The organism is Citrobacter tructae (assembly GCF_004684345.1).
Lineage (GTDB): Bacteria > Pseudomonadota > Gammaproteobacteria > Enterobacterales > Enterobacteriaceae > Citrobacter > Citrobacter tructae.
The window spans coordinates 230,686-346,028 of the sequence record NZ_CP038469.1; the positions used below are offsets into that span (position 1 = coordinate 230,686).

A 115,343-nucleotide genomic window follows, 5' to 3' on the forward strand; every position below is an offset into this window, starting at 1 on the left:
CGATGTGTACCAACAACATGCAGGCGGGTCCGAACATCAACGAAGAGCGTATGCCGGGGTGGCGCGATCCGCGCAACTTCATCATCGTCTCCGATCCGTACCCGACGGTCAGCGCCCTGTCGGCCGACCTGATCCTGCCGACCGCAATGTGGGTAGAGAAAGAAGGCGCCTACGGTAACGCCGAGCGTCGTACTCAGTTCTGGCGTCAACAGATTAAAGCGCCGGGTGAATCAAAATCGGATCTGTGGCAGTTGGTGCAGTTCTCTCGCCGCTTCAAAACAGAAGAAGTGTGGCCGGAAGAGCTGCTGGCACAGAAACCGGAACTGCGCGGCAAAACGCTGTATGACGTACTGTTTGCCACGCCAGCAGTGACGAAATTCCCGGTGGCTGAACTGGCTGAAGATCAACTGAACGATGAATCCCGCGAGCTGGGCTTCTATCTGCAAAAAGGGCTGTTCGAAGAGTACGCCTGGTTTGGTCGCGGTCACGGGCACGACCTTGCGCCATTCGACGATTACCACAAAGCGCGCGGTTTACGCTGGCCGGTGGTCGAGGGTAAAGAGACCCAGTGGCGCTACAGCGAAGGTAACGATCCTTACGTGAAGGCTGGCGAAAGCTACAAGTTCTACGGTAAGCCGGATGGCAAAGCGGTTATCTTCGCGCTGCCGTTTGAACCTGCCGCCGAAGCGCCAGATAAAGAGTACGACCTGTGGCTCTCTACCGGTCGCGTGCTGGAGCACTGGCATACCGGCAGTATGACTCGCCGCGTGCCTGAACTGCACCGTGCCTTCCCGGAAGCCGTGCTGTTTATCCATCCGCTGGATGCGAAAGCGCGCGATCTGCGTCGCGGAGACAAGGTCAAAGTGGTTTCCCGTCGTGGCGAAGTGATTTCGATTGTTGAAACGCGTGGTCGTAACCGTCCGCCGCAGGGGCTGGTGTACATGCCGTTCTTCGACGCCGCACAACTGGTGAACAACCTGACGCTGGATGCGACGGATCCGCTCTCTAAAGAGACGGATTTCAAGAAGTGTGCTGTGAAACTGGCGAAGGTGTAACGCGTTATGTCCCGGTCAGCAAAACCCCAAAATGGCCGCCGCCGCTTTCTGCGCGATATGGTTCGCGCGGCGGGTGGGCTGGCAGCCGTTGGCGTGGCGCTGGGGTTGCAACAGCAAACCGCACGTGCAACCGGCGTGCGGTTGCGCCCACCAGGGGCATTGAGTGAGGACGCATTTGCCAGCGCCTGCGTGCGTTGTGGACAGTGCGTTCAGGCTTGCCCGTACGACACGCTGAAACTGGCGACGCTGGCCTCCGGGCTGGCGGCCGGTACGCCGTATTTTGTCGCTCGCGATATTCCCTGCGAGATGTGTGAGGACATTCCGTGCGCCAAAGTCTGCCCCAGTGGTGCGTTGGACAGGGAAATTGAATCCATAGACGATTCACGCATGGGGCTGGCAGTACTGCTGGATCATGAGAACTGCCTCAACTATCAGGGACTGCGCTGCGACGTCTGCTATCGTGAGTGCCCGAAGATAGATGAAGCCATCACCCTGGAACTGGATCGCAATATGCGCACCGGTAAGCACGCGCGGTTTATTCCGACCGTTCACAGCGATGCCTGCACCGGATGCGGTAAATGTGAAAAGGTCTGCGTGCTGGAACAACCGGCGATAAAAGTGCTGCCGTTGTCGCTGGCAAAAGGGGAGTTGGGACACCATTACCGCTTCGGTTGGCTGGAGGGGAACAATGGCAAATCGTAAACGTGATGCCGGGCGTGAGGCACGGGCGAAAAAAGGCTGGTGGCACAGTCACCGCTGGCTGGTGCTGCGTCGTCTGACCCAGTTTCTGATACTGGCGATGTTTCTTAGCGGTCCGTGGCTCGGGGTGTGGATCCTGCATGGTAATTACAGCGGCAGTCTGCTGCTGGATACCATTCCGTTCACCGATCCGCTAATCACCCTGCAAAGCCTTGCCAGCGGGCATCTGCCTGCGACCGTGGCGTTAATCGGGGCCGCCATCATTACGGGGCTGTATGCCCTGGCGGGTAAGCGATTGTTTTGCAGTTGGGTTTGCCCAATGAACCCAGTCACCGATTTAGCCAGCTGGTTGCGCAGAAGGTTTGACTTGAATCAGTCCGCGACCATACCGCGCCATATACGGTACGTCCTGCTGGTGGTCATCCTGGTCGGTTCTGCTCTGACCGGTACGCTGTTATGGGAATGGATAAACCCGGTCTCTCTGCTGGGACGTAGCCTGGTAATGGGATTCGGCAGCGGCATACTGCTGATTCTCGCACTGTTTTTATTTGATTTACTGGTCGTTGAGCATGGCTGGTGCGGGCACCTTTGCCCGCTTGGCGCGCTATACAGCGTGTTGGGTAGCAAAGGCGTGCTAACCGTTTCAGCGAAAGAACGCGAAAGATGTAACCGCTGTATGGATTGTTTTCATGTTTGCCCGGAACCGCATGTGCTACGTGCCCCGGTGCTGGATGAGCAAAGCCCGGTGCAGGTAACCAGCCGCGATTGCATGGCCTGCGGTCGCTGTGTGGATGTCTGTTCTGAGGATGTTTTTACAATAACAACACGATGGAGTTCGGGAGCGAAATCATGAAAAGCCATGACCTGATTAAAGCGCTGAGTCAAATGACGGCCGCGCTGGCCCTGGTAGTGAGTGGGGCAGTTTGGGCTGCAAACGGAGTGGATCTGAGCCAGTCGCCGGAAGTTTCGGGGACGCAGGAAGGGGCAATTCGCATGCCGAAAGAGCAGGAGCGTATGCCGCTGAACTATGTGAACCAACCGCCGATGGTCCCGCACAGCGTTGACGGTTACCAGGTAACCACCAATACCAACCGCTGCCTGCAATGCCACGGCGTTGAAAGCTATCGCACTACCGGCGCGCCGCGCATCAGCCCGACGCACTTTATGGACAGCGACGGTAAAGTGCTGGCGGAAGTTGCGCCGCGTCGCTATTTCTGCTTGCAGTGCCATGTCCCGCAAGCTGACGCCGCGCCGATTGTCGAAAATACCTTCACCCCCTCGAAAGGTTACGGGAAATAAGAGGTCATTATGGAAAATTCTAACCGTAAACCAGGCTGGATTAAGCGCGTCTGGCAATGGTGGCGTCGCCCCAGCCGTCTGGCGCTCGGCACGCTGTTGTTAATCGGCTTTGTGGGCGGCATTATTTTCTGGGGCGGCTTTAATACCGGTATGGAAAAGGCCAATACTGAAGAGTTCTGCATTAGCTGTCACGAAATGCGCAACACGGTATACCAGGAATACATGGAAACCGTACACTACAACAACCGCAGTGGTGTGCGAGCAACTTGCCCTGATTGCCACGTCCCGCACGAGTGGGGCCCGAAAATGATCCGTAAGATCAAGGCCAGCAAAGAGCTGTACGCGAAAGCACTGGGGTTAATAGATACACCGCAGAAATTTGAAGACCACCGTCTGACGATGGCGCAAAATGAATGGCGGCGTATGAAAGATAATAATTCGCAAGAGTGTCGTAACTGCCACAACTTCGAGTTTATGGATTTAACTGCCCAGAAAGGCGTTGCGGCCAAAATGCACGACCAGGCTGTGAAAGAGGGGCAAACCTGTATTGACTGTCATAAAGGGATAGCACACAAACTGCCTGATATGCGCGAAGTTAAGCCAGGCTTTTAACAGGATGTAAATAATCAGGATGCTTGAAGCCAGAGAACTGCTCTGTGAGCGGGATGACAGAATACTGTTCAGTGAGCTCTCGTTTCGCGTAAACGCGGGGGAATGGGTACAAATTACCGGAAGTAACGGCGCGGGGAAAACCACCTTGCTGCGGTTGCTTACCGGGCTGGCTCGTCCTGATGCCGGAGACGTTCTCTGGCACGATCAACCGCTGCATCAGGTGCGGGACAACTTCCATCAGGAACTACTGTGGATCGGACATCAGCCGGGGATAAAAACCCGGCTTTCGGCGTTGGAGAACCTGCGTTTCTTTCATCATGACGGCGATGTTGCACAATGTCTGGCGGCACTGGCGCAGGCAGGCCTTGCCGGATATGAAGACATCCCGGTAAATCAGCTTTCCGCAGGGCAGCAGCGTCGTGTGGCGCTGGCCCGTATGTGGCTGACCCGCGCCCGATTGTGGATCCTCGATGAACCCTTTACCGCGATTGACGTCAATGGCGTTGAGCGTCTCACCCAACGTATGGCGCAGCATACGGAGCAGGGGGGGATTGTTATTCTTACGACTCACCAGCCTCTCAATGTAGAGACGGATAAAGTGCGGCGCATTGCGCTGACCCGCGAGAGGACAGCACAATGATGTGGCGAATTTTCCGTTTAGAACTGCGGGTTGCGTTTCGTCATAGTGCGGAGATCGCCAATCCGCTATGGTTCTTCCTGATTGTCATTACGTTATTCCCGCTGAGCATTGGCCCTGAGCCGCAGCTGCTGGCGCGAATAGCGCCGGGTATTATCTGGGTGGCGGCATTGCTGGCGTCGTTACTGGCGCTGGAACGCTTATTTCGTGACGACCTGCAGGATGGCAGCCTAGAACAGCTGATGCTGCTGCCGTTACCGTTACCGGCTGTGGTGCTGGCAAAGGTGATGGCGCACTGGGTGGTGACCGGCCTGCCGCTGCTGATCCTCTCACCGCTGGTGGCATTGCTACTGGGCATGGATATGTACGGGTGGCAAATTATGGCGCTGACGTTGCTGCTCGGTACGCCGACGCTGGGATTTCTCGGCGCGCCGGGCGTGGGCTTAACGGTGGGCTTGAAGCGCGGCGGCGTGCTGTTGAGCGTGCTGGTGCTGCCGCTCACGATTCCGCTCCTGATTTTTGCCACTGCCGCGATGGATGCCGCCTCGATGCATTTGCCCGTTGAAGGCTACATGGCGATTCTGGGCGCGTTGCTGGTCGGGAGCGCGACGTTAAGCCCCTTCGCGACGGCAGCAGCGTTGCGCATTAGTGTGCAGTAGTTTGAGTACGATGTGTAGGCCGGACAAGGCGAAGCTGCCCGCTGGCAAAACGGATTTTTATTAATTTACTGAGTCTGGTGACTGAACTATGTGGAAAACACTTCATCAACTGGCGATGCCCCCTCGGCTCTATCAGATCTGTGGCTGGTTTATCCCGTGGCTGGCGATTGCCAGCGTGGTGGTACTGATAACAGGATTGATCTGGGGATTTGGTTTCGCGCCTGCGGATTATCAGCAGGGGCAGAGCTATCGCATCATCTACCTGCACGTCCCGGCGGCAATCTGGTCGATGGGTATTTACGCATCGATGGCCGTTGCCGCGTTTATCGGCCTGATCTGGCAGATGAAAATGGCCAATCTGGCGCTGGCTGCGATGGCGCCCATTGGTGCAGTGTTTACCTTTATTGCGCTGGTGACGGGTTCCGCATGGGGCAAACCGATGTGGGGAACCTGGTGGGTCTGGGATGCCCGACTCACCTCTGAATTGGTGCTGCTGTTTCTCTACGTCGGTGCGATCGCGCTGTGGCATGCGTTTGACGATCGCCGCGTGGCGGGGCGTGCTGCCGGTATTCTGGTGCTGATTGGCGTGGTCAACTTACCGATCATTCACTACTCGGTAGAGTGGTGGAATACGCTGCATCAGGGGTCGACCCGTATGCAGCAAAGCATTGATCCGGCGATGCGCGCACCGCTGCGTCTGGCGATCGTCGGCTACCTGTTACTGTTTGTCACGCTGGCGCTGATGCGCATGCGTAACCTGATTTTGTTGATGGAAAAACGCCGCCCTTGGGTGAGTGAACTGATCTTAAAAAGAGGCCGCCAATGACCCCTGCATTTGCATCCTGGAGTGATTTTTTCGCGATGGGCGGTTACGCCTTGTATGTCTGGCTGGCTGTGGCGATGAGCGTTATCCCGCTGGTGGTGCTGGTGCTGCATTCTGCGTTACAACATCGCGCAATCTTACGCGGCGTAGCCCAGCAGCGAGCGAGAGAAGCGCGTATGCGTGCAGCGCAAGTGCAACGGGAGGCTGCGTGAATATTCGACGTAAAAATCGGCTATGGATAGCCTGTGCGGTACTGGCGGGCCTGGCATTGACCATCACGCTGGTGCTTTACGCGCTGCGTTCCAATATCGACTTGTTCTATACGCCGGGCGAAATACTCTACGGCAAACGTGAAACCCAGCAGATGCCAGAAGTCGGTCAACGCCTGCGCGTGGGCGGCATGGTTATGCCGGGCAGCGTGAAGCGCGACCCACAATCGCTGAAAGTAAATTTCAGCATCTATGACGCTGAAGGCGTGGTGGATGTGACGTATGAAGGCATTCTGCCGGACTTGTTCCGCGAAGGGCAGGGCGTTGTCGTTCAGGGGGAACTGGATGAGGGTAATCATGTACAGGCGAAAGAGGTCCTCGCCAAGCATGATGAGAATTACACCCCGCCGGAAGTCGAAAAAGCGATGCAGGAAAACCATCGTCGACCGGAAAGTGTTTATAAGGATAAAGCGTCATGATGCCTGAAATTGGCAATGGGCTATTGTGTCTGGCGCTCGGCGTTGCATTACTGCTCTCGGTCTATCCGCTGTGGGGCGTAGCGCGTGGCGATGTGCGGATGATGGCCTCTGCGCGGCCATTTGCCTGGCTGTTGTTTATCTGTGTGATGGGCGCGTTTCTGGTCTTGATTAACGCCTTCGTGGTTAATGACTTTACCGTGACTTACGTCGCCAGTAACTCCAATACCCAGCTTCCTGTCTGGTATCGTGTGGCGGCCACTTGGGGCGCGCATGAGGGCTCGCTGCTGCTGTGGGTGCTGCTAATGAGCGGCTGGACGTTTGCCGTGGCGCTGTTTAGTCAGCGAATGCCGCTGGATATCGTTGCCCGCGTTCTGGCTGTGATGGGGATGGTCAGCGTCGGCTTCCTGCTGTTTATCCTGTTTACCTCCAACCCGTTTGCCCGCACGCTGCCCAACTTCCCTATTGAAGGGCGCGACCTGAATCCGCTGTTGCAGGATCCAGGGCTTATTTTCCATCCACCGCTGCTGTACATGGGCTATGTCGGTTTCTCTGTGGCGTTTGCATTTGCCATTGCTGCGCTGATGAGTGGGCGGCTGGACAGCACATTCGCCCGTTTTTCGCGTCCGTGGACGCTGGCGGCGTGGGTGTTTCTGACGTTGGGTATTGTGCTCGGTTCGGCCTGGGCCTACTACGAGTTGGGCTGGGGCGGCTGGTGGTTCTGGGACCCGGTCGAAAACGCCTCGTTTATGCCATGGCTGGTGGGAACGGCGTTGATGCACTCTCTGTCGGTAACCGAACAACGCGCCAGCTTTAAGGCCTGGACGCTGCTGCTTTCGATCTGCGCATTTTCTCTGTGTCTGTTAGGGACATTCCTTGTACGTTCGGGCGTGCTGGTGTCGGTGCATGCCTTCGCCTCCGATCCGTCACGCGGGATGTTCATCTTGGCCTTTATGGTGCTGGTGATTGGCGGCTCACTGCTGCTGTTTGCGGTACGCGGACATAAGGTTCGCTCGCGGGTCAATAACGCGCTGTGGTCGCGTGAATCGCTGCTGCTGGGGAACAACGTTCTGCTGATTGCCGCCATGCTGGTGGTGCTGCTGGGAACGCTACTGCCGCTGGTGCACAAACAACTGGGACTGGGCAGTATTTCAATTGGCGAACCGTTCTTCAATACCATGTTCACCTGGCTGATGGCGCCGTTCGCGCTGTTGCTGGGGATTGGGCCACTGGTACGCTGGGGACGCGACCGACCACGTAAACTGAAAACGTTGCTGATTATCGCGTTTGTTACCACGCTGGTACTGTCCGTGTTGCTGCCGTGGCTGCTCGAAGATCGTATTGCCGCCATGACTGTCGTAGGTATGGCAATGGCATGCTGGATATTTGTGCTGGCAATGTCTGAGGCGTTCCTGCGTATTTCTCGGGGAACGAAGCTGACGCCAAGCTACTGGGGCATGGTATCGGGTCACGTGGGACTGGCTGTTACCATTGTCGGTATTGCCTTTAGCCAGAACTACAGCGTTGAGCGTGATGTGCGCATGAAGGCGGGCGATAGCGTCGGTATTCATGATTATCAGTTCACTTTCCGCGAAGTGAAAGATATCACCGGACCTAACTATCGTGGCGGCGTTGCTATTATTGGCGTTACCCGTGACGGTAAACCAGAAGCGACGCTGCATGCGGAAAAACGTTTTTATAACAGCACCAGCTCAATGATGACCGAAGCGGCCATTGACGGCGGGTTTACCCGTGACCTTTACGCGGCGTTGGGCGAAGAACTCGACAACGGCGCGTGGGCCGTGCGTCTGTATTATAAACCGTTTATTCGCTGGATTTGGGCTGGAGGGTTACTGATGGCGCTGGGTGGGTTGTTCTGCCTGTTTGATCCACGCTATCGCCAGCGCACGCGTCCCCGCACTGCCGGGCAAGAAAAAGCGCCGGAGGCTGTATGAAGCGCAACGCACTGTTAATTCCGTTTATTATTTTTCTCATCATTGCGGCGGCGCTGCTGTGGCAGTTGGCGCGTAACGCGCAGGGAGACGATCCCACCAATCTGGAGTCAGCGCTGATCGGTAAACCGGTGCCGACATTCCGCCTCGAGTCGCTGGAGAACCCGGGACAGCATTATCAGGCCGACGTGCTGACGCAGGGCAAACCGGTACTGCTTAACGTCTGGGCGACCTGGTGTCCAACCTGTCGCGCTGAGCATCAGTATTTGAACCAGCTTTCTGCACAGGGAATTCGGGTGGTGGGTCTGAACTATAAAGATGACCGTCAGAAAGCCGTCGTCTGGCTGAAAGAGCTGGGTAATCCGTATGCGCTGAGCCTGTTTGACGGCGACGGGATGCTTGGTCTGGATCTGGGGGTGTACGGCGCACCGGAAACGTTCCTGATCGACGGTAAAGGTATTATTCGCTACCGCCATGCCGGTGATTTAAACGCCAGGGTGTGGGAGAGCGAGATTAAACCGTTGTGGGATAAGTACGGTAAGGAGGCTGCGCAATGAGATTTTTACTGGGCGTGCTGATGCTGATTGTCTCTGGTTCGGCGCTGGCGACTATCGACGTGATGCAGTTTAAGGACGAAGCGCAGGAGCAGCAGTTTCGCCAGCTTACCGAGCAGTTGCGCTGCCCGAAGTGTCAAAATAACAGCATTGCTGATTCTAACTCGATGATTGCCACCGACCTGCGCCAGAAAGTTTATGAGCTGATGCAGGAAGGGAAAAGCCAGAAAGAGATCGTTGATTACATGGTTGCGCGTTACGGTAACTTCGTGACCTACGATCCGCCGCTGACGCCGTTAACCGTGCTGCTGTGGGTGATGCCGCTGGTGGCGATTAGTCTGGGGGGCTGGATTATTTTTGCCCGCTCCCGCCGTCGCGTACGACTTAAGCAGGAAGAGTTTCCTGACGATATCACGCCGGATGGCACGAGGGGCGGATGGTGGCTATTTGCACCAGGCGTAGTGATTGCGCTGGCGGTAGGCGCGGTAAGTTATTACCAAACGGGTAATTATCAGCAGGTGAAAGTCTGGCAACAGGCTACCGCCCAGGCACCCGCGCTGCTGGAACGCGCGTTGGATCCGAAAGCTGAGCCGCTGAATGAAGAAGACATGACGCGTCTGGCGCTGGGATTGCGTACACGCTTGCAAGCCGACCCTGCCAACGTTGAAGGTTGGATCATGCTTGGGCGTATTGGCATGGTATTAGGAAACGCCAGTACGGCGACCGAAGCCTACGCTAACGCTTACCGGCTGGATCCTAAAAATAGCGATGCGGCGCTGGGCTATGCGGAAGCGTTGACCCGTTCCTCCGATCCGGACGATAACCGTCGGGGAGGGGAGTTGTTAAGTCAACTGGTCAGGAGCGATCATGCCAATGTACGCGTTCTGAGCATGTATGCGTTTAATGCGTTTGAGCAGCAGCGCTTCGGTGAAGCGGTCGCCGCGTGGGAGATGATGCTGAAATTATTACCTGCCAACGACACCCGCCGGTCGGTGATTGAGCGCAGCATTAAACAGGCGATGGAGCAGCTGTCGCCGCAGGAAAAGTAGGTGCTAAAAATGCCCGGTAAGCAGCAGCGAATCGGGCATTTCCTGGCTACTGCAAGCCGCGCGTTTGCAGGAAAAGGATAGTGGCGGCAACGCGAGAACGCACATTGAGCTTGCGCAGCAGATTGCGAATATGCACTTTCACCGTTTGTTCGGAAATATTCAGTACTGACGCGATCTGTTTGTTAGATAGCCCCTGAGCCAACTCGTGTAAAACATCCAGTTCACGTTCGGTAAGCATGCTGAACGGATCTTCTTGTGCGCCAAACAGGTCACGTTCTCGCAGGTAGTTGCTGACGCGTTCGCTAAAGGCTTTACCGCCTTTGGCACCGCTGCGAATGGCCTCAAGCAGAACTTCCGGATCGCTGTCTTTTAGTAAATAACCGTCAGCGCCAGCATCAATTAAGGCGTACACATCGTTGGCGGAATCCGACACGGTTAGAATGATAATTTGTGCCGTGACGCCATCCCGACGCAGCGCATTCAGAGTATCTAGCCCACTCATACCTTTCATATTGAGGTCCAGCAGGATCACATCCAGGTCAAGCCGGTTTGCCAGATCGATAGCACTCGCACCATCACCGGCTTCGGCAACGACGTCAAATGCGCTATCCAGTTGCAATAATTGACTAATTCCTCGCCGCATAAGTGGGTGGTCGTCAACAATCAGCACCCGAAAAGGCGTTGCTTCAGGCATATTCTTCTCCTGAGTTTTTATTAGTATCATTATTGTTTTCAGTGCATAAATCGTCCAGATTCATCGCACTGATAAGAGGATAAATTTTACCCCAATTTCAGCATGGGTAAGTAGTAAAACCTGTGCAGGAAGCAATAGAAATAGCAGGGGATGCTGAATACAAGGCTCAAAAAAACCAACCGTAGAAGGTTGTTTTTTTGGGATTTTAGTCGGCACGAGAGGATTTGAATCTCCGCCCTCGACACCACATGATGGTGCGCTACCAGTTAATTAGTTTTTTTTCATAGGCTTGTCATTATTTAAAGTGTGTATGAGGCTTAAAAAATGGCAAATGCAAGAAAGTTACCTTCCGGCAAGTGGAACATTCAGAACCGTGTGAAAGGGTTCCCACAAAAGACAATTAGCCCCTTTTAGTTACGCTTGTTTCTTCTCGTTCCATGCGTCGGAATGCAAAATATTCCCATCTTTAAAGAGGTGCGTAATTTTCTCATAGCTCAAGGAAACATCTTCCATGTGTCCTGTGCCTGTTACTGATCTTGTGTCGTGCATCAGTGGGCTATGGCTAACCACTTTCACATTTTCCAAAGTGATCGTGTAGTAAATTTCCTCTTGCCCACTGTAGTTGATGCGGTAGAAATTAAACTCCGCGCTTTTCAGTGTCTGACCAGTGGCAACGGCTTTGAACAGATAAGGCGATGAACTGTCGATCTCTTTGGTGAAATTGAATGCGCAGTGTTGACGGCTCCCGGTAACTTTACCCGTTAGGGGATCTGTAGGAATGACCACGCCATGATGCAAACTGCGTAACTCAATACTTCCATCACGCCCGTGTACATCACAAGATCCCATGATTTGCGATCCGCCATCATCTTTCAAAATCAGGTGTACAGGTACAGCCATTTTTCAAACTCCTTGTAATTTAGTCGTACAACCATTTCCCGGCTTTAGCCGACTGAATAAACATATCAATTGTAAAATCAGGAACATCCACGGGATCGGGCTTCTTAAATGGGTTCCATGAATGCTTTACTTCGGGGTAGTAGGTTTCGATATTGAAAGCAGACATATCAACACCAAATTCTTTTGCAAAATCTTCGATCAATTCTTCTACATCGTCTTGATCAAGTTGCACATCAAAGTGAATGCTAGATTCTGGTGTGTAGGTGTCGTATTTCTGTTTCCTGAATATGTAAGCACCTGCACGAACAGAAAATAGGTGTAATACACGTTGTTCAATGGTATCTACCATAACTTATCGTTGCCTCTCGCTATGGTGTTGTATTCCTTCACTGAATTGTAGGTAATCTGTGAAACATCAACCAAAAGAACAACCTCACCAACTAGGGGAATAGTGCGGCCTACCCACGTTCCAACCTTCCTAACCATCCTGCGTTTTACCGTCCACGGTGTATAACCGCCGATCCACGTTGGCATTTTTAAGCCAAAAGGAAACATGCGATTACCGAACACTTTACGAACACCTTTAGAAAGTTTGGATGTTCCTTTCAAGGCTGTTTCAGGTTTCATTCTGGTTTCCTGATCGTTCATTCCAGCGTACAAGGCATAGATAGAGGCAATATCTTTAATCCCGAACTGATCAGCGGTGTTGAAGATAAAAACCATGAAGAAAAGCTCTGAGGCGGTTAGGTTGGATTTTCCCGCATAGAAGTATGTTCCGTTTAGTTCTTCAACTGTATCCATCAGTAACTCTATAGTTTTTATTGGGTTGCTCGCTAATCGTACACCTAATGCAATAGGAGAGGGGAAAGGATTTTTCCGGGAAAAGTCTGAAAGGTTGGTGATTCCTGAAAGGAATAGCTCTTAAAATCAAAGTGATTTAAGTAAAACTGAAATGAGGATAACTCCGTTCCATGGGATGCGGAGTTTGATGACTGCCCGGTGATGTGAATAGCTGAGATTCTGTTGCGTAGTGGATGTGCGGTGTCGGCATTATTCCCCGATAATTCCCCATTGTTTCCCCGTACAGAAAACAGGCATAAAAAAACCAGCCGTAAAGGCTGGTTCTTAAAGGAGTTTTTGGTCGGCACGAGAGGATTTGAACCTCCGACCCCCGACACCCCATGACGGTGCGCTACCAGGCTGCGCTACGTGCCGACGTTATGGCTGCTAATACTACTGCTTTCCACCACGAATGCAAGAGGATGCCTTGCTAACTGATTTATAATTAATCAGTTAGCAATAAATCGTTTCTCATCCGTCAGGACCTGTAGCAACAGGCTCAGTTGTGGTTTCTGGTCTTTAATTTTCTCGCCGCGCAAATCATAGGTCTGATAATTACCGTTGTTGTTGAGCACCAGCGTCATCTCTGGAGTGGTAATCGCCATCGTATTGCTGTCAGCTGCCGTTACCCAATAGTGGCGGCGCGTGGCATTGAACAGATCCTGACCCTGCGAATACTCATTTGCTGGCGTGCTGACGTGGAGCAGACGCTGCATCAGCGTGGTCATCAGGTCAGTATGATCGGTCAGGCTATTAATGCGCTGAGCGGGTGTGCCCGGCCAGTGAATCACCAGCGGTACCTGGAGATGTCCGCGCGACCAGTCGAAGCGATTCTCATCCTGCGACAGCGGTACACCCCGACCGGCGGTAATAACCACCACCGTATTGTTCAGCTTACCGGAATCTCGCAGGGCGCTCAGGACGCGGTTAATGTTCGCATCCACGTCTTGCGCGGCGCTGGCGTAGCGTTTAGCAAAGTTCTTCTGGTTGCTGTCATCAATGTTGGTCCCGTTAAAGGAGACCCATGAGAACCAGCGGTTATCTTCTTGCGCGTAGCGGCCCAGCCAGTTGATCCATTGATTCGCCGTTTGCTCGTCAGACTGTGTTTGTACACTCGGCATGGAGAAATCTGACAGCAACGCCTGACGATATAGCGGGCTGGTAAAGCCATCCGAGGAGAATAACCCCAGTTGGTAACCTTGTTGATTCAGCGCAGAGATCAGCGCGGCAGGCGTTCTGCTTGCCAGAATGCCGTCCATGTAGCTGGGTGACACGCCATAGAACAGGCCAAAAATACCGTTATCGGAGGTATTGCCGGAACTCATATGGCGCGTGAAGGAAATATTCTGCCCGGCAAATTCAGCCAGGGCGGGCATCTGTTTTTCAAAGCGCGAGTAGTTCAGACCGTCTACGGTTATCAGCAGGACGTTCTGGCCGGTACCCATATCACGATAGCGCAAATCGCTAAGTGGGTACTGCACGGAGAGCGCTTCCGGATTACCCTGTTCGACCAGGCGGCGCTGATACTCTTGCGCGTCCAGCAAACCATGTTTTTCCAGAAACTTACGCGCAGTCATCGGGTAAGACAGCGGCAGGTTTGCGCGCTGCATGGTGATCGGGCGATAGAAATTGGCATCTGCCCAGATGTACACCACATGCGAGGCGATGAACGATACGAAAAAGAAGGCGGCTAAGGGTTTCGCGAAATGACGGCGACGCGTCAGGCTGCGCAACTTTTGCCAGCTCCAGGTCGCAAACAGCATTTCTATCAGCAGAATCACCGGCACGCTGATGAACATCAACTGCCAGTCACGCGCCGTCTCATTCTGGTCAGGGTTAATGACCAACTCCCAGACAATGGGATTGAGATGCAGGTGGAAACGGGTGAAAACTTCGCTGTCAATTAACAGCAGCGTCATACCCACTGTCGCCAGGATGGCTGATAAGAATCGCATCAGCCTCTGGGACATGACGATAAACGTCAGGGGAAACAGGATCAGCAGATAGGCGGCAAACACCAAGAAGCTAAAATGCCCGACAATGCTCAGGTAAGAATAAACACGGCCTGCAAGCGTTGTCGGCCAGTCTGCGACAAACAGGTAACGGCTACCGAGCACCATGGCCAACAGAATGTTGAACAGGGCGAACCAGTGCCCCCAGCTAACCATCTGGGAGACTTTCTCACGGTAGCGCTGACGATGAGTTACCATAAACTGTTGTTCGTTTCCCCGGATCTGGCTCTTAGTGCGCTTGGTCGTCGTTTACCGAAGACTGCAATGCGCGGGCAAATGAATTCGCAATCGCCTGGCGTTGAGCCGGTGCGATGCTTGTATTGATAAGGTTAGTGACCATGTTTCCCAGAACCATCAGGGAAAGATCGGTCGGCGCCTTATGTTTTTCCAGTACGTTGAGCATTTCATTCAGCAATTGTTCAACGTGTTCATCACTATAGCGGGAAATTTGTGGCATAAATCGAAATCAGTCTGTTCATGAAAGGGCAACATATTACCGTAGCGACAGTTTTTTTTCTGCTTTTTTATCTTCTATTGCGTCACTGCCCGGCAGGTGGTTGAATACCGCCCGGTCTTAAAGGAGAGTTTATCATGAGTCTGGATATCAACCAGATTGCCCTGCACCAGCTTATCAAGCGTGATGAGCAGAACCTTGAGCTGGTCTTGCGCGATTCATTACTGGAACCGACAGCGACGGTTGTCGAGATGATGGCTGAGCTGCATCGGGTATATAGCGCCAAGAACAAAGCGTATGGCTTGTTTAGCGAAGAGAGTGAACTGGCGCAAACGCTGCGTTTGCAGCGTCAGGGTGAAGAGGATTTTCTGGCGTTCAGCCGAGCTGCAACGGGACGTCTGCGTGACGAACTGGCGAAATATCCGTTTGCTGACGGCGGCATTGTGCTGTTCTGCCATTACCGCTATCTGGCGGTAGAGTATCTGCTGGTTGCGGTGCTGAACAACTTAAGCAGTATGCGCGTGAATGAAAACCTGGATATCAACCCGACGCACTATCTGGATATTAATCATGCTGACATCGTGGCGCGTATTGATTTAACCGAGTGGGAAACCAACCCGGAGTCCACGCGTTATCTGACTTTCCTGAAAGGGCGGGTAGGGCGCAAAGTTGCCGATTTCTTTATGGATTTCCTCGGCGCCAGCGAAGGTCTGAATGCTAAAGCGCAAAACCGTGGTCTGCTGCAGGCGGTAGATGACTTCACCGCCGAAGCTCAGTTGGATAAAGCTGAACGCCAAAACGTGCGTCAGCAGGTTTATAGCTACTGCAACGAGCAGCTTCAGGCCGGTGAAGAGATTGAGTTGGAATCTCTGTCAAAAGAGCTTTCTGGCGTCAGCGAGGTTAGCTTCAGTGAATTTACCGCTGATAAAGGCTATGAGCTGGAAGAGACTTTTCCGGCAGATCGCAGTACGCTGCGTCAGTTAACTAAGTTTGCCGGTAGCGGCGGTGGGTTAACGATAAACTTCGACGCCATGCTGCTGGGCGAACGCATTTTCTGGGATCCGGCGACGGACACCCTAACCATTAAAGGTACGCCGCCTAACCTGCGCGATCAGCTACAGCGTCGCACATCGGGCGGGAAATAGACGCGTAGGCCGGATGGCGGCATAAACGCCAGATCCGGCCTGCGAATTGCCTGGCATCTGAATCAAAAAATGCCATAAAAAAAACCCCGCCGAGGCGGGGTTTTTCTTCAACTTGTTGGCGATTACGCGCGAACGAAGTCGATGTGAGCCAGTTTCGGCTTGAACGGGTGACGCTGTACAGCCTGAGCTTTAACTTTAACTTCTTTACCGTCAACAACGATGGTCAGAACTTCGCTGTAAAATTCAGCTTTAGCTTGCATGTTCATGATTGAATCGTGATCCAGTTCGATAGCAATCGGGGCTTCTGCGCCACCATAGATGATTGCCGGGAACTTGTTAGCGGTACGCAGGCGGCGGCTCGCACCCTTACCCTGCTCTTTACGTACTTCAGCGTTGATAGTAAACATTTAAATCTCTCTTTAATAATTCCTGCTACAGGCGACCCAGCAACAGGTAAGTGATCTGCTTTGCGTATGCAAAAGCGGGCGAGATTCTATCCTCAAATGGCGGGTACATCAATCAAAAGTACGATTAACCGCGTAATTCATGTGCCCGTCGGAAGCGACCTTCGTAATCGAAGACCTTTTCACGTACCTGCCAGTACTGGCCTTTCATTCGTGCGACAACGAAATCGGGATGGCGCAACAGCGCCTGCTGTACCAGGATATCGGCGGCGGTTATCCAGCGTAAAGGGATGCCGGGCGTTCGGGTGTGCGGGCGAATAAACAGTTGTTCAAATGCAGTGCGCTGTGCGGGCGTGTGCAAGCGAAAACGTTCGCTGACGTCGGCACCATCCTCGTCATAATAGGTAATTCTCAGCCATTCGCCTTTGTCATCCTGACCATGTTGTAACGCCATACCGCTACAGCGCAGGACCAGCGCATCCTTGAGCCTGAGCGCCGCTTTCAGCATATCGTCCGGATCGACCAGCACGGTATCGCATTCCCGACAGCGGCGAGCGGCAATGTCATTTTCTGCATTGCACTGCGGACAGTTTTTAAAACGAAAACGGAAATCACACTGTTCGCGATGACCATCATCATCTTCAAACCACCCTTGGCAGCGGCGGCCAAAGTGTTCGATCAGCGTGCCATCGGCTGCAGTCTTTCCCCAGAAGGTGTTAGCAAACCCGCAGGCAGGGCAGAATACCTGCACCGGGACGTTGTCGCTTTTCCCTTTTGGCGCGCCTACTTCCGGGGAGTACAGATCATGAGGGTTACCTGCGTAGTCGAGAATCAGGCAATCTGTTTTTCCCGGAGCAAGGCGCAGTCCACGCCCGACGATTTGTTGGTACAGACTGACTGACTCAGTAGGGCGCAGAATGGCGATGAGGTCGACATGCGGTGCATCGAAGCCGGTCGTCAACACGGCCACGTTGACCAGATAGCGAAAACGCTGGGCTTTGAAGTCTTCAATCAACACATCTCGCTCAGCGCCTGGCGTGTCGCCGGTGATCAGTGCGGCATCATCAGCAGGCAGCAGGCCAACAATCTCTTTAGCGTGCTCCACGGTAGCGGCGAAAATCATGACGCCTTTACGCGTCTCGGCAAACTCGACAATCTGGCTGATGATATGCGGCGTTATCCGCTGCTGTTTTTTCAGCTCATGGTTAAGGTCGGCTTCGCTGAACAAACCATTACTCTGTGCCTGCAGGCGGCTGAAGTCATATTGGACGACCGGCATGTCGAGGCGCTCGGGCGGCGTTAGATAGCCGTGTTTAATCATGTAGCGCAGCGGCAACTCGTAAATACAGTCGCGAAATAGCGCTTTTTCATCGCCGCGTACCATGCCGTGATAATGAAAATGGTAAATCCAGCCTTTGCCGAGGCGAAAAGGCGTGGCGGTAAGCCCGAGCAGACGTATGTGAGGATTGACGTGAGTCAGGTGAGTCAGGATTTGCTGATATTGGCTCTCTTCGTCGTCACCAATACGATGACATTCATCGACGATGAGCAGGGAAAACTCTCCCTGAAACGCGTCCAAATTACGTGCCACCGACTGTACGCTACCGAAAACCACTTTCCCGTGGCTCTCTTTTTTATTCAGACCGGCGGCAAAAATATCGGCTTCAAGCCCCAGTGCGCTGTATTTGGCATGGTTCTGCGCGACCAGTTCTTTTACATGCGCCAGCACTAATACACGTCCGCGCGCCACGCGTGCCAGTTCGGCAATGACCAGGCTTTTACCTGCCCCGGTTGGCAGAACGATGACCGCAGGCGTGCGGTGGTGGCGAAAATGGTTGAGCGTGGCATCCACGGCTTCTTTTTGGTAAGGACGAAGTGTAAAAGTCATGGTCTCACTACGGTAGGCAATAACAACGAATAGTATGCCACGAATCTTTTTCTCTTGAGGGAAGTTGTTAGCCCGCTATACTGAGCGGAAAACGGCTCCACTTTTCGGGCATAACGCTCGATTCCCGTATTGTTACAGGCAAAATCACACTCATGCGACTTGATAAATTTATCGCTCAGCAACTCGGCGTCAGCCGCGCTATTGCCGGGCGTGAAATCCGTGGTAACCGTGTTACCGTCGATGGCGAAATCGTCAGAAATTCCGCGTTTAAACTGTTGCCAGAACATGACGTCGAATACGACGGCAATTCACTGGCTCAGCAAAATGGCCCACGCTATTTTATGCTCAATAAACCTCAGGGCTATGTGTGTTCAACGGAAGATCCGGATCACCCGACGGTGCTCTATTTCCTTGATGAGCCTGTCGCGCACAAGCTGCATGCGGCAGGGCGTCTGGATATCGACACCACCGGACTGGTACTGATGACCGATGATGGTCAGTGGTCACACCGCATCACCTCGCCGCGTCACCATTGTGAAAAAACCTATCTGGTGACGCTGGAATCACCGGTGGCGGAAGATACCGCCGAACAGTTTACTCGTGGCGTACAGTTGCATAACGAGAAAGATCTGACGAAACCGGCGGTGCTGGAAGTTATTACACCAACGCAGGTGCGTTTGACCATCAGCGAAGGGCGCTATCATCAGGTTAAGCGTATGTTTGCCGCTGTGGGTAACCACGTTGTGGAACTGCACCGTGAGCGAATCGGCGCCATCAAGCTTGATGACGATCTTGCGCCCGGTGAATACCGTCCCTTGACCGAAGAAGAAATCGCCAGCGTTAACTTAACCCCTCGTTAATTTCAGGAGCTAAATGTGACCACCCGGCAGAACTCTTCAATTGCCATTGTTTTTATCCTTGGCTTGTTGGCCATGTTAATGCCGTTGTCGATTGATATGTATCTTCCGGCGCTGCCGGTGATCTCTGCTCAGTTTGGCGTGCCTGCGGGTAGTGCGCAAATGACCCTCAGTACTTATATTCTGGGGTTTGCGGTGGGGCAGTTGATCTACGGCCCCATGGCAGACAGCATTGGGCGTAAGCCGGTGATTCTGGGGGGAACGCTGGTGTTTGCGGCGGCGGCAGTCGCCTGCGCGCTGGCACAAACTATCGATCAATTGATCACTATGCGTTTCTTCCATGGCCTGGCAGCTGCGGCGGCGAGCGTGGTGATCAACGCCCTGATGCGTGATATTTATCCGAAAGAAGAGTTTTCACGCATGATGTCCTTCGTCATGCTGGTCACGACAATTGCACCGCTACTGGCGCCGATTGTCGGGGGCTGGGTGCTGGTTTGGTTAAGCTGGCACTACATCTTTTGGATCCTGGCCGTGGCGGCGATCCTGGCTTCGGTGATGATCTTTACGCTTATCAAAGAAACTTTGCCCGTTGAGCGACGTCAGCCGTTTCGCTTACGCACCACAATGGGCAATTTCGCCTCGCTGTTTCGCCATAAACGTGTATTGAGTTATATGCTGGCCAGCGGGTTTAGCTTTGCCGGGATGTTCTCATTTCTCAGTGCCGGTCCCTTTGTCTACATTGAGATCAACCATGTTTCACCGCAGAATTTCGGCTATTACTTTGCGCTGAACATCGTTTTCCTGTTTGTGATGACCATTATCAACAGCCGCTTTGTTCGTCGGGTTGGGGCATTGAATATGTTCCGCACCGGGCTGTGGATCCAGTTTGTGATGGCGGGTTGGATGGTATTTAGCGCGCTGTTCGGGGTAGGCTTCTGGGCGCTGGTGGCCGGCGTTGCGGCGTTTGTCGGATGCGTATCGATGGTGTCATCTAACGCGATGGCAGTGATCCTCGATGAGTTTCCGCATATGGCCGGAACAGCGTCATCGCTGGCGGGAACTTTCCGTTTTGGCATTGGCGCGATTGTTGGCGCACTGCTGTCACTGGCGACCTTTAACTCGGCGTGGCCGATGATCTGGACGATTGCATTTTGTGCGACCTGTTCAATTCTTTTCTATCTCTACGCAAGCCGTGCCAAAAAAACGGTGATCTAATACACAACCTGGAGGCCATAAGGCTTCCAGAGTTGATGTACATCAACCCCAAATCTATCATTCCCCCCAGCAATGTTTATTTTATGTAAAATCAATTTATGTAAAAAGTCACATCATTGTAGTTAAAAAGGTTGAGTTAGATCGCAGAAACGCGTACATATAGCCCGGAAATATGCCAGAACTGTTGAATAAATTTAAATACTGGGTTCTGAAAGTGGCATAAGGACAGGGTGTAAACGTTTACGAACTGTCTAAAGACGTGTTGTCAATGATGTGTTAATATTGATGTAAAATAATTGTGAAGTGATTGTACTTCCAGGGAAAGAAAGTGATGACATTACAACTCTCAATCGTTCATCGTCTGCCGCAGTGCTATCGCTGGTCGGTGGGTTTCGCAGGTTCAAAAGTTGAACCGATTCCGCAAAACGGTCAGAGCAATGAAAACAGTCTGGTGGCCCTTAAATTGCTTAGCCCGGACGGCGATAGCGCGTGGTCGGTGATGCATAAACTCAGCCAGGCGTTGAGCGACATTGAAGTCCCGTGTTCCGTGCTGGAATGCGAAGGGGAGCCGTGTCTGTTTGTGAACCGTCAGGATGAATTTGCGGCGACCTGCAGACTGAAAAATTTCGGCGTAGCCATCGCAGAGCCTTTTTCAAACAACAATCCATTTTGAGCGTCAGCTTAGCGCGAGCAGCTGACGCGTATAGGCCTGTTGTGGCGCGTTAAATACGTGCTCGCATTGCCCCTGCTCCACGACCTCTCCTTGCCGTAGCACAATAACCTGATGGCATAACGCGCGTACTACATGCAAATCGTGGCTGATGAAAATATAGGCCAGGCGATGTTTCTGTTGTAATGACTTAAGCAACGTCAGGATTTGCGCTTGTACGGTTCTGTCGAGTGACGACGTTGGTTCATCCAGAATGATCAGCGATGGTTTTAAAATCAGCGCTCTGGCAATTGCAATACGTTGACGCTGACCACCGGAAAACTCCGCAGGATAACGATGTCGTGTTTCGCTATCCAGACCCACTTCTGCCATCACCGATTTTACCTGCGCTTCGCGTTGTTCGGCGGATAGCGCTGGCTGGTGAACGCGTAGTCCCTCCTCAATAATCTGTAACACGCTCAGGCGCGGGTTCAGCGACGAGTTAGGGTCCTGAAAGACAACCTGAATGCGGTGGCGTATCGGCAACAGCTGGCGACGATTTAAGGTGTGCAGTGCCAGACCGTCGAACACAATGCGTCCTTGTGAGGCGATGAGCCTCAGTAGAGCCAGACCGGTAGTACTTTTCCCCGAGCCTGATTCGCCGACCAAACCCAAGGTTTCCCCCGGCTTTAACGTAAAGCTGACGTTGTTGACCACCACGTTATGGTCCACCACGCGCTTAAGAAGCCCTTTACGGATAGGAAAAGCGACGCGAAGTTGCTCCACTTCCAGCAAGGGCGATTCTCCGGCGGGTAAAGGCACCGGATCGCCAGAAGGCTCACTGTTTAATAGTCTCTGCGTGTAGGGATGCGTTGGCGCAGAGAGCAGCAACGCGGCACGATTTTGCTCAACGCACTGACCGTTTTGCATCACCGCAACGGTGTCCGCCAGCTTTTTCACGATACTGAGATTATGGGTGATGAACAGCAGGCCCATATTCAGCTCGCGCTGGAGTTCGCGCAGCAGTTGTAAGATTTGTGCCTGCACGGAAACATCCAATGCGGTGGTAGGCTCGTCGGCGATCAGCAATTCAGGGCGTGTGAGCAGCGCCATAGCTATCATCACGCGCTGGCGCTCGCCACCGGAAAGCTGGTGTGGATAATCCGCCAGGCGTTTGGCGGCCTGGCGGATCCCGACGCGATCCAGACAGGTCAAAATCTCTGCCCGTGCGGCTTCCCGACGCATTCCCCGATGCAGCGACAGCACCTCATAGAGCTGTTTTTCCAGGGTGTGCAGCGGGTTAAGTGACACCATTGGTTCCTGGAAAATCATGGCGATTTTATTGCCCCGCACGCCGCGTAGCGTTTGCTCGCTGGCGTGGAGTAATGATTCCCCTTTAAAGCGGATATCACCGGCAAGGTAGACCACAGGAGGTGTGGGGAGCAAACGTAAAATCGAGAGTGCGGTGACGCTTTTTCCGGAGCCGGACTCGCCTACCAGCGCCAGGGTTTGCCCAGCATCTACTTGCAAAGAAAGCGTATTCACCACGGTACGCACGGTACCCTGGTGGCGAAAACCGACCGATAAATTGTCAATGGCTAACAGAGATTGCGTCATCTTATACCGCCTTGTTGGGATCAAACGCGTCGCGTACTGCTTCACCAATGAAGATCAGCAGCGATAACAACAGGGCTACCGATACGAATGCGGTGATCCCAAGCCACGGTGCCTGTAAGTTGTTTTTACCCTGCAACAGCAACTCTCCCAGCGACGGGGAACCGAGTGGTAAGCCGAACCCCAGAAAATCCAGCGAGGTGAGCGTGGTAATTGAGCTACATAAAATAAACGGCAAAAAGGTCAGGGTGGCAACCATCGCATTCGGCAGCATGTGGCGCAGGATAATGCCGCGATCGCTCACGCCGAGCGCCTGTGCGGCACGGATATAATCAAAATTTCGCGTACGTAAAAACTCCGCGCGTACGACACCAACAAGGCTCATCCAGCCAAACAGCACCGTAATTGCCAATAACCACCAGAAGTTGGGTTGAACGACGCTTGAGAGCAGGATTATCAAAAACAGTGTCGGCATGCCGGACCAGACTTCAATGAAACGCTGTCCCCACAGGTCCATCTTTCCGCCGTAATACCCCTGTAGCGCACCGGCCATGACGCCCATGACGCTGGAACACAGGGTTAACATCAAACCAAACAGGATGGAAATGCGGGTCCCGTAGAGGATGCGCGCCAGTACGTCACCACCGTTGGCATCCGTACCCAGCCAGTTTTGTGCAGACGGTGGAGAAGGGAAGGGCGTGTCGGTAGAAAAGTTGATGCTGGTGGCACCAAAGCGCACAGGTGCCCACAGGATCCACCCCTGGCTTTCCAGACGCTGCTGCAACCACGGATCCTGATAATCTGCTTTGGTGGCTAACGGGCCGCCGAAGTCACTTTCACTGTAGTTTTTGACCAATGGAAAATACCAACTGCCGTCATAGCGCACCAGCAGCGGTTTATCATTGGCAATCAGCTCGGAGCACAGGCTGAGGCCGAACAGCAGCAGAAAAATCCACAACGACCAGTAGCCGCGGCGATTATGGCGAAAACGCGCCCAGCGGGCCTGATTGACGGGGCTTAATCGCGACATTAGCGTCCCTCAAAATCAATACGAGGATCGACCAGCGTATAGCTGATATCGCTGAGGATATTGAGCAGCAGGCCAATCAGAGTGAAGATATAGAGTGTGCCAAACATCACCGGATAGTCGCGTGACACGGTCGATTCATAGCCCAGCAATCCAAGCCCATTTAGCGAGAACATTACTTCTATCAGCAGCGAGCCGGTGAAGAACATGCTGATAAACGTGGCTGGAAAACCGGCAATCACCAGCAGCATGGCGTTGCGAAATACGTGTTTGCGCAAAATATTTTTCTCGCTAACGCCTTTGGCTCGCGCGGTGACGACATACTGTTTGCGAACCTCATCCAGAAAGGAGTTTTTGGTCAGCATTGTTAGTGCGGCAAACCCGCCAACCACCGTTGCCAGTACCGGTAGGGTAATATGCCACAGATAATCGGTGATTTTCTGATACCACGGCAGGGCGTCAAAATTGGCGGAAACCAGACCGCGTAGCGGGAAGAGGTCGTAATAGCTGCCGCCGGCAAAGAAGACGATCAATAAAATGGCGAACAGGAAGGCGGGGATGGCATAGCCGATGATAATAAATGCGCTGCTCCACACGTCAAAGCGGCTGCCGTTGTACACCGCTTTGCGGATCCCCAGCGGGATCGACACCAGATAGATGATAAGCGTGCTCCATAATCCCAGCGTGACGGACACGGGCAGGCTGTCTTTGATTAACGTGAGCACCGACGCGCTACGAAACAGGCTGTCGCCAAAATCGAAGCGAATATAATCCCAGAGCATCTTGAAGTAACGTTCGTGAATTGGCTTATCGAATCCGTAGCGACGGGTGATCTCGGCGATCACTTCCGGATCCAGTCCCCGGCCACCGCGATAATTACTGTCGCTAATATTCCCGACGCCGGTTTGCGCGTGGCTGGCACGAACGCCTTCACTGCCTGCGCCCGGCAACGCGCCACTTTGCCCGAATTCAATGGCGGCGACGGCCTGCTCGACCGGACCGCCGGGGGCGATCTGCACGATAAAAAAGTTGATGGTAATGATTGCCCAGAGCGTCGGGATCACCAGCAGTAGCCGCCTAAACAGATACGCGCCCATTTATTCCCCTTGTCGTCTGGCGGCGGGAAGCTTTGCCGCTTTGTTGACGTCATACCACCAGTTTTCTATGCCAATGGTATAAATCGGGCGAACGGCAGGCTGTGAAAATTTATCCCACCATGCCAGCCGGTCTTCGGCCATAAACCACATCGGCAACATGTAATAATTCCAGGTCAACACCCTGTCCAGCGCCCGTCCCAGCGGGATAAGTTTTTCTTTATTACCCTGTGCCGCAATGATCTGGCTAATCAGTTTATCGATGACGGGGCTTTGCACGCCGGGGGCGTTATAGCTGGAATCAATATATTCGGAGGCCCACAGTATTTGCAGATCCGAACTTGGCCACGGCATTGCACGATACAGTCTTGGCATCATGTCATAGTCGCGGTTACGCAGGCGGTTAGTGATTTGCGAGTTATCGACCTGGCGGATGTTCATCGTAATGCCCAGCCGCTGCAGGTTGTGCTGGAATGGCAATACCCATTGGCTGTTACTGCCAGCCGGAAGCAGCAGTTCAAAGGTCAGCGCTTTGCCGCTGATGCTGTTGACTCGCTGTTGGCCCTTCAGTACCCATCCCGCTTTTTCCAGTAGAGTACTGGCCTTCAGCAGGTTTTCACGATCGTAACCATCGCCTTTTGACGTGGGTGGCTGATAGATTTGGCTGAAGACCTCCGGAGGCAGATCTTTTTTCATCGGGGCGAGTAACACCAGTTCATCCGCATCGGGGTAATTTTTGGCGGCATACTCGGTATTTTGGAAATAGCTGTTCGTCCGGCTCCAGGCATTATAAAACAACGCCTTGTTCATCCATTCAAAATCAAAGGCCAGCGTGATCGCCTCACGTACACGCCGGTCGTTGAACACCGGACGCTGGATGTTAAACGCTAACCAGCGCGTATCCTGCGCCGATTCATTTTTTTGTTCAGCTTTGACGATGTAATGTTTAGCGAAGTTCTTGCCGGTGTAACGTGTTGCCCAGTTTTTGGCATCGTTCTCGAGACGCAGGTCAAATGCCCCGGCCTTAAACGCTTCAAAGGCCACGTTATCATCAAGGTAATAGTCATAGCGGATGGTATCAAAGTTCCAGCGTCCGCGATTAACTGGCAGGTTAGCGGCCCAGTAATCTTTGACGCGCGAATAGACAATATACTGCCCCATTTTCCACTGGGTGATGCGGTAAGGTCCGCTGGCAAGTGGAGGAGATGACAACGGATCGCTGAGTTTGTGATCTTTCCAGTATTTCTCTGGCATCACCGGTAATGAGAATAGGCTGAGCATGTCCTCTTTGCCTGGCTTGGCTAACTCAATACGTACAGTTAACGGCGCGATCGCTTTGACGGTCGTTCCTTTGTATACCAGACGAAACTGTGGCACACCTTCGGTCATGAATTTGTGGAAGGTAAAGGCGACGTCGCGGGCGGTGATCGGCGACCCATCGTGAAAATGCGCGCGCGGGTTGATAGCGATTTCGACCCATGAATAGTCGTCAGCGTAGCGTGCGCTGTCGGCGATGAGCGGGTAGTAGCTGCCGGGTTCATCATCGGAAGTGGTAAACAGGGCATCGTAAAGTGATTCGGTACGGGCCCCTGGATTGCCGCGCATTGAATAGCGGTTGAAATTATCGAAGGTGCCGATAGATGAGAGCGTAATTTGTCCCCCTTTGGGGGCCGCGGGGTTTACATAGTCGAAGTGAGTAAAATTGAACGCGTACTTGGGTTCGCCCAGTACGGAAAACGCATAGCTTTCTTTGATGGACTGAGCCTGAGCGCTAAAACCGATGACGGCGAAAAATAGCAGCAGTACGCGAGCGATCATATGCAAGTGGTTTCCTTATCTTGTCACCAGCCGACGGACATCATGTCCACGCCCTCAAGGATGTGCCGGCTAGTATAGCGCATAGCGCATCACACAGTGCGATCACCACTTTGGCATATCGGGTTTAGCCATCCAGCGTACGAAATCAGCCAGCTTTAGAGGGCGACTGACCCAGAACCCCTGGAAAAAATGCACCCCGCGATCGCGCAGCCATCGGGCTTGTTCCTGCGTTTCTACCCCTTCAGCAACTGTCAGCATATTAAGGCGTCTGGAGAGTGTCAACACGGCATCCAGTACCGGCGACGTCAGGGTCTCTGTACCAATGGCATTGATAAACCCGCGATCGATTTTCAGGTAATCAACCGTAAAGCGTTCCAGATAGATAAGTGCACTATGACCGGTGCCGAAATCATCAATGGCAATTTCGAACCCGGCAGAATGCAGCCATTCAAATAATTTGGATGCCTCGTGTTGATCGAGCATATCCCGCTCAGTGATTTCCAGCACTATCTGAAAATAGTGTGCGGGTAGAGTGGTGCTCAGATTCTGAATATCTTCTTTAAAGCTTTCACCGTGCAGATGCGTTGGCGCGATATTAATCCCCAGTTTTGCGCCTTTGGGGAGCACTTTTTGCAGGGTAGGGGCGTCGCGGGCCACCAGCTTAAAGAGATGCTGCGTGAGCGGCACAATCATTTGCTGTGATTCGGCGTAGTGAATAAAGGCATCTGGCGGGATCTCGCCTGTTGTCGGATGATGCCAGCGTAACAGGATTTCTACACCTTTGACCTCCAGCGTCTGCATCTCCACTACCGGCTGGTAGACCACATAAAACTGATTGTGCTTGATGGCGGTCAGGATATCTTTCCCAGGGCGCAAACGGATAGCGTAGATGTAATACCAGAGAAGGAGGGCAGCGATAATCCCCAGCATACATCCCAACATTACGGCATATCCGACGTCTTTATACGACCAAGCATCAGCGTAAAAGCGTACTTCCAGCGGCAATTTAGTAAGAACCGCACTATGTGATGGGGTGTCAGGGAGATCGGTCGCGGGGACTAATTGTCTGGAAAACGTCGAGATAGCTGTGTTATTGATGATGAGAGCCACGCCGTTGAAATCATCCTGTCTGGCGCTATAGAGGAGATAGGGAGCCAGGTTGATATTCAGGGTGGTAAAAACACCACTGTTTTTCAGAGAAGGATTTTGATACCAAATCATTATTGCTGGTTTATTCGGCATCATTGGTGTGCCGGATTGTAAGTCCATATCGATATTTTTAGTAATATCAAGATTGGGAACCAGTTGCTTGATTGGTGAATCCATTGGCCCGGTTGCTGAGGAGCAGAAAGCGATGCCGTCTTTTACCAGTAAAAAGGCACGAACGTTCAGGCTGAATGCCGCGCTGGAGGTGAGTTGAGCGGAGACTTGTGAACAGTTTTCTTTTATCAGAGGTTGCAGAGCGTTCGTGGTGTTTTCGAGGTCAGTGAAGAAACTTTCAATATAGTTTTGTATGTTAGACGTTAGCGTTTCGTACTTAGCGTTTCGTTGGTGCCATGACATGAAAAATTGCAGGCTACTAACGAGTAATGCGACGATTATCCCCGTTAAAATGCAGGTGAGCAGAAGTTTTCGGCCGGAAGAAGAGGTACGTTTGAACATAGGCCCTTAAGTTAACCAGGAGTAACCGCTTAATCTGTAAGAATATAACCTGGAATGACTCAGATTGTGAGATTTTTCTTAGTCCGCGACAGAAAGCAGAAAGCAAAAAGCACCGCCTAAGCAGTGCTTTTGATTTGTCTCATCAGGATAGCCAAGGGATAGCTGCCAAACGAATTAACTACGGCTCAGAACCCGGCGGGCTTCGTTGTAACGTTTTTTCCAGTACGGCTCGTTCATGCTGGAAATAACAACGCCGCTGCTGGTAGAGGCATGTACAAACTGGTTGTTACCGATATAAATACCGACGTGACGGCCCGTAGAGCCAGCACGGAACAGAACCAGATCGCCGGTGCGCAGATTTGTGCGCGAAACGGATTTACCCGTTTCCTGTTGTTCATAGGTTGAGCGAGGAAGCTCTAAACCAAATTGTTCACGGAATGTACGTTGTACAAAGCTTGAACAATCAATTCCTTTTTTGGTGCTGCCGCCAAGGCGGTAACGCACGCCTTTCCAGTCAGCATACTGGTCCATAATACGCGATTTAACATCGATATTACGTACCATATTTTCAAATTCATCCTGAGAGGCTTGCAGTGAAGAGTTATCTCTATTGCCCACAGCATGCGTCTCAGAATGCATATTCTTGGCGGTGTTCGTTGTGCTACATGCAGAAAGCAGAACCGCAACTGCTATCGCGGGTATGCCCCGCAAGATATATCTCAAAATCGGTTGAGATTTGACCATGTTGTTTGTTTTCCCTTGAAGTCCTTAACGATAAATATCGTTATAAAAAATGCCAAACGTGACGAGACTAATTACCTACGCACGATGAGACAATTCTTTATGGTCAAATCTGTGGCAGAACGCACAAATTTATTCGTATAGAGAATAATTATCCCGCGAGGCAAAACGTGTTCGAGATTACCCGATCGCTACAGTCATTGCGAGTGATTTTATGTGATTTCTTATAAGAAAAAGTGATACAGAAAGTGAATAAACGGCATTGATTAAATTAAGAGCGATTAGGGTAAAAAACATGCAATTCATTCATTTAAAACATGAATAAGATGACAGGAGAATGACAGTTTTAATGATGTATCAGTGACAAACATTATCAGAGAATCAGAAGCGTCTCTGATAATGTTAATTACTATGCGTTATTTGTTTAAAAAATGTTTGTTTTTGCCGGGGAGGTAATTCGTAAACAAAGTGACCAGCCGGTCGCTTAATGGCGTCATGAGCCACCAGGGCAGGCCAATCAATACGACGGTCATGGAACCCACCACGATATCGGTAAGCCAGTGAGCACCAATCATTACTCGCGGGAATGCAAAAACCACAGCGATAATAAGGCCGATTAATCCTGCGACTTTTCCGAAATAACGCAGCATAAATGCGGAAAAAATAAGCAGCATCATGCCGTGATCGCCAGGGAAGCTGTCTCTTGACGCATCTTTGGTCGGAATATGCAGCAACTCGCTGACGCGATGAATATTATCAAGCATCAGCGTCGGGCTGGCACGTTTGACCGGAATAAGCGCCTGGCCCAACTGATTTAATACCACTGCGGTGAGCAGCATGACCAGGCCAATAGCCACAATGCGTCGGCGACCTTCCGATGTTTCTTTCAGCCAAAAGTGCAGCATCAGTGCACCCATTGCCAGCAACGAGCAGCCATCAAATGCCCGGTTATTGGTGATAGCCACAACCCACAGGAACAGTGGGCTTTCGACCAATTTCTGATTGAAGAAGCGGAAGATGCCCGTATCCAGTGAAGACCAGAACCCGTGTCCGGCCGGAATATACCAGGACAGAAACAGCGCCAAGCCTGCAATATTAAGCAGAAGGATAAGAGGGTATCGGGTTTTCATCGTCGTTCACCATTGCCAAAATCGCAGGCAACCTTACGCGTTAACATCTAAACGAAGCTTCAACAATGCACTCTGTAACGTGTTCCAGTCAGTCTCGGTGTCGGAGATAAGCTCAATCCGGCTGTCCGGTGGCGCGACGTTTTGCGTCTCAATGTGCCAGTCATCGCCCTGACGGTTGATGCGCACTAATCCTTCTTTGATTCGCATGACGCCCTTTACGCGCCCAACCGGGGCAAGGCGCGACCATTCCAGCAGACCGATGGTATCGAACACGGTATCGGCATCAAAAATCCAGCCGCAGGCCTGATGCCCCTGGCCGCTGTTCAGGCTACGACGCCAGCGTTGCTGTGCCGGCAGGCTTAGTGCCCCCAGCCCCTTTTTGTCGGCATGCTGATGGGCGTGCGCAGCACTTGCGGGAAGCGCCGCCAGATTCAGCCGTGGTAAATCCAGTAACTGCCCGTCAATGTGCCCGTGATCGGCGTGAACCAACTGACGGTTACCGCCGTTGTGCTGCCACCAGGTTTGCAGGGCATTTTCACTTTCTGTCGTGGCGCGATCGATTTTGTTGGCGACGATAACGTCGGCTGAAGCCAGCTGATCGCGGAAATTCTCATTGGCTACGCTTTTTTCATCCAGTAGCAGGCGAGGGTCGAGGATACAGAGCGTGGCGCGCAGATCGATCCACGGTTCGTAAACCGGGGCGGTGAGTAAATCCAGAATCTGTTTTGGATGCCCGAGACCGGTCGGTTCGATCAGTAACCGGTCAGGCTTGCCCTGACGCAGCAATGTATTGAGGCCCACCTGCATCGGTAAACCGTTAACACAACACATGCAGCCACCGGGGATCTCTTTCAGCAACGCGCCGCTATCGGCCAGCAGGGCGCCGTCAATACCCACCTCGCCAAACTCATTGACCAGTACGGCCCACTTTTCGGCGGGATCTTTGTTCGCCAATAGATGAAGAATAGAGGTGGTTTTGCCACTGCCGAGAAAACCGGTGATGAGATTGGTTTTAGTCACATTTACTCCAGAAACATAAATTACCGTAATGGCATTTAACAATCCTGGCGAAAAACAGGGAAAAAGAGAAGGGGTGAGAGGACGAAGACGTGCTTCGTCCTGTTTAATGGCAGAAATCGTTAATTTTTTAACATCTGTATGACGGCCTGATGCGCGCCGTATTGGGCAATACGTTGCCAGGCCTGCTCAATAGCCTCGACAAAGTGCGGGTTCTGCACCAGGTCGGTGGCAAAAATCTCGTGCAAGGAAAGCAGGGCGCTGACGCGATCTGATTCTGTGCTTTGGTCAACAAGAGCGCCAATTTTCTCACTCATCGGATCGCGTACATCAATGGCTGTTCCCGCATCATCCACGCCGCTCACGTAGCGCATCCAGCCTGCGACGCCGAGTGCCAGCAGAGGCCAGTCGCTTTTCCGCGCTAAATGAACGCGGATCCCTTCCAGCATTCGCTGCGGTAATTTTTGGCTGCCGTCCATCGCGATTTGCCAGGTCTTGTGCTTCAGCGCCGGATTGGCAAAGCGTTCCAGCAGGCTTTCGGCATACTGGGGTAAATCGACGTTAGTGATACGCAGCGTGGGGGCTTGCTCCGTCATCATCAGGCGGTAAGCCGCTTCACGAAAGGCATTGTCCTGCATGCAATCACTGATGTGGTGAAATCCGGCCAGATAGCCAAGATAGGCCAAAAATGAGTGGCTGCCGTTCAGCATCCGTAGTTTCATCTGTTCCCACGGCAACACGTCGTCAACCATCTGAACACCGGCAGTTTCCCACTGTGGGCGACCGGCAACAAAATTGTCCTCAATCACCCACTGGATAAACGGTTCGCAGCTGATGCCACAGGGGTCGGCTACGCCCAGTTCATGGGCTATTTCATTCAGCGACTCTTCGGTTGCGGCAGGGACAATCCTGTCCACCATGGTGCCCGGAAAACTGACTTGCTCTTGTATCCACGTTGCCAGTTCAGATGAGCGTTTTTGCGCCATTCCCAGAACCGCGTTTTTCACTACATGACCGTTGTCCGGGATGTTATCGCAAGAGAGTACGGTAAACGGCGGAAGCCCGCGTTCGCGGCGGCGATGCAGGGCTTCGACAATAATTCCCGGTGCTGAGTGGGGCTCATCCGGCGAGTGTAAATCATGAACAATGCGCGGGTTAGCGAGATCAAGCGATCCTGTAGCCGGATCAATACAGTAGCCTTTTTCCGTGATGGTTAACGACACAATCGCCACCTGAGGTTCACAGAATTTTTCAATAATAGCCGCCAGCGAATCAAGCGAGGCGTTCAGGCATTCGTTAACGGCACCGATCACGATCGGTTGATTACCGTTCGGGCCTTTTTCTAACACGGTATACAGATGATCCTGCTCGCGAAGCTGACCCATCAGCCTGTCGCCGCTGAACAGGCTAATCTCACAAATTCCCCAGTCTCCTCCCTGCGTATTGAGCACCTTGTCGGTTAATAATGCCTGATGAGCACGGTGAAAAGCACCGAAACCAAAATGCACGATCCGTGATTTTAACTGTTGGCGATCGTACTGCGGTATCCGTACATTTTCCGGGAGTGGAGCCGTGGCAATAGTCTTCATTACACACACCTGATTAACCATTAATTAACAATGGCAGTATAAAGTTATATGACAACAAGTTAAATTGGTGTGCCTTATTTATACTGGGAATGTGAGCTAGATCAATCAATGATGGGCGTTATGTTGATCATTAAGCCGAGGCCTGTATGGTAGTCGTCATACACTCATTCTAATTTGGTATAACAACTTGTGAGGTGAAGCAATGGAACAAACCTGGCGTTGGTACGGACCTAACGATCCGGTATCGCTTGATGATGTGCGTCAGGCTGGCGCAACCGGTGTTGTGACCGCCTTGCACCACATTCCCAATGGTGAAGTGTGGCCCGTTGAAGAGATTCAAAAGCGTCAGGCTATTCTGGCTGAGAAGGGGCTGACCTGGTCGGTGGTGGAAAGCATCCCCGTTCATGAAGACATCAAAACGCACTCCGGACAGTATCAAACGTGGATTGCGAATTATCAGCAGAGTATCCGTAATCTGGCGACCTGCGGCATTGATACCGTGTGTTATAACTTCATGCCAATCCTCGACTGGACGCGTACAGACCTTGAATATCAGTTGCCAGATGGCTCTAAAGCTCTGCGCTTTGATCAGATTGCCTTTGCGGCCTTTGAGCTGCACATCCTGCAGCGCCCAGGCGCTGAGGCGGATTACACCGCTGAAGAACAGCGTCAGGCGCTGGACTATTTCAACGCGATGAGCGAAGCCGGGGTGGAGAAGCTGACCCGCAACATTATCGCCGGTCTGCCGGGGGCGGAAGAAGGTTACACGCTGGATAAGTTTCGTGCGCGCCTGGCGGAATATGATGGTATCAGTAAAGATGACCTGCGTAATAACATGGCCGTATTCCTGCGGGCGATTGTGCCGGTGGCCGAAGAAGTCGGCGTGCGTCTGGCCGTGCATCCTGACGATCCGCCGCGTCCGATCCTCGGCTTGCCGCGCATCGTTTCCACCATTGAAGATATGCAGTGGCTGAAAGAAACGGTAGACAGTATTTATAACGGTTTCACCATGTGCACCGGTTCCTACGGCGTGCGTGCGGATAACGATCTGGTGAAAATGATCGAAACCTTTGGCGATCGTATTCACTTCACGCATTTGCGTTCGACCTGCCGTGAAGATAACCCGAAAACCTTCCATGAAGGTGCTCACCTGCAGGGCGATGTGGATATGGTATCGGTAGTGGCTGCCATTCTGAGCGAAGAACAGCGTCGCAAGAAGGCGGGCGATCTGCGTCCTATCCCGATGCGTCCGGATCATGGGCATCAAATGCTTGACGATCTGCACAAGAAAACCAACCCGGGTTACTCCGCGATTGGCCGTCTGAAAGGGCTGGCAGAAGTTCGCGGTGTTGAGCTGGCGCTGAAACAAACGCAGTTCCGCGATCTGCTGTAATAGCATCAACAGGGATTGGGCGAGTGGCTCGATCCCTGTTCAGCCATCAGGTCTGAATTAACGCCTGCTCCAGCACTCTCAGCACCTTATTGATCTGCGGTAACTGCAACCCACCAAAACCGAAAAACATCACCGCGTCGCTGCTCTCCTTGCGCCAGATTTCTTCTGAACCGTTTTCAATGTCCTGCAGCGTATCAAAGCGCACACCTGCCAACAAACAGCGCTGTTGCAGCGTGGTGATGATGTCGGGCGATCGGTCAACACGTAAAGAAAGGTGCAGGCCCGCTGCAGCACCATCGATTTTGCCATCAGGAAACAGCGCGGAAAGACCGTCCCGGAGAAGCGCGAGACGTGCCGCGTAATTGCAGGCCAATTTACCGAGGTGGGTATAAAACACCTGATTTTGCATTAATTCAGCTAAAAATTGCTGCAATAACCACTGGCTACCGTTGTTGTTTAACGCTTTCATATTCTGCACTGCTGGGAGCAGTTCATCAGGACAAATGAGGTAGCCAAGACGTGCCCCCGGCCCCAGCGTTTTTGAGAATGTCCCCATGTAGATAATCCGATCGTGATAATCCATGGCTTTCAGCGCGGGAAGGGGATTCGCGCCGTAAGTAAAAACGGCATCGTAATCATCTTCGATAATGTAAGCCCCGACACGCTGCGCCCACGTCAGTAATGACAGACGCCGTTCCAGCGAAAGCACACTCCCCATCGGGTATTGATGCGCGGGCGTTACGTAACAAAGTTGGGTTGCATAGTCGGGTAATTGATCAGTGCGCAGGCCCAGGTTATCCACGGCGATTGGCGTAATGTCAGCACCATAATAATTAAACAGATGCCATGCGCCAGAATAACAAGGGGATTCGGTCACAACATGACACTTTTTTTCCTGACATGCTGCATGATGAATAATAAATATCTGGCTGAGCAGCGATAATCCTTCCTGAATTCCGTTGGTAATGATGATGTTCTCAGCACGGGTATTAATCCCCCGGGATAAATTAAGGTATCTGACCATTTGCTCACGCAATGAAAATAATCCATTTGGTGAATGGTATCGGGTAAATAATTGCTCTTTAAGTACGCTGGGAGCGTTATTCCACTTTCGCCAACTTGACCAGGGAAAGGCGTTGGGATCGGGGACACCCATCCGGCAATAGAACTCCCGCCCCATCTCGCTGTATACATCGGTGGAAACCCCTGCAGGTTCAGGTTTTACCGGAGGAGAACCCTGAGCTACCGGTACGTGCGCCGGGGTCGTGCGTACCGGCGCGGTGAATATGACTTCATAGCCTATGCCTTTTCGGCTCTTAATAAACCCTGCCGCCATCAGCTTTTCATACGCCATAACGACCGTAATTTTGGCCACGTTTATCGCTTGCGCCTGCTCTCGGATAGAGGGGAGTTTGTCTCCGTACAGCAAATCTCCCTGCTGAATAGCTTGAAAATAAAACTGAAAAATCTGCAATTGCAGCGGCGTACGACTTTCTCTGTTGAGAGACAGTGTCAGCATGAGAAATTCCTTATTAAAACGATAGCGGTATATTACGAGTTTCCGTTTTTAACTATTTTGATTCGCCTCATGGAGTGAACGCTGTTCCTATACTCTGTCGCCAGTGTCTCTATTTTCCTTTTTTAATATCCCTTAGCGTGTCGCTATTAAAATAATGGAGGCAAGTATGTCGTGGATAAGAAAAAACGCTCTGTGGTGCGCATTCGGCGGGGCCTTTGCAATGGCCTTTGCCATTTGGGGAACGTGGCAAGGCGTACATTACACCAGCAGCACTGAGTTTTGTTTGTCGTGCCACTCGATGCGCACGGTGGGGGAGGAATATAAGACCAGCGTACATTTTCGTAATGCATCCGGTGTGCGTGCCGAGTGTCAGGATTGCCATATTCCACCGGGAGTTGTCCCGACGCTTATCCGCAAAACGGAAGCTTTAAACGACCTCTACCATACGTTCATTTCGCCTTCTATCGATACCCCTGAAAAGTTTAGCGCAAAGCGGGCGGAGTTAGCTCAGCGGGAGTGGGCGCGAATGAGTGCCAACAATTCAGCAGCCTGTAAATCCTGCCACAGCTATGAGGCGATGGATCACGGTAAGCAATCGACAAATGCGGCGGCACAAATGACCGCAGCGGCGGCGAAGGACAGCAACTGCATTGACTGTCACAAAGGCATTGCCCATCACAAGCCCGATATGAGCAGTGGCTTTCGCGACCGTTTTAAGCAACTACAACGCCAGGCGGAGACACCATCGGATGCGGCCACGCTGTTTTCATTAAGCGAGAAAGCCCTGACGGCAACGATAGGGAGCCCGGCAGGGAAAGCGCTGCTATTTCCGGCCACCGAGGTCAGGGTGCTGAAAAAAGAGGGCAGCAATATCCAACTGGAAGTGACGGGCTGGCGTGAAAGCAAAGGCCGTGGGCGTGTTATCACCCAGTATATGGGTAAACGCGTGTTCTCCGCTGTCCTTGATGATTCTCTGATGCCTAACGTAAAAGTCCTACAAACCCAAGTTGATCCTGATTCTCATCAAGAGTGGCAGCAGGTGAGCGTGACCGCCTGGACCTCTGCTCAGGGACTTATCACCAGCATCGCACCGGTGTGGGAATACTCGGACCAGATGCTGCAATCCACCTGTAGTGCCTGCCACAGCACACCGCCAACCACCCGTTATACCGCCAATGGCTGGATCGCCGGACTAAAAGCAATGTCGACCTATTACCGACTTAATCCGGTGGAAGAACGTACGTTGTTGAAATACCTCCAGACGCATGCCAGCGATGTGTCTGATCCCAAATAACAGAGAGGATAATATATGGATATTCATGACTTTAATCCGTCCCGCCGCCGTTTTCTGACCGGTATGCTGGCGGTGGGGGCAGCCAGTGCGCTGGCGCCGAATCCGCTGATATCAAAAGTATGGGCGGCAGGAGAAAACCCTGAGCAGTGGATCCAATCCGGCTCGCATTATGGCGCTTTTGAAGCCAAAGTGGTCAACGGTGAGTGGACCGAAACCCGCCCTTTTAAACACGACAAATACCCGTGCGATATGCTGAATGCGGTGCGTGAAGTGGTCTACAACCCTTCACGGGTCCGTTACCCAATGGTTCGGCTGGACTGGTTACGTAAGCGTGAAAAATCGGACCGCAGCCAGCGCGGAGATAACCGTTTTGTGCGAGTCAGTTGGGATCACGCGCTGGATCTGTTTTATGAAGAGCTGGAGCGGGTACAAAAAACTTACGGCTCCTCCGGCGTATTTACTGGGCTTGCCGACTGGCAAATGGTGGGCAAGTACCATAAGGCTGGCGGCGCAATGGACAGGGGGCTCGGCCTGCACGGTAGCTATGTCACCACCGTCGGCGATTACTCGGCGGCGGCCGCGCAGGTCATCTTGCCGCATGTGATTGGCTCGCTGGAAGTCTATGAGCAGCAAACCTCGCTGCCGCTGGTCATTCAGAATACTAATACCATCGTACTGTGGGGCTGCGATCCGATTAAGAATTTGCAGATTGAATTCCTGGTGCCCGACCACGATGCGTTCGGCTATTGGCAGCAGATTAAAGAGGCGGTGGCACAGGGTAAAATGCGCGTCATCAGCGTTGATCCGGTGCGCAGCAAATCGCAAAACTTTCTTGGTGCTGAACAGCTGGCGCTGCGTCCGCAAACCGATGTCGCTTTGCTGCTGGCGCTCGCACATACGTTGTATGAAGAAAAATTGTACGACACCGCGTTCATTAACGATTACACCGTCGGCTTCGAGCAGTTTTTACCGTACCTGAAGGGGGAAACTGACAATCAGCCGAAAAACGCCGAGTGGGCCGCGGAAATCTGTGGTCTGACGGCGGAACAGATTCGTGATTTTGCCCGCCTGTTGGTGAAAGGCCGTACGCAATTTATGGGGGGCTGGTGCGTACAGCGTATGCACCATGGCGAACAGTATCCCTGGATGCTGGTGGTGCTGGCCAGCATGGTCGGGCAAATTGGCTTACCGGGCGGCGGCGTAGGATTTGGCTGGCACTATAATGGCGGCGGTACTGTGACGTCGGCCGGGCCTGTTCTGTCGGGGCTCGGAGGGATTAACAATCCACCCGAGGCGAAGTATAAAGCGGATTTTCGCGGCGTCTCCGAGCATATTCCCACCTCGCGCATCGTCGACTGTTTGCTTGAACCGGGCAAAAAAATTGCTTTTAACGGCGAAACGTTAACCTGGCCTGACATCAAAATGGCGATTTACAGTGCGGCCAACCCGTTCCACGCCCAGCAAGATCGCAACCGTATGATCGAGGCGTGGAAGAAGCTGGAAACTGTGGTGGTGTTAGATCATCAATGGACCGCATCCTGTCGTTTTGCCGATATCGTCCTGCCCGTCACCACGCGCTTTGAGCGTAACGATATTGAGCAGTTTGGTACGCATTCGAACAAAGGGCTGATGGCGCTGCATCAGGTGGTCAAACCGCAATATGAAGCACGGCACGACTTTGATGTGTTTGCCGGGCTGTGTAAGCGCTTTGATAAAGAGGCGGTATACCGTGAAAACCGCGATGAAATGCAGTGGATACAAGCACTTTATGATGAAGGTGTGAAGATGGGCGCATCGCTTGGTGTCACCTTGCCGGACTTTGACACCTTCTGGAAAGGGGATGGATACGTTGAATACCCGGTGGGACAACCGTGGGTGCGTCACGGCGAGTTCCGCGACCAGCCGGATCTTAACCCGTTGGGCACCCCGTCAGGGCTTATTGAAATCTACAGTAAAACCATCGCCGGTTTTCAGTATGAAGATTGTCCAGGACACCCGGTGTGGATGGAGCCGTTTGAACGCAGCCATCAGGGCAAGACAGATAAATATCCGCTGCATCTGCAATCCTGTCACCCGGATAAACGCCTGCACTCGCAGTTGTGCTCAAGTGATGCGTTTCGCAACACCTACGCGGTGGCCGGCAGGGAACCGCTCTATATCTGCGAGCAAGATGCAACCGCACGCGGTTTAAAAGCCGGAGATATCGCCCGCGTGTTTAATGCTCGTGGTCAGGTGCTGGCAGGCGTGGTGATTAGCCCGGATTTCACTCCTGGCGTGATCCGCATTCATGAAGGAGCGTGGTATTCCCCGCAGGAAGGCGGGAAAGCCGGGACGCTATGCACCTATGGCGATCCAAATGTCCTGAGTGCAGATATTGGTACTTCACAACTGGCGCAAGGCCCTTCCGCACATACCGTGCTGGTGGAGGTTGAACGTTATCAGGAGAAGGCCCCGCAGGTTACGGCATTCGGTGGACCAGAGACCGTTAAAGAGGAGGGAGCCAGTGCCGCATAATCACATTCATCAGCAGCGGGCAGCAGTGTATCAGTGGTTTTCGCAACTGCTGTTTCGTGAGCTGGACGAGAAGCAATTAGCCAGCCTGGAGAATGGGGATAGCCGGGAGTGGATTACATCACTGGCGGGAATACCTGGGGTGAGTGCTGACGTCAAAAATTTTGAGCGTAGTCTGGCGCAGGCACTGCGGCGTGAAAGCCGACAACTGGAGCTGGCAGCAGATTTTGCTTCGCTGTTTCTACTGGCGCCTCCGGGCGGTGTTTCTCCTTATGCTGGGCATTATCCGCACACGACGGCACCTGAAGAACGACGGCAAATGAACGCATTGTTAGTTGAGCAGGGGTTGGCTGCGCGGGAAAATGAACCGTCCGATCATATTGCGGTACAGCTGGCATTAATGGCGAGGAGGGTTGGTAAAGAGGAAAGCGTCGCTGCCCAATATTACTTTTTGCATCATCACATTATGTGTTGGGCACCTCTGTTGCGTGAAAGCTGTTTACATCGGGATGAAGGGGGTTTTTATCCTCAGGCGGTTAACGTTATTGTCAGTTTTATGCGCGAGGATGAGCAGTATCTGGAATCATTATTGATGGATGATTTTTATCTCAGCAGCCAGCGCTGAAAATGATAAAGGGACAGCCTGTGCTGTCCCTTTAGATCAACATTACGGCAGAGAAATTAGTCTGCACGTCCCATATAGCGGCGTTCTTCGATATGAATGCGGATTTTCTCACCCGCGCTCAGATACTCAGGAACCTGGATAACCAGACCGGTGCTCAGCGTTGCAGGTTTGTTACGCGCACTTGCTGACGCGCCTTTAATGCCCGGCGCTGTTTCCACGATCTCCAGATCAACCGTCTGCGGCAGCTCAAGCGCCAGCAGTTGGCCGTCCCAGATCAGAACCTGCATATCCGGCATCCCGCCTTCCGGGATGAACAGCAGTTCTTCTTCAATCTGGTCTTTGGTGAAGGTATACGGGGTATAGTCTTCTTTATCCATAAAGACATATTCGTTGCCATCGACGTAGGAGAAATCAACGCCACGACGGCTCAGGGTAACGGTGTCAACGATATCGTCGCCTTTGAAGCGCTCTTCGACTTTCAGACCGGTACGGACATCAGAAAAACGCATTTTGTACAGCGTGGCGGCACCACGTGCTGACGGAGATTGAATATCGATATCTTTTACAATCAGCAGTTTGCCATTGTAGTTCAGTACCATACCTTTTTTAATTTCGTTCGCTCTTGGCATCGAAAAAATCCTGTAGTGAGGAGTGTCTAAAATATCGCGTCAAACTACTCGCGCCGGGTCGTTCAGGCAAGCGGAATTCACACTTTTGCCTATGCATAAATAGTGTTACTGTTCGCTACCTACACAATCCGCAGGTTTACCTTAAAGAGAATACTGTATGGAATGCCGTCCGGATTGTGGTGCATGTTGCACTGCGCCTTCTATCTCTAGCCCCATCCCCGGCATGCCTGATGGCAAACCTGCTAATACGCCATGCATCCAGCTTGATGAATCCCTGCGTTGTAAAATTTTTGGCTCCGCACTACGCCCAAAAGTGTGTGCCGGTTTGCAGCCCAATGCGGAAATGTGCGGGCAAACGACGCATCAGGCCATGGTGTACCTTATTGAGCTTGAAACGCTCACCGCACCTTAAACGTCTTTGATCCGCGCCAGGCAAAATACCGTGGCGATAATCATCACCAGCGCAAACCAGAACACTGAATGATAATTCCAGATTTCAGCGGCGATACCCGCAAGCGATCCGGCAATAATCCAGCCCACGCGGATGGTGTTGGTGTACAGGGTGGTTGCAGAACCCGCCTGTCCCGGCATTAAGTCCTGGAAATAGAGCATGCCAATACCGCCGAGGATACCGATGTAAATCGCGTTCAGCAGCTGTAAGCTGAGCAAAATGGCCGGTGAATGCGCCAGCAGCATCCCGGCATAAAAGAAAAATCCGGCGACCACAGCAATTTTCATCAACAGTCGTTTGCCCAGACGCTTAGCGAAGTATCCGGCAATCAGCATGGTCGGGATTTCCAGTCCGGCGGCGGTGCCCATCATGATGCCTGCGAGCTTTTCCGGCAGGTGCAGTTCGTTGATGATAAACAGCGGCATATTAATGATGTACAGGCTGTTGGTGCCCCACATTAATGTGCAGATAGCAAAAAGCAGCAGCGTATCGCGCCGATTACGGCGTGGCGCTTCTACTGCGCCTGTGGCAAGGGACGCATTTTTGTTCATCGACGGTAAGAACAGCCAAACCATGACGCCGCAGACGATAAACGCAACGGCGGCGCTCAGGTACATCACCGTAAAGCTAAAACCCATGGCCAGCGCGTAGGCCAGCGGCGGACCAATCACCCATGCCAGCGAAACCTGAGCACGTAAAATGGAGCTGAACATAACGGCTTCCCGGCCTGTGCGATCGGCATGTTCGCGGGCGAGGGCAAACATTTGCGGGTTCGCGGTCGATCCAAAGCTACTGAGGAATACGCCAACAAACAGCAAAATAAAATAGTTACGATTCCAGGCAAACAGCACGCAGGCCAGCATCCCCAGTACGCAGCAAAACACGATCAGGTTTTTGCGATCGCCTTTTTTATCAGAACGTCCAGCTAAAAACTGGCTCACCAGAATGCCGATGACGGCGCTACCGGTAAAAAAGAAACCGACCATTCCCGGGCGGGCATGAACTTCATCAGTCAGAAAAAGGCTGAGCGTAGGGGTCTGCAATGCGCCGGCGATACCCGTAAGAAAAGCGACAAGCAGGAACGCCGAAGACGTTAAATCAAACGACTTGGGGGTGGCGGCTACCGGGGTGTTATGCATGTTTCAATATCTGTGATTTGAAGAGACGCGGAGTTTACGCCGCCTGTCAGAAAATAAACAGGGCGCGAAATCAAAATCGGCATGAAAAATCAAAATACCATTTCAGTCTACGAAAACAGTCTGCTGACGATGCTGAAACTGTGTAGTTGACGTCATTTTTCCGTCAGCATTTTAAGATTCACAGTAGAAAAAATGTGCGTCATATCTAAATTTAGCAAGTAAGTTGCTAACTTTACTTGCGTGCTGAAGCAGAAAGAGCAAAACTTCTTGAAACGTTTCAGCGTCATCTCGGCATAACTGATAGAGTCAGATGACGCCTTTTTTCTCATGTTAGCTGAATCGTTTCAATTCAGCAGGAGAGGAGAACCATGTTCCAGTTATCTGTTCAAGATATTCACCCGGGCGAACAGGCCGGAAACAAAGAAGAGGCCATTCGCCTGGTTGCTGCTGCGTTAGTGCTGGCAGGTAACGTCGCGGAAGGCTATGTTGACGGCATGCTGGCTCGCGAGCAGCAAACGTCTACTTTCCTCGGTAACGGTATTGCTATTCCACACGGCACCACGGACACGCGTGACCAGGTGCTGAAAACTGGGGTGCAGGTATTCCAGTTTCCACAGGGTATTACCTGGGGCGAAGGCCAGGTTGCGTATGTGGCTATCGGTATTGCGGCCAGCTCCGATGAACATCTGGGTTTGTTGCGTCAGCTGACGCACGTACTCAGCGATGATTCGGTGGCTGAACAGCTGAAATCAGCCACGACAGCAGAAGAACTGCGTGCGTTGCTGATGGGGGAAAAGCAAAGCGAACAGCTGAAGCTTGATAACGAAACGCTGTCGCTGGACGTTGTCGCCAGCTCGCTGGTCACACTGCAGGCGCTGAACGCCGCACGTCTGAAAGAAGCTGGTGCGGTTGATGCCAACTTTGTTGCCAGAGCGATCAATGAACAACCGCTGAACCTCGGCCAGGGGATCTGGCTGAATGATTGTGCTGAAGGCAATCTGCGCAGCGCTATCGCCGTCAGCCGTGCGGCAACTGCGTTCGACGTACAGGGCGAAACAGTCGCGCTATTGGTTACCGTTGCGATGAATGATGAGCAGCCCGTAGCGGTGCTCAAGCGTCTTAGCGATTTACTGCTGGAGAATAAAGCTGACCGTTTGCTGAAAGCGGATGCAGCTACCGTACTGGCGCTGCTGACCAGCGATGACGCATTGACTGATGATGTACTGAGCGCAGAGTTTGTCGTGCGCAATGAGCATGGTTTACATGCCCGTCCGGGCACCATGCTGGTGAATACCATTAAACAATTTAACAGTGAAATTACCGTGACAAATCTTGATGGAACCGGCAAGCCGGCGAATGGACGCAGTCTGATGAAAGTTGTGGCATTAGGCGTGAAAAAAGGACATCACCTGCGCTTTACCGCACAGGGTGAGGATGCTGAACAGGCGCTGAAAGCGATTGGCGACGCCATTGCAGCCGGTCTTGGGGAGGGCGCGTAATGAGCAGACGTGTGGCAACTATCACCCTGAACCCGGCCTACGACCTGGTGGGTTTCTGCCCGGAAATTGAACGCGGTGAAGTGAATCTGGTAAAAACGACCGGACTGCACGCCGCAGGCAAAGGCATTAACGTTGCTAAGGTACTGAAAGATTTGGGTATCGACGTCACGGTGGGCGGTTTTCTGGGGAAAGACAACCAGGATGGCTTTCAGCAATTGTTCAGCGAGCTGGGCATTGCGAACCGTTTTCAGGTGGTGCAGGGACGTACGCGCATTAACGTTAAGTTGACTGAAAAAGACGGTGAAGTATCCGACTTCAATTTCTCCGGTTTTGAAGTTACCCCAGCCGACTGGGAACGCTTTGTGAATGACTCCCTGAGCTGGTTGGGTCAGTTCGACATGGTGTGCGTCAGCGGAAGTTTGCCGACCGGCGTGAGCCCGGAAGCATTCACCGACTGGATGACGCGCCTGCGCAGTCAGTGTCCTTGCATTATCTTTGATAGTAGTCGTGAAGCGCTGGTAGCGGGTCTGAAAGCGGCACCGTGGCTGGTGAAACCAAACCGTCGTGAGCTGGAAATCTGGGCAGGCCGTAAGCTGCCGGAAATGAAAGATGTGATTGAAGCGGCGCATGCGCTGCGCGAGCAGGGTATTGCTCACGTGGTGATTTCGCTTGGCGCGGAAGGTGCGCTGTGGGTTAACGCTTCAGGTGAGTGGATTGCTAAACCGCCGTCAGTTGAGGTGGTCAGCACAGTAGGCGCAGGTGATTCGATGGTTGGTGGTCTGATTTATGGCCTGCTGATGCGTGAGTCCAGCGAACATACTCTGCGTCTGGCGACCGCTGTTGCCGCTCTGGCGGTAAGCCAAAGCAATGTGGGTATTACCGATCGTCCTCAGTTGGCCGCAATGATGGCGCGTGTCGACTTAAAACCGTTTAACTGACAGCAGGAGATGCATAATGAAAACGCTGCTGATTATTGACGCTAATCTCGGCCAGGCTCGTGCTTACATGGCGAAAACCTTGCTTGGAGCGGCGGCGAAAAAAGCGCATCTGGATATTATCGATAATCCGAATGATGCAGAGATGGCGATTGTCCTGGGTGACACCCTCCCTAACGACAGTGCGCTGAACGGCAAAATAGTCTGGCTGGGCGATATTGGTCGTGCGGTTGCGCATCCTGAACTGTTCCTGAGCGAAGCGAAAGGCCATGCAAAACCTTACAGCGCCCCGGTTGCGACAGTACCTGTGACCAGCAGTGGTCCAAAACGCGTGGTGGCGGTGACGGCTTGTCCGACCGGTGTGGCACATACGTTTATGGCCGCTGAAGCTATTGAAACCGAAGCGAAAAAACGCGGCTGGTGGGTGAAGGTTGAAACCCGTGGCTCAGTCGGCGCAGGCAATGCTATTACCCCGGAAGAGGTGGCACAGGCTGATCTGGTAATTGTGGCGGCTGACATTGAAGTTGATCTGGCGAAGTTTGCCGGAAAACCGATGTACCGCACGTCAACCGGTCTGGCGCTGAAGAAAACCAAGCAGGAACTGGATAAAGCGGTAGATGAGGCGACACCGTACCAGCCCGCAGGTAAAAGTCAGTCTGGGGCAACAGAAGGTAAAAAAGAGAGCGCAGGTGCGTACCGTCACTTGTTGACAGGTGTGTCTTACATGCTGCCGATGGTGGTTGCCGGTGGTCTGTGTATTGCACTGTCTTTTGCGTTTGGTATTAAAGCGTTTGAAGAGCCGGGTACGCTGGCTGCGGCGTTGATGCAGATTGGTGGCGGCTCAGCGTTCGCGCTGATGGTGCCGGTTCTGGCCGGTTACATTGCGTTTTCCATTGCTGACCGTCCCGGCCTTACGCCAGGTCTTATCGGCGGTATGCTGGCGGTAAGTACTGGTTCTGGTTTTATCGGCGGGATCATTGCCGGTTTCCTTGCCGGTTATGTGGCGAAGCTTATCAGCACCAAGCTGAAGTTGCCGCAGAGTATGGAAGCGCTGAAGCCGATCCTAATCATTCCGCTGCTCTCAAGCCTGGTGGTTGGTCTGGCCATGATTTACCTGATTGGTAAACCGGTTGCCGGTATCCTGGAAAGCCTGACTCACTGGCTGCAAACCATGGGGACGGCGAACGCGGTACTGCTCGGTGCGATTCTTGGCGGCATGATGTGTACCGACATGGGCGGCCCGGTGAACAAAGCTGCGTATGCGTTCGGTGTGGGCCTGCTCAGTACGCAGACGTATGCACCGATGGCGGCCATTATGGCTGCGGGGATGGTACCACCGCTGGCGTTGGGTTTGGCTACGCTGGTAGCGCGTCGTAAATTCGACAACGCGCAGCGTGAAGGGGGCAAAGCGGCGCTGGTGCTGGGTTTGTGCTTCATCACTGAAGGCGCGATTCCGTTCGCCGCCCGCGACCCAATGCGTGTGTTGCCATGCTGCATCGTCGGTGGTGCGCTGACAGGTGCACTCTCAATGGCGGTGGGTGCGAAGCTGATGGCACCCCACGGCGGCTTGTTCGTGCTGTTGATCCCTGGCGCGATTACGCCAGTAGTGGGATACCTGCTGGCGATTATTGCCGGTACGCTGGTGGCGGGTCTGTCTTATGCCTTCCTGAAACGCCCGGAAGAGGATGCTGTTGCTAAAGCGGCATAATTAAACGCGGATAAAAGGGCAGAGATTTCTCTGCCCTTTTTTTGATCTGCACATTCCTGTCGTTGAGGCTAGCGGCCTTACATCACCGCAATGTAAACCGTCATTTATTATCTCATGCAATCATTGGTGCAATGATAAAGCCAAAGGCAACGCCAGCAATGATGCCGCCGAGTCCGGGCAACATGAACGGATGGTTTAAGACATACTTGCCGACACGCGTTGTCCCCGTGGTATCGAACTCCATTGCCGCCAGCGAAGTAGGATAGGTAGGCAGGACAAACACACCGGTTACCGCCACATAGGAGGCCAAAATAGCCCATGTGGGCATGCCGAGGGCTATTGCGAGTGGGATAATCAGCGGCGTGGTTGCTCCTTGCGAATAGAGAAGTGCGCAGGTACCAAAGAGTACCAGTGCCAGCAGCATAGGATAAGCCCGTAAAATATCGCCCGCGAGATCTTTAATCTCCGCCAGGTGAGCATCGATGAAGGTTGTACCTAACGTCACAATTCCGAGGATCACCGCCAGCGAACTCATGCCCGCACGAAAAGTGGATGTCAGTACAATCGAATCTGTGGAGGTTTTGCATAACACTACCATCAGACAAGCGGCAGATAGCATGCAGATTATGATGATATCCCGCGTATTCATCGGGGTACCAACGTCGAATCCGGGGCGTAACTGAGGGCAGGCGGCAAGAATAACGATGGCAACTGTTGCCAGCATAAACAGAGCGACAGAGAGCACGGCGCCTGGCGTCGTACTGCTCTGTCCTTCATATTTACGGACCAGACCTTTTTGCAGACGTTCCAGATACACTTCATCATCCTGAAGCTCGCATCCCTGGCGTGAAGCGATAAATGCGGCGGCCATTGCAGCAACAAACGAGGCTGGCAGACATACCGCCATAACCTGAATAAAGCTGACGCCGTTTCCTTCCATGATAGTCAGCATTGCCGCCATAGCGGCACTGATTGGCGACCCGGATATCGCTACCTGGGACGCCACGACGGATCCTGCGAGCGTGCGGGAAGGGCGGATACCGGACTCTTTGGCCACTTCGGCAATGACCGGTAGGGTAGAAAAAACAATAAATCCGGTCCCCGCCATAATCGTCATCGACCAGGTAATAATCGGCGCAATAATATTGATATATTTAGGGTTACGCCGCATAAAATTCCCAGCAATACGAACCAGATAGTCCATACCCCCTGCGGCTTGTAGTGTAGATGCTGCCACGACAACCGTCATAATAATAAGAATGACGTCCACTGGCGGGGAGCCGATGGGGAGACCAAACCCTAGCGTTAGAATTGCCAGCCCCAGACCACCGCATAAGCCGATACCAATTCCGCCGAGTCGAATACCAAAAAATATTGCGCCTAATACTACGATAATTTCTAGCCAAATCATGATGGCCTCCGCCAGACAATTATTGTCATTAAAGGTGAGTGTTTATTAGATGTGATTATTAAATTGGAACGTGATTGTTATTGCGCCAGAAGATGGTGTTTTCCTACTCTTTTTTCATACCATTTAATTCCGGCGCGAACTAATGAACCTGTTGAGTCAATATATTTGTCAGGTAACTGTTTGACCGCATCGGCAAGAATGACGGGGACTTCCGTACAGCCCAGGACAATGACCTCAGCGCCACGTGAGAAGAGAATTTCAGCCTGTTCATTCATCAATTCTTGAGCGCGTTTAATATCGCCTGCTTTTAAGCAATAAATACTTTCCATGACTTTTTCCTGACCCGTGGTATCAGGACTGATACAAGATAAGCCAAGCGACTCGATACCTTTTTGGTAGAGTCCCATGTAGAGCGTGGCGTTGGTTGCCAGCAGTCCGATACGGGATTTCCCGCAGTTCTCGACTTCATTCATTGTGGTTTCAACGATGCTAAGCAGGTCGATATGGCAGGCATCTTTTAACTCTTTGAACCAGAAATGGGCGGTATTGCAAGGAATCACAATACACTCCGCACCGGCGTCTTCGAGTTTATGTAGATAGTCGCGCATCGCCGGAAGCGGGGATCGTCCATGATGCATCAGAGCATCAGTGCGGTCAGGAATGTCAGGTATAGATGAAATAATTAATGGGATATGTTCCTGATCGCGCTGTGCTGCTGTAAACGTGACAAACTTATTAAAGAGATCAACGGTTGCCGCAGGACCCATACCGCCAAGTACGCCAATTAAACCTTTCACGATTTATACCTCGATTGACTGTTATTAATATCCGCGAGAGTTTTATTTCTTGCGTTACTGTTTAACAGCAGATAACACCGAAGAGAAATGCAATAATGTTTATGTTGATGCAAAACGCGCATGGTTGCGGTTTTTTTACATGCACAGAAGAACGGTTTGCTGTGGGAGACGTGGCGCCTGGCGGGAAATGAGCCGCAGTGGCGGGGGCGGGAAGAACAGACTGTTAATGTCAAAAGTGAAGGTGTTATGCAAAAAATGAATCGTTAATTGCTAAGAGTCAATGCTCTTTGCTGATAAATTCAGGCATGATGTTTTATGCTAATCGACATATTTAAACATCGGCGTGATAAAAATGAAAAATATTGAGACAAAATGGTTATATGATTTCCTGACGCTGGAAGCTTGCCGACATTTTTCCCAGGCCGCCGAGGCGCGCAATATATCCCAACCTGCATTTAGCCGGCGGATCAAGGCGCTCGAGTCAGCCGTTGGCGTCATGTTATTCGATCGTACAACTTCACCGCTACAGTTGACGGAAGAGGGGAAGTTATTCCACTCGCAAACCCGAAGCCTGCTACAACAACTTGAATGCAATCTGGATGAGCTAAGCGGTCATAACCTGCTTGGGGTGCCGAATATAAAAATAGCCGCAGCGCATTCTCTGTCGCTGACCATGTTGCCCAGATTAGTGCATGCGATGGCAGCCTACGGTGAAGAATTTGTTTATCACGTTGAGGCGATTGATGTTGTGCAGGCGGTAAATACCCTGCGAGAAGGAAAAAGTGATTTTATTATCTCATTTCGCGACGAAGACTTGATGCAGTCGCCTTTCTGCGGACTGAAAGTGTTTGAGTCTGAGCTGTATCCCGTTTGTGCTGCTGATGAGCAGGGGAAACCTTTGTTTGATATCTATCAGCCACAGGTGCCGGTGCTTAACTATACCAGCGCGTCTTATATGGGACGGCTGGTTAATCGGCATCTGGCGGACGTTGGTGGTATTGCGGCGCGTACGTTATTGATGTCTTCGATGAGTGAATTACTGAAAAATATGGCACTTGACGGGCATGGTATCGCCTGGCTGCCTGCGTGGTCGATCGCTAATGAATTGCGTGCTAAGCGCTTGGTTTGCTTGGCTACGCCGGAGCTGATGGTGCCAATTCAGGCCTATATTTACCGGATGGATACCCGGTTGAATAAAACGGCCGAGCAATTCTGGCGTATCTTGCATAATCATATGCCAGAAGATCTGATTTCACTCGCCTGAAGCGCGCCGGTACGTCCGGCGCATCAGAAAACCTCGGCTATGGCGGAGGATACTTCTTTATCTGCTCAATTTGTGTCCTGGCTCTCAACTTTCTCCTCTCTTGCAAACTGTATCTAAAGAAAATTGTGATTCTGTTCATATCTATTCGCTTTTGATCTTGCGAATGGATTTACTTTGCCAAAAACATGCATACTATGAACACATGTTCACATATGAACATTTGCTCTAATAATCTCATGTGTGGCGGTTGTTATTTTTAACGATCTCATTTGTGGCATTTTATTGCCAGGGGGCGTGCTGTGCGTGAAAAGGAATACGTAGTAACCATTGGTTCGGCCAATATGGATGTTGCCGGATATTCGCATGCTTCTCTGAATTATGCGGATTCGAATCCTGGAAAGATAAAATTCACCCCAGGTGGCGTGGGGCGTAATATTGCACATAATTTAGCGTTACTCGGGAAAAACTCATGGCTGCTGACTGCGGTGGGTAACGATTTTTATGGACAGTCATTACTAGCGCAGACCAATCAATCAGGCGTCTATGTTGATAAATGCCTGATTGTGCCAGGGGAAAATACATCAAGTTATTTGTCGCTGCTGGATAACACGGGCGAAATGCTGGTCGCTATTAATGATATGAGTATAACCGATCACATTTCAGCAGCGTTTTTGTCGCAACATTTCGATTTTATTCGTGGTGCGAAAGTGATTATTGCTGATTGTAATATCAGTGAAGACGCACTGGCATGGGTGCTGGAACATGCAGGAGAAGTCCCGGTGTTTGTGGATCCGGTATCGGCATGGAAATGCGTCAAAATTCGCGAACGACTCGGCAGAATTCATACCTTAAAACCTAATCGGCTTGAAGCAGAAACGTTGAGTGGAATTGCACTCTCTGGACGTGAAGATGTCGGGAAAGTCGCCGCATGGTTTCACGAGCGCGGTTTAAATCGTCTGGTGCTCAGCATGGGTGGAGACGGCGTTTATTATAGCAATATCACCGGGAATAGCGGCTGGTCGCTTCCGATTAAAACCAACGTAATTAATGTGACGGGGGCAGGCGATGCGATGATGGCCGGTTTGGCTTCCTGCTGGGTAGACGGTATGCCCTTTATTGATTCGGTTCGATTTGCGCAGGGTTGCTCATCAATGGCGTTGGCCTGTGAATATACCAATAACCCTGATTTATCTGTTGCGAATGTTAGCTCAATAGTGGAGAACACAGAATGTCTGAATTAACTCTTTCCTCTGAATTATTACAAATATCGCCAGAAGTACAGGACGCTTTAAACAGTAAAAAACCGATTGTTGCACTTGAGTCGACCATTATTTCTCATGGCATGCCATTCCCACAAAATGCACAGACAGCGATTGAAGTAGAAGAAACAATTCGTAAGCACGGCGCTGTACCTGCAACTATTGCCATTATTGGCGGGGTAATGAAAGTTGGCTTGAGTAAAGAGGAAATTGAACTGTTAGGCCGTGAAGGGCATAACGTGACGAAAGTGAGTCGTCGCGATCTACCGTTTGTGGTTGCCGCAGGAAAAAATGGTGCGACGACCGTCGCGTCTACCATGATTATTGCCGCTTTGGCTGGAATTAAAGTCTTTGCAACCGGTGGTATTGGCGGAGTTCACCGTGGGGCTGAACATACGTTTGATATATCTGCCGATCTACAGGAACTGGCGCATACCAATGTGACGGTCATTTGTGCGGGGGCGAAATCTATTCTCGACCTCGGATTAACCACCGAATATCTGGAAACCTTCGGCGTGCCATTAATTGGTTATCAGACCACCGCGTTGCCAGCATTTTTCTGCCGTACCAGCCCGTTTGAGGTCAGTATCCGTCTGGACAGTGCGAAGGAGATTGCGCGCGCAATGGCGGTGAAATGGCAAACCGGGCTGAATGGCGGTTTGGTTGTCGCAAACCCGATCCCTGAGCAGTTTGCGATGGCAGAAGAGAAAATAAATGCGGCAATCGATCGGGCGGTGAAAGAAGCGGAAGAGCAGGGGGTGGTAGGTAAAGAGAGTACGCCGTTCCTGCTGGCTCGGGTGGCGGAACTTACCGGAGGCGACAGCCTGAAATCGAATATTCAACTGGTGTTCAACAACGCGGTACTGGCTTGCGAGATTGCGAAGGAATATCAACGCCTCGTTTGACCGAATTTTACGGGCAGAAAGCGGTCGCCCGCGAATATTAAACCTACCAAAACCTGGCGCTAACGCCGGGTTTCCTGGCATGAAGGGAATTTCATTATGGATATAATGAGAAGTGTTGTGGGCATGGTGGTGTTACTGACTATCGCGTTTCTGCTGTCAGTAAATAAAAAACGTATTAGTTTGCGTACCGTTGGGGCCGCACTGGTACTGCAAATTGCCATCGGTGGAATTATGCTGTATTTCCCGCCGGGAAAATGGCTGGTTGAGCAGGCTGCGCTCGGTGTCCACAAGGTGATGTCCTACAGCGATGCGGGGAGTGCATTTATCTTTGGTTCGCTGGTAGGGCCAAAAATGGATGTGCTGTTTGACGGTGCCGGTTTTATTTTCGCCTTTCGCGTTCTCCCGGCCATCATTTTTGTCACCGCACTGATTAGCCTGCTGTACTACATTGGCGTGATGGGGCTGCTGATTCGTGTCCTTGGCGGTATTTTTCAGAAAGCGCTGAACATTAGTAAGATTGAATCTTTTGTTGCGGTGACGACCATTTTCCTCGGACAAAATGAGATCCCGGCCATTGTGAAACCGTTTATTGACCGCCTGAATCGCAACGAGCTATTTACTGCGATTTGTAGCGGTATGGCTTCTATCGCCGGTTCGATGATGATTGGTTACGCCGGAATGGGCGTACCGATTGACTATTTGCTGGCGGCATCGTTGATGGCAATCCCAGGTGGTATTTTGTTTGCGCGCATGCTGAGCCCGGCGACGGAAGCATCCAGCGTCACCTTTGAAAACCTGTCGTTTACTGAAACGCCGCCGAAAAGCATCATTGAAGCGGCGGCCAGCGGCGCAATGACCGGCCTAAAAATTGCCGCAGGTGTGGCGACGGTTGTGATGGCATTTGTCGCCATTATCGCGCTGATTAACGGCATTATTGGCGGTATTGGCGGTTGGTTTGGCTTTGGGCACGCCTCGCTTGAAGGGATTTTTGGTTGGGTTCTGGCACCTTTGGCCTGGATTATGGGGGTGGACTGGAGCGATGCGACGCTGGCGGGTAGCCTGATCGGACAGAAACTGGCGATTAACGAGTTCGTTGCCTATCTCAACTTCTCCCCGTATCTGCAAACCGCAGGGACGTTGGATGTGAAGACCATTGCGATTATTTCGTTCGCCCTGTGCGGTTTTGCTAACTTTGGCTCGATTGGCGTTGTTGTCGGGGCATTTTCCGCCATTGCGCCACAACGCGCACCGGAAATCGCGCAACTTGGGATGCGTGCACTGGCTGCGGCTACGCTCTCAAACCTGATGAGCGCCACGATAGCCGGTTTCTTTATTGGTTTAGCGTAGCCAGTGATATTGCCGGAAGGCGACGCTTTGCGCCTTATCCGACCTACAAGATGTGCGATCCTGTAGGCCGGATAAGGCGTTTATGCCGCCATCGGCATTGTGTTCAGACCTGGGAGGTTTGCAGCAGATACAGCGCGTTATCGGCGGAGAGCGTTGGGTTATTGATACTGACGCTGGCACGCGATAATGCCGCACAGGCCATTGCAAAATGGGCACTCTCACGGAACTCGCTACCTTCCAGAAAACTGTACAGTAATCCGGCCATGAAAGCGTCATCAGCTCCAAAATTGTCTACGATCGGATGCGCGGGAGGAGTCAGCAAAAATTGCTCTCCGTCCTTTTCACTGCAAAAAACGGATTCATCTTCCATACAAACAAAAATTCGTTTTATCCCCTGTTGGTGCAGGGAGTTTACGGCCAGTAAGCGATCGGCAGCTGAATGGATAGGTTGACCCCATAAAATCTCCAGCTCTTTCTGAGTGGGTTTCAGCGTATGAATTCGCGTAAACCAGGTTTTCATTTTTGCCGCTTTGAACTCTGAAACGGTATCAATAAACACCGGGATATCATCGGCAATAGTAAAGACCCACTCAATGGCTTCGGCAGTCAGATTACAATCCGCCAGCACGACACCACAATGGCGGATCAAATCCCGCGAGCCGTTCAACAGTTGTGGGGTTAACTGTTGCAGGATGTGGGTATCGTTAATTGCCAGTACGGTCTCTTCCTGCTGAGTGGCGATCGACAAATAGGTTGATGTGTTATGCCCATGCAGTCGAATGCAACTGGAAACATTGACGCCTGCCTGACGCGTCTGTTCCAGCAGCGTTTCACCATAAAAATCACTGCCGACCGCGGAAATTAAATGCACATCACGCCCCAGCAGCGCCAGGTTATGAGCGATGTTGCGGCCCACGCCGCCAGCTGAACAGTGAATGCTGCCGGGATGAGAAGCTGCCTGAGGATAATGGATGTCAGCGACGCCGCGAATATCCATATTGATAGCCCCGACCACCACGCAATAATCCTGCTCGGTGAGGATATAGCCTTTGCCTTTAATCATTCCTTTGCGCATCAGATCCATAATATGTGCAGCGACGCGCGAACGGCTGATCTGCAAAATATCCGCAATTTCATTTTGCTGAATTAACGGATTGCGCCGCAGGATCTTAAGGATCTGCTTTTCTCTGTCGTTCATGGTTACGCAACCGCCTTTTCTGTTTGCTGCGCTTTCAGCCAGGCTATCTCTTCCGCCCAGATATCCGGATTAATGGTTTCCAGGACCAGCGGAATGCCGTCAAAACGGTCGTCCTGCATGATCCAACGGAAGGCATCGTGACCGATGTTGCCTTCGCCTAAGCTGTGGTGGCGGTCAACGCGGCTGCCAAATGTGCTCTTGGCATCGTTGAGATGCATCCCGCGTAAATAGTTAAAGCCGACAATACGTTCAAACTCCGCAAAGGTCTTTTCGCACTCGGCGGCGCTACGCAGATCGTATCCGGCGGCGAAGGCGTGGCAGGTATCAATGCAGACGCCGACGCGGGATTTGTCTTCTACGCCGTCGATAATGGCGGCCAGATGTTCAAACTTAAACCCAAGATTGCTGCCCTGACCGGCGGTATTTTCGATGACTGCTGTTACGCCCTGGGTCTGCGCGAGAGCAATGTTGATGGACTCGGCAATGCGCGCCAGGCATTCATCTTCCGGGATCTGCATTAAATGGCTGCCCGGATGAAAGTTAAGCAGGGATAACCCCAGCAACTCACAACGTTGCATTTCATCAATAAAGGCATCGCGTGATTTTTCCAGTGCATCGCTGACCGGGTGACCGAGGTTAATCAGGTAGCTGTCGTGAGGCAGGATCTGGGCGGAGGTATAGTGATACTTCTCGCAGGCCGACTTGAAATCATCAATGACTTCGGTGGTCAACGGTGCGGCGCGCCACTGGCGCTGATTTTTGGTGAACAGGGCGAATGCGGTCGCTTCGATTTCTGCGGCTCGAATAGCGGCGTTTGCCAGGCCGCCAGCGGCGCTTACGTGCGCTCCAATATATTTCATAAATTAAACCCGCCATACTCAAATATAAAAGGGGAGAGTATAGCGGGTCAGCGGGGGTTAGTCGTGGTCGATTATGCCATCAGGGCGTGGATGGCAACGTTGATTGCACCACCACCTACAATCAGCCAGGCAAACAGGACCAGCGCCATCAGTAAGGGTTTTGCTCCGGCTTTTTTCAGGGCGCTAACGTGAGTGGTCAGCCCAAGTGCAGCCATTGCCATTGCCAGCAGTACGGTATCCAGGGTTACCAGCATGTTCACCACAGACTGCGGCAGCAGGTGGAACGAGTTAAAGATCGCCACCACAATGAACAGGATGGCAAACCACGGAATGGTGATTTTGCTCTTTTCGCCACCGTTAGCCGGAGACAGCTGTTTCACACGAGCAGCCAGGAGAATGAGGAACGGAGCCAGCATCATGACGCGCAGCATTTTGGCAATCACCGCGGCGTTTTCTGCATCCGGGCTAATCGCGTGTCCGGCAGCGACAACCTGTGCGACTTCATGCATGGTTGACCCAATGTAAATCCCGTAGGTTTCCGGGCTAAACCAGTGTGCCAGCAGCGGATACATCGCCGGATACAGGAAGATAGCAATGGTACCGAAGATGACTACGGTGGCGACAGCGACCGTCACCTTACTGGCCTCAGCTTTCACTACCGGCTCTGTTGCCAGTACCGCCGCAGCACCACAAATACTGCTCCCGGCACCAATCAGCCAACTGGTGTGTTTGTCCAGGCCAAACACTTTCTGACCAAGGAAACAGGCCAGCATAAAGGTGCTGGTCAGCGTCAGCGCATCGATCACAATCCCGCTGACGCCAACATCCGCAATCTGCGCGAAGGTGAGACGAAAGCCGTAGAGGATTATCCCAAGGCGCAACAAATGTTGTTTGGCAAACAGTACGCCGCCGTCACAGCTTTTCCAGATGTGTGGATAGACAGTGTTGCCGAGAACCATCCCCAGTAAAATGGCTAAGGTGAGGGCGCTGAACCCGGCTCCCGCGACGGCGGGGATAGAACCACCCCATAACGCGGCCCCGGTGATTACTGCGCTCAGGGCAAGCCCCGGAATAAAATGCCACACTGTACGTCGATGATTCTGTAGGGCGAGTTCAGTCATAACCCCTCCTGTGAATGGAATGTTTTCTTGGAGAAAATAGTAAGGTGAAGTGGCTTAAAAATAAAATTGATTATATATTTATAATTAATCTGTATAAGTGGTATACCCGTCATACTTCACGTTGCATGTGCGTTGGCTGCGCTCGCTCGCCCGAATCACTTACCAGAGTAAGCTCATCGGGACTCACTCACTTGCCGCCTGCCTGCAACTCGAATTATTTAGGGTATAAACGCGGGCCATCTGGAGGAAAACGACCATGCATATCACCCTGCGACAACTTGAAGTGTTTGCTGAGGTACTGAAAAGTGGCTCGACGACCCAGGCTTCGGTCATGCTGTCATTGTCGCAATCAGCGGTGAGCGCGGCCCTGACCGATTTGGAGGGGCAGCTTGGCGTGCAACTGTTCGATCGTGTGGGCAAACGTCTGGTGGTTAATGAGCACGGGCGTTTACTCTATCCCCGCGCATTGGCGCTGCTTGAGCAAACTGCCGAAATTGAACAGCTCTTTCGTGAAGATAATGGGGCGATTCGCGTCTTTGCCAGCAGCACCATCGGCAATTACATTTTACCCGCCATGATCGCCCACTATCGACAGGATTTTCCCGATCTGCCGCTGGAGCTGAGCGTGGGCAACAGCCAGGACGTGATTAATGCCGTACTGGATTTTCGGGTCGACATTGGATTGATTGAAGGGCCTTGCCACAGTACGGAAATTATCTCTGAACCCTGGCTGGAAGATGAACTGGTGGTGTTTGCCGCACCGACTTCTCCGTTGGTAAAAGGTCCCGTGACGCTGGAGCAACTGGCTGCTTCACCGTGGATCCTCCGCGAGCGCGGGTCCGGTACGCGTGAACTGGTGGATTACCTGCTGTTGTCTCATTTACCGCGATTTCAGATGGCCATGGAGTTGGGCAACTCTGAGGCCATTAAGCATGCAGTGCGTCATGGATTAGGGATTAGCTGCCTGTCGCGCCGGGTAATTGAGGAGCAACTTCAGGCGGGAACGTTGAGTGAAGTATCCGTACCGTTGCCACGTTTAGTGCGTACCCTTTGGCGCGTTCATCACCGCCAGAAACATCTCTCGAATGCGCTGCTGCGCTTTTTACGCTACAGCGACCAGCAGTAGGGGCGATGTTTTGTCCGGCAACATGCCTGCCATTTTCTGCTTTACTTATAATCCACGGCCAGTCATGAAGGTCTCTTATAACAGCGTATTTGTGCCGGAAGAATGCCGTTTCGTCTGCTACAATCGCGCCTCATTTTTTGGATGGATAGCATTTTCACATGGTTTCCGAAATTAAAACCACAGAAGCGCCCACGCTACGTCGTGAACTGAAGGCGCGCCACCTGACGATGATTGCCATTGGTGGCTCCATCGGTACGGGTCTTTTCGTTGCATCTGGTGCAACCATTTCTGCGGCGGGTCCAGGCGGCGCGCTGTTTTCCTATATCCTGATTGGCCTGATGGTGTACTTCCTGATGACCAGTCTCGGTGAACTGGCCGCGTATATGCCGGTTTCCGGCTCGTTCTCCACCTACGGTCAGAACTATGTAGAAGAAGGCTTTGGTTTCGCGCTGGGCTGGAACTACTGGTACAACTGGGCTGTAACCATTGCCGTTGACCTTGTGGCCGCGCAACTGGTGATGAGCTGGTGGTTCCCGGATACGCCAGGCTGGATCTGGAGTGCGCTGTTCTTGTGCGTCATCTTCCTGCTGAACTACATTTCGGTCAGAGGTTTTGGTGAAGCGGAGTACTGGTTCTCACTGATCAAAGTTACCACCGTCATTATCTTCATTGCGGTTGGCGTGCTGATGATTTTCGGTATCTTCAAAGGCGCTCAGCCGGTGGGCTGGAGCAACTGGACCACGGGAGACGCGCCTTTTGCCGGTGGCTTTGCAGCCATGATCGGCGTGGCGATGATCGTCGGCTTCTCCTTCCAGGGCACTGAGCTGATCGGTATCGCTGCGGGTGAGTCTGAAGATCCAGAGAAGAATATTCCGCGCGCGGTGCGTCAGGTGTTCTGGCGAATCCTGCTGTTCTATGTGTTCGCTATTCTGATTATCAGCCTGATTATTCCGTATACCGATCCAAGCCTGCTGCGCAACGATGTGAAAGACATCAGCGTCAGTCCGTTTACGCTGGTATTCCAGCACGCTGGCCTGCTTTCTGCTGCGGCGGTGATGAACGCCGTGATCCTGACGGCGGTGCTGTCGGCGGGTAACTCCGGCATGTACGCCTCAACGCGTATGCTCTACACCCTGGCATGTGACGGCAAAGCGCCGCGTATTTTCGCCAAATTGTCTCGTGGTGGCGTTCCGCGTAATGCGTTGTATGCGACTACGGTGGTGGCGGGTCTGTGCTTCCTGACATCCATGTTTGGCAACCAGACCGTGTACCTGTGGCTGCTGAATACCTCTGGGATGACGGGCTTTATCGCCTGGCTGGGGATTGCCATCAGTCACTATCGCTTCCGTCGCGGTTACGTGATGCAGGGGCGTGATGTGAACGATCTGCCGTATCGCTCAGGCTTCTTCCCGCTGGGACCGATCTTTGCGTTCGTGCTGTGCCTGATAATCACTCTGGGTCAGAACTATGAAGCGTTCCTGAGAGACTCCATTGACTGGGGCGGCGTGATGGCAACCTATATTGGTATCCCGCTGTTCCTGATTATCTGGTTCGGCTACAAGCTGACCAAAGGGACGCGTTTCGTGCGTTACAGCGAAATGCAATTCCCGGATCGCGTGAAGAAATCGTCTTAAGCGGTTTGGCAGGAAATAACAACAAGCCCCGGCATAATAATAAGTGCCGGGGCTTTTTATTGGGCCGAACTTAGAAGTTATACGTCAGGCCAACCGTGTAACGACGACCATCGAGTATGGTGTCGTAGGTATCGTAATCGATTTGCTTATCCAGCACGTTGTACACACCGGCGGTGGCGAGAACATCTTTGCTCACGTAGTAACGTACACCGACATCGACCTGGGTATAAGACGGTGTTCCCTGTGCCATCGAGGTACGGCTCAGATACTCAGACGTTTTCCCGCGTAGATTTAGACGGCTCCAGAAACCGAGATCCTGCGTTGCCTGCCAGTCCAGCGTGGTGTTAAACATATGTTTCGGCATTTTGTTTAACGGCTGACCGGAGAACTGACCGCTTTTCTGTTCAGATTCGGTGTAGGTGTAGTTTGCCGTCCAGTTGAGATCGGTGGTGATTTTCCAGCCGAAGGTGGATTCTACGCCACGCATATTGGCTTTATCGACGTTAACGCGATCGCTGACGAAGTCATAGTGGGTATTGCCGATGGTGCAGGCTGGATCGGCGCTGCTGTTACAACGGCGAACTTCAGTGATCTTGTCTTTGAAGTCGGTGTTGAACAGCGTCACACCCGCGTTGAGGTCGTTGCCGTTATCCCACAGCAGGCCAATTTCTTCGCTCAGGCTCTTCTCCGGTTTCAGATCCGGGTTGCCCACAATGATCCCGTTCAGACGGCCGCCGCCGGTCACCTGTCCCCAGCTTGCTGACGACTGGCGCAGATCCGGTGCACGATAGCCCGCAGAGACACCGCCTTTCAACGTCCATTGATCGCTGAGATGCCATACACCGTAGCCGCGCGGCGTCCAGTTATCACCGTAGTTTTCATCTTTATCCATACGCAGACCGCCGGTCAGCGTGAAGGTATCGGTCACCGCCCATTCATCTTCCGCAAACAGCGCCCAGCTCCAGCGGGTCAGCTTATTCAGGCCATCAGCCGCTTGTAGCTGGTTACCGTTATCGCGCAGTTTTTCATAACGGTACTGCCCACCCGCCGTCAGAGTATGCGCCCCGAGGAAAATCTGGTTCTGATTGTTAAAGATGGTGTTGTAGGACTTCATCTGGCGACCTGGATTATCGGTCTCCTCCTGCTGAACATAGCTGGTGGTGTTGAAGTCGTCGTAGTAACCGCTGTGGGTCACTGAATAGGTGGTGTGCACATACTTATTTTCGCTTTTGCTGTTTGGCTTACAGCTCCCGTTACGACAGCTTTCTTCTGCCATTGATTTGCCAGGCGTACTGTCGCGATCCTGCAGTTCACGTGCGTAATCGAAATCAATGTCGTTTTTATCATCCGGCGTAAAGTTCAGGGTTAATCCCCCGTTACGCATACGCTGTTCGTTGTAGCCATTGACGATTTCATCTTCTGCACGGTGAGAGAATAAACCGGTGACTTTTGCGCCGAGCAATCCGTCAATCAGCGGCCCGGACGCATAGGCGTTAGTCTGGTAAATATCGCCGGAATCGCGGTCTTCCTGGAAGGTGGCATCACCGTGTAAGGAACCGCTCCAGGCTTTGGTATTCGACACTTTTTTGGTGATCACGTTAATCACGCCGCCCATCGCATCGGAGCCGTAAAGCGATGACATGGGACCACGGATCACTTCGATTCGTTCGATCGATTCCAGCGGCGGTAGCCAACCTTGTTCAATACCTGAGTTATCGCTGTTAGGGCGTGTTCCTCGTGTGCTGATGCGCTTCCCATTGACCAGGAAGAGCGTGTATTGCGAAGCCATCCCGCGAATACTGATATCACTGCTACTGCCGCCGCCTGTAACGACGACGCCAGGCACATCTTTGAGCGCATCGGTGACGTCACGGTAGGCTTTATCCTCAATTTGCTGCTTGGTGATCACAGAAATAGAGGCGGGGGCGTCCTGAATCTTTTGCTCGAACCCGGTGGCGGTGACCACCACGGTATCCTGGTTAGTTGCATAGACGAGTGATGGGAGGCATGCCGCGCTGACTGCGACAGCAACAGCCTTAACGTGAGGTATAGTCATTTGTATCATTCCATTTAAATGAATTTACCCGTCATACTTCAAGCTGCAGGTGCGTTGGCTGTTGCAACCCGAACTATTGCGGGTACTGAACTGCGTGTCATGTGAAAGGCCATGACAATTGTATGTATTTGTCTTTTAAGGACTCTTTTCAGTAAAGAGGCGGAGAGGATTGTACAAAAGTATGAATTTTTGTAAACACAAATGATAATAGAAATCATTTGTGTTTGATGTAATTTAAAGTGAAAGCCTTTTAAATCAATAAGATAATGAAGAAAGAAAAAAGGAGAAAAAGTGAAGGAATGATGGAGAAATGAAGAGGGCTGCCGCCCTCACTCAGGCGTTACTTCAGCAAATATTGGGCGTGAAAGCGCAGGTGATCCTCAATAAATGACGCAATAAAGTAATAGCTGTGATCGTAGCCTGGCTGGATGCGTAACGTCATCGGCCATGCGGTCTGACGCGCCGTTTCGGCCAGCACCGCTGGCTGCAACTGATCGGCAAGAAACTGATCGCTATCACCTTGATCAATCAGCGTTGGAATCGCATCTTCTGGCTTACTGGATAACATCAACGCGCAGCTATCCCACTCTGCCCATAGAGACTTATCCGCGCCCAGATAGGCGTTAAAAGCCTTCTCACCCCACGGTACGCGGCAGGGGTTTACGATCGGCGCGAAGGCGGAAACGCTGGTGTATTTTCCAGGATTTTTCAACGCCATAATCAGCGCACCGTGACCGCCCATGGAGTGCCCACTGATGGCGCAGCGTTCGCTGACGTTAAACTGTGACTGAATGAGCTGCGGCAGTTCATCACGTAAATAATCATACATGCGGAAATGCGTAGCCCATGGCTGCTGCGTGGCATTGAGATAAAAACCGGCACCCTGGCCTAAGTCGTAGCTATCATCGTTGGCCACCTGTTCACCGCGTGGGCTGGTATCTGGCATCACCAGCACAATCCCCAGCTCAGCAGCAATACGCTGCGCGCCCGCTTTGGTGGTGAAATTTTCATCATTACAGGTCAGACCCGATAACCAGTACAGTACCGGAGGCGGGGTGTTATTGCGCGGCGGCGGGAGAAAAATGCTGAAGGTCATGGTGCAGTTTAACGCGGCGGAATCATGACGCCAGCGTTGCTGCCAGCCTTCAAAACAGCGGTGCTCTTCGAGCATTTCCATGCGTGGCTCCTTGTTGTGTTGAACCTGAATATGTTTGCGAATTCACCATAATACAGATTATTCATGGCGCTGTGAGTAACTTTCACTTCCGCATTGGGCAAACATACTTCATCATCTGTATAACGTTGCATTAACACTCAATGTCACTGGTCTGAACAATAAGTGAAATCTGTACGCTGAAAGGCTGTGCCAATTTCAATAATTATCGCGGTGAATACTGGATTATGTGCGCCGCCTCACGCACAATGTTCTGGCTGTTTCCCAGCTTAAAAACTTTGCCCCACGCAGGGCGAAGGCGCCACACCTGCAGGAGAAAAATAAATGTCATCACTCAGTAAAGAAGCGGCCCTGGTTCATGAAGCGCTGGTCGCGCGTGGTCTCGAAACACCGCTGCGCCCGCCCGTGCATGAGATGGATAACGAAACGCGCAAACGTCTTATCTCCGGTCATATGACCGAGATTATGCAATTGCTCAATCTTGATTTGAGCGATGACAGCCTGATGGAAACTCCACATCGCATTGCGAAAATGTATGTTGATGAGATTTTCTCTGGTCTTGATTACGCCAACTTCCCGAAAATCACCGTCATTGAAAACAAAATGAAGGTTGATGAGATGGTCACAGTGCGCGATATCACGCTGACCAGCACCTGTGAACATCACTTTGTCACTATCGATGGCAAAGCGACGGTGGCGTACATCCCGAAAGATTCAGTGATTGGTTTGTCGAAGATTAACCGCATTGTGCAATTCTTCGCCCAGCGTCCGCAGGTGCAGGAGCGTCTGACCCAGCAAATTCTAACCGCGCTGCAAACGCTGCTGGGGACGAATAATGTGGCGGTATCGATTGATGCGGTGCATTACTGCGTGAAAGCGCGCGGCATTCGCGATGCGACCAGCGCGACTACCACCACCTCACTGGGTGGATTATTTAAGTCCAGCCAGAATACGCGTCAGGAATTCCTGCGCGCTGTACGTCACCACAACTGACCAGGACAGGGACCATGGAGCGTAATGTCACGCTGGATTTTATTCGTGGCGTCGCCATCCTCGGTATCCTGCTTCTCAATATCAGCGCCTTTGGTTTGCCAAAGGCGGCATATTTGAATCCGGCCTGGTCGGGCAGCATTACCTTATCGGACGCCTGGACCTGGGCGGTGCTCGATCTCTTCGCGCAGGTAAAATTCCTCACGCTTTTCGCTCTGCTGTTTGGCGCGGGCCTGCAAATGCTGCTCCCGCGCGGTAAACGCTGGATCCAGTCGCGGCTGACACTACTGGTCTTATTGGGCTTTATTCACGGCTTACTCTTCTGGGATGGCGATATCCTGCTGGCGTATGGCTTAATCGGCCTGATTTGCTGGCGGCTGATCCGCGATGCTCCCTCGGTAAAAAGTCTGTTTAATACAGGCGTGTTGCTCTATCTGGTGGGGATTGGCGTACTGCTGCTGCTGGGCGTTATTTCCGGGAGTGAAACCAGCCGGGCCTGGACGCCGGATGCTTCCGCGTTGCTGTATGAAAAATACTGGAAAATTAATGGCGGCATGGAAGCGGTCAGTAATCGTGTGGATATGCTGTCGAACAGTCTGCTGGCTCTGGGGGCACAGTATGGCTGGCAACTGGCGGGAATGATGCTGCTTGGTGCGGCATTGATGCGCAGCGGCTGGCTGAAAGGCCAGTACAGCTTGCGGCACTATCGACGTACAGGTGTGCTGCTGGTGGCGACAGGAATAGCCATCAATCTACCTGCGATTATGCTGCAGTGGCATCTGGAGTGGGCGTATCGCTGGTGTGCCTTCCTGTTACAAGCCCCGCGTGAACTGAGCGCGCCTTTTCAGACCGTCGGCTACGCTGCTTTGATGTTTGGTTTTTGGCCGCAGCTTAGTCGCTTCAAAATTGTTATCGCCATTGCCTGCGTAGGGCGCATGGCGCTGACCAATTATCTGTTGCAGACGCTTATCTGTACCACGCTGTTTTATCAGTTCGGTTTATTTATGCAATTTGACCGGCTGACGCTGCTGTATTTTGTAATTCCTGTCTGGGCCGTTAACCTGTTTTTCTCTGTCATTTGGCTACGTTTTTATCGGCAGGGTCCGGTAGAGTGGCTATGGCGTCAATTAACCCTGCGTGCTGCAGGGACATCATTACCGCGAACATCCAGATAACGATCTGGATCACATTCATTAACAAAATGGATGTAACCGTTTTCATTCCTGTGACATGACTCACGCAGTCCTGTACCTCGTGCTGACAAAATAGCCAGACTGGGTGTCCGTGGGCAACCGCAATCTTAAACAGGGCAGTGAATATGGTAACCATACGTGATGTGGCACGGCAGTCTGGCGTTTCTGTAGCGACGGTATCCCGCGTACTGAATAACAGTGCGCTGGTGAGTCCTGACACCCGTGAAGCGGTAATGAAGGCTGTGACGCAATTAGGCTATCGACCCAACGCCAATGCGCAAGCGCTGGCGACGCAGGTGAGCGACACCATTGGGGTCGTGGTGATGGATGTATCTGATGCTTTTTTCGGTGCGCTGGTGAAAGCGGTGGATCAGGTGGCTCAACAGCACCAGAAATATGTGCTGATTGGCAACAGTTACCATGAAGCTGAAAAAGAACGTCATGCCATTGAAGTCTTGATTCGCCAACGTTGTAATGCCTTGATTGTCCACTCAAAAGCGCTAAGCGATCGCGAGCTCAGCGAGTTTATGGACAGCATCCCAGGCATGGTGCTAATCAATCGCATCGTCCCGGGTTACGCCCATCGTTGCGTCTGTCTGGACAATATCAGCGGGGCCAAAATGGCGACCCGTATGCTGCTTAAAAACGGGCACCAACGTATCGGCTACCTGGCGTCAAGCCACCGTATTGAAGATGATGCGATGCGCAAAGAAGGTTGGATGAGTGCGTTGCAAGAACACGGCATTACGCCTGCGGAAAGCTGGGTTGGTACTGGTTCACCTGATATGCCGGGGGGAGAGTCAGCCATGGTGGAACTGCTGGGGCGCAATTTGCAGCTGACGGCGGTCTTCGCCTACAACGATAATATGGCTGCCGGCGCGCTGACGGCGTTAAAAGACAACGGCATCGCCATTCCGTTACACCTTTCTATCATCGGTTTCGATGATATTCCCATTGCTCGTTACACCGATCCTCAGCTGACCACCGTGCGCTATCCCATTGCGTCAATGGCGAAAATGGCGACAGAGCTGGCGCTACAAGGCGCTGCCGGAACGCTGGATCCTGCGGGGACACACTGCTTTATGCCAACACTGGTGCGTCGTCATTCTGTGGCATTGCGGCAGAATGCGGCACCGATCACTAACTGATAATATCGAGCTGTGTAACCGCTTTCAATATGTGAGTAAATTCACAGTATCTTAACAATGCGATAGCTATGATGACACTGTTTGTTGCGCTGTAACTACTATGTAACGGTGAATAATCATTTTCATCGAGGTATAGGCGTCTTAAACGATAATTAAAGCCTGTTTTTGGAGCGTTGCCAGACACGGAAGAAATATTTTTAAAAGTGAGCTTCGGCGTTCAGTAACAGATTAGTAACGTTCTGCCTCGCCGAGCATTTATCTCAAGTACTACCCTGCATAATAAAACCGGAGATACCATGAATAAGAAGGTGTTGACCCTGTCTGCTGTAATGGCAAGCATGTTATTCGGCGCGGCTGCGCACGCTGCTGATACCCGCATTGGTGTGACGATTTATAAGTATGACGATAACTTTATGTCTGTGGTTCGTAAAGCTATCGAAAAAGATGCCAAAGCGGCGCCGGATGTACAACTGCTGATGAATGACTCCCAGAACGATCAGTCTAAACAAAACGATCAGATTGATGTGTTGCTGGCAAAAGGTGTTAAAGCCCTGGCGATCAACCTGGTTGACCCGGCAGCGGCAGGCACGGTCATTGAGAAAGCTCGCGGTCAGAACGTCCCTATTGTGTTCTTTAACAAAGAGCCTTCTCGCAAAGCGCTGGACAGCTATGACAAAGCTTTCTATGTCGGTACTGACTCTAAAGAATCCGGCATCATTCAGGGTGATTTGATTGCTAAGCACTGGGCGGCGAACCCGAACTGGGATCTGAACAAAGACGGTAAAATTCAGTTTGTTCTGCTGAAAGGCGAGCCGGGACATCCGGATGCTGAAGCACGTACCACCTACGTGATTAAAGAGCTGAACGACAAAGGTATTAAAACTGAGCAGCTGCAGTTAGACACCGCCATGTGGGATACCGCTCAGGCGAAAGATAAAGTTGATGCGTGGATGTCCGGCCCAAATGCCAACAAAATTGAAGTGGTTATCGCCAACAACGATGCCATGGCGATGGGCGCAGTTGAAGCACTGAAAGCGCACAACAAAACCAGCGTTCCGGTATTTGGCGTGGATGCGCTGCCAGAAGCGCTGGCACTGGTGAAATCTGGCGCTATGGCCGGTACCGTGCTGAACGATGCGAACAACCAGGCGAAAGCTACCTTCGATCTGGCGAAAAACCTGGCTGCCGGCAAAGGTGCCGCTGATGGTACGAGCTGGAAAATCGAGAATAAAATCGTTCGTATTCCTTATGTTGGTGTCGACAAAGACAACCTGGCCGAGTTCACCAATAAATAAGATCTCCGTCTGTGGGCGCAATTTCATTGCGCCCTTAATAACACGCTTTGCAAGGCCAACAAGGTATAATTATGGTCAGCACTAATACTCAGTCGTCAGGCGAATACTTGTTGGAAATGAGCGGCATCAACAAGTCCTTTCCCGGCGTTAAGGCTCTTGATAATGTCAATTTAAAAGTCCGCCCACATTCTATTCATGCCCTGATGGGCGAGAATGGTGCTGGAAAGTCGACATTATTGAAATGTCTTTTTGGGATCTATCAAAAAGATTCCGGCAGTATCTTATTCCAGGGTAAAGAAATCGATTTTCATTCTGCTAAAGAAGCACTTGAAAACGGTATCTCGATGGTACACCAAGAATTAAACTTGGTATTACAACGTTCAGTGATGGACAATATGTGGCTGGGTCGCTATCCCACCAAAGGTATGTTTGTCGATCAGGACAAAATGTACCGTGACACCAAAGCAATATTTGATGAGCTGGATATTGATATCGATCCGCGTGCGCGCGTCGGCACATTATCCGTTTCACAAATGCAGATGATTGAAATTGCCAAAGCATTTTCGTATGACGCCAAAATCGTCATTATGGATGAACCGACCTCATCGTTAACCGAGAAAGAAGTTAATCATCTGTTCACCATCATCCGCAAACTGAAAGAGCGTGGATGTGGCATCGTGTATATTTCTCACAAGATGGAAGAGATCTTCCAGTTGTGCGATGAAATTACCGTGCTGCGCGATGGCCAGTGGATTGCGACCCAGCCGCTGGAAGGGCTGGATATGGATAAGATCATCGCCATGATGGTTGGTCGCTCGCTGAACCAACGATTCCCGGACAAAGACAATACGCCAGGTGAAGTGATTCTGCAGGTGCGAAACCTGACGTCTCTGCGTCAACCGTCGATTCGTGATATCTCTTTTGATCTGCACAAAGGGGAAATTCTCGGGATTGCTGGTCTGGTCGGCGCAAAACGCACGGATATCGTGGAAACCCTGTTTGGTATTCGGGAGAAATCATCGGGTACGATTACACTCCACGGCAAAAAAATTAATAACCACAGTGCGAATGAAGCCATTAACCATGGTTTTGCGCTGGTTACGGAAGAGCGCCGCTCAACCGGTATTTATGCCTATCTGGATATTGGGTTTAACTCGTTAATCTCTAATATCCAAAACTATAAAAATAAAGTTGGTCTGCTGGATAATTCCCGCATGAAGAGCGATACCCAATGGGTTATTGATTCGATGAGGGTAAAAACGCCGGGACATCGTACGCAAATTGGTTCACTTTCCGGCGGTAATCAGCAGAAGGTGGTTATTGGTCGTTGGTTGTTAACACAACCAGAGATACTGATGCTGGATGAACCCACGCGCGGAATCGACGTTGGTGCGAAATTTGAAATTTATCAGTTAATTGCTGAACTGGCGAAAAAAGAGAAGGGGATAATTATTATTTCCTCTGAAATGCCGGAATTGCTGGGTATTACCGATCGTATTCTGGTTATGAGCAACGGTCTCGTGGCTGGAATTGTTGACACTAAAACAACAACGCAAAACGAAATCCTCCGTCTTGCGTCTTTGCACCTTTAAGATTAGGGGCTCCTCATGAGTGCGTTAAATAAGAAAAGTTTTCTTACTTATCTGAAAGAAGGCGGAATTTACGTTGTTCTTTTGGTTCTGCTGGCCATTATTATTTTCCAGGACCCCACATTCTTAAGTTTACTGAACTTGAGTAACATTCTGACGCAATCCTCGGTGCGTATTATTATCGCGCTGGGCGTTGCCGGACTGATTGTCACCCAAGGGACTGACCTGTCAGCCGGGCGTCAGGTCGGACTGGCGGCGGTGGTTGCGGCAACGTTATTGCAGTCGATGGAGAACGCCAACAAGGTGTTCCCGGAAATGGCCACCATGCCAATCATCGTGGTGGTGCTGATTGTCTGCGTCATTGGTGCCATTATCGGCTTGGTCAACGGCATTATCATTGCTTACTTGAACGTGACGCCGTTTATCACTACCCTCGGCACGATGATCATCGTTTACGGGATTAACTCCCTGTACTACGACTTTGTCGGCGCATCGCCAATTTCTGGTTTTGACAGTGGGTTCTCAACCTTTGCGCAGGGCTTTATTGCACTGGGCAGTTTCCGACTTTCTTACATCACCTTCTATGCGCTGATTGCGGTAGCCTTTGTCTGGGTGCTGTGGAACAAGACCCGCTTTGGTAAAAACATTTTCGCCATTGGCGGTAACCCGGAAGCGGCGAAAGTGTCGGGCGTTAACGTTGCGCTGAACCTGCTGATTATCTATGCGCTGTCCGGGGTGTTCTACGCCTTCGGTGGTTTGCTGGAAGCAGGGCGTATCGGCTCGGCGACTAACAACCTCGGTTTTATGTATGAACTGGATGCGATTGCAGCTTGCGTGGTAGGCGGCGTGTCGTTCAGCGGTGGGGTAGGTACGGTCTTCGGCGTGGTGACCGGTGTGATAATTTTCACCGTCATCAACTATGGTTTAACCTACATCGGCGTGAATCCTTACTGGCAGTACATTATTAAGGGCGGCATCATCATATTCGCTGTCGCGCTGGATTCCTTGAAATACGCGCGTAAGAAATAACGCGGTAAAACAAAAATCCCGGTGCAGAGAATTCTGCACCGGGATTTTTGTGTCTTACGTTACAGCGTTAACGTGTGCTCTTTCTCACCTGTTTTGAATTTCACCTCACCCAGATCGATACAGGCGACCGGGCAAACGTGACCACATAGCAAGCAACCCACGCATTTTTCGGTGTTGCAGTGTGGGGTACGGGTTTGCTCATTCCATTCCATCGCCTGATGCCCGCCGTCATAGCAGGAGATGTAACAGCGTCCGCAGCCGACGCATTTATCGAGGTTGATATGTGGGTAGACGATGTAACTGCGATCAAGATCTTCAGCCGGAATGATATTGGCATTGGCAAGGCCGACCATCTCTTCCAGTGAATTAAATCCCTGATCGGCAAGATAGTGCGACAGCCCACTCCTCATATCCTCCACAATCCGATAACCATATTGCATGATCCCGGTGGTCACCTGCAGCGTAGCCGCGCCTAACAGTAAAAACTCGGCGGCGTCTTCCCAGGTTTCAATACCGCCTATGCCGCTAATTGGGAAATCGCGCAGTTCGGGGTGCGTGCGCAGTTGTTGGATAAAGCGCAGCGCGATGGGTTTTACCGCCTTACCGGAATAGCCAGAAATGCTGGATTTCCCGTTGACCACCGGCATGCCGATTTTCCGGGTCAGGTCGATATTGGTGATGGATTTAACGGTGTTGATGGTGGCGATACCGTCAGCACCTCCGCGTTTAGCCGCCAGAGCCACTTCACACATATCACCAATATTCGGCGTCATTTTGGCTAGCATCGGCAGGGAAGAACCGCGTTTTACTGCCCGGCAATATTTTTCGACCAGCTCAGGGCTTTGCCCAACATCGCTGCCCATCGCATGTGATGTCATCTGCGGACACGAGAAGTTGCACTCAATCATATCCGCACCGGCTTCTTCAACCAGACGTGCCAGCTCCTGCCATTGCTGTTCATTTTCCCCCATGATTGACGCAATCAGCACCTTATCCGGGTAGTTTTGTTTCAGCCTGCGAATGGCTGCCAGATTCTCTTCCAGCGGATGTTCGGCAATTTGCTCCATATTTTTGAAGCCAATAAAGCCGGTATCTTCTTTTGTTAGATGATCAAATCGCGGGGAGACTTCATTGGCAATGAAGAAACCGATGGTTTTAAAAACAATGCCGCCCCAGCCAGTATCATAGGCTTTGGCGCACATTTCGTAGCAGTTGCCCACCGGAGAAGAAGAGAGACAAAACGGGTTAGGGAATTTGACGCCGCAAAAGGTAATAGAAAGATCTTTCGTTAACATGAGCAAGCCCCCTCTAAATAGTGATGAATGGCCTGAGCGGCTTCTTTTCCTGTTTTTACGGCGTACACCACGGTTTTATCGCCTTTGACAATATCGCCTGCTGCAAACAGAAGCGGGTCGACAGTTTGATAATTGTGCGTGTTGATAATATTGCGTTCTGGCTTTAACGCCGCGAAATTATCAAGCTGAGCATGTTGGCTGACGGCGAGAATAATGTGTTCGGCTTCAAGCGTGAGTTCTCCTGGCAGTCGAACATGCTTAAAGTTGACTTTATTCCCGGCGACATTTACCGGCGTGAAACCGTCGATGATCGATACGCCTAACGCTTGCGTGCTGGTGAACTCTTTGTCACTGGCGGGGAATTCGTCCAGTTCTTCACGTGCGACGCAGGTGACAGACGGGCAGCCGAGGAGTTTCAGCGTGCTGGCGACATCCATGGCCACATCGCCACCGCCGATGATTAACGCACTCTGCGGCACGGAAATATCGCCACTGTTCTTACGGGCGCGTTGCAGAAAATCGACAGCAATCTCGACGTTTTTCGCTTGGTCAAATATGGGCAGCGTGGAGCCGTAAGACATCCCCACCGTGACCAGAACTGCGCGGTTTTCAGTTTTGAGTTGTTCAATCGAGAGTGCGTTACCGACTTCGCAATTGCACTTGATGGTGACACCCATTTCAACGATACGGGCAATCTCGAGATCCAACACCGATTTCGGCAGGCGAAATTCTGGAATGCCATAGCGCAACCAGCCGCCAGGCTGCGCCTGTTTTTCGTAGACAGTGACGTCATAACCAAGATTGCTCAGTGTGACGCTGGCTTGCAATCCAGCCGGACCTGCGCCGATAATCGCGACCTTACCCAATGTTTTTGTCGCCGGCTGGTAAATTTTCATTGCGGTCTGCTGTTCAAAATCGGTAATAAAGCGCTGCAGACGTGCAATATCGATAGGTTTATCAATACCTGAACGCGTACATCCGCGCTGGCATAATTTTTCGGTTGGGCAGACCCGGGCACAAACGGCGCCGAGCGCATTATTTTCACGAATAGTTTCGGCGGCGCCTTTAAAATTGCGGAAATAAATGGAGCGGATAAATTTTCCTGGGTCAGTTTGCGCCGGGCAATCCTGACTACAGGGGGCGTCGTGGCATAATAAACAGCGGGAGGCCTCTTTTATTGCTAATAAAGGGGTAAATGCAGGTGTAAGCTCATCCAGATAATTTTGTTGTGGCATATTTTCTTCCTTAATGCTTGAGTAAATTAAGGCGAACTGTTAATAACAAAATAGAAAAATTAAAAAGTTATTCTTAAGGCTAAGCATTGCTGGGTGAGTATTCTGTGAAAGGATTCACAAATAGAGGAGGGCAAAAGGGAAATACTGATTTGCAGCATTAATCCCTTACATTGAAATGGTAATTGTTCTCATAATACTAGCTATTCTCAAGCGCTAATATTAATAAATGACCTTTATCGATAAAAGATTAAATAAATAACCATGCCGAAGGATAAACACCCACATCCGGCGTAAACAAGCACGTAGGACCAAAATTGCAGCGGCTCTTGATTACGATAAGCATAAACCGGTTCACTTGCGTTCTTCTTTATTTTATCAACGGCCCCGGAGCGCCAGCCTTTCCATGCCTCACGGAAACAAAATACAGGGATTAACAGAAAGGCCAAAACGACGAAGAGGGTTTGCACATCCATGCTTATTTTCCTTGTTTTTTTTGTAGTTCGAGTAATTGTTCAGGCGTAACCGCCGGGTAGCCCTGTGCATCGTCCGGTACCTGATGCATAGTGGGAATGGGTACTAGCGGGCCTAAAAAGCGTGGTTCACGTTTGAAAATATAGAGATCGGCGAGTGCACCAAAACGGGCGCCAAATTCACGTACCCGCACAGTGAGCATATCTTTTGGCGAAGGCACCGCATAGCACTGGGCTTGAATGCCCATATGCAACGCAATAAACAAAGCGCGCTCGCAGTGGAATCGCTGAGTAATAATGATGAAATCGTTGGTATCAAATACTTTGCGGGTACGCACAATCGAATCGAGCGTACGGAACCCGGCGTAATCGAGCACGATGTCAGCCGGATCGACGCCTGCGGCAATCAGATCTTTACGCATCGTCATCGGTTCGTTATAGCTTTGCTGGGCATTGTCGCCGCTGAGCAGCAGGTAATTTACCTTACCACTGTTATACGCGTTTAATGCACCCTGAATACGGTAGCGATAATACTGGTTAATGACGCCGGTGCGATAGTATTTCGCTGTGCCCAAGACCACGCCGACCTGGCGGTAAGGCAAATCCTGTAATTCGTCGTAGATGTAGGGGGCTGTTTTCCAGCTCATCCATCGGTCGAGGCCAAGCACAGTCAACAGCAGCAGGCCAACCAGGACTAACAGGCTGTAAAACACGCGCTTTAACATGCAGAAAACTCGTTATTTGGATGGAATTTCAATCAGGCTACTGTACCCGACGGCGTAGCGCAAGAAACAGCAGTCTGATTGAGGGGATTTTCAACAATCCAGCCGTGATAAGCGTTGAGTCATCAGGCAATTAACTCAGCAGTACGCGACTGATGTTATTGCATCCCAATGCTTTCAGGGTAGCGGATGTCGCATCCCACTGGATCAACGGCGCATCGGCTTTTTCAGCCAGCACGGCGCGTTGAATGTCCGGGTAATCGTATCCGTTGAGATTCAACAGGTTTAACGCGCCCTGTAGCGGAGGCAGAGTTGGGTTAAAGGCGGCGTTTTCAGCGTAGCTGCCGCTGAAGATTTGACCGTCTTTGCATTCCAGCGCCACACCGCTTGGGGAGTTGCTGTACGGCATATGGCACCGGTTGGCTGCGGCGATCGCTGCCTGGGTCAGCGCATCACCTTGCAGCGTAAAACCGTGATCCTGCTCATCCATCAGTAATGTTTTGATGTCGAGATCTTTCGGGCCAAAAGCGTCCGGTAGATAGTCACGCAGTGCGAGAGGCTGACGACCTGGCAGATGAATGCGTAAATCCAGTCCGCTGTTCAGCTCGTTCATAAACTGACGGCAGTGGCCGCAGGGGGTGTAGTTGACGGTAATGGCGGCGAGTCCCTTTTCTCCGCGCAGCCAGGCGTGGCAGATGGCGCTTTGCTCGGCATGAACGGTTTGCTGCATGGTCGCACCAAGGAACTCCATGTTCCCACCGAAATACCAAGTGCCGCTGATGCCGCGAGAGATAGCGCCAACGTTGAAGTTGGACAGCGGGGTACGTGCGCAGCTCGCCGCCAGCGGCAGTAGAGCGAATGCCAGCGCGTCTTCGTCCAGTCCCGATTCGCGTTTCAGCGAAGAGACCTGCTCAGCCGTCAGCATGGCGGGAAAATGCGCATCCGCCAGAACAGGGGCCAGAGCTGATTGCAAGTTATCCGCGAGTTGAGCAAAAGCAGTTTGAAAACGTGGATGCATGGCGATGCCTCATAACAATGTAATGGGATCGTAGTTTACGGGCCTGTTACGGCTTTATATGTGATCTGAATCTCATTGTGTGTGCAACTCATGAAACTTAAATGAAAAATGTGCAACGCATCGCAAATAAATGAGCTAAAAATGCCGATTAGCCGACCACGGCCAAAATCACCGGGAACAGGAAGGGAGCCACCAGCGAGGTGATGATCCCGCAAATGACCAGCGCCAGAGAACTGAACGCGCCTTCCTGGTAATCGAGCTCCGCGCAGCGTGCTGTACCCAGGGCGTGAGACGCGGTGCCCATTGCAAGTCCACGCGCCGCTTTGGTGCGAATGCGCATTGCATTTAACAGGGTATGACCAAAAACGGCACCAAGGATCCCGACAAAAATAACGCAGACGGCGCTGATAGCCGGAATGCCACCAATACTTCCGCCCACCGCCATGGCGATAGGCGTGGTCACCGACTTCGGCATGATAGACGCGGCGATTTCCGGTGATGCCCCCATCAGTAACGCAACCGTGGTACCGGTGACCATCGCCACAATGCTACCGGCAAAGCAGATAGCAATAATGGATTTCCAGCGGGCGCGGATTTGGTGCAGCTGTTCGTACAGCGGGTATGCCAGCGCGACCACGGCGGGTTGCAGCAAATCGTTCAGCACTTCGCTGCCTTTGAAATAGTGATCGTAGGGAATACCGGTCAGGATCAGAAAAGGGATGATGACCACCATGGCAACAAGCAGTGGGTTCAGCAGCGGCATTTTAAACCGCGCCGCCAACTTACGTGCGCCAAAAAATACCGCTAAGGTGAGGGGTAATGACCACCAGATATACGACATCATTCTTTCGATCCTTTTTGCCCAACGATTTTGCGTTCACCGTGTACAAGGTGCGAGCTCCAGCTCACCACCAGGAAAACGACCAGCGTACTGATGGTGCAGGACACCACAACCGGCCCAAATTGTGCGCGTAGCAAGTCAAAGTACTGCATGATCCCCACGCCAATCGGCACAAACAGCAGTGCCATGTAGCGAATCAGGACATAACAACCGGGGTTAACCCATTTCGCGGGCAGTATCTGCAATGCCAGCAGTACAAAAAGAATCAGCATGCCGATAATGCTGCCAGGGATGGTGATTGGCAGCAGTGAGGCAAGAAAAATACCCGCATAGAGGCAGGCATAAATCAGGACAAACGCGCGTAAATATTGCCAGATAATGTTCAGTGACTTGCTCATAGTAGAAACCCTTGACGAAACTCATTCATCATACAATTAAACTTAAAAACGTGCTACCGATCACATCATGAATTCTAAGCATAGTGGAAATAGATATCTGGAACATCGGGCAATAACCCTAATCAACAGGACGACCTCTGTGCGCCGTTTGCGGTGCTTTAATCTATTGCACAGAGACGTTACCATAGCGCCTCTTTTTTTGCGGGTGACGATATGCGTGTATTACTGGCGCCGATGGAAGGCGTGCTCGACTCACTGGTGCGCGAGCTGCTGACCGAAGTCAATGATTATGATTTGTGCATCACCGAGTTTGTGCGCGTGGTGGATCAACTCCTACCGGCAAAAGTGTTTCATCGGCTCTGCCCGGAACTGCATAACAACAGCCGCACCCCATCCGGCACACAGGTACGCATACAATTGCTGGGACAGCATCCACAATGGCTGGCAGAGAACGCGGCCCGTGCGGTTGAGTTGGGATCGTATGGCGTTGACCTGAACTGTGGCTGCCCGTCAAAACTGGTTAACGGCAGCGGCGGTGGTGCGACGCTGCTGAAAGATCCTGAGTTAATCTATCAGGGCGCAAAAGCCATGCGTGAGGCGGTACCAGGCCATTTACCGGTGACGGTGAAAGTGCGTCTGGGTTGGGACAGCAGCGACAGGCAGTTTGAAATTGCCGATGCCGTTCAGCAGGCGGGTGCCAGCGAGCTGGCGGTTCATGGTCGTACCAAAGAGCAGGGCTACAAGGCCGAATATATTAACTGGCAGGCGATTGGTGAGATCTGCCAGCGACTGACTATTCCGGTTATTGCGAATGGTGAAATCTGGGACTGGCAGAGCGCGCAAGATTGCATGGCGGTAACCGGCTGTGACGCGCTGATGATCGGACGTGGGGCACTAAATATTCCTAACCTGAGTCGGGTCGTGAAATACAACGAACCACGGATGCCGTGGCCCGATGTGGTGACACTGCTGAAAAAATACACCCGGCTGGAAAAGCAGGGCGATACCGGGTTATATCATGTGGCGCGTATCAAGCAGTGGTTGGGGTATTTGCGTAAAGAGTATGCTGAAGCCACAACGTTATTTCAGGAAATCCGCGTACTTAATCATTCACCGGATATCGCGCGCGCGATTCAGGCTATTGAGATTTAACCGGCTATTGTTTTGCAAGCCGGATACGGTGTTTACGCCGCCATCCGGCATTGATGTCAGAAAATCATCTTAAACACGCCCGTTACTACCAACAATCCAATCAGAAAAATAATTAAAATAGCCCACAGCAGAATTTTCATTAGCCTTCCCTTTTCGGTGAGTTCAGACTGAGTATAGGAAATTATTGAAAACTCTGCCTACAGGCTCAATTATGCAGGCTTACGTGCGCTGAGCAGAAACACCATCGGGCGCTCTTTCTCTTCATCCAGCGCGGGGTTGGCGGCAATTTGTTCGGCAGACGGTCCCCACTCATCAAGAAAGACAATCTCAAACCCAGCGCTGATTAGCGCGTTGATCCAGGTTGCCAGCTTGCGATGTTGTTTTTTAACCCCTTCAGTAAACCAGTTGCTGATGCGCTCGCCTTCTTGCTGATAGTGATTCACCGGCCAGGACAGTTGTCCGGTTTTATCTTTTATCCAGCCCTGGGTGAGTGGTGCCGTATAAATAGGGTGTTCTGCAGAAAAGACCAACATTCCGCCCGGTGTTAATGACTGGTAAATCGTTACCAATAACCGCTCTATATCCTGTAAATAATGCAGGGCGAGCGAGCTGTAAACCAGTTCAAAGGAATCTGCTGCCAGCGTAAGTGCTTCAAGATCTTCGCGCTGGTACTTAATTCCCTCTCCAGGCGTCATGCTGCGAGCCTGGGCTAACATCTTCTCTGAAATATCAAGACCGACGACGCTTGTGGCGTGGTTATCTCGCGCGTAGCGGCAAAACCAGCCGTATCCGCAGCCTAAATCGAGAACACGCTTATCCTGCAACGAAGGGAGCATCGCCTGTAATATTGGCCATTCGGGGGCGCCGTCGAGTCCTTTTACGGAGCGATCCAGCGTGGCATATCCGGCAAAGAACTCGGGGTCGTCATAGATATTCTGTGACATAATGTCTCCATCCATAAACTATTAAAATTATTTAATCTGTATTATTTGTCGGGTGTATATTTTTCCGATTATATATTTTTATTGCCAAAGATGTATTGCCACGCGTAACTAAAAAAGAAAAAGCGACAAGTCGTAATCTCTGCACATCATTTCTTACCTGTATATCTCCATGAATCGTAATTCTGTTTTTGTCGCGACGGCATTATTGCCGCTTTTTATTCTAATGGCGGGCTGCGCCCCGATGCACGATACCCGCCAGTCGCTCTCACAGCAGACGCCTGCTGCAAATGTTGACTCCGCGTTACCTGCAGCACTTAAAAATGGCTGGCCAGATAGCCAATGGTGGAAGGCGTATCACGATGCCCAGCTTAATGCGCTGATTGACAGCACGTTAAAGAATTCGCCTGATATGCAGGTAGCAGAGCAGCGTATTCAACTGGCGGAGGCGCAGGCTAAGGCCGTTGAGGCGCAGGATGGTCCGCAGATTGATTTTTCGGCGGATGTCGAGCGCCAGAAAATGTCTGCCGAAGGGCTGATGGGACCGTTTGCCATCACCGATCCCGCAGCGGGCACCACCGGACCGTGGTACACCAATGGCACCATGGGGTTAACTGCGGGCTGGAATCTGGACCTGTGGGGCAAGAACCGGGCGGAGGTGACGGCACGTATTGGCGCTGTTAAAGCACGTGAAGCAGAGCGCGAGCAAACCCGCCAACTGCTGGCGAGCGGTGTTTCCCGTCTGTACTGGGAATGGCAGACGCAGGCGGCGCTGAAAACCGTGCTGACGCAGATCGAAACTGAGCAGCAGAACGTCATTAGCGTCGATCGCGAACTGTATCAAAACGGCCTGACTTCCTCGGTAGAAGGTGTCGAGACTGATATTGATTCCAGCAAAACGGAGCAGCAGCTAAATGACGTCAACGGGAAAATGAAGGTGATCGAGGCGCGATTGAGCGCGCTGACCAATACGCAATCCACTTCGTTGAAGCTTCATTCCACGGCGATGCCGGCAGTCGAAAGCCAGTTGCCGTCCCAGTTAGGCTATTCGCTGCTGGCCCGTCGACCCGACTTGCAGGCAGCACACTGGTACATTGAGTCTTCACTGAGCAGTATCGATGCGGCGAAAGCGGCGTTTTATCCCGACGTCAACCTGATGGCTTTTCTGCAGCAGGATGCCTTACACCTGAGCGATTTGTTCCGTCATTCCGCCCAGCAAATGGGGGTAACCGCCGGGTTAACGCTACCGATTTTCGATAGCGGCAGGCTGAACGCGAACCTCGACATCACCAAAGCGCAGAGCAACCTGACCGTTGCCAATTACAACAAAGCCGTCGTCGATGCGGTGAATGATGTCGCACGTGCGGCAACTCAGGTGGATACGCTGGCACAGAAAAACCAGCATCAGCTGCAGATCGAACATGATGCGCAGCGCGTGGTGGGTCTTGCGCAGGCGCGGTTCAACGCTGGGATTATCGCAGGCTCCCGCGTTAGCGAGGCAAAAATTCCGGCGCTGCGTGAGCAGTGTAATGGCCTGATTCTACAAGGTCAGTGGCTGGATGCTTCCATCCAGTTGACCAGCGCGCTGGGTGGCGGATACCACCTGTCCTGACATGTGGGCCCGGCAGATTCAGACGGTCGGGCCCGTTTTTCGTTTATGGCGCCGTTTCATCCACCAGCGGGCGGCCACCATAATTCCGATAACCAGAACCAGCCAGATCCAATGCTTGATGTGCTGGTCAAGGCTGTGCAGCCACGGAGCAACCACTTCTCCGCCCACGTAGCCGAGCGTGGTAAACAGCGATGCCCAGACCAGCGCCCCGAGAATATTCAGCGGTAAGAAGATTTTCGGCGGCAGGTGGCTGGCACCAATCAGCAGGGGGCCAATGACCCGAAAGCCATACATAAAACGCGTACCGACCACGAACAGGTAGGGACGCCGTTGGATCATTTTTTGCGCAGAATGTATTTTTGCCTGATGACGCGAGAAACGACGCAGAATTTTGCCGCCATAACGACGACCGAGCAGATAGAGTAACTGATCGCCAATCATCCCCCCCAGCGCGACGGAGAACACCACCAGCGGAAATTTGAGCAATCCCTGATGCGCCGCAACGCCGCCCAACAGAGTAATGGTTTCGCCTTCGGCCAGGCTGCCAATGACTAACGCCGCATAGCCGTACTGCGCAATAAGATTGTTTATATCCATACGTTTGTATGACCTCCATCGCTCATAGCATACACCCTGTGAATGTTTTATGCCGGAAAAGCCACAACGTAGCGATTCGGTATTTTCCCCATGTACATAAAATAATCAAAAGCTGAATTATACTTGAAGTGTTGAGGTCCGGAGCTGACAAGAAGGGGGCGGTATGAACCATGTCTGGGGGCTATTTTCCCATCCCGATCGTGAAATGCACGTGATTAACAGCGAAAACGAAAGCGTTTCGCATCACTATACCCACCATGTCCTGCTGATGGCGGCAATCCCGGTTATTTGCGCATTTATTGGCACCACGCAAATCGGCTGGAATTTTGGCGACGGCAACGTATTACAGTTATCCCTGTTGACTGGATTTGTGATGGCAATTCTGTTTTACGGTGTGATGCTGGCAGGCGTGGCCGTTATGGGCAGGGTTATCTGGTGGATGGCGCGTAACTATCCTCAGCGTCCTTCGCTGGCACACTGCATGGTCTTTGCCGGCTATGTTGCCACACCGCTGTTTTTAAGTGGGCTAGTGGCGTTGTATCCGCTGGTCTGGCTGTGTGCCTTAGTCGGGACGATCGCGCTGTTTTACACCGGTTATTTGCTGTATCTCGGCATCCCGACATTCCTGAATATCAGCAAAGAGGAAGGGCTAAGCTTTTCCAGCTCAACGCTGGCAATCGGTGTACTGGTGCTCGAGGTTCTGTTGGCGATTACGGTGATCTTGTGGGGGTACGGGTACCGGTTGTTCTAAGACCACAATCTGTCTGCGCTGCGTTGCTGGTGTAAAAGCCAGCAATGCAGCATTTCGAGATGATTCTCCTGTGGCGACAACGCTGCCGGGTCGTTATGATGCCTGAGCTAGCTTGAGATTATTCTTTATCTCGGGCGGTGTGCGTTGTGACGTGCGTGAACCATTATCAGAAATCTCATCATGCTTAAATTCCGAGTTTCATTATTAAGCCTTGCCCTGGTGCTGGCAGTTCCTTTTGCACCCCAAGCCGTGGCAAAAACGGCGGCTACCGCAGCAGCCTCTCAACCCGAGATTGCGTCTGGTAGTGCGATGATTGTTGATTTGAATACCAACAAAGTCATCTATTCGAACCATCCGGATCTTGTGCGTCCGATTGCGTCGATCACCAAATTAATGACGGCGATGGTGGTGCTGGATGCACGACTGCCGCTGAACGAAAAGCTGAAAGTGGATATCAGCCAGACGCCGGAAATGAAAGGCATCTATTCTCGTGTGCGACTGAACAGCGAAATCAGCCGTAAAGACATGCTGCTGCTGGCGCTAATGTCATCGGAAAACCGTGCGGCGGCAAGCCTGGCACATCATTATCCTGGCGGTTATAACGCATTTATCAAAGCAATGAATGCCAAAGCGAAATCACTGGGGATGACCCAGACACGCTTTGTGGAACCGACCGGGTTATCCATTCATAACGTTTCGACCGCCCGTGATCTCACCAAACTGCTGATTGCCAGCAAACAGTATCCGCTGATTGGCCAGTTAAGTACGACGCGTGAGGACATGGCGACTTTTGCCAACCCGGCCTATACGCTGCCGTTCCGTAACACTAACCATCTGGTGTACCGCGATAACTGGAATATTCAGCTCACCAAAACCGGCTTTACCAACGCGGCGGGCCACTGTCTGGTGATGCGCACGGTTATTAACAACAAACCGGTTGCGCTGGTGGTGATGGATGCCTTTGGTAAATATACGCACTTTGCCGATGCCAGCCGTTTACGCACCTGGATCGAAACAGGCAAAGTAATGCCCGTTCCGGCGGCTGCGCTGAGTTATAAAAAGCAAAAAGCCGCACAGATGGCGGCGACGGGGTCGACGAAGGGCGAGCAAACCGCACAGAACGATTAAACCGTACGCCGGGAAAGCGTAGCGCCGCCGGCAACGAGCCCGATGGCGCTTACGCTATCGGGCTTACGATTCTTTCCAGAACTTCTGTTTACTGGTCTTGCCGATGCCCGGGTTCATGCTGTTGGTCGGGTCATTTTCGCGATAAAAACGCGTCAACGTTTCCGGCGCTTTGTACAGATGCCCCACGTTATGTTCTGCCGGGTACTGTGCCCCGCGAGCCTGCAACAGTTCCAGCATGTGCTCTTTCAGTGCATGCGCATCCACGCCTTTCTTCACAATGTAATCCTGATGGAAGACGTAGCACATAAAGTGGCCGTAATAGAGTTTGTGTACTAGCTTACTGTCGATGTCTGGAGGCAGATGCTCATACCATTCAGTGTCGTTACGACGCAACGCGATATCCAGCGCCAGAATATCTTCGACTTCATTTGCATGGACGGCCTGATAGCGAATCGCCGCGCCAGCTGCCGCGAAGCGGTGCAGAAATGCCTTGCTGCCTTCTTCTGGCGTGCAGGCAAAAAAATCACCTTCGGCGGTTTTGAAAAACTCGGTCAACCAGTTTTGCGCCTCGGCTACACCGCCACCGGCCATTTTTAGCAGCAGGTGGTGTTCGTATTTATCGCGCCAGCTTTTCATCCGAGCCGGTAAATGGCTGGGGAATAAATGCCCAAATTTCTGCATAGCACGATCGGTGAAGTGCGGGCGGAAAATTTTCACTTTTTCCAGCATCGCGTCGGTGCGACCTTTCAGAGTAAAGAAGAACGGCATTTTGTCGGTACCGAGCTTGTCGATCATCAAAAACGTATCTTTGCCGTACTGCTCGGCGATGTCGTAAATATCACGGTGCATATATTCACCGGCGACCGGCAGGTGTTCAAACTTCGCCAGAATATGACGGCGGATCTCCGTTAGCACCTCTGGTTGATTGGTACCGATATAAAAGACCTGCTGGTTTTTCTCTGCTTCAAAGGTGTCCAGGCGTACCGCAAACACCGCGAGTTTTCCCGCGCAGCCGGAGGATTCAAACAGTCGATCCGGATCGGCGTTATAGCGCGCAGGAGTATCAGCTTCGATGTCCCGGACGCGGGTAATGTAATCGTGGTCGTGCGCGTGACGCCCGTCGTGGCGAACATCGTCATCTTTAATGCGTTCGTCATCGAGTTTGCTGAGGATCTGCTCCGGGGTCTGGCCCAGTTCGATACCCAGATGGTTGACCAGCTGTAATTTGCCCTGTTCGTCAATACGCGCAAACAGAGACATCTCGGTGTACGCCGGACCGCGCTGCACCAGCGAGCCGCCGGAATTGTTGCAAATCCCACCAATCACAGATGCGCCAATGCAGGAGGAGCCGATGACCGAATGCGGTTCACGCCCAAATGGCTTAAGTGCTTTTTCCAGTGAATAAAGCGTGGTGCCGGGATAAGCCAGCACCTGTTCGCCTTTGCCGATGACGTGCAGCTTGTCGAGGCGCAGGGTGCTGATAATAACAATTTCGCGATCGTAGTCATTACCACTCGGCGTGGAGCCTTCAGTCAGCCCGGTATTGGCGGCCTGCATCAGGATAATTTTGTCGGCGATGACGCAGGCGTTGAGGACGCGCCACAGTTCCAGCAGTGAGCCAGGAAAGACGACGGCTAATGCGTCGCCCTGACCCGAGCGAAAGCCCTTGCGATAGCGGGCGGTTTTAGACGGATCGGTAAGCAGGTGTGAATGACCCACCAGACGGGTCAGTTCGTTAAGTAACGCTTTATTATCGGTTGTTGTAATGGAAGACATTCTCCACTCCTTGTGGTGGGACAAAATATCAGAAACAAGCATAGCGCCTAGTATGACAATACGCTTTCTCATTCAGGTTGTCTCTGAATTGGCTGTGCTTCATTTATCCCGGTATTGAAAATTCGGAGAATAACCTTAGCTTTCTTTACTTCTCCCGTTTAGGCTTACGGCAAACTGCGGTTTTTGTTATATTTTCGCTGCCTCGTCGGGAAAAAATAAAGAGAGAATCAACATGAAATGGCTTTGTTCTGTAGGTATCGCGGTAAGTCTGGCGTTGCAGCCAGCGCTGGCGGACTCCTTGTTTGGTAACCATCCGCTGACCCCTGAAGCGCGGGATGCATTTGTTACTGATTTACTCAAACAGATGACCGTCGATGAGAAAATCGGGCAATTACGTTTGATAAGCGTCGGGCCTGATAATCCGAAAGAAGCCATCCGTGAGATGATCAAAGACGGGCAGGTCGGGGCGATTTTCAATACCGTTACCCGCGAGGATATCCGCAAAATGCAGGATCAGGTGATGGAACTCAGCCGCCTGAAAATTCCTCTTTTCTTCGCCTATGATGTGCTGCACGGCCAGCGTACCGTGTTCCCGATAAGCCTAGGTCTGGCGTCATCGTTTAATCTGGATGCTGTCAGAACAGTGGGGCGAGTCTCTGCCTATGAAGCCGCGGACGATGGCCTGAATATGACCTGGGCACCGATGGTTGATGTCTCCCGCGATCCGCGCTGGGGACGTGCGTCAGAAGGTTTTGGTGAAGATACTTATCTGACAGCCACGATGGGTAAAACCATGGTGGAAGCGATGCAGGGTAAAAGCCCGGCCGACAGATATTCCGTGATGACCAGCGTCAAACACTTCGCGGCCTATGGCGCGGTAGAAGGCGGGAAAGAGTACAACACCGTAGATATGAGTCCGCAGCGTTTGTTTAACGACTATATGCCGCCGTACAAAGCCGGGCTGGACGCTGGGAGCGGCGCGGTGATGGTGGGGCTTAACTCGCTGAACGGCACACCTGCGACCTCTGATGCCTGGCTGCTGAAAGATGTGCTGCGCGATGAGTGGGGCTTTAAAGGGATTACTGTGTCCGATCACGGCGCAATTAAAGAGCTGATTAAGCACGGTACCGCCTCCGATCCTGAAGACGCAGTGCGCGTGGCGATCAAATCCGGCATTAACATGAGCATGAGCGATGAGTATTACAGTAAGTATCTGCCGGGCCTGATTAAATCAGGCAAGGTGACGATGGCTGAACTGGACGATGCTACGCGTCATGTGCTGAACGTCAAATATGATATGGGGCTGTTTAACGATCCTTACAGCCATCTGGGGGCCAAAGAGTCTGACCCACAGGACACCAACGCAGAAAGCCGTTTACACCGTAAAGACGCGCGTGAAGTCGCACGCGAAAGCCTGGTGCTGCTGAAAAACCGCCTGGAAACGCTGCCGCTGAAGAAATCAGGGACCATAGCGGTCGTGGGGCCGTTGGCTGACAGCAAGCGTGATGTGATGGGCAGTTGGTCTGCAGCAGGCGTTGCCGAACAGTCGGTGACGGTACTGACAGGTATCAAGAATGCGCTGGGTGATAAAGGCAAAGTGGTGTACGCCAAAGGGGCGAATATCACCAACGATAAAGGTATTGTTGATTTCCTCAATCTGTATGAAGAGGCGGTGAAAGTTGATCCGCGTTCGCCGCAGGCAATGATTGATGAAGCGGTCAAGGCCGCGCAGCAGTCTGACGTGGTGGTCGCCGTGGTCGGTGAAGCGCAGGGCATGGCGCATGAAGCGTCCAGCCGCACCGATATCACCATTCCACAGAGTCAGCGTGACCTGATTACCGCGCTGAAAGCCACTGGCAAACCGCTGGTGCTGGTGCTGATGAACGGTCGTCCGCTGGCGCTGGTGAAAGAAGACCAGCAGGCAGACGCAATTCTGGAAACCTGGTTTGCCGGGACGGAAGGCGGTAACGCCATTGCCGATGTGCTGTTTGGTGATTACAACCCGTCGGGCAAGCTGCCGATGTCTTTCCCGCGCTCTGTCGGGCAGATCCCGGTCTATTACAGCCACCTGAATACCGGTCGTCCGTATAACGCCGATAAGCCAAATAAATACACCTCACGCTACTTTGACGAAGCCAATGGTCCGCTGTATCCCTTTGGTTATGGCCTGAGCTACACCACGTTTACGGTTTCTGATGTGAAGCTCTCCGCGCCGACGATGAAACGTGATGGAACCGTCACCGCCAGCGTGCAGGTCACCAACACCGGCAAACGCGAAGGGGCGACGGTGATTCAGATGTATTTACAGGACGTGACCGCTTCTATGAGTCGCCCTGTCAAACAGCTGAAAGGGTTTGAGAAGGTCAATCTCAAACCGGGTGAGACGCAAACCGTTAGTTTCCCGATTGATATTGAGGCGCTGAAATACTGGAATCAGCGTATGCAATACGATGTCGAACCGGGCAAATTCAACGTCTTTATCGGCGTGGATTCCGCCAGAGTGAAGCGGGGCGAGTTTGAACTGCTGTAATTGATGAGTGACGAAAAAGGCCGGATTCCCGGCCTTTTCTTTTGGCGCTGACCCGGTGTTATCGAACACTCGAATACAGCTAATCATTTCTCTCGGGATCACCCAATTACCAGGTTAAGGCCTGATTTTTCGACTATGCTTTTTCCTCAAGTCTCTGAAAAGGGCAGTAAAAGGATGAGGAGAGCAGCATGATAATCTCAAAGGTCTGGGCGGGTTCGCTGGCGCTGTTCGCCGCGATGAGCTTGCCCCTACAGGCCGCATCACCCGTCACGGTGGGATCAAAAATTGATACTGAAGGGGCGCTGCTCGGCAATATTATTTTGCAGGTGCTCGAAAACCACGGCGTGAAAACCGTCAACAAAGTCCAGTTGGGAACCACGCCAGTGGTGCGCGGGGCCATCACCTCCGGCGAGCTGGATATTTATCCAGAATATACCGGAAACGGGGCTTTCTTCTTTAAAGACGAGAATGACCCAGCATGGAAAAATGCGCAGGCCGGTTATGAAAAAGTCAAAAAACTGGATGCCGAACAGAACAAGCTGGTCTGGTTAACGCCTGCGCCTGCCAATAATACCTGGACCATTGCGGTTCGCCAGGATGTCGCCGAAAAGAATAAACTCGTATCGTTGGCGGACCTGGGACGTTACCTAAAAGACGGCGGGACGTTCAAACTGGCCGCTTCGGCGGAGTTTATCGAACGTACTGACGCGCTGCCCGCGTTTGAAAAAGCTTACGGCTTTACGCTTAATCAGAATCAGCTTTTATCGCTGGCAGGGGGTGACACAGCGGTGACAATTAAAGCTGCTGCGCAGCAAACCTCGGGTGTCAATGCCGCGATGGCCTACGGCACCGACGGTCCTGTTGCGGCGCTGGGATTACAAACGCTCAGCGATCCGAAAGGCGTCCAGCCTATCTATGCTCCTGCGCCGGTCGTGCGCGAATCGGTATTGCAGGCCTACCCAAAAATGGCGGAGTGGCTGCAGCCGGTCTTTGCCAGTCTGGATGAAAAAACGCTGCAACAGCTTAATGCCAGTATCGCCGTTGAAGGGCTGGATGCGAAAAAAGTCGCAGCAGATTACCTGAAGCAAAAAGGATGGGTGAAGTAACGGAATTTGCATCAGGTGAGTACGGTGTCAAAGATATCTGTCAATCGGGTGCTGTTGCTGCTGGTGTTATTAACCATGGCTGCTGCAGCGCTGCCTTTCATCAGCTATGCCCCCAATCGACTGGTTTCCGGTGAAGGTCGACAACTCTGGGAACTCTGGCCCGATTTCGTGTGGGGGCTGGCTGTGGTGTTTTTGCTGCTGCTTGCTCTGTGCTTTATACCGGGAAACGCAGGTAACGTATTAACCCTGATGGTGGTGCAACTGCTGCTGATTGCGGCGTTGATTGCCGCCGGTAAAACGGCTACCTGGCTGGCGCAGACGGGAAGTCCGCTGGCAAGAACCAGCCTCGGTAGCGGATTCTGGCTTGGGCTGGGATTAATGCTGCAGGCTCTAAGCGACGCGATTCGTCGACTCACCGCAAGGCCACTGTGGCGCTGGTTATTGCATATGCAAATAGCCACCGTCCCCGTTGTGTTGTTGATGACCGGGATGTTCAACGACCTTTCTCTGCTCAAAGAGTACGCCAATCGCCAGGATGTCTTCGATGACGCGCTGGCGCAACATCTGACTATCCTGCTCGGAACCGTGCTGCCTGCGCTGTTGATTGGTATCCCACTGGGCATATGGTGCGCCTTCTCGACGTCGCGCCAGGGGCCGGTATTTGCTGTACTGAACATCATCCAGACCATTCCCTCCGTGGCGCTGTTTGGCCTGCTGATTGCGCCGCTTGCCGGGCTGGTTCAGCATTTTCCCTGGTTAGGCGGGTTGGGTATTGCCGGAACCGGGCTGGCCCCTGCGCTGATTGCGCTGGTGCTGTACGCGCTACTGCCGCTGGTGCGTGGCGTGGTGGCGGGGCTGAATCAGGTTCCGCGCGATGTGCTGGAAAGCGCCCGGGCAATGGGGATGAGCCCGCGTCAGCGTTTCTGCGCGGTACAGTTCCCGCTAGCGTTACCGGTCTTCTTGCGCAGTTTACGGGTGGTGATGGTGCAGACGGTGGGGATGGCCGTTATTGCCGCGCTGATTGGTGCGGGGGGATTTGGCGCGCTGGTTTTCCAGGGGTTGCTCAGCAGTGCCGTCGATTTAGTGCTGCTGGGGGTCGTCCCGGTGGTGGTGCTGGCGGTGCTCATTGATGCCCTGTTTGATTTAGGTTTAGCACTGCTGAAGGTGAACGTTGATGATTGAATTTAACCATGTCAGTAAAACCTTTGGCCAACAAAACGCGGTCAACGATCTCAACCTGCATTTTCGCGAAGGCAGCTTTTCAGTATTGATTGGGACGTCGGGTTCGGGGAAGTCCACCACGCTAAAGATGATTAACCGACTGGTGGAGCATGACAGCGGGACGATCCGCTTTGCCGGTGAAGAGATCCGCAGCCAGCCGGTGCTGGAGTTAAGGCGGCGGATGGGCTACGCCATTCAGTCTATTGGATTGTTTCCGCACTGGACCGTTGCGCAGAACATCGCCACCGTGCTGAAACTACAAAAGTGGTCGCGCTCGCGTATTGATGACCGAACAGAGGAACTGATGACGCTACTGGGGCTGGAAGAGAGCTTGCGTCACCGTTATCCCCATCAGCTCTCTGGCGGGCAACAGCAGCGGGTCGGGGTGGCACGTGCGCTGGCCGCCGATCCCCAGGTGCTGTTGATGGATGAACCCTTTGGTGCGCTGGATCCGGTAACACGTAGCGCATTGCAACAGGAGATGACCCGGATCCACCGCTTACTGGGGCGGACCATTGTGCTGGTCACCCACGATATTGATGAGGCGTTGAGGCTGGCGGAACATCTGGTACTGATGGACGCAGGCCAGGTGGTGCAACAAGGCACGCCGCTATCGATGCTCACGACGCCAGCTAACGATTTCGTACAAACCTTTTTTGGCCGCAGCGAACTGGGCGTACGGTTGCTGGCGCTGCGCACCGTGGGTGAGTTTACCCGTCGACATGAACAACTCGGCGGTGAGCCTCTGGTGGACGAGATGACGCTCCGTGATGCGCTCTCCGCTTTTGTGGCGCGAGGTTGCGAAGTTTTACCGGTGGTCGACGCACAGGGGACCACCTGCGGAACGCTCCATTTTCAGGATTTACTTTCATCGAGGCCTCACCGTGAAATATCTGTTTGATCCGCTGCTGTGGCTGGTTATCTGTTTTTTGCTGCTGTTGGCGGGCTTGCCTCATAGCCAGGTGCTGTTTAGCGCGTGGTTTCCGCAGTTGCCGCGTCCGGTTTATCAGCAGGAGAGTTTTCTGGCGCTGGCGCTGGCCCATTTTAGTCTGGTCGGGATCTCGAGCCTGGTTGCGGTGATCGTTGGCATGGGGGCGGGGATTGCGGTGACCCGTTCATGGGGAACCGAGTTCAGACCGTTGGTGGAAACCATTGCCGCAGTGGGGCAAACTTTTCCTCCGGTCGCCGTGCTAGCCATCGCCGTCCCGGTGATGGGATTTGGTCCGGAGCCAGCCATCATTGCGCTGATTTTGTACGGCGTGTTACCGATCTTACAGGCAACGCTGGCAGGGCTGGGCGGGGTATCGACCGGTGTGCTGGACATTGCCAATGGGATGGGGATGAGTGACGGGCAACGGTTGCGTAAAGTGGAGCTGCCGCTGGCCGCGCCGGTCATTGTGGCCGGAATTCGCACGTCGGTGATTATTAATATTGGCACCGCGACGATCGCCTCAACCGTGGGCGCAAACACGCTGGGAACGCCGATTATCATCGGACTTAGCGGGTTTAACACCGCTTATGTGATACAAGGCGCGCTATTGGTCGCATTGGCGGCGATCATTGTCGATCGCGGCTTTGAGCGCTTAGCGCAGCGCCTTACCCGGCACGTAAAATAAAGGTATAACCTGCAAGCATCACACCGCCGATACCGCCGATGGCCATCAGCAGGAAGAGGGTGATCACACCGATTTTAGCTGCGCTCATGATGTACTCCTTATGTTAATAGAAGGATTGTACACGTTTGTTAATGAAATATTAAATACCGAGTGGATAAATATCGTGGCCCAGCGCACGCCACTCCGTTAATTGCTGTTGTTGAGCCGGCGTCTGGTTATCGCCACACCAGACCAGTAATGTCCGGCCTTCAAACAGTTCCGGTCTTAGCTGATTTAACGAGTGGGCCAGCACGTCAACCCGCCACCCCTGCTGGCTGGCGACCCAGCCTTCCAGCCATAGCCGAGTGGTATCGTGAATATTCCAGCCGACGACCAGCGCATCTTTACCCTGCTTTTTACGGGCAGAGGCGAGGCAAATTGCAATGTAGTTAATAAGCACGCCGTCGAGGATACCAAGCAGCGCCTGAAGAATAGGTTGCTGGCATTGCAGGCGTCGCCGCAAAGGAATGAACAGGTGGGTATTAAGCGTTTGTGCGGGATAATCCTGACCACGCTCTTTGATCCACAGTCGGAGGCTATGCAGATTATTACTTTGCAGATAGCTCAACAGTGTTTCTTGCTGCTCACGCCAGCCGTTGTGCACATCAATGCTCTCATTGCTGAGCAATGTTTTAACCTTGCTGACCTGAACACCGTTGTTTATCCAGCGTTTTATCTCACGTATCCTGTCGATGTCCGCATCGTTAAACAGGCGATGACCGCCGTCTGTGCGCTGCGGTTTCAGTAATCCATAACGCCTCTGCCACGCACGTAAAGTGACAGGATTGATATCACAAAGCAAAGCCACTTCACCTATGGTGTAAAGCGCCATTTGTTGTCTCACTCTTGCTCGCGAGGTCCCAGTTTTACTTTAGACGCTCTTTTGCGAACCAGGTAGTTTTGTCTGTTTTTTGTTCAGATGCCGGGTGATTTTGTAATCATCCCCACTCTTTTGAGTGATCGTTCTCACAATTTCCTTTTTTTTTGCAACAGTTCAAAGAAAGTTATGCGCAGCCAATGTATGTTACGCGCTTTTAAGTAGACTGTGGTTGGCGGGTATGTACGAGTTTAATCTGGTGTTGCTGCTGCTACAGCAGATGTGTGTGTTTCTCGTTATCGCGTGGCTGATGAGCAAAACGCGTTTATTTATTCCGTTGATGCAGGTGACTGTCAGACTGCCGCACAAACTCCTTTGCTACGTTACCTTTTCTATCTTCTGTATTCTTGGCACCTATCTGGGGCTGCATATTGAAGATTCTATTGCCAACACCCGTGCGATTGGCGCGGTGATGGGCGGCTTGCTTGGCGGTCCGGTTGTTGGGGGGCTGGTCGGGCTGACCGGTGGTCTGCATCGTTATTCGATGGGCGGCATGACAGCGCTGAGCTGCATGATCTCGACCATTGTCGAGGGCCTGCTCGGAGGGCTGGTACACAGTGTACTGACTCGTCGAGGTCGTACCGATAAAGTCTTTAGCCCGCTGACGGCGGGCGCGATTACTTTTTTTGCCGAACTGGTGCAGATGCTGATCATTTTACTGATTGCGCGTCCCTTTGATAATGCGCTGCATCTGGTGAGTAATATTGCTGCGCCGATGATGGTCACCAATACCGTGGGTGCGGCGTTGTTTATGCGCATTTTGCTAGACAAACGGGCCATGTTCGAAAAATACACCTCGGCTTTTTCTGCCACCGCGCTAAAGGTTGCCGCCTCTACGGAAGGGATTTTGCGGCAGGGATTCAATGAGGTTAACAGCATGAAGGTCGCCCAAGTGCTGTACGAGGAACTGGACATCGGCGCAGTGGCGATCACTGATCGCGATAAGCTGCTGGCCTTCACCGGAATTGGTGACGACCATCATCTGCCCGGCAGGCCAATTTCATCTTCTTATACCCAAAAGGCGATTGAAACCGGAGAAGTGGTTTATGCCGACGGGAACGAAGTGCCTTACCGCTGCTCGCTACATCCGCAATGCAAATTAGGCTCGACGCTGGTGATCCCTCTGCGTGGTGAAAACCAGCGGGTGATGGGGACCATCAAGCTGTATGAAGCCAAAAACCGCCTGTTTAGCTCGATCAACCGCACGCTTGGCGAAGGGATTGCGCAACTGCTGTCGGCGCAGATCCTCGCCGGACAATATGAGCGCCAAAAAGCGATGCTCACGCAGTCAGAAATTAAACTCCTGCATGCGCAGGTGAATCCTCATTTTTTGTTTAATGCGCTTAATACGATCAAAGCCGTGATCCGCCGCGACAGCGAACAGGCCAGCCAGTTGGTGCAATATCTCTCGACCTTCTTTCGCAAAAACTTAAAACGTCCGTCTGAGATTGTGACGCTGGCCGATGAGATTGAACACGTTAACGCCTACCTGCAAATTGAAAAGGCACGGTTCCAGTCGCGTCTGCAGGTCACGTTAACGGTACCGGATGAACTTTCGCATCAGCAATTGCCTGCCTTTACCTTGCAGCCCATCGTGGAGAATGCCATTAAGCACGGTACCTCGCAGTTGCTCGACACCGGAGAAGTCTCTATTACCGCCCGACGTGAAGGGCAGTATCTGATGCTGGATATCGAAGATAATGCCGGGCTGTATTTGCCGACAACCGAAGCCAGCGGACTGGGGATGAATCTGGTGGATAAACGACTGCGAGAGCGGTTTGGCGATGATTTTGGCATCACCGTAGTGTGCGATCCCGACCACTTTACCCGAATCACTTTACGACTTCCCCTGGAGGAACTGGCATGATCAAAGTGTTGATTGTGGATGACGAACCGTTAGCGCGGGAAAATCTGCGGATCCTGTTGCAGGAGCAAAGCGACATTGAGATTGTGGGGGAATGTTCGAATGCGGTGGAAGCCATCGGCGCGGTACACAAATTACGCCCGGATGTGCTGTTTCTCGATATTCAGATGCCGCGCATTAGCGGCCTAGAAATGGTCGGTATGCTCGATCCGGAACATCGCCCGTATATCGTTTTTCTGACCGCTTTTGATGAGTACGCGGTGAAAGCCTTTGAAGAACATGCTTTTGATTATTTGCTCAAGCCGATAGAAGAAACCCGGCTGGAGAAAACGCTGATCCGTTTACGTCAGGAACGCACGAAGCAGGATGTGTCGGTGTTGCCGGAAAATCAGCAGGCGTTAAAATTTATACCGTGTTCCGGACATAGCCGCATTTATCTGCTGCAAATGGATGATGTCGCTTTTGTCAGCAGCCGTATGAGCGGTGTTTTTGTTACCAGCAGCGACGGTAAAGAAGGTTTTACCGAGCTTACGCTGAGAACGCTGGAGAGTCGCACGCCGCTGTTGCGTTGTCATCGACAATACCTGGTTAACATGGCGCAGTTGCAGGAAATTCGCCTGGAAGATAACGGCCAGGCCGAGTTGATTTTACGTAACGGTCTGACCGTGCCGGTGAGTCGCCGTTATCTTAAAAGCCTAAAAGAGGCGATTGGTCTGTAAAACTGATACACTGCGCGCCATTGCATCATCGACAGTTGAAGGCTCTATGCTAAGTAACGATATTCTTCGTAGCCTGCGCTACACCCTGAAAGCGAACAATAACGACATGGTGCGGATTCTTGCGCTTGCTGACATGGAATCCACCTCCGCAAGTTTCGATACCTGGATGACGAAAGAAGATGAAGACGGGTTTGTTCGCTGCCCGGACATCATTCTCTCCGGTTTTTTAAACGGCCTGATCTACCATCTGCGCGGTAAAGATGATTCGGCGCCTGAACTGGCGCTTGAGCGTCGTGTGAACAACAATACGGTACTGAAAAAGCTGCGTATCGCCTTTTCACTGAAAACCGATGATATTCTGGCGATCATGACCGAGCAGAAATTCCGTGTGTCGATGCCGGAAATTACCGCCATGATGCGTGCGCCGGACCATAAAAACTACCGCGAGTGTGGGGATCAGTTTTTACGCTATTTCCTGCGCGGTTTGACCAAACGAGTGCACAGCGTGAAAGCGTAAACAAGACTGGCGGCCTCGGATAAAACCGGGTCGCCGGTGTGATTATTTTACTTCTTTAAAGCCCGCCGCCTCCATTACCGTTTGCATTTGTTTCATGCTGATATTTTTATCGGCTTTCTCAGAAAGCGTCATCCCGGAAATTGCCTGCAACGCTTTCATATCGATTTTTTCCATATCGATGGAGACATTTTCCTGCGCGTAGGTATCTGCGTAGGTGAGTTTTTCCTCTACGCCAGCAATATTGCGATATTTGGCGCTTAATGCGTCGAATACTTTTGCCGCATCTTCTTTATTGGTGGCGCCAACAGACGCATAGCTGATTTTGCTTTCAGAGATTTGCTTCAGAACTTTGTCGCCCTTATAAGTATAAATAATTGTAATGTCAGCACCGTTAAGGTTGGCGTTGAATTTTTTGGTCTCTTCTTTATCGCCACATCCGGCGAGAGAAAAAACCAGAACCGACGCTATGGCCACCGTAAATAATTTTTTTAACGTTTTCATGTAAAACTCCATTTTATGATTATCGAATACCAGTGCGGCATAGAATAAGGCTAATACCTGTGACTGAGCAGTCCGAAAATGGAGTAGGGGAGTATTTCAGATTAGGGGAATATCTAATGCGATAAAAAAGCGCTGCGATTGCAGCGCTTGAGATGTTTAACTTATTTCACCTGTTGACCCGGTTTGGCACCTTCGTCAGGGCTTAACAGGAAGATATCTTTCCCGCCAGGACCTGCCGCCATAACCATCCCTTCAGAAATGCCGAAGCGCATTTTGCGCGGCGCCAGGTTCGCAACCATAATGGTCTGGCGACCAATCAGCACCTGCGGGTCCGGGTAGGCTGAACGGATACCGGAGAAAACATTACGCTTTTCACCGCCGAGATCCAGCGTCAGGCGCAGCAGTTTGTCAGAACCTTCTACGAACTCGGCGTTTTCAATCAGCGCCACGCGCAGGTCAACTTTGGCGAAGTCGTCAAAGGTGATGGTTTCCTGAATCGGGTCATCGGCCAGTGGACCGGTTACCGGTGCGGCAGCGGCTTTCACTTCATCTTTAGACGCCTCAACCAGCGCTTCCACCTGTTTCATGTCGATGCGATTGTAGAGCGCCTTAAAGGTGTTAACCTTGTGGCCGAGTAGCGGTTGCTGGATGGCATCCCAGGTCAGTTCGCTGTTCAGGAATGCTTCGACACGTTCACTTAACGTCGGCAGAACCGGCTTCAGGTAGGTCATCAGAACGCGGAACAGGTTGATGCCCATGGAACAAATCGCCTGCAGATCGGCATCGCGGCCTTCCTGTTTAGCGACAACCCACGGAGCCTGTTCGTCAACGTAGCGGTTAGCTACGTCGGCCAGTGCCATAATTTCACGGATAGCTTTACCAAATTCACGGCTTTCCCATGCTTCGCCAATAACCGTTGCGGCGTCGGTGAAGGTTTTATACAGCGCTGGGTCGGCCAATTCAGTCGCCAGAACGCCGTCAAAACGCTTAGCAATAAAGCCTGCGTTACGGGACGCCAGGTTGACCACTTTGTTAACGATATCGGCGTTAACGCGCTGGACAAAGTCTTCCAGGTTCAGGTCGATGTCATCAATACGTGAAGAAAGCTTCGCCGTGTAGTAGTAACGCAGGCTGTCGGCGTCAAAGTGCTTCAGCCAGGTGCTGGCCTTAATGAAGGTACCGCGAGATTTGGACATCTTCGCGCCATTTACCGTCACATAACCGTGGACGAACAGGTTGGTCGGCTTACGGAAGTTACTGCCTTCCAGCATGGCTGGCCAGAACAGACTGTGGAAGTAGACGATATCTTTGCCGATGAAGTGATACAGCTCGGCGTCAGAATCTTTCTTCCAGTATTCATCGAAGCTGGTGGTGTCGCCGCGCTTGTCGCACAGGTTTTTGAACGAACCCATATAGCCAATTGGCGCATCCAGCCAGACGTAGAAGTACTTGCCTGGTGCATTCGGGATTTCGAAACCGAAGTACGGTGAGTCACGGGAAATGTCCCACTGCTGCAGGCCGGATTCAAACCATTCCTGCATTTTGTTTGCCACTTGCTCTTGCAACGCACCGCTGCGCGTCCATGCCTGCAGCATCTCGCTGAATGATGGCAGGTCAAAGAAGAAGTGTTCTGAGTCACGCATCACCGGCGTCGCGCCAGAAACGACGGATTTCGGCTCGATAAGTTCGGTCGGACTGTAGGTTGCGCCGCAGACTTCACAGTTATCGCCGTACTGATCCGGAGATTTACATTTCGGGCAGGTGCCTTTTACGAAACGATCCGGCAGGAACATGCCTTTTTCCGGATCGTAAAGCTGAGAGATAGTGCGGTTCTTAATAAAACCGTTTTCCTTCAGGCGAGTGTAAATAAGCTCGGACAACTCACGGTTCTCTTCGCTGTGCGTAGAGTGGTAGTTGTCATAGCTGATGTCAAAACCTGCAAAATCAGTCTGATGCTCCTGACTCATTTCACCGATCATCTGCTCAGGTGTAATACCAAGCTGCTGGGCTTTCAGCATGATTGGCGTACCGTGTGCGTCGTCTGCGCAGATGAAGTTTACCTGGTGGCCGCGCATTCGCTGGTAACGGACCCAGACATCAGCCTGGATGTGCTCCAGCATATGGCCGAGGTGGATAGAGCCGTTGGCGTACGGCAGCGCGCACGTTACCAGAATTTTCTTCGCGACTTGAGTCATAGTGGGCAATTACTTCTTTTGTAGTGAAAAGGGCTTTGATAGTACCAAAATGGTAATTACTGCGCCAAGTGATAAGGGCATTTATCCTTAAATGAATAATTGTCGCGGTTGGAGTAAACTACCCGGTGACAATCGTCTTTTCAGAACAACAAAAAGGAGTCGGGATGAACGCACAATCCCAGGCCAAATCACCAGAAACCCTGCGCGCGATGGTCGCCGGGACGCTGGCGAATTTTCAGCATTCAACCCTGAAGCATAATCTGACGACGCTAAAAGCGTTGCACCATGTCGCCTGGATGGATGACACGCTGCACGTTGAGCTGGTGATGCCATTCGTCTGGCACAGCGCGTTTGAGGTATTAAAAGAGCAATGCAGTGCCGATCTATTGCGCATCACTGGCGCGAAAGCCATTGACTGGAAGCTGTCGCACAACATCGCGACGCTGAAACGCGTGAAAAACCAGCCGGGCATCAACGGTGTGAAGAACATCATTGCCGTCAGTTCCGGTAAAGGTGGGGTGGGGAAATCCTCAACCGCCGTTAACCTGGCGCTGGCGCTCGCCGCGGAAGGCGCGAAGGTCGGTATTCTCGATGCCGATATTTATGGCCCGTCTATCCCGACGATGCTCGGTGCAGAAAATCAGCGCCCGACTTCACCGGACGGCACCCATATGGCGCCGATTATGTCTCATGGCCTGGCAACCAACTCCATTGGTTATCTGGTTACTGACGATAACGCCATGGTGTGGCGCGGCCCGATGGCCAGTAAAGCGCTGCTGCAGATGCTGCAAGAAACCTTATGGCCGGATCTCGATTATCTGGTCCTGGATATGCCGCCGGGCACCGGTGACATTCAGCTGACCCTGGCGCAGAACATTCCTGTAACGGGGGCGGTTGTGGTCACGACGCCGCAGGACATCGCGTTGATCGATGCGAAAAAAGGCATCGTGATGTTCGAGAAGGTGGAAGTGCCGGTTCTGGGCATCGTTGAGAACATGAGTATGCATATCTGCAGTAACTGTGGTCATCATGAGCCGATCTTCGGCACCGGTGGCGCGCAGAAGCTGGCAGAGCAGTATCATACTCAGTTGCTGGGACAAATGCCGCTGCATATTTCTCTGCGTGAAGATCTCGATCGTGGTACGCCGACGGTTATCAGTCGTCCAGACAGCGAATTCACCGCGATTTACCGTGACCTGGCGGGGCGTGTAGCCGCACAGCTTTACTGGCAGGGTGAAGTGATCCCGGGTGAGATTGCGTTCCGCGCCGTGTAATCACTGCTACAGATATTCACCGCATTAATAATATATTGATGCGGTGAATATATTGTGTAAAAAGTCTCCGCAATATTGTTCATCCTGTCTGTATAAATCCATTTGTTTTTCCGAAATAAACCCTCAACAGATCATTTGAATTGATCCAATCAATTATATTAATCTACACTTTCAATTGGTTTATGCGGGCTGTTTAGTTTGTCGCCCTTTGAACACGCTGTTTTTATACTGTTTACGTTAACCACAGGAATCATGATTAAAATGAGAAACAATTTGCTGGTGGGAATAATAATGCTGACTTATGGAATCAACTTTCCTGTCTTCGCCTCTGATACGGCAACATTGACCATTAGCGGAAACGTTACCGCTCCGACCTGCAGCACTGATGTTGTGGATAGCCAGTTACAGCAGCGGTGTGGCAATACCTCCCGTCTTTCAAACACCACAAAGGTCGTTTTAACACCCGTCAGAGGCGTGGTCACCGAAGTTGTTACTGTTAAAGGCGATACTCCGCGACAGATTGTGCTAAACCGTTACGATTAAGTATCTAAATTTATTATTTTAATAAATGATTTATTTAATGTTATTTGTTTGTAGAATAACTATGGGCAGTTAATTGCACTAATTTATTAATTCTAAATATAAACGTAAGAGAAACATATTTGTTGTAATTATATTGCTAGTTGTTATTTGTTTTAAATCAACAAAACAATACGTTTACATTGCAGTAACGATCTTCCTGTGCGAATTTAATTTCAAGAGTTAACCACTCTTAACAAATAAAAATTAATTTATTAAGGAAGATGCTATGAAACATTCAATTATTTCTGCTGCTGTACTGTCTGCTGTATTTATGAGCGCTGGGGCTTTTTCTGCTGATTCTGATCAGGGCGAATTGGTTATTACTGGTAAGGTCGTAGGGACTACCTGTAAATTTACCGGAGATACAACCGCGACCATTGGTATGAACCAAATTGGTGCCGATCGATTAAATGCTTTAACTCCTGGTGGCGTTTATGATGGATATTCAAATAAAACAACAGTGCCATTGATAGTTGAATGTACTGGCTCTGTAGCACCAAAAATTACTTTCTCTAGTTCTCAATTTGATAGCTCAAATAAATACATTACACGAAATACTGCATCGAGTAATGGTGCTGGTTTTGCAGTCTATTATGGTAATGACTTTACAAAACAGGTTAATCCTGAAACTGGTATTCAGCTAACCAAAACAGCCGATAATAAATATGTTCTGGACTTTAGTGCGCGTTACGCGAAAGTGGATTCTACCACCGTTACCGGTGGTGACGTTGCCTCTTCGCTGACGATGACCGTTGTTACTGATTAAGATTTATATCCTGTTTTTCGGCGGCTGCGGCCGCCGGTTCTTTCTGTAGTAAGGATAATCATAATGAAAAAATTATTAGTATTATTGCTGGCCGGCTCGGTAATGCCAGCATGGGGAGGTATCTATATTTATGGCACCCGGATCATTTATCCGGCGCAGAAAAAAGAGATTACCGTGCAGATCATGAACGAAGGCAGTCGTGGCGCGCTGGTACAGTCGTGGATAGATGACGGTGATACCAGTCTACCACCAGAGAAAATTCAGGTTCCTTTTGTGATGATGCCGCCCGTGGCAAAGGTTAGCGGTGGTTCCGGTCAGCAGCTAAAAATTAAGCAGTTGGCGAATACGTTGCCGCAAGATCGCGAAAGTCTGTTCTTCCTTAACGTGCTGGATATTCCGCCTAATTCCACGGAATCCGAAGGTAAGAACATTATTAAATTCGCTATGCAAAACCGTATCAAATTTATTTATCGCCCACAGGGCATCACCGGCGTGGACAAAAATAGTTTTTCTCGTCTGAATGTCAGCTATGCCAGAGGTGCTATCAAGATTAAAAACAATTCGGCCAACTGGATAACTATTCCCGAGCTGGTAGGTAATTCTAAAATTAACAAAGAAACGCTGCTACTTGCACCGTGGACGGACAAAACAATTACCACGCCAGCAGTTGTTAATCATTACAATGTTACACTTATTGATGATCACGGAAATTATTTGAGTGAAAAAATAAAAACTGAAAAATAGCTCAAGGACGGGTTATGTCAAAGATCAATTCGATTACACTGGCCATCTTGTCGGTACTGGCGACTTCATCATCTGTATGGGCCGAAGAAGAAACGTTTGATACGCACTTTATGATCGGTGGTTTAAATGGTGAAAAAATCTCCCGCTATCAAATTGCTGGTGATAAGCCAATACCCGGCATGTATGAAATGGATGTTTATTTGAATGACCATTGGCGCGGCCATTATGATATTAATATTAAAGCCGATCCCGATGAGACGTGTTTATCCAGGACACAGTTACAGCAAATTGGTATTCGTACTGACGGTATTAAAGCTGATAAAAGTGTGGATTGTGTGCCGTTACGAGCAGCTGTACAGGGCGGTAGCATTAGTTATGATATCGGGCAATTTGTACTAAATTTAAGCGTGCCTCAAGCCTATGTGAATGAACATGAGCCAGGTTATATGCCGCCCGAAACCTGGGACCGCGGGATTAACGCATTTTATACGTCTTATTATGCCAGCCAGTATTACAGTAATTATAAGAATGGTGGCGATGATAAAAGCAGTTATGTGAGTCTGAATAGCGGATTGAACTTGCTGGACTGGCAGTTGCATTCGAATGCCAACTATACGAAAGGCAACGAGGGTAGCGGAGAGTGGAAAAGTAATACCTTGTATATGGAACGTGGTATTCCCTCGATCCTTGGTACATTACGCGCCGGGGATATGTACACCGGAACAGATTTTTTTGATGCGGTACGGTTTCGCGGTGTGCGTATCTGGCGCGATATGCAAATGTTGCAAAACTCGAAACAGCGCTTTACGCCGGTAGTTCACGGGATAGCACAGAGCAACGCGCTGGTGTCTATTGAACAAAACGGTTTTATTATTTATCAGAAAGAGGTCTCTCCGGGGCCGTTCGCTATTGATGATTTGCAGCTTGCCGGAGGCGGCGCGGATCTGGATGTCAGTGTGAAAGAGGCCGATGGCTCGATAAGACATTACTTGGTGCCTTATTCATCAGTCCCCAATATGTTGCAGGCGGGTGTAGCGAAATATGATTTCGCCGCTGGTCGCAGCAACATTGAAGGTGCGAGCAATCAGTCTGATTTTATACAGGGTAGTTATCTGTATGGACTGAATAATCTACTGACGGTGTATGGCGGTTCAATGTTGTCAGATAACTATTCTTCATTTGTACTCGGCACCGGATGGAACACGCCGATTGGTGCGGTTTCGGTGGATGGAACGCGCTCGCACAGTGAACAGGATAACGGCGTTTTTGACGGGCAGAGCTATCAGGTCGCGTGGAATAAATATGTCGCACAGACTGGAACCCAGTTTGCGCTGGCGGCCTATCGCTACTCTTCGCGAGATTATCGTACCTTCAACGATCACGTGTGGGCGAATAACAAAAATAATTATGACCGGGACGAAAATGATGTTTATGACATCGTGGATTATTACCAGAATGACTTCGGTCGTAAGAACAGTTTCTCCCTAAATATCAACCAGGCATTGCCTGCCGACTGGGGATTTCTGGCAGCTAGCGGTCTGTGGCGCGATTACTGGCAACGTAGCGGGACGGGCAAAGATTATCAGTTGAGTTATTCGAACTCCTGGCAACGTGTCAGCTATACCTTTTCCGTTAGCCAAACGTACGATGAGGATAATCACGAGGATAAGCGTTTTAACCTGTATATCTCCATTCCGTTCTCGTGGGGTGATGGCATTTCCTCACAGCGGCGCGATCTGTTTGTCTCTAACTCGACGACGTTCGATGATGATGGTTATCAGTCGAATAACACCAGCTTAAGCGGTGTGGCAGGTAATCGCGATCAGTTCAGCTACGGTGCTAACCTCAGTCATCAGCGGCAGGGGAACGAGACAATGGCGGGGGGAAGCCTGGTCTGGCGTGCGCCGAAGGCGACGCTCGGCGGCAGCTATAGCCAGTCGAATAAATACCAGCAGGCAAGTGGCAATATTCAGGGCGGTGTCGTGGTGTGGTCAGATGGCGTGGTGCTAACTCCCCGGCTTTCAGATACTTTTGCCATTGTTAAAGCACTGGGATTACAGGGCGCGGCGGTGCAGGGACATCGTTATTTAACGACGGACAGTAAAGGTTACGCGGTTTATGACAGCCTGACGCCGTATCGCGAGAACATGCTGATGTTGGATCTTTCCGATAGCAACAGTGATGTGGCGCTGCTTGGTAACCGTAAGGGTGCGGTGCCATATCGTGGGGCGGTTCTGCTGGCGGAGTATGAAACCGATCGGCGTAAACCCTGGTATTTTCTCGCCCAGCGTCCGGATGGTACACCGTTATCGTTCGGTTATGAGGTCGAAGATAATTCCGGCAATAACGTTGGTCTGGTCGGCCAGGGCAGTCGATTATTTATTCGCACCAACGACATTCCCGCGTCGGTACGCGTTGCGGTCAATAAACAGCAGGGACAATTCTGCACAATTACCTTTGATAAGGTGATTGAAGAGATCAAAGTCTATATTTGCCGATAAGGATGCGAAATTTGAAAGAATATCTGTGTTTAATATTTTTACTATTGTCATCCTTTGGGGTACAGGCCGGATGTACGTTTCAGTCGTTAAACGGAGGAGCGTCGACAATCAATCTGGATATGACATCAGGTACGGCGACGGCTAAAGTAAACCTCAATGCCAGTGGCGATATAACATGTACTGCTAACAGCGATAGTTTATATTATGCGACGCTACTCAAGGATTATATTGTTGCTATCCAGGGGAGCAACGGCAAGAAGGTGTTAATTAATATTAATTTAACGAGTAATGATTTCCCCGTCAGTATTGGTAGGACAACTGTGAGTGCCAGTGAAACACTAAATACCAAAAACTTTACCATTACAGCAAGTTATTTGAGTTCAGGCACCGCAAAACAGACGGTATCTGGCGATGCGTTTAGTTTGAGTGATTCTGTGGTCAGTATTACTGCTGAAAATGCCTGCACAGACAACTGGGTAGCTTATCTCTTTTGTTGGGCTACAAAGCGGTTGTCGAACTCTTCAACCTATACCCAGAATATGAATTTCACTGTTACACACAAACCAACGACCTGTCGTTTCTCTCAGGCAACATACAAAATTAATATGCCAGATACCACGCTAAACGAAATGCTAAGTGCAAGCAATACCAAGTCAGGTTCTACAGATCTGGTACTTAATTGTGAAAGCATCTACAACGTCACCTCAAACCCGGTAAATTTCAAGGTTGCACGTGGCGACTGGAATGACAGCGGAACTATATTGAGAAATACATTAATGAATGGCGCAAAAGGAGTAGGTTTCCAGATTTACAGTGGTAGTACAACCACGCCGTTAAAATTGGGCGATATTCTGATGAATAAAATAGCTAAACTGGCGACGATCAATAATCAATACACTTTCCCCATCACTGCGAAATATGTCCGCGTTATCGGAGAGCCATTACAGCCAGGTGATGTACAAAGTAAAGTGATCTTTGCGGTATCGTATGACTGATTGACGTAATGGTACTCTTTTCTGATTTCACGTACTTTCTTGCTGAAAGTACGTGTTTTACTTATCTTACCTGTGATAAAAAATCTCGCCATCATAGGCTTTAATGATTTTGCCGTCGGCATCGTTAATCAACACATACGCACCGCCCATATAGGTCCAGTGTGTACCTGCTGCCGGTGCTGGCAGGTTACGCTGATTCCACTGCTTAATCGCGTATTCATCGGTACGATACAGCGCCGGGACCGTGTCGCCCGGTTTGAAATGGGTGAAGTCAGCAATAAAGCCGCTCAGCTCATATTTATCGATACCCTTAGGGGCTGCGATGGCGGCAGGCGCAGCCCAGACGGCGCTTGTCACGAGCAGCAGTGCGCCCAGCAACATTTTATTCTTCATACCCATCCTCTCTACTTTTTCGGGTCATCAACAACAGTCGTGTATCATTCCGGGGTTTCAGGATACCTGACAAGCACTTTTTTGTTATTACTCCAGTCATTTCGTAAAAAGTGTAAATGAAGTACAGATATGCGGCAACGTTGGCCTGCAATTTACAACAGAGTGTGCAGACAGTATCCTGTTGCTGAAGCCGGTGTAACTCTATCTACAGGTTGGCGTACACCATAGCTACTATTCATTATCTCAATAGCACCTTCACGACCTAACGCCATACAATCCCCTGGAATTTGCATTCCATTTTCATCATATAAAAACAAATAAGCTGGTAATGACATATTTTAATTCCCGTCTTTATCAATAAAAAATGAATCTGAATAACTTTTACCATTAAGGCTATATGCAATATTGTACTGATAGCCATTATGTAACTTAATTTTAAAACAGGTATCAGGGTATGATAAAGAAACTCTATCATCAGCTTTGATCACTGTATATTTTTTGTCAGGCCAATAATAAATACTATAACGATCAAGTACGTCTGTTTTATTTACAGTGAAACAAATAGTATCACCTTCTCTAAACACGCTACGATGTTCAGCTACTGGCACACCTCCACCGGGGCAGCCTGAAAGAAGGAATATCACAGGTAGTATTAGTAATTGTTTCATCCGGGAAAATCCTTTAACACGGCTTTGTATCTTCTTATTAATTCATGAGTAGATAAGCTAGAGTTGTAATCTTTGTATTCTGCTAAATAAGATGTGTCTCTATTAAAGCCATATGTGACGAGTAGCCAATAATCACTAGCTATTGATGCTTGTTGTTCTAATCCATAATGGAGGAAATCAGCTTTATCTAAGGTATAACTGTAGTCAGCGAAGCGAGAAAATAAGCCTCTTGTTCTAACAAACATACCTTTTTGTGCTTGCCATGCGTGAACCATTTCGTGCATGAATCTATGTTTCTTTTGTAGATCTTGCTCTAATGAAAAATCAGGTGAATAGGTTTCTTCTCTAAACCATAGTTCGCCGTTAGGAGTCATAGCAACATCTACAGGTTGCATGTTGAAGGGGAGGTAGCTTTCACGATGTACCCAAATGCGGCTATAAATGAGGCTTCCACCGAAAAGCGTTTTAGCAAGAGCTATCTCACCTAACGTGAGTTGCCTGATTCCTCCAGCTACAATGGGTGTTCCTGATGTGGGTTTTATACTTTCATCAACTGGCATTCAATATCCCTCTGATCCTTGTAGGTATTGATCGTTAATCGTACTACCAAAAGGACAAAGTGAGGAAAAGGTTTTTCCGAGAAGGCTCCTAAAATCAAAGGGATTTAAGTAAAATTACATCAGATTTTAGTGTTGCTAAATATCGCCAGCTAAGAAACTGATTCGACGGAAGCTAGAAGCCACGATAGAGGGAAGGGCATAAGGGAACGATAAAGGAAGAGCATAATAGTTTACTTTTATTATTCCTCTAATGTTGATTTTAGGTATTTGGTTTTCTTTTATTGGTGTTTTGGCTAAAGTCTCTTAGATGCTGAAAAACTTGCTTTTCTGCTATTGGAAATGTTCAAGGTAAATATTCATCTTAAATAGTAACTTCACGGTACTAAAAAACATGTTTTTGTTGCTTTAAGCTCAATAAGTGTAGTTCATAGATGCTCTTGAACATGCTTATTTAGCTTAGAGCTATACATTTATAAAAATCCCTTCCTAATTTGATAAAATGAAATCTCCAATCAGAAATCATTCCTTGTCATATTAGGAAGATTTTTTATTTCTAAATTTCATGAGTGAATAATTATGCCCCGTTCGTTGCTCATGATGTTGAATCTAAGCGCCCTCAATGGGTGGCATTCTGGACTGATTTTTATAGTGCTGAACCTACTAATGATACTGTTAAAACGTTGCTTTCTGGCCTTACTAGCGTTGCCTCAAATGATTCAAAATCAATGATTGATATGTGTAAGGAAGCCTTTGATAGCTACATTGCTTGATCGGTGATTGGTTCGTAGAAATAAGGGATAGTAAACAAACCTCGCTTACTGGCGGGGTTTGTTGTTTTGACCTTCCTTTTATCGGTGATGTTAGTTTTTTGGTTCCCTCCTGCCTAGCGGTGAAGAAGCGATAACCGGGCGTAGGATTTGCTTGTCAAATCCGTACTTTCATACGCTCCTGATTCATTAATCGACTGTTCGAGCGGGTGAACACATTGTGGTGATTGATTACGTGATTTGCCTATTTCCAGTGTGATAAATACTGTGATAAATCGAAAATTCTTGCTCCTGTGGGTAAGCCCCGGTTACACTAAACATATACAAATTTTCAATGTGTAACTGATTGTTTTATAAATGAAATGACTCGGGGTGCCCTTCCTGGTGAAGGCTGAGAAATACCCGTACCACCTGATCTGGATAATGCCAGCGTAGGGAAGTCTGACACTGCCCGTGTCCCTTCTTTCACGCGGGCAGGAGCTGAACCATGCAGCCTGACCTGTACAGCCGCGCACTTGCGGCCCACACCTTGCACCAATTTAGAACGCTTTCCCCCCTCACGCATTGCATGACCAATGAGGTCGTGCAGAGCTTTACGGCCAATACGCTTCTGGCGTTGGGCGCGTCGCCTGCCATGGTGATTGAGCCTGAAGAAGCCAGCCAGTTTGCGGCTATTGCCGATGCGCTGCTGATTAACGTGGGTACCCTGACCGATAGACGCTCCATTGCCATGCGCGCAGCGGTTGAACAGGCGCTGCGGGCTAATACTCCCTGGACGCTCGATCCCGTTGCCGTTGGCGCACTGGAGTTTCGTCGTCATTTTTGCCTTGATTTACTCTCGTTTCAGCCCGCCGCTATTCGCGGTAACGCTTCTGAAATACTCGCTCTGGCAGGGATGATCGCGGGTGGTCGTGGTGTGGATACCACTGACTCTGCTGCTGCCGCTCTGCCTGCTGCGCAGACGCTGGCGCGTCGGGTCGCCACTATCGTGGTAGTGACCGGGGAAGTGGATTACGTTACCGATGGCCAGCGCACTGTGAGCGTGACTGGCGGTGATCCGCTGATGACGCGGGTGGTCGGCACCGGGTGCGCTTTGTCGGCAGTGGTGGCAGCCAGTTGCGCGTTGCAGGGTGACCGACTGGATAATGTTGCTTCCGCCTGTAGCTGGATGAAACAGGCCGGAAAATTGGCCACTGAACAATCAACAGGACCGGGAAGCTTTATTCCGGCATTCCTTGATGCTTTATACAACCTGAACGCACAGGAGCAGGCATGAAACGGATTAACGCATTAACGATTGCAGGAACCGATCCCAGCGGTGGCGCAGGTATTCAGGCTGATTTGAAAACGTTCTCGGCGCTCGGGGCTTACGGTTGCTCGGTCATCACGGCACTAGTGGCGCAAAATACGCGTGGTGTGCAGTCGGTTTATCGGATTGAACCTGATTTTGTGGCTGCGCAACTGGACTCCGTTTTCAGCGATGTGCGCATCGATACCACTAAAATCGGTATGCTGGCAGAAACGGATATTGTGGAGGCGGTCGCTGAGCGTTTACGCCGTCATCAGGTGCAAAACGTGGTGCTCGACACGGTGATGCTGGCGAAAAGTGGCGATCCGCTGCTGTCATCTTCTGCGGTCGAAACGCTGCGTACCCGCCTGTTGCCGCAGGTGTCGATCATCACGCCGAACCTGCCGGAGGCCGCGGCATTGCTTGAAACAACGCATGCCCGCACGGAACAAGAAATGCTGGCACAAGGGCGTGCATTACGGGTGCTGGGCTGCGAGGCGGTGCTGATGAAGGGCGGTCATCTGGATGACGCGCAAAGTCCTGACTGGCTGTTTACTCGCGATGGCGAGCAGCGCTTTACCGCGCCAAGAGTGATGACCAAAAATACACACGGCACCGGCTGTACGCTGTCGGCGGCACTGGCGGCGCTGCGTCCACGTCATGCCAACTGGGCCGATACGGTGCAGGAAGCCAAAATGTGGCTGTCGGCGGCGTTGGCACAGGCAGATACCCTGGAAGTGGGCGAGGGGATTGGTCCGGTTCATCATTTCCACGCGTGGTGGTGACGAACATAAATGCGTATACTGACTGAAGATTCGGCGTCCAGGAAAAAGATAAATGGAACAAGCGCATACCCAGCTTATCGCGCAACTGAATGAACGCATTTCAGCCGCAGATAACACGCCGCTGTATATGAAATTTGCGCAAACGGTGAAAAACGCCGTGCGCAGCGGGATTCTGGAGCATGGAAATATCCTGCCCGGCGAGCGCGATCTCAGCCAGTTGACCGGCGTTTCACGAATTACGGTACGTAAGGCAATGCAGGCGCTGGAAGAAGAAGGCGTAGTGACGCGCGCCCGCGGTTACGGGACGCAGATCAACAACATCTTCGAGTATTCGCTAAAAGAAGCGCGTGGTTTTTCGCAGCAGGTGGTGTTACGCGGTAAAAAGCCGGATACGTTGTGGGTCAATAAGCGCGTGGTGGCATGCCCGGAAGAGGTGGCTCAGCAGTTGGCGATTGCCGTGGGGAATGACGTCTTCCTGCTAAAGCGCATTCGCTACGTAGATGAAGACGCGGTTTCTATTGAAGAGTCATGGGTTCCAGCCCATCTAATCCATGACGTGGATGCCATTGGCGTTTCACTGTATGACTATTTTCGCAGCCAGCATATTTTCCCGCAGCGCACGCGCTCTCGCGTCAGCGCCCGCATGCCGGATGCGGAATTCCAGTCACATATTAAGATGGACAGCAAAGTACCGGTACTGGTGATCAAGCAGGTTGCACTTGATCAGCAGCACCGGCCCATTGAATACAGCATCAGCTATTGTCGAAGCGATCTATACGTCTTTGTGTGCGAGGAGTAACGCGTCCCGAGTTGGGGCGCAATCACCGCCACGATGCCCAACCACCCAAGATCCCACCGCATTGCCAAGCAGCACGGCATCAGCCAATGACCAACCTGATGCCAACCCGGCCAGCATGCCTCCGGCGTGACTGTCACCTGCGCCAATGGTGTCAACAACGGTCGTTGGAAATGCGGGCACGCAACCGGATGTTTGTTCGCTGAAATACCACGCGCCGTCTTTGTCATGGCGAATCACCACCGGTGTGGTAAAGCGCTTCACCCACTCGACACCAAAACATTCGACGTCGGCGCTTAGCCCGAATCGTTCAGCGGCAATCTCTGCCTCCTGGCGATTCAGTGACACAAACGGATGACAGGCCATAATTCGCGCCATTAGAGCATCAGGGATATCGCCGATGCGCGGACCAAAATCGATAAACGGCGTGGCCTCCTCAAGGCCTTCCAGCCACTGCACCAGCAACTCGCCACACGGTGAAGCCAATTGATAGCCTGAAAGATAAACCAGACTGTGGCGCGGGATCTTCAACTGAGCCAACCAGTCGGCGTTCCACTGATTTTCGACACCGCTGAAGGACATAAAGGTGCGTTCGCCATCCGGTTCGACTAACGCCAGACACCAGCCATTATCGCCTTCGGCATTGTCAATCAGACTGTGTAATCCCTCTTTTGCCATCCGGTTACGGATAATATCGGCCCATACTCCCTGACCTAACGGCAATGCATTACTGGCGTCGATACCTAAACGCTTAAGCGCGACGGCAATATTGAGCGCGCAGCCGCCAACGTTCACGCCTTGCTGTTTGAGTTCAATGTCACAGCCGCGCCAGGGAAGGGCATACGCATCGGCAATGACATCAATTACCGCCGCACCTACCACCGTAACTGGCCGCTGTGTGCGTAGTTGCGGGAGAAGTTGTGGCAGACGCATGGTGCTCATAGCGCCTCCCGCTGCTCGCGCAGTCGCATTAATCCACTGGCGTAGCGGATAAAGTCCAACTGATTTACCGTATCGAGCTCATGTTTCAATACCGGGTTAATCGCACTTACTCCGTGTAGCGCGCCGCAAATGGCGGTTGCCATCGCCCCGATGGTATCGGTATCGCCCCCCAGGTTCGCGCACAGAATAGCGCAGCGGTTGGGATCGGTCTGCGCCAGTTCGACCATGGCGATGGCGCAAGGCACGGATTCAATGGTACTGGTTCCGGCTCCCACCACCTGATACAACTGCTCACAGGCAGACTCAATGCCGTCGGCATTACGGACGATTTTCAGCGCCAGTTCAAGGCGTGCAGAGAGAGAGGCGCTAAAGGTGGTGATCCGTTTTTGCTGCGCATGCAGGGCAATGGCAGGCAGCGCGTCCACAATCTCTGACCATTTTTTGCCATCAATGGCGCGTGATACCGCCCATGCGACCACTACTGCACCAGCGATAGCCAGATCCGATTTATGCGTTGGGCTGGATGCCAGCGCCACATCATCGATGAAGGCATCAACATCGCGAGCGGGCAACAGGCATCCCAGCGGAGAAACGCGCATTGCCGCTCCGTTGGTAACTCCGTTGTTCTCCAGTTCGGCGACAGGTTTGCCGTCGCGAATGGCTTTTAGCGCAATTTTTGAGGTCGGGCCGAGCACGTTTTTATTAAAGGCATCAAAACGTTCGGCCCAGGCCAGAATATTGCGACCAATAACGTCTGGTACAATCTCACCGTCGCACTCAAGCAGGGCATCAGCCAGACACAGCGCCATGGACGTGTCGTCAGTGAACTCTGCCTGGTTAAAATAGCAGGCGGCATTATTTTCCGCTGGGCCGGGCAAAAAACGGTCGATCCAGCCGAAATGGGCTTTAACTCGGGTTCTTGGCCACAGTTCCGACGGCATACCCATCGCATCCCCTAACGCCTGCCCATAAAGAGCACCGAGAATACGTTCTGCTTTCATTTTACTTCCCCTTGTTTCAACGCTACATCGCGATCGTCCACCTTAATGGCGGTGATTTCTCTATCTGATTCGCGAAAGAAAATCATAAACATCACGGCAATGACGGCGATCATGACCGCGCCAAATCCCCACATACCAGCCCAGTTAAAGGTAAGACCATTAACTGGTTCCTTATAGGCAAACATTTTTTCCATCATCACCCCGCCCAGACGGTAACCGAGCAGGCTGCCGAATCCCTGACAGCAGAGGGTGATAAGCCCTTGTGCTGCGGTGCGCATGTGTACAGGCGCTTTTTTATCGACATAGATGTAGGCCGTGACGTAGTAGAAGTCGTAACTGACGCCGTGCAGCAGAATGCCGAGAAACAGCAGAGCGTAAGTGAAATATTCTTCCGCGCCGCCGTAAACGAAAAATCCGTAGCGGATAGCCGCAGTAATAAGACCAAGCAGTAATACCTTTTTAATGCCAAAACGTTTGGTGAAAAACGGCAACGCCAGCATAAAGAAGATTTCGGAGAATTGGCCCAGCGTCATCCAACCGGTGGCGTTTTTCATCCCAACTTCTGTCAGGTAACCGTTGGCGAAGATGTAATAGAACGCCAGCGGCATCGCAAACAGGAAAGAGCAAAAGAAAAAGACGAGGAAGTTCTTATCCCGCAGCAGGATCAGTGCATCCAGACCCAGCATGACTTTTAAATCCATTTTGCCGGTACTTTTCGGCGGTGTATCTGGCAAAAAGAAGGCAAAGACGCCTAATAACGCAGAGCTTCCGGCAGTGATAAGTAGAGGAATATTGGTGGGTGAGATGTCGCTATAGCCAAGCATTTGCGGTAAGAAACCGCAGGCTAAACCCGAAGCAATCCAGCCAATAGTGCCCATCACACGGATGCGCGGGAAATCACGTTCAACGTCCCCCACGTTGGCAAACGCGATACTGTTGGTTAGCGCAATCGTCGGCATATAAGTCAACGAATAGGCCAGTAACAGCGGAAAGAATCCGCTGAAAGTGGTTTGCTGGGCAGCGAAGTACATCAAAATAGCGCCGACGAACATCAACACGGCCAGGACTTTTTGCGCGGAGAAAAAACGGTCAGTGACAGAACCGACCAGGATGGGCGACAGGATTGCGGCTATTGCGGTACAGGCATAGGACCAGCCGATCTCCCCGGCGCTAAAGCCACTTTTACTCAGCCACAGCCACAGCGGTACAAACCAGGCGCCCCAGATAAACCACTCTACAAACATCATGAACGACAGCTTAACTGTAGTTTTCATCTTTAAATCCTTCATGACAGGTAAGGTACGCGCTGATAGTACCATTTGATAATACCTTTAAAATACCTTTGCGGTCTAAATTTGACCGCCTTAACATTATTTCTTCCTGAATCGAGCCAGCAGAAGTTGCTGAAAAGTGCGCTAAAGATGGAAAAAAAACGCAGTCGGTACCAGGCTTAATGCTGCCCGCAACAAAGCGGGTCAGGACAATCCACATTCCGGTTTCAAATCGGAAATTACGGGAGCATAGCTATGACTGATATTGCGCAGTTGCTTGGCAAAGATGCCGACAACCTTTTACAGCATCGTTGTATGACCATTCCTTCTGACCAACTTTACCTGCCTGGACATGATTACGTCGATCGCGTGATGGTGGATAACAACCGTCCGCCAGCCGTGCTGCGTAATATGCAGACGCTGTATAACACGGGCCGACTGGCCGGGACAGGTTATCTGTCGATTCTACCGGTGGATCAGGGCGTGGAGCACTCCGCTGGGGCATCGTTTGCTGCTAACCCGCTGTACTTTGACCCGAAGAATATCGTGGAACTGGCTATCGAAGCAGGGTGTAACTGCGTGGCATCGACCTATGGTGTGCTGGCTTCTGTCTCCCGCCGTTACGCACACCGCATTCCGTTCCTTGTGAAGATTAACCACAATGAAACGCTGAGCTACCCCAATACATTTGACCAGACGTTGTATGCCAGTGTAGAACAGGCGTTCAATATGGGCGCAGTTGCGGTAGGGGCAACCATCTATTTCGGTTCAGAGGAATCCCGTCGCCAGATTGAAGAGATTTCTGCCGCGTTCGAGCGAGCCCATGAATTGGGTATGGTCACCGTGCTGTGGGCGTATCTGCGTAACTCCGCGTTTAAAAAAGATGGCGTGGATTACCATGTTTCCGCCGATCTTACCGGGCAAGCTAACCATCTGGCGGCCACTATCGGAGCGGATATCGTTAAGCAGAAAATGGCGGAAAATAACGGTGGGTATAAAGCGGTTAATTTTGGCTACACCGACGATCGCGTTTACAGCAAGCTGACCAGCGACAACCCAATTGACCTGGTACGTTATCAACTGGCGAACTGCTATATGGGGCGCGCCGGGTTAATTAACTCTGGCGGGGCGGCTGGCGGCGAAACCGATCTTAGCGATGCAGTACGTACGGCGGTCATAAATAAACGTGCGGGCGGCATGGGGCTGATTCTTGGACGCAAAGCATTCAAGAAAACCATGGCCGACGGCGTTAAGCTGATTAACGCCGTGCAGGATGTTTATCTGGACAGCAAAGTCACCATTGCCTGATTCCAGTTAGTGGACGCCGTGTTAGCGCAGTAGCGGACAACCCGGCGGCAGTCTGCAACGTAGCGCCGCGGGCAGGATTTCAATATGAAACTCTTGTCCGCTGAGCGGTTCACCATCGAGATTAAAGGTAATTTCGTGCGGTGCGCGGATATCAAACCACGATGATGCGCCTTCAATGATGTTAGGGTTGCCTTCGGATTGTGTTAATGCCGAAAGCAGCCCTGGCAGCAGCTCTTCGCCGGTAAATATACGTAGTTGCAGCAGACCGTCGTTGATCAGCGCCGTCGGGCAAAGCTGTTGCCCACCTCCGGCCTGACGACCATTACCGATGCCGATCACCAGTGCTTTACCCTGCCAGTGAAAATCTTCCCCGCGAATGTCGCAGATGTCGGGCTTGAGAGTATCCATGCGCATTAAACCGTGAATAAAGTACGATACGCCACCTAACGCGGCCTTGAGTTTTTCTGGCGTCTCGGTAGTGATGCGTGTGCCGAAGCCGCCGGTCGCCATGTTGATAAAACAGGTTTTATCGTTGACCTGCACCATATCGATCTCTGTCGCATTTGCGGCGATAGCCAGCTTTAACGCCTTATCAATGTCGTCGGGTATACCAACGCTGGTGGCAAAGTCATTCGCCGTTCCCAACGGTAAAATCCCAAGCGCAGGAATATTGCCGCCCTGCGATTGGATCAGTGCCGTCGAGACTTCGTTGATGGTGCCGTCGCCGCCGCCGGCAATGACCGTTGCAACGCCCAACTGGCGGGCTTCGTCAACGTAGCGGCGGGCATCACCTTTTTCCCAGGTGACGCGCACGTGGATTTCCACACCCTCATCGCGCAGCAGAGCAATCGCCTCGCGCAGGGGAAGATTATCAGCACTTTTTCCATTGAGGATCAGTAAGCTGGCAGGGAATGCTATCATCCTATGGCCTCACTTTTATCGTTTTAACAAGTGTATGCCAGGAATGCGTTTGTGGCGTAAGAACTGACTGAAAGCACGGGCGCTAAACGTAAAAAAGCCGCGATTAGCGGCTTTTCAGACAGGGCAGGGATTACTGCGGGAACCACTGGTCGCTGATTTTTTGGTACGTGCCGTCAGTTTTGATGGCAGCCAGCGCGCTATTCAGTTTTTCCAACAGAGCTTTGTTATCCGGGCGAACGGCAATGCCAAGACCGGTGCCGAAGTATTGCGGATCGGTGACTTTGTCCGTTGCCACGCCTAATTGCGGGTTGGTTTTCAGCCACTCGTTAACGACGGCGGTATCGCCAAATACGCCATCAATACGGCCATTTTTCAGGTCGATAATCGCATTCTGATAGCTGTCGTAGGCCACGGTTTTTACTTCAGGATGTTTGTCTTGCAGGTATTTCTGGTGCGTGGTGCCGTTTTCCATCCCAATGCGTTTACCTTTCAGATCGGCAAAAGTTTTATAGGTGTCTTTTTTCGCAATCACCAGCGCGGAGTTGGCATAGTAAGGCTGAGTAAATGCCACCTGTTTGCTACGCTCAGGCGTGATGTCCATTCCGGAAATCACCGCATCATATTTTTTGAATTTCAGCGCGGGGATCAGGCTGTCGAAAGCGTGATTAGTAAAAGTACAGTCAGCCTGCATTTGTTTGCACAGCGCCGTTGCCAGGTCGATGTCAAAACCGACAATTTTATTGCTGGCGTCAAGCGATTCAAATGGCGGGTAAGTTGCTGATACACC

At 51.5% G+C, this 115,343-nt stretch carries 109 protein-coding genes, 1 tRNA gene, 1 pseudogene and 1 riboswitch (2 of these 112 only partly in view); of the genes and pseudogenes, 59 read left to right on the plus strand and 52 right to left on the minus strand.

Features of this window, described 5'->3' with window-relative positions; genetic code table 11:
* The 13 genes from napA to E4Z61_RS01720 all read left to right on the plus strand — a co-directional run.
* Positions 1 to 1,055, plus strand: partial view of a nitrate reductase catalytic subunit NapA gene (gene napA / locus E4Z61_RS01660; RefSeq protein ID WP_135321243.1) — the 3' portion only. The gene continues 1,432 nt to the left of window position 1, outside the view; only the last 1,055 of its 2,487 coding nucleotides appear in the window; the start codon falls outside the window, past its left edge; the stop codon is at positions 1,053 to 1,055.
* Between the two features lie 6 nt (positions 1,056 to 1,061).
* Positions 1,062 to 1,757: a ferredoxin-type protein NapG gene (gene napG, locus E4Z61_RS01665; protein WP_135321244.1), complete on the plus strand. Its 696-nt coding sequence runs from the start codon at positions 1,062 to 1,064 to the stop codon at positions 1,755 to 1,757.
* Positions 1,744 to 2,607, plus strand: a complete 864-nt coding sequence (napH, locus tag E4Z61_RS01670) for a quinol dehydrogenase ferredoxin subunit NapH (RefSeq protein WP_135321245.1) — start codon at positions 1,744 to 1,746, stop codon at positions 2,605 to 2,607. The genes napG and napH overlap by 14 nt, the downstream gene beginning before the upstream one ends.
* A complete protein-coding gene (gene napB, locus E4Z61_RS01675) occupies positions 2,604 to 3,053 on the plus strand; it encodes a nitrate reductase cytochrome c-type subunit (RefSeq protein ID WP_135321246.1) in 450 nt (149 codons plus the stop codon). Before napH ends, napB begins: the two co-directional genes overlap by 4 nt.
* Before the next feature lie 9 nt (positions 3,054 to 3,062).
* Entirely contained in the window at positions 3,063 to 3,665 is a 603-nt protein-coding gene (gene napC / locus E4Z61_RS01680; RefSeq protein ID WP_096756434.1) for a cytochrome c-type protein NapC, read from the plus strand.
* Between the two features lie 13 nt (positions 3,666 to 3,678).
* The gene (gene ccmA / locus E4Z61_RS01685) at positions 3,679 to 4,305 is read left to right on the plus strand and encodes a cytochrome c biogenesis heme-transporting ATPase CcmA (RefSeq protein WP_240703872.1); all 627 of its coding nucleotides are present in this window, start codon (positions 3,679 to 3,681) and stop codon (positions 4,303 to 4,305) included.
* Positions 4,302 to 4,961 (plus strand): heme exporter protein CcmB, encoded by a 660-nt coding sequence (gene ccmB / locus E4Z61_RS01690; RefSeq protein ID WP_045445367.1) that lies wholly within the window; start codon positions 4,302 to 4,304, stop codon positions 4,959 to 4,961. The genes ccmA and ccmB overlap by 4 nt, the downstream gene beginning before the upstream one ends.
* An 88-nt stretch (positions 4,962 to 5,049) precedes the next feature.
* Complete coding sequence (locus E4Z61_RS01695; protein ID WP_135321248.1) at positions 5,050 to 5,787, plus strand: heme ABC transporter permease; 738 nt, start codon at positions 5,050 to 5,052, stop codon at positions 5,785 to 5,787.
* Positions 5,784 to 5,996 (plus strand): heme exporter protein CcmD, encoded by a 213-nt coding sequence (gene ccmD, locus E4Z61_RS01700; RefSeq protein ID WP_020996676.1) that lies wholly within the window; start codon positions 5,784 to 5,786, stop codon positions 5,994 to 5,996. The genes E4Z61_RS01695 and ccmD overlap by 4 nt, the downstream gene beginning before the upstream one ends.
* Positions 5,993 to 6,472, plus strand: coding sequence for a cytochrome c maturation protein CcmE (gene ccmE, locus E4Z61_RS01705; RefSeq protein ID WP_135321249.1), 480 nt, complete (start codon positions 5,993 to 5,995; stop codon positions 6,470 to 6,472). Before ccmD ends, ccmE begins: the two co-directional genes overlap by 4 nt.
* Positions 6,469 to 8,424 carry a heme lyase CcmF/NrfE family subunit gene (locus tag E4Z61_RS01710; protein WP_135321250.1) on the plus strand — a complete coding sequence of 652 codons (1,956 nt, stop codon included), beginning with the start codon at positions 6,469 to 6,471 and terminating at the stop codon, positions 8,422 to 8,424. Before ccmE ends, E4Z61_RS01710 begins: the two co-directional genes overlap by 4 nt.
* Positions 8,421 to 8,978: a thiol:disulfide interchange protein DsbE gene (dsbE, locus tag E4Z61_RS01715; RefSeq protein ID WP_135321251.1), complete on the plus strand. Its 558-nt coding sequence runs from the start codon at positions 8,421 to 8,423 to the stop codon at positions 8,976 to 8,978. The genes E4Z61_RS01710 and dsbE overlap by 4 nt, the downstream gene beginning before the upstream one ends.
* Positions 8,975 to 10,024 carry a cytochrome c-type biogenesis protein CcmH gene (locus E4Z61_RS01720; RefSeq protein ID WP_135321252.1) on the plus strand — a complete coding sequence of 350 codons (1,050 nt, stop codon included), beginning with the start codon at positions 8,975 to 8,977 and terminating at the stop codon, positions 10,022 to 10,024. Before dsbE ends, E4Z61_RS01720 begins: the two co-directional genes overlap by 4 nt.
* A gap of 46 nt (positions 10,025 to 10,070) precedes the next feature.
* On the opposite strand, the gene narP is transcribed toward E4Z61_RS01720, so the two are convergent.
* The 7 genes from narP to E4Z61_RS01760 all read right to left on the minus strand — a co-directional run bounded on the left by narP (position 10,071) and on the right by E4Z61_RS01760 (position 14,927).
* Entirely contained in the window at positions 10,071 to 10,718 is a 648-nt protein-coding gene (narP, locus tag E4Z61_RS01725; protein ID WP_135321253.1) for a nitrate/nitrite response regulator protein NarP, read from the minus strand.
* A 414-nt stretch (positions 10,719 to 11,132) separates the two neighbouring features.
* Entirely contained in the window at positions 11,133 to 11,618 is a 486-nt protein-coding gene (locus tag E4Z61_RS01735) for an Hcp family type VI secretion system effector (protein WP_135321254.1), read from the minus strand.
* 19 nt (positions 11,619 to 11,637) lie between these two features.
* The gene (locus tag E4Z61_RS01740; RefSeq protein WP_135321255.1) at positions 11,638 to 11,967 is read right to left on the minus strand and encodes a DUF1493 family protein; all 330 of its coding nucleotides are present in this window, start codon (positions 11,965 to 11,967) and stop codon (positions 11,638 to 11,640) included.
* Positions 11,961 to 12,419, minus strand: coding sequence for an STM2901 family protein (locus E4Z61_RS01745; protein WP_135321256.1), 459 nt, complete (start codon positions 12,417 to 12,419; stop codon positions 11,961 to 11,963). The genes E4Z61_RS01740 and E4Z61_RS01745 overlap by 7 nt, the downstream gene beginning before the upstream one ends.
* 337 nt (positions 12,420 to 12,756) lie before the next feature.
* Positions 12,757 to 12,833, minus strand: a tRNA-Pro gene (locus E4Z61_RS01750).
* A 74-nt stretch (positions 12,834 to 12,907) separates the two neighbouring features.
* Positions 12,908 to 14,668 (minus strand): LPS biosynthesis-modulating metalloenzyme YejM, encoded by a 1,761-nt coding sequence (yejM, locus tag E4Z61_RS01755; protein ID WP_135321257.1) that lies wholly within the window; start codon positions 14,666 to 14,668, stop codon positions 12,908 to 12,910.
* A 31-nt stretch (positions 14,669 to 14,699) separates the two neighbouring features.
* Positions 14,700 to 14,927: a YejL family protein gene (locus E4Z61_RS01760; RefSeq protein ID WP_003027506.1), complete on the minus strand. Its 228-nt coding sequence runs from the start codon at positions 14,925 to 14,927 to the stop codon at positions 14,700 to 14,702.
* Between the two features lie 134 nt (positions 14,928 to 15,061).
* Between E4Z61_RS01760 and yejK the strand changes: the two genes are divergently transcribed.
* Complete coding sequence (gene yejK, locus E4Z61_RS01765; protein WP_135321258.1) at positions 15,062 to 16,069, plus strand: nucleoid-associated protein YejK; 1,008 nt, start codon at positions 15,062 to 15,064, stop codon at positions 16,067 to 16,069.
* A 122-nt stretch (positions 16,070 to 16,191) separates the two neighbouring features.
* Here yejK and rplY read toward each other — a convergent pair whose 3' ends face one another.
* A complete protein-coding gene (gene rplY / locus E4Z61_RS01770; protein ID WP_045445132.1) occupies positions 16,192 to 16,476 on the minus strand; it encodes a 50S ribosomal protein L25 in 285 nt (94 codons plus the stop codon).
* Between the two features lie 124 nt (positions 16,477 to 16,600).
* Positions 16,601 to 18,361 carry a DNA repair helicase RadD gene (gene radD / locus E4Z61_RS01775; RefSeq protein WP_135321259.1) on the minus strand — a complete coding sequence of 587 codons (1,761 nt, stop codon included), beginning with the start codon at positions 18,359 to 18,361 and terminating at the stop codon, positions 16,601 to 16,603.
* A 152-nt stretch (positions 18,362 to 18,513) separates the two neighbouring features.
* On the opposite strand from radD, the gene rsuA reads away from it, so the two are divergent.
* The 3 genes from rsuA to E4Z61_RS01790 all read left to right on the plus strand — a co-directional run bounded on the left by rsuA (position 18,514) and on the right by E4Z61_RS01790 (position 21,106).
* A complete protein-coding gene (rsuA, locus tag E4Z61_RS01780; protein WP_135321260.1) occupies positions 18,514 to 19,221 on the plus strand; it encodes a 16S rRNA pseudouridine(516) synthase RsuA in 708 nt (235 codons plus the stop codon).
* Between the two features lie 15 nt (positions 19,222 to 19,236).
* Complete coding sequence (locus tag E4Z61_RS01785) at positions 19,237 to 20,433, plus strand: Bcr/CflA family multidrug efflux MFS transporter (RefSeq protein WP_135321261.1); 1,197 nt, start codon at positions 19,237 to 19,239, stop codon at positions 20,431 to 20,433.
* 328 nt (positions 20,434 to 20,761) lie between these two features.
* On the plus strand, positions 20,762 to 21,106 hold the full coding sequence (locus E4Z61_RS01790) for a YejG family protein (RefSeq protein ID WP_029139605.1): 345 nt from the start codon (positions 20,762 to 20,764) through the stop codon (positions 21,104 to 21,106).
* A 3-nt stretch (positions 21,107 to 21,109) separates the two neighbouring features.
* On the opposite strand, the gene yejF is transcribed toward E4Z61_RS01790, so the two are convergent.
* The 9 genes from yejF to E4Z61_RS01835 form a co-directional block, all read right to left on the minus strand.
* Positions 21,110 to 22,699: a microcin C ABC transporter ATP-binding protein YejF gene (yejF, locus tag E4Z61_RS01795; RefSeq protein ID WP_135321262.1), complete on the minus strand. Its 1,590-nt coding sequence runs from the start codon at positions 22,697 to 22,699 to the stop codon at positions 21,110 to 21,112.
* A 1-nt stretch (position 22,700) separates the two neighbouring features.
* Positions 22,701 to 23,726, minus strand: a complete 1,026-nt coding sequence (locus E4Z61_RS01800) for an ABC transporter permease (RefSeq protein ID WP_135321263.1) — start codon at positions 23,724 to 23,726, stop codon at positions 22,701 to 22,703.
* Positions 23,726 to 24,820, minus strand: a complete 1,095-nt coding sequence (locus tag E4Z61_RS01805) for a microcin C ABC transporter permease YejB (RefSeq protein ID WP_135321264.1) — start codon at positions 24,818 to 24,820, stop codon at positions 23,726 to 23,728. The genes E4Z61_RS01800 and E4Z61_RS01805 overlap by 1 nt, the downstream gene beginning before the upstream one ends.
* The gene (locus tag E4Z61_RS01810) at positions 24,821 to 26,635 is read right to left on the minus strand and encodes an extracellular solute-binding protein (protein ID WP_135321265.1); all 1,815 of its coding nucleotides are present in this window, start codon (positions 26,633 to 26,635) and stop codon (positions 24,821 to 24,823) included. It lies immediately after the preceding gene.
* Positions 26,636 to 26,737: 102 nt separating this feature from the next.
* Positions 26,738 to 28,297, minus strand: a complete 1,560-nt coding sequence (locus tag E4Z61_RS01815; protein ID WP_135321266.1) for a cyclic di-GMP phosphodiesterase — start codon at positions 28,295 to 28,297, stop codon at positions 26,738 to 26,740.
* Positions 28,298 to 28,471: 174 nt separating this feature from the next.
* The gene (gene mepS, locus E4Z61_RS01820) at positions 28,472 to 29,041 is read right to left on the minus strand and encodes a bifunctional murein DD-endopeptidase/murein LD-carboxypeptidase (protein ID WP_135321267.1); all 570 of its coding nucleotides are present in this window, start codon (positions 29,039 to 29,041) and stop codon (positions 28,472 to 28,474) included.
* A 413-nt stretch (positions 29,042 to 29,454) separates the two neighbouring features.
* Positions 29,455 to 30,168 (minus strand): phosphatase PAP2 family protein, encoded by a 714-nt coding sequence (locus E4Z61_RS01825; RefSeq protein ID WP_135321268.1) that lies wholly within the window; start codon positions 30,166 to 30,168, stop codon positions 29,455 to 29,457.
* A gap of 33 nt (positions 30,169 to 30,201) precedes the next feature.
* Positions 30,202 to 31,188, minus strand: coding sequence for a CobW family GTP-binding protein (locus E4Z61_RS01830; RefSeq protein WP_135321269.1), 987 nt, complete (start codon positions 31,186 to 31,188; stop codon positions 30,202 to 30,204).
* 119 nt (positions 31,189 to 31,307) lie between these two features.
* Positions 31,308 to 32,774 (minus strand): mannitol dehydrogenase family protein, encoded by a 1,467-nt coding sequence (locus E4Z61_RS01835; protein ID WP_135321270.1) that lies wholly within the window; start codon positions 32,772 to 32,774, stop codon positions 31,308 to 31,310.
* A 202-nt stretch (positions 32,775 to 32,976) separates the two neighbouring features.
* Here E4Z61_RS01835 and uxuA point away from each other — a divergent pair, with 202 nt between their 5' ends.
* Positions 32,977 to 34,167 carry a mannonate dehydratase gene (gene uxuA, locus E4Z61_RS01840; protein ID WP_135321271.1) on the plus strand — a complete coding sequence of 397 codons (1,191 nt, stop codon included), beginning with the start codon at positions 32,977 to 32,979 and terminating at the stop codon, positions 34,165 to 34,167.
* 46 nt (positions 34,168 to 34,213) lie between these two features.
* On the opposite strand, the gene pdxR is transcribed toward uxuA, so the two are convergent.
* On the minus strand, positions 34,214 to 35,686 hold the full coding sequence (gene pdxR / locus E4Z61_RS01845; RefSeq protein ID WP_135321272.1) for a MocR-like pyridoxine biosynthesis transcription factor PdxR: 1,473 nt from the start codon (positions 35,684 to 35,686) through the stop codon (positions 34,214 to 34,216).
* Positions 35,687 to 35,852: 166 nt separating this feature from the next.
* Between pdxR and torC the strand changes: the two genes are divergently transcribed.
* From torC to torD, 3 genes are read left to right on the plus strand one after another with little or no spacing between them, the layout of a single operon-like run.
* Positions 35,853 to 36,980 (plus strand): pentaheme c-type cytochrome TorC, encoded by a 1,128-nt coding sequence (torC, locus tag E4Z61_RS01850; protein WP_135321273.1) that lies wholly within the window; start codon positions 35,853 to 35,855, stop codon positions 36,978 to 36,980.
* A gap of 15 nt (positions 36,981 to 36,995) precedes the next feature.
* Entirely contained in the window at positions 36,996 to 39,494 is a 2,499-nt protein-coding gene (gene torA, locus E4Z61_RS01855) for a trimethylamine-N-oxide reductase TorA (protein ID WP_135321274.1), read from the plus strand.
* Positions 39,484 to 40,116: a molecular chaperone TorD gene (gene torD / locus E4Z61_RS01860; protein WP_135321275.1), complete on the plus strand. Its 633-nt coding sequence runs from the start codon at positions 39,484 to 39,486 to the stop codon at positions 40,114 to 40,116. Before torA ends, torD begins: the two co-directional genes overlap by 11 nt.
* Positions 40,117 to 40,172: 56 nt before the next feature.
* Here the strand turns inward: torD and yeiP are convergent, their stop codons facing one another.
* Positions 40,173 to 40,745, minus strand: coding sequence for an elongation factor P-like protein YeiP (gene yeiP / locus E4Z61_RS01865; RefSeq protein ID WP_135321276.1), 573 nt, complete (start codon positions 40,743 to 40,745; stop codon positions 40,173 to 40,175).
* Positions 40,746 to 40,902: 157 nt separating this feature from the next.
* Here yeiP and E4Z61_RS01870 point away from each other — a divergent pair, with 157 nt between their 5' ends.
* Positions 40,903 to 41,157: a YkgJ family cysteine cluster protein gene (locus E4Z61_RS01870; protein WP_135321277.1), complete on the plus strand. Its 255-nt coding sequence runs from the start codon at positions 40,903 to 40,905 to the stop codon at positions 41,155 to 41,157.
* On the opposite strand, the gene setB is transcribed toward E4Z61_RS01870, so the two are convergent.
* Positions 41,154 to 42,335, minus strand: coding sequence for a sugar efflux transporter SetB (gene setB, locus E4Z61_RS01875; protein ID WP_135321278.1), 1,182 nt, complete (start codon positions 42,333 to 42,335; stop codon positions 41,154 to 41,156). The genes E4Z61_RS01870 and setB overlap by 4 nt on opposite strands.
* 368 nt (positions 42,336 to 42,703) lie before the next feature.
* Here setB and fruB point away from each other — a divergent pair, with 368 nt between their 5' ends.
* Genes fruB through fruA form a run of 3 tightly spaced genes read left to right on the plus strand, consistent with a single transcriptional unit; the run spans position 42,704 to position 46,477 of the window.
* Positions 42,704 to 43,834 (plus strand): fused PTS fructose transporter subunit IIA/HPr protein, encoded by a 1,131-nt coding sequence (gene fruB, locus E4Z61_RS01880; RefSeq protein ID WP_135321279.1) that lies wholly within the window; start codon positions 42,704 to 42,706, stop codon positions 43,832 to 43,834.
* Positions 43,834 to 44,772 (plus strand): 1-phosphofructokinase, encoded by a 939-nt coding sequence (gene fruK / locus E4Z61_RS01885; RefSeq protein WP_003834544.1) that lies wholly within the window; start codon positions 43,834 to 43,836, stop codon positions 44,770 to 44,772. Before fruB ends, fruK begins: the two co-directional genes overlap by 1 nt.
* Before the next feature lie 16 nt (positions 44,773 to 44,788).
* Positions 44,789 to 46,477, plus strand: a complete 1,689-nt coding sequence (gene fruA, locus E4Z61_RS01890; RefSeq protein ID WP_135321280.1) for a PTS fructose transporter subunit IIBC — start codon at positions 44,789 to 44,791, stop codon at positions 46,475 to 46,477.
* A 112-nt stretch (positions 46,478 to 46,589) separates the two neighbouring features.
* Here fruA and E4Z61_RS01895 read toward each other — a convergent pair whose 3' ends face one another.
* Together E4Z61_RS01895 and cuyB are read right to left on the minus strand one after the other, a co-directional pair.
* Complete coding sequence (locus tag E4Z61_RS01895; protein WP_135321281.1) at positions 46,590 to 47,888, minus strand: anaerobic C4-dicarboxylate transporter; 1,299 nt, start codon at positions 47,886 to 47,888, stop codon at positions 46,590 to 46,592.
* A 77-nt stretch (positions 47,889 to 47,965) separates the two neighbouring features.
* Positions 47,966 to 48,685 (minus strand): cysteate racemase, encoded by a 720-nt coding sequence (gene cuyB / locus E4Z61_RS01900; RefSeq protein ID WP_135321282.1) that lies wholly within the window; start codon positions 48,683 to 48,685, stop codon positions 47,966 to 47,968.
* 352 nt (positions 48,686 to 49,037) lie between these two features.
* Between cuyB and hypT the strand changes: the two genes are divergently transcribed.
* The 4 genes from hypT (at position 49,038) to E4Z61_RS01920 (ending at position 53,460) form a co-directional block, all read left to right on the plus strand.
* Positions 49,038 to 49,949: a hypochlorite stress DNA-binding transcriptional regulator HypT gene (gene hypT / locus E4Z61_RS01905; protein ID WP_135321283.1), complete on the plus strand. Its 912-nt coding sequence runs from the start codon at positions 49,038 to 49,040 to the stop codon at positions 49,947 to 49,949.
* Between the two features lie 299 nt (positions 49,950 to 50,248).
* Positions 50,249 to 51,190 (plus strand): pseudouridine kinase, encoded by a 942-nt coding sequence (locus E4Z61_RS01910; RefSeq protein WP_135321284.1) that lies wholly within the window; start codon positions 50,249 to 50,251, stop codon positions 51,188 to 51,190.
* Positions 51,178 to 52,113, plus strand: coding sequence for a pseudouridine-5'-phosphate glycosidase (locus E4Z61_RS01915; RefSeq protein WP_135321285.1), 936 nt, complete (start codon positions 51,178 to 51,180; stop codon positions 52,111 to 52,113). The genes E4Z61_RS01910 and E4Z61_RS01915 overlap by 13 nt, the downstream gene beginning before the upstream one ends.
* Positions 52,114 to 52,209: 96 nt before the next feature.
* A complete protein-coding gene (locus E4Z61_RS01920) occupies positions 52,210 to 53,460 on the plus strand; it encodes a NupC/NupG family nucleoside CNT transporter (protein WP_135321286.1) in 1,251 nt (416 codons plus the stop codon).
* 103 nt (positions 53,461 to 53,563) lie between these two features.
* Here the strand turns inward: E4Z61_RS01920 and E4Z61_RS01925 are convergent, their stop codons facing one another.
* From E4Z61_RS01925 to E4Z61_RS01935, 3 genes are all read right to left on the minus strand, one after another.
* Positions 53,564 to 54,658 carry a sugar kinase gene (locus E4Z61_RS01925; RefSeq protein WP_135321287.1) on the minus strand — a complete coding sequence of 365 codons (1,095 nt, stop codon included), beginning with the start codon at positions 54,656 to 54,658 and terminating at the stop codon, positions 53,564 to 53,566.
* A gap of 2 nt (positions 54,659 to 54,660) precedes the next feature.
* Complete coding sequence (nfo, locus tag E4Z61_RS01930) at positions 54,661 to 55,518, minus strand: deoxyribonuclease IV (RefSeq protein ID WP_135321288.1); 858 nt, start codon at positions 55,516 to 55,518, stop codon at positions 54,661 to 54,663.
* Between the two features lie 71 nt (positions 55,519 to 55,589).
* Positions 55,590 to 56,639 (minus strand): YeiH family protein, encoded by a 1,050-nt coding sequence (locus E4Z61_RS01935; RefSeq protein ID WP_135321289.1) that lies wholly within the window; start codon positions 56,637 to 56,639, stop codon positions 55,590 to 55,592.
* Between the two features lie 256 nt (positions 56,640 to 56,895).
* On the opposite strand from E4Z61_RS01935, the gene yieE reads away from it, so the two are divergent.
* Together yieE and lysP are read left to right on the plus strand one after the other, a co-directional pair.
* Positions 56,896 to 57,765: a DNA-binding transcriptional regulator YeiE gene (yieE, locus tag E4Z61_RS01940; protein WP_135321290.1), complete on the plus strand. Its 870-nt coding sequence runs from the start codon at positions 56,896 to 56,898 to the stop codon at positions 57,763 to 57,765.
* A 158-nt stretch (positions 57,766 to 57,923) separates the two neighbouring features.
* A complete protein-coding gene (gene lysP, locus E4Z61_RS01945; protein ID WP_135321291.1) occupies positions 57,924 to 59,399 on the plus strand; it encodes a lysine-specific permease in 1,476 nt (491 codons plus the stop codon).
* Between the two features lie 70 nt (positions 59,400 to 59,469).
* Here lysP and E4Z61_RS01950 read toward each other — a convergent pair whose 3' ends face one another.
* Both E4Z61_RS01950 and fghA read right to left on the minus strand, forming a co-directional pair.
* Positions 59,470 to 61,455: a ligand-gated channel protein gene (locus E4Z61_RS01950; protein ID WP_135321292.1), complete on the minus strand. Its 1,986-nt coding sequence runs from the start codon at positions 61,453 to 61,455 to the stop codon at positions 59,470 to 59,472.
* Positions 61,456 to 61,795: 340 nt separating this feature from the next.
* Positions 61,796 to 62,632, minus strand: coding sequence for an S-formylglutathione hydrolase (fghA, locus tag E4Z61_RS01955; RefSeq protein WP_135321293.1), 837 nt, complete (start codon positions 62,630 to 62,632; stop codon positions 61,796 to 61,798).
* Between the two features lie 321 nt (positions 62,633 to 62,953).
* Here fghA and folE point away from each other — a divergent pair, with 321 nt between their 5' ends.
* The 6 genes from folE (at position 62,954) to mglC (ending at position 69,873) form a co-directional block, all read left to right on the plus strand.
* On the plus strand, positions 62,954 to 63,622 hold the full coding sequence (gene folE / locus E4Z61_RS01960) for a GTP cyclohydrolase I FolE (RefSeq protein ID WP_012131616.1): 669 nt from the start codon (positions 62,954 to 62,956) through the stop codon (positions 63,620 to 63,622).
* Positions 63,623 to 63,636: 14 nt separating this feature from the next.
* Positions 63,637 to 64,794, plus strand: a complete 1,158-nt coding sequence (gene yeiB, locus E4Z61_RS01965) for a DUF418 domain-containing protein YeiB (RefSeq protein WP_135321294.1) — start codon at positions 63,637 to 63,639, stop codon at positions 64,792 to 64,794.
* A 143-nt stretch (positions 64,795 to 64,937) separates the two neighbouring features.
* A complete protein-coding gene (gene galS, locus E4Z61_RS01970) occupies positions 64,938 to 65,960 on the plus strand; it encodes an HTH-type transcriptional regulator GalS (protein WP_135321295.1) in 1,023 nt (340 codons plus the stop codon).
* Positions 65,961 to 66,256: 296 nt separating this feature from the next.
* Positions 66,257 to 67,255, plus strand: a complete 999-nt coding sequence (gene mglB / locus E4Z61_RS01975; RefSeq protein ID WP_135321296.1) for a galactose/glucose ABC transporter substrate-binding protein MglB — start codon at positions 66,257 to 66,259, stop codon at positions 67,253 to 67,255.
* Between the two features lie 71 nt (positions 67,256 to 67,326).
* Positions 67,327 to 68,847 (plus strand): galactose/methyl galactoside ABC transporter ATP-binding protein MglA, encoded by a 1,521-nt coding sequence (gene mglA / locus E4Z61_RS01980; protein WP_135321297.1) that lies wholly within the window; start codon positions 67,327 to 67,329, stop codon positions 68,845 to 68,847.
* Positions 68,848 to 68,862: 15 nt separating this feature from the next.
* On the plus strand, positions 68,863 to 69,873 hold the full coding sequence (gene mglC, locus E4Z61_RS01985) for a galactose/methyl galactoside ABC transporter permease MglC (RefSeq protein WP_003027393.1): 1,011 nt from the start codon (positions 68,863 to 68,865) through the stop codon (positions 69,871 to 69,873).
* 59 nt (positions 69,874 to 69,932) lie between these two features.
* On the opposite strand, the gene preA is transcribed toward mglC, so the two are convergent.
* From preA to E4Z61_RS02020, 7 genes are all read right to left on the minus strand, one after another.
* Positions 69,933 to 71,168 carry an NAD-dependent dihydropyrimidine dehydrogenase subunit PreA gene (gene preA / locus E4Z61_RS01990; protein ID WP_135321298.1) on the minus strand — a complete coding sequence of 412 codons (1,236 nt, stop codon included), beginning with the start codon at positions 71,166 to 71,168 and terminating at the stop codon, positions 69,933 to 69,935.
* Positions 71,162 to 72,403, minus strand: coding sequence for an NAD(P)-dependent oxidoreductase (locus E4Z61_RS01995; protein ID WP_135321299.1), 1,242 nt, complete (start codon positions 72,401 to 72,403; stop codon positions 71,162 to 71,164). The genes preA and E4Z61_RS01995 overlap by 7 nt, the downstream gene beginning before the upstream one ends.
* Positions 72,404 to 72,636: 233 nt before the next feature.
* A complete protein-coding gene (locus E4Z61_RS02000; RefSeq protein ID WP_135321300.1) occupies positions 72,637 to 72,876 on the minus strand; it encodes a DUF2542 family protein in 240 nt (79 codons plus the stop codon).
* Between the two features lie 2 nt (positions 72,877 to 72,878).
* Positions 72,879 to 73,598, minus strand: a complete 720-nt coding sequence (sanA, locus tag E4Z61_RS02005; protein WP_016153714.1) for an outer membrane permeability protein SanA — start codon at positions 73,596 to 73,598, stop codon at positions 72,879 to 72,881.
* Positions 73,599 to 73,728: 130 nt separating this feature from the next.
* Positions 73,729 to 74,613, minus strand: a complete 885-nt coding sequence (cdd, locus tag E4Z61_RS02010) for a cytidine deaminase (RefSeq protein WP_135321301.1) — start codon at positions 74,611 to 74,613, stop codon at positions 73,729 to 73,731.
* 148 nt (positions 74,614 to 74,761) lie between these two features.
* A complete protein-coding gene (locus E4Z61_RS02015) occupies positions 74,762 to 75,457 on the minus strand; it encodes a CidB/LrgB family autolysis modulator (protein ID WP_135321302.1) in 696 nt (231 codons plus the stop codon).
* Positions 75,454 to 75,852 carry a CidA/LrgA family protein gene (locus E4Z61_RS02020; protein WP_135321303.1) on the minus strand — a complete coding sequence of 133 codons (399 nt, stop codon included), beginning with the start codon at positions 75,850 to 75,852 and terminating at the stop codon, positions 75,454 to 75,456. Before E4Z61_RS02020 ends, E4Z61_RS02015 begins: the two co-directional genes overlap by 4 nt.
* Before the next feature lie 213 nt (positions 75,853 to 76,065).
* On the opposite strand from E4Z61_RS02020, the gene dusC reads away from it, so the two are divergent.
* Positions 76,066 to 77,004 carry a tRNA dihydrouridine(16) synthase DusC gene (gene dusC, locus E4Z61_RS02025; RefSeq protein WP_135321304.1) on the plus strand — a complete coding sequence of 313 codons (939 nt, stop codon included), beginning with the start codon at positions 76,066 to 76,068 and terminating at the stop codon, positions 77,002 to 77,004.
* A gap of 56 nt (positions 77,005 to 77,060) precedes the next feature.
* Here the strand turns inward: dusC and yohP are convergent, their stop codons facing one another.
* Both yohP and E4Z61_RS02035 read right to left on the minus strand, forming a co-directional pair.
* Positions 77,061 to 77,144, minus strand: coding sequence for a small membrane protein YohP (gene yohP, locus E4Z61_RS24305; RefSeq protein WP_000698460.1), 84 nt, complete (start codon positions 77,142 to 77,144; stop codon positions 77,061 to 77,063).
* A 69-nt stretch (positions 77,145 to 77,213) separates the two neighbouring features.
* Entirely contained in the window at positions 77,214 to 77,948 is a 735-nt protein-coding gene (locus E4Z61_RS02035; protein ID WP_135321305.1) for a class I SAM-dependent methyltransferase, read from the minus strand.
* Positions 77,949 to 78,117: 169 nt separating this feature from the next.
* Between E4Z61_RS02035 and mdtQ the strand changes: the two genes are divergently transcribed.
* Positions 78,118 to 79,557, plus strand: coding sequence for a multidrug resistance outer membrane protein MdtQ (mdtQ, locus tag E4Z61_RS02040; protein ID WP_135321306.1), 1,440 nt, complete (start codon positions 78,118 to 78,120; stop codon positions 79,555 to 79,557).
* Between the two features lie 18 nt (positions 79,558 to 79,575).
* Here the strand turns inward: mdtQ and E4Z61_RS02045 are convergent, their stop codons facing one another.
* Positions 79,576 to 80,154: a DedA family protein gene (locus tag E4Z61_RS02045; protein ID WP_135321307.1), complete on the minus strand. Its 579-nt coding sequence runs from the start codon at positions 80,152 to 80,154 to the stop codon at positions 79,576 to 79,578.
* Between the two features lie 163 nt (positions 80,155 to 80,317).
* Between E4Z61_RS02045 and E4Z61_RS02050 the strand changes: the two genes are divergently transcribed.
* On the plus strand, positions 80,318 to 80,905 hold the full coding sequence (locus tag E4Z61_RS02050) for a Yip1 family protein (RefSeq protein ID WP_135321308.1): 588 nt from the start codon (positions 80,318 to 80,320) through the stop codon (positions 80,903 to 80,905).
* A 180-nt stretch (positions 80,906 to 81,085) separates the two neighbouring features.
* Positions 81,086 to 82,033 carry a D-alanyl-D-alanine endopeptidase gene (gene pbpG / locus E4Z61_RS02055; RefSeq protein WP_135321309.1) on the plus strand — a complete coding sequence of 316 codons (948 nt, stop codon included), beginning with the start codon at positions 81,086 to 81,088 and terminating at the stop codon, positions 82,031 to 82,033.
* Positions 82,034 to 82,096: 63 nt separating this feature from the next.
* Here the strand turns inward: pbpG and dld are convergent, their stop codons facing one another.
* A complete protein-coding gene (dld, locus tag E4Z61_RS02060) occupies positions 82,097 to 83,809 on the minus strand; it encodes a D-lactate dehydrogenase (RefSeq protein WP_135321310.1) in 1,713 nt (570 codons plus the stop codon).
* 232 nt (positions 83,810 to 84,041) lie between these two features.
* Here dld and bglX point away from each other — a divergent pair, with 232 nt between their 5' ends.
* From bglX to E4Z61_RS02085, 5 genes are all read left to right on the plus strand, one after another.
* Positions 84,042 to 86,339 (plus strand): beta-glucosidase BglX, encoded by a 2,298-nt coding sequence (gene bglX / locus E4Z61_RS02065; RefSeq protein WP_135321311.1) that lies wholly within the window; start codon positions 84,042 to 84,044, stop codon positions 86,337 to 86,339.
* Positions 86,340 to 86,527: 188 nt separating this feature from the next.
* The gene (gene osmF, locus E4Z61_RS02070) at positions 86,528 to 87,445 is read left to right on the plus strand and encodes a glycine betaine ABC transporter substrate-binding protein OsmF (protein ID WP_135321312.1); all 918 of its coding nucleotides are present in this window, start codon (positions 86,528 to 86,530) and stop codon (positions 87,443 to 87,445) included.
* A gap of 75 nt (positions 87,446 to 87,520) precedes the next feature.
* Entirely contained in the window at positions 87,521 to 88,627 is a 1,107-nt protein-coding gene (locus E4Z61_RS02075) for an ABC transporter permease (RefSeq protein ID WP_135324852.1), read from the plus strand.
* Positions 88,620 to 89,567 carry an ABC transporter ATP-binding protein gene (locus E4Z61_RS02080; RefSeq protein ID WP_135321313.1) on the plus strand — a complete coding sequence of 316 codons (948 nt, stop codon included), beginning with the start codon at positions 88,620 to 88,622 and terminating at the stop codon, positions 89,565 to 89,567. Before E4Z61_RS02075 ends, E4Z61_RS02080 begins: the two co-directional genes overlap by 8 nt.
* The gene (locus E4Z61_RS02085) at positions 89,551 to 90,282 is read left to right on the plus strand and encodes an ABC transporter permease (protein WP_135321314.1); all 732 of its coding nucleotides are present in this window, start codon (positions 89,551 to 89,553) and stop codon (positions 90,280 to 90,282) included. Before E4Z61_RS02080 ends, E4Z61_RS02085 begins: the two co-directional genes overlap by 17 nt.
* Here E4Z61_RS02085 and E4Z61_RS02090 read toward each other — a convergent pair.
* Positions 90,263 to 90,370 carry a protein YohO gene (locus tag E4Z61_RS02090; RefSeq protein WP_003027354.1) on the minus strand — a complete coding sequence of 36 codons (108 nt, stop codon included), beginning with the start codon at positions 90,368 to 90,370 and terminating at the stop codon, positions 90,263 to 90,265. The two genes, E4Z61_RS02085 and E4Z61_RS02090, sit on opposite strands and share 20 nt — an antisense overlap.
* Positions 90,371 to 90,421: 51 nt before the next feature.
* Positions 90,422 to 91,153, minus strand: a complete 732-nt coding sequence (gene mlrA / locus E4Z61_RS02095; protein WP_135321315.1) for an HTH-type transcriptional regulator MlrA — start codon at positions 91,151 to 91,153, stop codon at positions 90,422 to 90,424.
* A gap of 226 nt (positions 91,154 to 91,379) precedes the next feature.
* Here mlrA and E4Z61_RS02100 point away from each other — a divergent pair, with 226 nt between their 5' ends.
* The 3 genes from E4Z61_RS02100 to E4Z61_RS02110 are packed head-to-tail and all read left to right on the plus strand — an operon-like array spanning position 91,380 to position 94,298.
* Positions 91,380 to 93,065, plus strand: coding sequence for a sensor histidine kinase (locus tag E4Z61_RS02100; RefSeq protein ID WP_135321316.1), 1,686 nt, complete (start codon positions 91,380 to 91,382; stop codon positions 93,063 to 93,065).
* Positions 93,062 to 93,781, plus strand: a complete 720-nt coding sequence (gene btsR / locus E4Z61_RS02105; protein ID WP_115258047.1) for a two-component system response regulator BtsR — start codon at positions 93,062 to 93,064, stop codon at positions 93,779 to 93,781. The genes E4Z61_RS02100 and btsR overlap by 4 nt, the downstream gene beginning before the upstream one ends.
* Positions 93,782 to 93,827: 46 nt before the next feature.
* Positions 93,828 to 94,298 carry a YehS family protein gene (locus tag E4Z61_RS02110; RefSeq protein WP_135321317.1) on the plus strand — a complete coding sequence of 157 codons (471 nt, stop codon included), beginning with the start codon at positions 93,828 to 93,830 and terminating at the stop codon, positions 94,296 to 94,298.
* Positions 94,299 to 94,340: 42 nt separating this feature from the next.
* Here the strand turns inward: E4Z61_RS02110 and E4Z61_RS02115 are convergent, their stop codons facing one another.
* Together E4Z61_RS02115 and metG are read right to left on the minus strand one after the other, a co-directional pair.
* Positions 94,341 to 94,799, minus strand: a complete 459-nt coding sequence (locus tag E4Z61_RS02115) for a YehR family lipoprotein (RefSeq protein ID WP_135321318.1) — start codon at positions 94,797 to 94,799, stop codon at positions 94,341 to 94,343.
* Positions 94,800 to 94,960: 161 nt separating this feature from the next.
* A complete protein-coding gene (metG, locus tag E4Z61_RS02120) occupies positions 94,961 to 96,994 on the minus strand; it encodes a methionine--tRNA ligase (protein WP_135321319.1) in 2,034 nt (677 codons plus the stop codon).
* A gap of 164 nt (positions 96,995 to 97,158) precedes the next feature.
* Here metG and apbC point away from each other — a divergent pair, with 164 nt between their 5' ends.
* From apbC to E4Z61_RS02150, 6 genes are all read left to right on the plus strand, one after another.
* The gene (gene apbC, locus E4Z61_RS02125) at positions 97,159 to 98,268 is read left to right on the plus strand and encodes an iron-sulfur cluster carrier protein ApbC (RefSeq protein WP_135321320.1); all 1,110 of its coding nucleotides are present in this window, start codon (positions 97,159 to 97,161) and stop codon (positions 98,266 to 98,268) included.
* A 261-nt stretch (positions 98,269 to 98,529) separates the two neighbouring features.
* Complete coding sequence (locus E4Z61_RS02130) at positions 98,530 to 98,811, plus strand: DUF2574 family protein (protein ID WP_135324853.1); 282 nt, start codon at positions 98,530 to 98,532, stop codon at positions 98,809 to 98,811.
* A 265-nt stretch (positions 98,812 to 99,076) separates the two neighbouring features.
* Entirely contained in the window at positions 99,077 to 99,616 is a 540-nt protein-coding gene (yehD, locus tag E4Z61_RS02135) for a fimbrial protein YehD (protein ID WP_135321321.1), read from the plus strand.
* Between the two features lie 63 nt (positions 99,617 to 99,679).
* Positions 99,680 to 100,360 (plus strand): fimbrial assembly chaperone, encoded by a 681-nt coding sequence (locus E4Z61_RS02140; RefSeq protein WP_135321322.1) that lies wholly within the window; start codon positions 99,680 to 99,682, stop codon positions 100,358 to 100,360.
* A 14-nt stretch (positions 100,361 to 100,374) separates the two neighbouring features.
* The gene (locus E4Z61_RS02145) at positions 100,375 to 102,861 is read left to right on the plus strand and encodes a fimbrial biogenesis outer membrane usher protein (protein WP_135321323.1); all 2,487 of its coding nucleotides are present in this window, start codon (positions 100,375 to 100,377) and stop codon (positions 102,859 to 102,861) included.
* An 11-nt stretch (positions 102,862 to 102,872) separates the two neighbouring features.
* A complete protein-coding gene (locus E4Z61_RS02150; RefSeq protein WP_135321324.1) occupies positions 102,873 to 103,856 on the plus strand; it encodes a fimbrial protein in 984 nt (327 codons plus the stop codon).
* Between the two features lie 66 nt (positions 103,857 to 103,922).
* Here E4Z61_RS02150 and rcnB read toward each other — a convergent pair whose 3' ends face one another.
* From rcnB to E4Z61_RS02170, 4 genes and pseudogenes are all read right to left on the minus strand, one after another.
* Positions 103,923 to 104,255, minus strand: a complete 333-nt coding sequence (gene rcnB / locus E4Z61_RS02155) for a Ni(II)/Co(II) efflux transporter accessory subunit RcnB (RefSeq protein ID WP_135321325.1) — start codon at positions 104,253 to 104,255, stop codon at positions 103,923 to 103,925.
* Between the two features lie 188 nt (positions 104,256 to 104,443).
* Positions 104,444 to 104,584 (minus strand): annotated as a pseudogene (locus E4Z61_RS02160) (Hcp family type VI secretion system effector); the annotation flags it as partial.
* Between the two features lie 3 nt (positions 104,585 to 104,587).
* Positions 104,588 to 104,917, minus strand: coding sequence for a putative T6SS immunity periplasmic lipoprotein (locus E4Z61_RS02165; protein WP_135321326.1), 330 nt, complete (start codon positions 104,915 to 104,917; stop codon positions 104,588 to 104,590).
* Positions 104,914 to 105,477, minus strand: a complete 564-nt coding sequence (locus tag E4Z61_RS02170) for a type IV secretion protein Rhs (RefSeq protein ID WP_135321327.1) — start codon at positions 105,475 to 105,477, stop codon at positions 104,914 to 104,916. The genes E4Z61_RS02165 and E4Z61_RS02170 overlap by 4 nt, the downstream gene beginning before the upstream one ends.
* A 1,125-nt stretch (positions 105,478 to 106,602) precedes the next feature.
* Positions 106,603 to 106,699, plus strand: a riboswitch (TPP riboswitch).
* 32 nt (positions 106,700 to 106,731) lie between these two features.
* Between E4Z61_RS02170 and thiM the strand changes: the two genes are divergently transcribed.
* The 3 genes from thiM to E4Z61_RS02185 are packed head-to-tail and all read left to right on the plus strand — an operon-like array spanning position 106,732 to position 109,116.
* Entirely contained in the window at positions 106,732 to 107,520 is a 789-nt protein-coding gene (gene thiM, locus E4Z61_RS02175; RefSeq protein WP_135321328.1) for a hydroxyethylthiazole kinase, read from the plus strand.
* Positions 107,517 to 108,317 carry a bifunctional hydroxymethylpyrimidine kinase/phosphomethylpyrimidine kinase gene (gene thiD / locus E4Z61_RS02180; RefSeq protein ID WP_135321329.1) on the plus strand — a complete coding sequence of 267 codons (801 nt, stop codon included), beginning with the start codon at positions 107,517 to 107,519 and terminating at the stop codon, positions 108,315 to 108,317. The genes thiM and thiD overlap by 4 nt, the downstream gene beginning before the upstream one ends.
* 52 nt (positions 108,318 to 108,369) lie before the next feature.
* Positions 108,370 to 109,116 carry a GntR family transcriptional regulator gene (locus tag E4Z61_RS02185; protein WP_135321330.1) on the plus strand — a complete coding sequence of 249 codons (747 nt, stop codon included), beginning with the start codon at positions 108,370 to 108,372 and terminating at the stop codon, positions 109,114 to 109,116.
* Here the strand turns inward: E4Z61_RS02185 and E4Z61_RS02190 are convergent.
* Genes E4Z61_RS02190 through E4Z61_RS02200 form a run of 3 tightly spaced genes read right to left on the minus strand, consistent with a single transcriptional unit; the run spans position 109,090 to position 112,330 of the window.
* A complete protein-coding gene (locus tag E4Z61_RS02190) occupies positions 109,090 to 110,055 on the minus strand; it encodes a PfkB family carbohydrate kinase (RefSeq protein ID WP_135321331.1) in 966 nt (321 codons plus the stop codon). The genes E4Z61_RS02185 and E4Z61_RS02190 overlap by 27 nt on opposite strands.
* Positions 110,052 to 111,056, minus strand: coding sequence for an ADP-ribosylglycohydrolase family protein (locus E4Z61_RS02195; protein WP_135321332.1), 1,005 nt, complete (start codon positions 111,054 to 111,056; stop codon positions 110,052 to 110,054). Before E4Z61_RS02195 ends, E4Z61_RS02190 begins: the two co-directional genes overlap by 4 nt.
* Positions 111,053 to 112,330, minus strand: coding sequence for a nucleoside permease (locus tag E4Z61_RS02200; protein WP_135321333.1), 1,278 nt, complete (start codon positions 112,328 to 112,330; stop codon positions 111,053 to 111,055). Before E4Z61_RS02200 ends, E4Z61_RS02195 begins: the two co-directional genes overlap by 4 nt.
* A 252-nt stretch (positions 112,331 to 112,582) precedes the next feature.
* Here E4Z61_RS02200 and fbaB point away from each other — a divergent pair, with 252 nt between their 5' ends.
* The gene (gene fbaB / locus E4Z61_RS02210; protein ID WP_016153672.1) at positions 112,583 to 113,635 is read left to right on the plus strand and encodes a class I fructose-bisphosphate aldolase; all 1,053 of its coding nucleotides are present in this window, start codon (positions 112,583 to 112,585) and stop codon (positions 113,633 to 113,635) included.
* 21 nt (positions 113,636 to 113,656) lie between these two features.
* Here fbaB and yegS read toward each other — a convergent pair whose 3' ends face one another.
* Both yegS and artJ read right to left on the minus strand, forming a co-directional pair.
* Complete coding sequence (yegS, locus tag E4Z61_RS02215; RefSeq protein ID WP_135321335.1) at positions 113,657 to 114,556, minus strand: lipid kinase YegS; 900 nt, start codon at positions 114,554 to 114,556, stop codon at positions 113,657 to 113,659.
* Positions 114,557 to 114,686: 130 nt separating this feature from the next.
* Positions 114,687 to 115,343 carry the 3' portion of an arginine ABC transporter substrate-binding protein ArtJ gene (artJ, locus tag E4Z61_RS02220; protein ID WP_135321336.1) on the minus strand. The gene runs 75 nt beyond the window's last position, so only the last 657 of its 732 coding nucleotides appear in the window; its start codon lies beyond the right edge, outside the window; it ends in the stop codon at positions 114,687 to 114,689.

Coding starts and splice junctions, on each gene's coding strand:
- E4Z61_RS01995 (WP_135321299.1), bottom strand. CDS start 72,403: ATGCCACAACAAAATTATCTGGATGAGCTTACACCTGCATTTACCCCT.
- E4Z61_RS01815 (WP_135321266.1), bottom strand. CDS start 28,297: ATGTTCAAACGTACCTCTTCTTCCGGCCGAAAACTTCTGCTCACCTGC.
- thiM (WP_135321328.1), top strand. CDS start 106,732: ATGCAGCCTGACCTGTACAGCCGCGCACTTGCGGCCCACACCTTGCAC.
- mglB (WP_135321296.1), top strand. CDS start 66,257: ATGAATAAGAAGGTGTTGACCCTGTCTGCTGTAATGGCAAGCATGTTA.
- mlrA (WP_135321315.1), bottom strand. CDS start 91,153: ATGGCGCTTTACACCATAGGTGAAGTGGCTTTGCTTTGTGATATCAAT.
- dsbE (WP_135321251.1), top strand. CDS start 8,421: ATGAAGCGCAACGCACTGTTAATTCCGTTTATTATTTTTCTCATCATT.
- E4Z61_RS01710 (WP_135321250.1), top strand. CDS start 6,469: ATGATGCCTGAAATTGGCAATGGGCTATTGTGTCTGGCGCTCGGCGTT.
- nfo (WP_135321288.1), bottom strand. CDS start 55,518: ATGAAATATATTGGAGCGCACGTAAGCGCCGCTGGCGGCCTGGCAAAC.
- torC (WP_135321273.1), top strand. CDS start 35,853: ATGTCGTGGATAAGAAAAAACGCTCTGTGGTGCGCATTCGGCGGGGCC.
- thiD (WP_135321329.1), top strand. CDS start 107,517: ATGAAACGGATTAACGCATTAACGATTGCAGGAACCGATCCCAGCGGT.
- E4Z61_RS01760 (WP_003027506.1), bottom strand. CDS start 14,927: ATGCCACAAATTTCCCGCTATAGTGATGAACACGTTGAACAATTGCTG.
- E4Z61_RS01835 (WP_135321270.1), bottom strand. CDS start 32,774: ATGAAGACTATTGCCACGGCTCCACTCCCGGAAAATGTACGGATACCG.
- ccmD (WP_020996676.1), top strand. CDS start 5,784: ATGACCCCTGCATTTGCATCCTGGAGTGATTTTTTCGCGATGGGCGGT.
- napC (WP_096756434.1), top strand. CDS start 3,063: ATGGAAAATTCTAACCGTAAACCAGGCTGGATTAAGCGCGTCTGGCAA.
- bglX (WP_135321311.1), top strand. CDS start 84,042: ATGAAATGGCTTTGTTCTGTAGGTATCGCGGTAAGTCTGGCGTTGCAG.
- radD (WP_135321259.1), bottom strand. CDS start 18,361: ATGACTTTTACACTTCGTCCTTACCAAAAAGAAGCCGTGGATGCCACG.
- torA (WP_135321274.1), top strand. CDS start 36,996: ATGGATATTCATGACTTTAATCCGTCCCGCCGCCGTTTTCTGACCGGT.
- E4Z61_RS01740 (WP_135321255.1), bottom strand. CDS start 11,967: ATGGTAGATACCATTGAACAACGTGTATTACACCTATTTTCTGTTCGT.
- yieE (WP_135321290.1), top strand. CDS start 56,896: ATGCATATCACCCTGCGACAACTTGAAGTGTTTGCTGAGGTACTGAAA.
- yeiP (WP_135321276.1), bottom strand. CDS start 40,745: ATGCCAAGAGCGAACGAAATTAAAAAAGGTATGGTACTGAACTACAAT.
- pdxR (WP_135321272.1), bottom strand. CDS start 35,686: ATGCTGACACTGTCTCTCAACAGAGAAAGTCGTACGCCGCTGCAATTG.
- sanA (WP_016153714.1), bottom strand. CDS start 73,598: ATGTTAAAGCGCGTGTTTTACAGCCTGTTAGTCCTGGTTGGCCTGCTG.
- E4Z61_RS01720 (WP_135321252.1), top strand. CDS start 8,975: ATGAGATTTTTACTGGGCGTGCTGATGCTGATTGTCTCTGGTTCGGCG.
- E4Z61_RS02015 (WP_135321302.1), bottom strand. CDS start 75,457: ATGATGTCGTATATCTGGTGGTCATTACCCCTCACCTTAGCGGTATTT.
- E4Z61_RS02100 (WP_135321316.1), top strand. CDS start 91,380: ATGTACGAGTTTAATCTGGTGTTGCTGCTGCTACAGCAGATGTGTGTG.
- hypT (WP_135321283.1), top strand. CDS start 49,038: ATGAAAAATATTGAGACAAAATGGTTATATGATTTCCTGACGCTGGAA.
- E4Z61_RS01810 (WP_135321265.1), bottom strand. CDS start 26,635: ATGATCGCTCGCGTACTGCTGCTATTTTTCGCCGTCATCGGTTTTAGC.
- E4Z61_RS02140 (WP_135321322.1), top strand. CDS start 99,680: ATGAAAAAATTATTAGTATTATTGCTGGCCGGCTCGGTAATGCCAGCA.
- pbpG (WP_135321309.1), top strand. CDS start 81,086: ATGCTTAAATTCCGAGTTTCATTATTAAGCCTTGCCCTGGTGCTGGCA.
- E4Z61_RS02165 (WP_135321326.1), bottom strand. CDS start 104,917: ATGAAACAATTACTAATACTACCTGTGATATTCCTTCTTTCAGGCTGC.
- dld (WP_135321310.1), bottom strand. CDS start 83,809: ATGTCTTCCATTACAACAACCGATAATAAAGCGTTACTTAACGAACTG.
- yejF (WP_135321262.1), bottom strand. CDS start 22,699: ATGACGCAATCTCTGTTAGCCATTGACAATTTATCGGTCGGTTTTCGC.
- osmF (WP_135321312.1), top strand. CDS start 86,528: ATGATAATCTCAAAGGTCTGGGCGGGTTCGCTGGCGCTGTTCGCCGCG.
- fruA (WP_135321280.1), top strand. CDS start 44,789: ATGAAAACGCTGCTGATTATTGACGCTAATCTCGGCCAGGCTCGTGCT.
- yejM (WP_135321257.1), bottom strand. CDS start 14,668: ATGGTAACTCATCGTCAGCGCTACCGTGAGAAAGTCTCCCAGATGGTT.
- napG (WP_135321244.1), top strand. CDS start 1,062: ATGTCCCGGTCAGCAAAACCCCAAAATGGCCGCCGCCGCTTTCTGCGC.
- napB (WP_135321246.1), top strand. CDS start 2,604: ATGAAAAGCCATGACCTGATTAAAGCGCTGAGTCAAATGACGGCCGCG.
- metG (WP_135321319.1), bottom strand. CDS start 96,994: ATGACTCAAGTCGCGAAGAAAATTCTGGTAACGTGCGCGCTGCCGTAC.
- mglA (WP_135321297.1), top strand. CDS start 67,327: ATGGTCAGCACTAATACTCAGTCGTCAGGCGAATACTTGTTGGAAATG.
- ccmB (WP_045445367.1), top strand. CDS start 4,302: ATGATGTGGCGAATTTTCCGTTTAGAACTGCGGGTTGCGTTTCGTCAT.
- folE (WP_012131616.1), top strand. CDS start 62,954: ATGTCATCACTCAGTAAAGAAGCGGCCCTGGTTCATGAAGCGCTGGTC.
- mepS (WP_135321267.1), bottom strand. CDS start 29,041: ATGGTCAAATCTCAACCGATTTTGAGATATATCTTGCGGGGCATACCC.
- preA (WP_135321298.1), bottom strand. CDS start 71,168: ATGTTAACGAAAGATCTTTCTATTACCTTTTGCGGCGTCAAATTCCCT.
- E4Z61_RS02045 (WP_135321307.1), bottom strand. CDS start 80,154: ATGGATATAAACAATCTTATTGCGCAGTACGGCTATGCGGCGTTAGTC.
- E4Z61_RS01870 (WP_135321277.1), top strand. CDS start 40,903: ATGGAATGCCGTCCGGATTGTGGTGCATGTTGCACTGCGCCTTCTATC.
- E4Z61_RS01925 (WP_135321287.1), bottom strand. CDS start 54,658: ATGAACGACAGAGAAAAGCAGATCCTTAAGATCCTGCGGCGCAATCCG.
- E4Z61_RS02130 (WP_135324853.1), top strand. CDS start 98,530: ATGAGAAACAATTTGCTGGTGGGAATAATAATGCTGACTTATGGAATC.
- E4Z61_RS01735 (WP_135321254.1), bottom strand. CDS start 11,618: ATGGCTGTACCTGTACACCTGATTTTGAAAGATGATGGCGGATCGCAA.
- E4Z61_RS02035 (WP_135321305.1), bottom strand. CDS start 77,948: ATGTCACAGAATATCTATGACGACCCCGAGTTCTTTGCCGGATATGCC.
- E4Z61_RS02080 (WP_135321313.1), top strand. CDS start 88,620: ATGATTGAATTTAACCATGTCAGTAAAACCTTTGGCCAACAAAACGCG.
- E4Z61_RS01915 (WP_135321285.1), top strand. CDS start 51,178: ATGTCTGAATTAACTCTTTCCTCTGAATTATTACAAATATCGCCAGAA.
- yeiB (WP_135321294.1), top strand. CDS start 63,637: ATGGAGCGTAATGTCACGCTGGATTTTATTCGTGGCGTCGCCATCCTC.
- rplY (WP_045445132.1), bottom strand. CDS start 16,476: ATGTTTACTATCAACGCTGAAGTACGTAAAGAGCAGGGTAAGGGTGCG.
- uxuA (WP_135321271.1), top strand. CDS start 32,977: ATGGAACAAACCTGGCGTTGGTACGGACCTAACGATCCGGTATCGCTT.
- E4Z61_RS01745 (WP_135321256.1), bottom strand. CDS start 12,419: ATGGATACAGTTGAAGAACTAAACGGAACATACTTCTATGCGGGAAAA.
- fruB (WP_135321279.1), top strand. CDS start 42,704: ATGTTCCAGTTATCTGTTCAAGATATTCACCCGGGCGAACAGGCCGGA.
- E4Z61_RS01825 (WP_135321268.1), bottom strand. CDS start 30,168: ATGAAAACCCGATACCCTCTTATCCTTCTGCTTAATATTGCAGGCTTG.
- E4Z61_RS02020 (WP_135321303.1), bottom strand. CDS start 75,852: ATGAGCAAGTCACTGAACATTATCTGGCAATATTTACGCGCGTTTGTC.
- narP (WP_135321253.1), bottom strand. CDS start 10,718: ATGCCTGAAGCAACGCCTTTTCGGGTGCTGATTGTTGACGACCACCCA.
- E4Z61_RS01805 (WP_135321264.1), bottom strand. CDS start 24,820: ATGGGCGCGTATCTGTTTAGGCGGCTACTGCTGGTGATCCCGACGCTC.
- E4Z61_RS02170 (WP_135321327.1), bottom strand. CDS start 105,477: ATGCCAGTTGATGAAAGTATAAAACCCACATCAGGAACACCCATTGTA.
- btsR (WP_115258047.1), top strand. CDS start 93,062: ATGATCAAAGTGTTGATTGTGGATGACGAACCGTTAGCGCGGGAAAAT.
- E4Z61_RS02195 (WP_135321332.1), bottom strand. CDS start 111,056: ATGAAAGCAGAACGTATTCTCGGTGCTCTTTATGGGCAGGCGTTAGGG.
- E4Z61_RS02000 (WP_135321300.1), bottom strand. CDS start 72,876: ATGGATGTGCAAACCCTCTTCGTCGTTTTGGCCTTTCTGTTAATCCCT.
- rcnB (WP_135321325.1), bottom strand. CDS start 104,255: ATGGGTATGAAGAATAAAATGTTGCTGGGCGCACTGCTGCTCGTGACA.
- E4Z61_RS02115 (WP_135321318.1), bottom strand. CDS start 94,799: ATGAAAACGTTAAAAAAATTATTTACGGTGGCCATAGCGTCGGTTCTG.
- E4Z61_RS02185 (WP_135321330.1), top strand. CDS start 108,370: ATGGAACAAGCGCATACCCAGCTTATCGCGCAACTGAATGAACGCATT.
- mdtQ (WP_135321306.1), top strand. CDS start 78,118: ATGAATCGTAATTCTGTTTTTGTCGCGACGGCATTATTGCCGCTTTTT.
- yehD (WP_135321321.1), top strand. CDS start 99,077: ATGAAACATTCAATTATTTCTGCTGCTGTACTGTCTGCTGTATTTATG.
- E4Z61_RS01800 (WP_135321263.1), bottom strand. CDS start 23,726: ATGTCGCGATTAAGCCCCGTCAATCAGGCCCGCTGGGCGCGTTTTCGC.
- fghA (WP_135321293.1), bottom strand. CDS start 62,632: ATGGAAATGCTCGAAGAGCACCGCTGTTTTGAAGGCTGGCAGCAACGC.
- E4Z61_RS02090 (WP_003027354.1), bottom strand. CDS start 90,370: ATGAGCGCAGCTAAAATCGGTGTGATCACCCTCTTCCTGCTGATGGCC.
- E4Z61_RS02200 (WP_135321333.1), bottom strand. CDS start 112,330: ATGAAAACTACAGTTAAGCTGTCGTTCATGATGTTTGTAGAGTGGTTT.
- E4Z61_RS02050 (WP_135321308.1), top strand. CDS start 80,318: ATGAACCATGTCTGGGGGCTATTTTCCCATCCCGATCGTGAAATGCAC.
- dusC (WP_135321304.1), top strand. CDS start 76,066: ATGCGTGTATTACTGGCGCCGATGGAAGGCGTGCTCGACTCACTGGTG.
- E4Z61_RS01935 (WP_135321289.1), bottom strand. CDS start 56,639: ATGACTGAACTCGCCCTACAGAATCATCGACGTACAGTGTGGCATTTT.
- galS (WP_135321295.1), top strand. CDS start 64,938: ATGGTAACCATACGTGATGTGGCACGGCAGTCTGGCGTTTCTGTAGCG.
- E4Z61_RS01920 (WP_135321286.1), top strand. CDS start 52,210: ATGGATATAATGAGAAGTGTTGTGGGCATGGTGGTGTTACTGACTATC.
- E4Z61_RS01695 (WP_135321248.1), top strand. CDS start 5,050: ATGTGGAAAACACTTCATCAACTGGCGATGCCCCCTCGGCTCTATCAG.
- E4Z61_RS02190 (WP_135321331.1), bottom strand. CDS start 110,055: ATGAGCACCATGCGTCTGCCACAACTTCTCCCGCAACTACGCACACAG.
- E4Z61_RS02145 (WP_135321323.1), top strand. CDS start 100,375: ATGTCAAAGATCAATTCGATTACACTGGCCATCTTGTCGGTACTGGCG.
- fruK (WP_003834544.1), top strand. CDS start 43,834: ATGAGCAGACGTGTGGCAACTATCACCCTGAACCCGGCCTACGACCTG.
- cdd (WP_135321301.1), bottom strand. CDS start 74,613: ATGCATCCACGTTTTCAAACTGCTTTTGCTCAACTCGCGGATAACTTG.
- apbC (WP_135321320.1), top strand. CDS start 97,159: ATGAACGCACAATCCCAGGCCAAATCACCAGAAACCCTGCGCGCGATG.
- yohP (WP_000698460.1), bottom strand. CDS start 77,144: ATGAAAATTCTGCTGTGGGCTATTTTAATTATTTTTCTGATTGGATTG.
- fbaB (WP_016153672.1), top strand. CDS start 112,583: ATGACTGATATTGCGCAGTTGCTTGGCAAAGATGCCGACAACCTTTTA.
- rsuA (WP_135321260.1), top strand. CDS start 18,514: ATGCGACTTGATAAATTTATCGCTCAGCAACTCGGCGTCAGCCGCGCT.
- yegS (WP_135321335.1), bottom strand. CDS start 114,556: ATGATAGCATTCCCTGCCAGCTTACTGATCCTCAATGGAAAAAGTGCT.
- napH (WP_135321245.1), top strand. CDS start 1,744: ATGGCAAATCGTAAACGTGATGCCGGGCGTGAGGCACGGGCGAAAAAA.
- mglC (WP_003027393.1), top strand. CDS start 68,863: ATGAGTGCGTTAAATAAGAAAAGTTTTCTTACTTATCTGAAAGAAGGC.
- E4Z61_RS01950 (WP_135321292.1), bottom strand. CDS start 61,455: ATGACTATACCTCACGTTAAGGCTGTTGCTGTCGCAGTCAGCGCGGCA.
- E4Z61_RS01895 (WP_135321281.1), bottom strand. CDS start 47,888: ATGATTTGGCTAGAAATTATCGTAGTATTAGGCGCAATATTTTTTGGT.
- E4Z61_RS02110 (WP_135321317.1), top strand. CDS start 93,828: ATGCTAAGTAACGATATTCTTCGTAGCCTGCGCTACACCCTGAAAGCG.
- setB (WP_135321278.1), bottom strand. CDS start 42,335: ATGCATAACACCCCGGTAGCCGCCACCCCCAAGTCGTTTGATTTAACG.
- E4Z61_RS02075 (WP_135324852.1), top strand. CDS start 87,521: ATGGCTGCTGCAGCGCTGCCTTTCATCAGCTATGCCCCCAATCGACTG.
- lysP (WP_135321291.1), top strand. CDS start 57,924: ATGGTTTCCGAAATTAAAACCACAGAAGCGCCCACGCTACGTCGTGAA.
- yejK (WP_135321258.1), top strand. CDS start 15,062: ATGAGTCTGGATATCAACCAGATTGCCCTGCACCAGCTTATCAAGCGT.